The sequence below is a fragment of the Aquamicrobium sp. LC103 genome, assembly GCF_001014615.2.
In the GTDB taxonomy this organism is placed as follows: Bacteria; Pseudomonadota; Alphaproteobacteria; order Rhizobiales; family Rhizobiaceae; genus LBCQ02.
In genome coordinates this window covers 1-108,539 of record NZ_LBCQ02000010.1, presented here as the reverse complement: position 1 = coordinate 108,539, position 108,539 = coordinate 1, and the positions used below count along the sequence as shown (strand labels likewise).

The 108,539-nt window shown below is 64.4% G+C and carries 120 protein-coding genes, 2 tRNA genes and 1 riboswitch (1 of these 123 running past the window's edge); of the genes, 70 read left to right on the top strand and 52 right to left on the bottom strand.

Annotated elements, in window-relative coordinates; translation table 11 throughout:
• Positions 1-660 carry the 3' portion of a M20 aminoacylase family protein gene (locus XW59_RS19515; protein ID WP_047147521.1) on the top strand. 504 nt of this gene lie to the left of the window's left edge, so only the last 660 of its 1,164 coding nucleotides appear in the window; its start codon lies beyond the left edge, outside the window; it ends in the stop codon at positions 658-660.
• Between the two features lie 74 nt (positions 661-734).
• A tRNA-Arg gene (locus tag XW59_RS19510) sits at positions 735-811 on the top strand.
• 118 nt (positions 812-929) lie between these two features.
• On the opposite strand, the gene XW59_RS19505 is transcribed toward XW59_RS19510, so the two are convergent.
• On the bottom strand, positions 930-2,048 hold the full coding sequence (locus XW59_RS19505) for a transglutaminase domain-containing protein (protein ID WP_047147520.1): 1,119 nt from the start codon (positions 2,046-2,048) through the stop codon (positions 930-932).
• 252 nt (positions 2,049-2,300) lie between these two features.
• Positions 2,301-2,930 carry a hypothetical protein gene (locus tag XW59_RS19500; protein WP_348639325.1) on the bottom strand — a complete coding sequence of 210 codons (630 nt, stop codon included), beginning with the start codon at positions 2,928-2,930 and terminating at the stop codon, positions 2,301-2,303.
• Between the two features lie 101 nt (positions 2,931-3,031).
• On the opposite strand from XW59_RS19500, the gene XW59_RS19495 reads away from it, so the two are divergent.
• The gene (locus XW59_RS19495; RefSeq protein ID WP_047147344.1) at positions 3,032-3,286 is read left to right on the top strand and encodes a GlsB/YeaQ/YmgE family stress response membrane protein; all 255 of its coding nucleotides are present in this window, start codon (positions 3,032-3,034) and stop codon (positions 3,284-3,286) included.
• Positions 3,287-3,353: 67 nt separating this feature from the next.
• Here XW59_RS19495 and XW59_RS19490 read toward each other — a convergent pair whose 3' ends face one another.
• From XW59_RS19490 to XW59_RS19470, 5 genes are all read right to left on the bottom strand, one after another.
• Positions 3,354-3,665, bottom strand: a complete 312-nt coding sequence (locus tag XW59_RS19490; protein WP_047147343.1) for a hypothetical protein — start codon at positions 3,663-3,665, stop codon at positions 3,354-3,356.
• 416 nt (positions 3,666-4,081) lie between these two features.
• The gene (locus XW59_RS19485) at positions 4,082-4,378 is read right to left on the bottom strand and encodes a GNAT family N-acetyltransferase (protein ID WP_047147342.1); all 297 of its coding nucleotides are present in this window, start codon (positions 4,376-4,378) and stop codon (positions 4,082-4,084) included.
• Positions 4,379-4,388: 10 nt separating this feature from the next.
• Positions 4,389-5,009, bottom strand: coding sequence for an alpha/beta hydrolase (locus XW59_RS19480; protein ID WP_047147518.1), 621 nt, complete (start codon positions 5,007-5,009; stop codon positions 4,389-4,391).
• A 5-nt stretch (positions 5,010-5,014) separates the two neighbouring features.
• Entirely contained in the window at positions 5,015-5,950 is a 936-nt protein-coding gene (locus tag XW59_RS19475) for a VOC family protein (protein ID WP_047147341.1), read from the bottom strand.
• Positions 5,951-6,156: 206 nt separating this feature from the next.
• Positions 6,157-7,287: a PRC-barrel domain-containing protein gene (locus XW59_RS19470; RefSeq protein ID WP_047147340.1), complete on the bottom strand. Its 1,131-nt coding sequence runs from the start codon at positions 7,285-7,287 to the stop codon at positions 6,157-6,159.
• A 260-nt stretch (positions 7,288-7,547) separates the two neighbouring features.
• Between XW59_RS19470 and XW59_RS19465 the strand changes: the two genes are divergently transcribed.
• Positions 7,548-8,465: a diacylglycerol kinase family protein gene (locus tag XW59_RS19465; RefSeq protein ID WP_047147339.1), complete on the top strand. Its 918-nt coding sequence runs from the start codon at positions 7,548-7,550 to the stop codon at positions 8,463-8,465.
• On the opposite strand, the gene XW59_RS19460 is transcribed toward XW59_RS19465, so the two are convergent.
• From XW59_RS19460 to XW59_RS19450, 3 genes are read right to left on the bottom strand one after another with little or no spacing between them, the layout of a single operon-like run.
• Entirely contained in the window at positions 8,462-8,671 is a 210-nt protein-coding gene (locus XW59_RS19460) for a hypothetical protein (protein ID WP_047147338.1), read from the bottom strand. The genes XW59_RS19465 and XW59_RS19460 overlap by 4 nt on opposite strands.
• Positions 8,672-8,703: 32 nt before the next feature.
• Positions 8,704-9,156: a hypothetical protein gene (locus XW59_RS19455; protein WP_047147337.1), complete on the bottom strand. Its 453-nt coding sequence runs from the start codon at positions 9,154-9,156 to the stop codon at positions 8,704-8,706.
• Positions 9,157-9,165: 9 nt separating this feature from the next.
• The gene (locus tag XW59_RS19450; RefSeq protein WP_047147336.1) at positions 9,166-9,504 is read right to left on the bottom strand and encodes a DUF883 family protein; all 339 of its coding nucleotides are present in this window, start codon (positions 9,502-9,504) and stop codon (positions 9,166-9,168) included.
• A 168-nt stretch (positions 9,505-9,672) separates the two neighbouring features.
• Here XW59_RS19450 and XW59_RS19445 point away from each other — a divergent pair, with 168 nt between their 5' ends.
• Positions 9,673-10,767: an AI-2E family transporter gene (locus XW59_RS19445; protein WP_047147335.1), complete on the top strand. Its 1,095-nt coding sequence runs from the start codon at positions 9,673-9,675 to the stop codon at positions 10,765-10,767.
• 18 nt (positions 10,768-10,785) lie between these two features.
• Here the strand turns inward: XW59_RS19445 and XW59_RS19440 are convergent, their stop codons facing one another.
• A complete protein-coding gene (locus tag XW59_RS19440) occupies positions 10,786-11,541 on the bottom strand; it encodes a Crp/Fnr family transcriptional regulator (protein WP_047147334.1) in 756 nt (251 codons plus the stop codon).
• A 163-nt stretch (positions 11,542-11,704) separates the two neighbouring features.
• On the opposite strand from XW59_RS19440, the gene XW59_RS19435 reads away from it, so the two are divergent.
• A complete protein-coding gene (locus tag XW59_RS19435; protein WP_246666148.1) occupies positions 11,705-12,103 on the top strand; it encodes a response regulator in 399 nt (132 codons plus the stop codon).
• A 17-nt stretch (positions 12,104-12,120) separates the two neighbouring features.
• Here XW59_RS19435 and XW59_RS19430 read toward each other — a convergent pair whose 3' ends face one another.
• Both XW59_RS19430 and XW59_RS19425 read right to left on the bottom strand, forming a co-directional pair.
• Positions 12,121-12,663, bottom strand: coding sequence for a sigma-70 family RNA polymerase sigma factor (locus XW59_RS19430; protein WP_047147333.1), 543 nt, complete (start codon positions 12,661-12,663; stop codon positions 12,121-12,123).
• 2 nt (positions 12,664-12,665) lie between these two features.
• Positions 12,666-12,872 (bottom strand): NepR family anti-sigma factor, encoded by a 207-nt coding sequence (locus XW59_RS19425; protein WP_047147332.1) that lies wholly within the window; start codon positions 12,870-12,872, stop codon positions 12,666-12,668.
• Positions 12,873-13,086: 214 nt separating this feature from the next.
• Here XW59_RS19425 and XW59_RS19420 point away from each other — a divergent pair, with 214 nt between their 5' ends.
• The 4 genes from XW59_RS19420 to XW59_RS29395 all read left to right on the top strand — a co-directional run bounded on the left by XW59_RS19420 (position 13,087) and on the right by XW59_RS29395 (position 15,819).
• Entirely contained in the window at positions 13,087-13,881 is a 795-nt protein-coding gene (locus tag XW59_RS19420) for a response regulator (RefSeq protein WP_047147331.1), read from the top strand.
• Between the two features lie 118 nt (positions 13,882-13,999).
• A complete protein-coding gene (locus XW59_RS19415; RefSeq protein ID WP_047147330.1) occupies positions 14,000-14,167 on the top strand; it encodes a DUF1328 domain-containing protein in 168 nt (55 codons plus the stop codon).
• A 229-nt stretch (positions 14,168-14,396) separates the two neighbouring features.
• Positions 14,397-15,386 (top strand): PAS domain-containing sensor histidine kinase, encoded by a 990-nt coding sequence (locus XW59_RS19410; protein ID WP_136068380.1) that lies wholly within the window; start codon positions 14,397-14,399, stop codon positions 15,384-15,386.
• 259 nt (positions 15,387-15,645) lie between these two features.
• Entirely contained in the window at positions 15,646-15,819 is a 174-nt protein-coding gene (locus XW59_RS29395) for a hypothetical protein (protein ID WP_170990188.1), read from the top strand.
• A gap of 4 nt (positions 15,820-15,823) precedes the next feature.
• On the opposite strand, the gene XW59_RS19405 is transcribed toward XW59_RS29395, so the two are convergent.
• Positions 15,824-15,973 carry a hypothetical protein gene (locus tag XW59_RS19405; protein ID WP_047147328.1) on the bottom strand — a complete coding sequence of 50 codons (150 nt, stop codon included), beginning with the start codon at positions 15,971-15,973 and terminating at the stop codon, positions 15,824-15,826.
• A gap of 141 nt (positions 15,974-16,114) precedes the next feature.
• Here XW59_RS19405 and XW59_RS19400 point away from each other — a divergent pair, with 141 nt between their 5' ends.
• From XW59_RS19400 to XW59_RS19390, 3 genes are read left to right on the top strand one after another with little or no spacing between them, the layout of a single operon-like run.
• Positions 16,115-16,723: a shikimate kinase gene (locus XW59_RS19400; protein WP_047147327.1), complete on the top strand. Its 609-nt coding sequence runs from the start codon at positions 16,115-16,117 to the stop codon at positions 16,721-16,723.
• Positions 16,723-17,844: a 3-dehydroquinate synthase gene (gene aroB, locus XW59_RS19395; protein ID WP_047147326.1), complete on the top strand. Its 1,122-nt coding sequence runs from the start codon at positions 16,723-16,725 to the stop codon at positions 17,842-17,844. Before XW59_RS19400 ends, aroB begins: the two co-directional genes overlap by 1 nt.
• Positions 17,841-19,112: an HlyC/CorC family transporter gene (locus tag XW59_RS19390; RefSeq protein ID WP_047147325.1), complete on the top strand. Its 1,272-nt coding sequence runs from the start codon at positions 17,841-17,843 to the stop codon at positions 19,110-19,112. The genes aroB and XW59_RS19390 overlap by 4 nt, the downstream gene beginning before the upstream one ends.
• 65 nt (positions 19,113-19,177) lie before the next feature.
• Here XW59_RS19390 and XW59_RS19385 read toward each other — a convergent pair whose 3' ends face one another.
• Positions 19,178-20,473: an MFS transporter gene (locus tag XW59_RS19385; RefSeq protein WP_082137710.1), complete on the bottom strand. Its 1,296-nt coding sequence runs from the start codon at positions 20,471-20,473 to the stop codon at positions 19,178-19,180.
• A 102-nt stretch (positions 20,474-20,575) separates the two neighbouring features.
• On the opposite strand from XW59_RS19385, the gene XW59_RS19380 reads away from it, so the two are divergent.
• Complete coding sequence (locus XW59_RS19380; protein ID WP_047147324.1) at positions 20,576-21,034, top strand: helix-turn-helix domain-containing protein; 459 nt, start codon at positions 20,576-20,578, stop codon at positions 21,032-21,034.
• A 74-nt stretch (positions 21,035-21,108) separates the two neighbouring features.
• Here XW59_RS19380 and XW59_RS19375 read toward each other — a convergent pair whose 3' ends face one another.
• Positions 21,109-21,411 carry a BolA family transcriptional regulator gene (locus tag XW59_RS19375; protein ID WP_047147323.1) on the bottom strand — a complete coding sequence of 101 codons (303 nt, stop codon included), beginning with the start codon at positions 21,409-21,411 and terminating at the stop codon, positions 21,109-21,111.
• Positions 21,412-21,555: 144 nt separating this feature from the next.
• On the opposite strand from XW59_RS19375, the gene XW59_RS19370 reads away from it, so the two are divergent.
• The 4 genes from XW59_RS19370 (at position 21,556) to XW59_RS19355 (ending at position 26,167) form a co-directional block, all read left to right on the top strand.
• Entirely contained in the window at positions 21,556-22,176 is a 621-nt protein-coding gene (locus tag XW59_RS19370) for a J domain-containing protein (protein ID WP_047147322.1), read from the top strand.
• 78 nt (positions 22,177-22,254) lie between these two features.
• Positions 22,255-23,241: a cobaltochelatase subunit CobS gene (gene cobS, locus XW59_RS19365; RefSeq protein WP_047147515.1), complete on the top strand. Its 987-nt coding sequence runs from the start codon at positions 22,255-22,257 to the stop codon at positions 23,239-23,241.
• A gap of 5 nt (positions 23,242-23,246) precedes the next feature.
• Complete coding sequence (gene cobT / locus XW59_RS19360; protein WP_047147321.1) at positions 23,247-25,139, top strand: cobaltochelatase subunit CobT; 1,893 nt, start codon at positions 23,247-23,249, stop codon at positions 25,137-25,139.
• Positions 25,136-26,167 carry an esterase-like activity of phytase family protein gene (locus XW59_RS19355; RefSeq protein ID WP_047147320.1) on the top strand — a complete coding sequence of 344 codons (1,032 nt, stop codon included), beginning with the start codon at positions 25,136-25,138 and terminating at the stop codon, positions 26,165-26,167. Before cobT ends, XW59_RS19355 begins: the two co-directional genes overlap by 4 nt.
• 6 nt (positions 26,168-26,173) lie before the next feature.
• Here the strand turns inward: XW59_RS19355 and XW59_RS19350 are convergent, their stop codons facing one another.
• The 3 genes from XW59_RS19350 to XW59_RS19340 are packed head-to-tail and all read right to left on the bottom strand — an operon-like array spanning position 26,174 to position 27,718.
• Positions 26,174-26,536, bottom strand: a complete 363-nt coding sequence (locus XW59_RS19350; RefSeq protein WP_047147319.1) for a response regulator — start codon at positions 26,534-26,536, stop codon at positions 26,174-26,176.
• 1 nt (position 26,537) lies between these two features.
• Positions 26,538-27,080 carry a hypoxanthine phosphoribosyltransferase gene (gene hpt, locus XW59_RS19345; RefSeq protein WP_047147318.1) on the bottom strand — a complete coding sequence of 181 codons (543 nt, stop codon included), beginning with the start codon at positions 27,078-27,080 and terminating at the stop codon, positions 26,538-26,540.
• On the bottom strand, positions 27,080-27,718 hold the full coding sequence (locus tag XW59_RS19340; protein ID WP_047147317.1) for a hypothetical protein: 639 nt from the start codon (positions 27,716-27,718) through the stop codon (positions 27,080-27,082). The genes hpt and XW59_RS19340 overlap by 1 nt, the downstream gene beginning before the upstream one ends.
• Positions 27,719-27,910: 192 nt before the next feature.
• Between XW59_RS19340 and ftsE the strand changes: the two genes are divergently transcribed.
• From ftsE to XW59_RS19320, 4 genes are all read left to right on the top strand, one after another.
• Positions 27,911-28,570 carry a cell division ATP-binding protein FtsE gene (gene ftsE, locus XW59_RS19335; RefSeq protein ID WP_047147316.1) on the top strand — a complete coding sequence of 220 codons (660 nt, stop codon included), beginning with the start codon at positions 27,911-27,913 and terminating at the stop codon, positions 28,568-28,570.
• Complete coding sequence (locus XW59_RS19330) at positions 28,563-29,552, top strand: ABC transporter permease (RefSeq protein WP_047147315.1); 990 nt, start codon at positions 28,563-28,565, stop codon at positions 29,550-29,552. The genes ftsE and XW59_RS19330 overlap by 8 nt, the downstream gene beginning before the upstream one ends.
• A 198-nt stretch (positions 29,553-29,750) precedes the next feature.
• Positions 29,751-30,368: a YdcF family protein gene (locus XW59_RS19325; RefSeq protein ID WP_052958303.1), complete on the top strand. Its 618-nt coding sequence runs from the start codon at positions 29,751-29,753 to the stop codon at positions 30,366-30,368.
• 90 nt (positions 30,369-30,458) lie between these two features.
• Positions 30,459-31,256, top strand: a complete 798-nt coding sequence (locus XW59_RS19320) for a 1-acyl-sn-glycerol-3-phosphate acyltransferase (protein ID WP_047147513.1) — start codon at positions 30,459-30,461, stop codon at positions 31,254-31,256.
• Here the strand turns inward: XW59_RS19320 and XW59_RS19315 are convergent.
• Complete coding sequence (locus tag XW59_RS19315) at positions 31,240-31,764, bottom strand: gamma-glutamylcyclotransferase (protein WP_137327061.1); 525 nt, start codon at positions 31,762-31,764, stop codon at positions 31,240-31,242. The genes XW59_RS19320 and XW59_RS19315 overlap by 17 nt on opposite strands.
• 41 nt (positions 31,765-31,805) lie before the next feature.
• Here XW59_RS19315 and XW59_RS19310 point away from each other — a divergent pair, with 41 nt between their 5' ends.
• Complete coding sequence (locus tag XW59_RS19310; protein WP_052958302.1) at positions 31,806-32,822, top strand: DUF2125 domain-containing protein; 1,017 nt, start codon at positions 31,806-31,808, stop codon at positions 32,820-32,822.
• 40 nt (positions 32,823-32,862) lie between these two features.
• Here XW59_RS19310 and XW59_RS19305 read toward each other — a convergent pair whose 3' ends face one another.
• Positions 32,863-33,798: a prephenate/arogenate dehydrogenase family protein gene (locus XW59_RS19305; RefSeq protein ID WP_170990192.1), complete on the bottom strand. Its 936-nt coding sequence runs from the start codon at positions 33,796-33,798 to the stop codon at positions 32,863-32,865.
• A 5-nt stretch (positions 33,799-33,803) separates the two neighbouring features.
• Entirely contained in the window at positions 33,804-34,916 is a 1,113-nt protein-coding gene (gene hisC / locus XW59_RS19300) for a histidinol-phosphate transaminase (RefSeq protein ID WP_047147313.1), read from the bottom strand.
• Between the two features lie 124 nt (positions 34,917-35,040).
• Positions 35,041-35,118, top strand: a riboswitch (SAM riboswitch).
• Positions 35,119-35,185: 67 nt separating this feature from the next.
• Between hisC and XW59_RS19295 the strand changes: the two genes are divergently transcribed.
• The 4 genes from XW59_RS19295 to XW59_RS19280 all read left to right on the top strand — a co-directional run bounded on the left by XW59_RS19295 (position 35,186) and on the right by XW59_RS19280 (position 38,111).
• Positions 35,186-36,358: a homoserine O-acetyltransferase gene (locus XW59_RS19295; RefSeq protein WP_047147312.1), complete on the top strand. Its 1,173-nt coding sequence runs from the start codon at positions 35,186-35,188 to the stop codon at positions 36,356-36,358.
• On the top strand, positions 36,355-36,969 hold the full coding sequence (gene metW / locus XW59_RS19290; protein ID WP_047147311.1) for a methionine biosynthesis protein MetW: 615 nt from the start codon (positions 36,355-36,357) through the stop codon (positions 36,967-36,969). The genes XW59_RS19295 and metW overlap by 4 nt, the downstream gene beginning before the upstream one ends.
• Positions 36,970-37,144: 175 nt before the next feature.
• Complete coding sequence (locus tag XW59_RS19285; RefSeq protein WP_047147510.1) at positions 37,145-37,519, top strand: hypothetical protein; 375 nt, start codon at positions 37,145-37,147, stop codon at positions 37,517-37,519.
• Between the two features lie 82 nt (positions 37,520-37,601).
• A complete protein-coding gene (locus XW59_RS19280; protein WP_047147310.1) occupies positions 37,602-38,111 on the top strand; it encodes a GNAT family N-acetyltransferase in 510 nt (169 codons plus the stop codon).
• Here XW59_RS19280 and XW59_RS19275 read toward each other — a convergent pair whose 3' ends face one another.
• Positions 38,112-38,618 carry a peptide deformylase gene (locus XW59_RS19275; protein ID WP_047147309.1) on the bottom strand — a complete coding sequence of 169 codons (507 nt, stop codon included), beginning with the start codon at positions 38,616-38,618 and terminating at the stop codon, positions 38,112-38,114.
• Between the two features lie 10 nt (positions 38,619-38,628).
• Positions 38,629-39,387, bottom strand: a complete 759-nt coding sequence (locus XW59_RS19270; RefSeq protein ID WP_047147308.1) for a class I SAM-dependent methyltransferase — start codon at positions 39,385-39,387, stop codon at positions 38,629-38,631.
• A 98-nt stretch (positions 39,388-39,485) separates the two neighbouring features.
• On the opposite strand from XW59_RS19270, the gene gloB reads away from it, so the two are divergent.
• On the top strand, positions 39,486-40,253 hold the full coding sequence (gene gloB / locus XW59_RS19265) for a hydroxyacylglutathione hydrolase (protein ID WP_047147307.1): 768 nt from the start codon (positions 39,486-39,488) through the stop codon (positions 40,251-40,253).
• Between the two features lies 1 nt (position 40,254).
• Positions 40,255-40,689: a cupin domain-containing protein gene (locus XW59_RS19260; protein WP_047147306.1), complete on the top strand. Its 435-nt coding sequence runs from the start codon at positions 40,255-40,257 to the stop codon at positions 40,687-40,689.
• Here XW59_RS19260 and XW59_RS19255 read toward each other — a convergent pair.
• From XW59_RS19255 to XW59_RS19245, 3 genes are all read right to left on the bottom strand, one after another.
• Entirely contained in the window at positions 40,686-41,351 is a 666-nt protein-coding gene (locus XW59_RS19255) for a lysoplasmalogenase (protein WP_047147305.1), read from the bottom strand. The genes XW59_RS19260 and XW59_RS19255 overlap by 4 nt on opposite strands.
• On the bottom strand, positions 41,351-42,241 hold the full coding sequence (locus tag XW59_RS19250; protein ID WP_047147304.1) for an EamA family transporter: 891 nt from the start codon (positions 42,239-42,241) through the stop codon (positions 41,351-41,353). Before XW59_RS19250 ends, XW59_RS19255 begins: the two co-directional genes overlap by 1 nt.
• Before the next feature lie 97 nt (positions 42,242-42,338).
• Positions 42,339-43,106: a DUF3108 domain-containing protein gene (locus XW59_RS19245; RefSeq protein ID WP_047147509.1), complete on the bottom strand. Its 768-nt coding sequence runs from the start codon at positions 43,104-43,106 to the stop codon at positions 42,339-42,341.
• 262 nt (positions 43,107-43,368) lie between these two features.
• On the opposite strand from XW59_RS19245, the gene rpmB reads away from it, so the two are divergent.
• Both rpmB and XW59_RS19235 read left to right on the top strand, forming a co-directional pair.
• Positions 43,369-43,665 (top strand): 50S ribosomal protein L28, encoded by a 297-nt coding sequence (rpmB, locus tag XW59_RS19240; RefSeq protein WP_047147303.1) that lies wholly within the window; start codon positions 43,369-43,371, stop codon positions 43,663-43,665.
• Positions 43,666-43,740: 75 nt separating this feature from the next.
• Positions 43,741-44,361, top strand: a complete 621-nt coding sequence (locus XW59_RS19235; RefSeq protein WP_047147302.1) for a queuosine precursor transporter — start codon at positions 43,741-43,743, stop codon at positions 44,359-44,361.
• Here the strand turns inward: XW59_RS19235 and XW59_RS19230 are convergent, their stop codons facing one another.
• The 4 genes from XW59_RS19230 to argH all read right to left on the bottom strand — a co-directional run bounded on the left by XW59_RS19230 (position 44,362) and on the right by argH (position 50,098).
• Positions 44,362-46,962: a TIGR02302 family protein gene (locus XW59_RS19230; RefSeq protein WP_047147301.1), complete on the bottom strand. Its 2,601-nt coding sequence runs from the start codon at positions 46,960-46,962 to the stop codon at positions 44,362-44,364.
• Between the two features lie 123 nt (positions 46,963-47,085).
• A complete protein-coding gene (gene lysA / locus XW59_RS19225; protein WP_047147300.1) occupies positions 47,086-48,351 on the bottom strand; it encodes a diaminopimelate decarboxylase in 1,266 nt (421 codons plus the stop codon).
• 79 nt (positions 48,352-48,430) lie between these two features.
• Positions 48,431-48,637 carry a lipoprotein gene (locus tag XW59_RS19220; RefSeq protein ID WP_047147299.1) on the bottom strand — a complete coding sequence of 69 codons (207 nt, stop codon included), beginning with the start codon at positions 48,635-48,637 and terminating at the stop codon, positions 48,431-48,433.
• A 39-nt stretch (positions 48,638-48,676) separates the two neighbouring features.
• Positions 48,677-50,098, bottom strand: coding sequence for an argininosuccinate lyase (argH, locus tag XW59_RS19215; protein ID WP_047147298.1), 1,422 nt, complete (start codon positions 50,096-50,098; stop codon positions 48,677-48,679).
• A gap of 29 nt (positions 50,099-50,127) precedes the next feature.
• Here argH and XW59_RS19210 point away from each other — a divergent pair, with 29 nt between their 5' ends.
• The 5 genes from XW59_RS19210 (at position 50,128) to XW59_RS19190 (ending at position 54,786) form a co-directional block, all read left to right on the top strand.
• Positions 50,128-50,805 (top strand): TlpA disulfide reductase family protein, encoded by a 678-nt coding sequence (locus XW59_RS19210; protein ID WP_047147297.1) that lies wholly within the window; start codon positions 50,128-50,130, stop codon positions 50,803-50,805.
• Between the two features lie 177 nt (positions 50,806-50,982).
• Positions 50,983-51,780, top strand: a complete 798-nt coding sequence (locus tag XW59_RS19205) for an ABC transporter ATP-binding protein (protein WP_047147296.1) — start codon at positions 50,983-50,985, stop codon at positions 51,778-51,780.
• Positions 51,780-52,490 carry an ABC transporter ATP-binding protein gene (locus XW59_RS19200; protein ID WP_047147295.1) on the top strand — a complete coding sequence of 237 codons (711 nt, stop codon included), beginning with the start codon at positions 51,780-51,782 and terminating at the stop codon, positions 52,488-52,490. Before XW59_RS19205 ends, XW59_RS19200 begins: the two co-directional genes overlap by 1 nt.
• Before the next feature lie 2 nt (positions 52,491-52,492).
• Positions 52,493-53,521 carry a branched-chain amino acid ABC transporter permease gene (locus XW59_RS19195; protein WP_047147294.1) on the top strand — a complete coding sequence of 343 codons (1,029 nt, stop codon included), beginning with the start codon at positions 52,493-52,495 and terminating at the stop codon, positions 53,519-53,521.
• Positions 53,518-54,786: a branched-chain amino acid ABC transporter permease gene (locus XW59_RS19190; RefSeq protein WP_047147293.1), complete on the top strand. Its 1,269-nt coding sequence runs from the start codon at positions 53,518-53,520 to the stop codon at positions 54,784-54,786. Before XW59_RS19195 ends, XW59_RS19190 begins: the two co-directional genes overlap by 4 nt.
• 611 nt (positions 54,787-55,397) lie before the next feature.
• On the opposite strand, the gene XW59_RS19185 is transcribed toward XW59_RS19190, so the two are convergent.
• The 7 genes from XW59_RS19185 to XW59_RS19155 form a co-directional block, all read right to left on the bottom strand.
• Entirely contained in the window at positions 55,398-56,612 is a 1,215-nt protein-coding gene (locus XW59_RS19185; RefSeq protein ID WP_047147292.1) for an ABC transporter substrate-binding protein, read from the bottom strand.
• Between the two features lie 197 nt (positions 56,613-56,809).
• Positions 56,810-57,691 carry a 3-hydroxybutyryl-CoA dehydrogenase gene (locus XW59_RS19180; protein ID WP_047147508.1) on the bottom strand — a complete coding sequence of 294 codons (882 nt, stop codon included), beginning with the start codon at positions 57,689-57,691 and terminating at the stop codon, positions 56,810-56,812.
• Positions 57,692-57,811: 120 nt separating this feature from the next.
• Entirely contained in the window at positions 57,812-58,741 is a 930-nt protein-coding gene (locus XW59_RS19175; protein WP_047147291.1) for an electron transfer flavoprotein subunit alpha/FixB family protein, read from the bottom strand.
• Between the two features lie 29 nt (positions 58,742-58,770).
• Positions 58,771-59,520, bottom strand: coding sequence for an electron transfer flavoprotein subunit beta/FixA family protein (locus tag XW59_RS19170; RefSeq protein ID WP_047147290.1), 750 nt, complete (start codon positions 59,518-59,520; stop codon positions 58,771-58,773).
• A gap of 195 nt (positions 59,521-59,715) precedes the next feature.
• The gene (locus tag XW59_RS19165) at positions 59,716-60,480 is read right to left on the bottom strand and encodes a rhomboid family intramembrane serine protease (protein ID WP_047147289.1); all 765 of its coding nucleotides are present in this window, start codon (positions 60,478-60,480) and stop codon (positions 59,716-59,718) included.
• A gap of 39 nt (positions 60,481-60,519) precedes the next feature.
• Positions 60,520-61,101 (bottom strand): cob(I)yrinic acid a,c-diamide adenosyltransferase, encoded by a 582-nt coding sequence (locus XW59_RS19160; RefSeq protein ID WP_047147288.1) that lies wholly within the window; start codon positions 61,099-61,101, stop codon positions 60,520-60,522.
• A 23-nt stretch (positions 61,102-61,124) separates the two neighbouring features.
• Positions 61,125-61,316: a twin transmembrane helix small protein gene (locus tag XW59_RS19155; protein ID WP_047147287.1), complete on the bottom strand. Its 192-nt coding sequence runs from the start codon at positions 61,314-61,316 to the stop codon at positions 61,125-61,127.
• Positions 61,317-61,576: 260 nt separating this feature from the next.
• On the opposite strand from XW59_RS19155, the gene XW59_RS19150 reads away from it, so the two are divergent.
• Positions 61,577-62,431, top strand: a complete 855-nt coding sequence (locus XW59_RS19150; protein ID WP_047147286.1) for a YihY/virulence factor BrkB family protein — start codon at positions 61,577-61,579, stop codon at positions 62,429-62,431.
• On the opposite strand, the gene XW59_RS19145 is transcribed toward XW59_RS19150, so the two are convergent.
• Positions 62,398-63,288 (bottom strand): DMT family transporter, encoded by an 891-nt coding sequence (locus tag XW59_RS19145; RefSeq protein ID WP_047147285.1) that lies wholly within the window; start codon positions 63,286-63,288, stop codon positions 62,398-62,400. The genes XW59_RS19150 and XW59_RS19145 overlap by 34 nt on opposite strands.
• A 150-nt stretch (positions 63,289-63,438) precedes the next feature.
• Here XW59_RS19145 and XW59_RS19140 point away from each other — a divergent pair, with 150 nt between their 5' ends.
• Positions 63,439-63,735 (top strand): hypothetical protein, encoded by a 297-nt coding sequence (locus XW59_RS19140; RefSeq protein ID WP_047147284.1) that lies wholly within the window; start codon positions 63,439-63,441, stop codon positions 63,733-63,735.
• 40 nt (positions 63,736-63,775) lie between these two features.
• On the opposite strand, the gene gluQRS is transcribed toward XW59_RS19140, so the two are convergent.
• On the bottom strand, positions 63,776-64,651 hold the full coding sequence (gene gluQRS, locus XW59_RS19135; RefSeq protein WP_047147283.1) for a tRNA glutamyl-Q(34) synthetase GluQRS: 876 nt from the start codon (positions 64,649-64,651) through the stop codon (positions 63,776-63,778).
• A gap of 90 nt (positions 64,652-64,741) precedes the next feature.
• Between gluQRS and XW59_RS19130 the strand changes: the two genes are divergently transcribed.
• Positions 64,742-65,401 (top strand): DNA-3-methyladenine glycosylase, encoded by a 660-nt coding sequence (locus XW59_RS19130; protein WP_047147282.1) that lies wholly within the window; start codon positions 64,742-64,744, stop codon positions 65,399-65,401.
• 120 nt (positions 65,402-65,521) lie between these two features.
• Positions 65,522-66,079, top strand: a complete 558-nt coding sequence (locus XW59_RS19125; RefSeq protein ID WP_047147281.1) for an HNH endonuclease — start codon at positions 65,522-65,524, stop codon at positions 66,077-66,079.
• 12 nt (positions 66,080-66,091) lie between these two features.
• Here the strand turns inward: XW59_RS19125 and XW59_RS19120 are convergent, their stop codons facing one another.
• Together XW59_RS19120 and XW59_RS19115 are read right to left on the bottom strand one after the other, a co-directional pair.
• Positions 66,092-66,604, bottom strand: coding sequence for a disulfide bond formation protein B (locus XW59_RS19120; protein WP_047147280.1), 513 nt, complete (start codon positions 66,602-66,604; stop codon positions 66,092-66,094).
• Between the two features lie 9 nt (positions 66,605-66,613).
• A complete protein-coding gene (locus XW59_RS19115; protein WP_047147279.1) occupies positions 66,614-67,195 on the bottom strand; it encodes a YqaA family protein in 582 nt (193 codons plus the stop codon).
• A gap of 208 nt (positions 67,196-67,403) precedes the next feature.
• On the opposite strand from XW59_RS19115, the gene XW59_RS19110 reads away from it, so the two are divergent.
• The 7 genes from XW59_RS19110 to XW59_RS19080 all read left to right on the top strand — a co-directional run bounded on the left by XW59_RS19110 (position 67,404) and on the right by XW59_RS19080 (position 72,382).
• Positions 67,404-67,490: transfer RNA gene (locus tag XW59_RS19110), tRNA-Leu, on the top strand.
• A 306-nt stretch (positions 67,491-67,796) separates the two neighbouring features.
• Positions 67,797-68,921: an ATP-binding cassette domain-containing protein gene (locus XW59_RS19105; RefSeq protein ID WP_082137709.1), complete on the top strand. Its 1,125-nt coding sequence runs from the start codon at positions 67,797-67,799 to the stop codon at positions 68,919-68,921.
• Positions 68,911-69,576, top strand: coding sequence for a methionine ABC transporter permease (locus XW59_RS19100; RefSeq protein WP_047147278.1), 666 nt, complete (start codon positions 68,911-68,913; stop codon positions 69,574-69,576). Before XW59_RS19105 ends, XW59_RS19100 begins: the two co-directional genes overlap by 11 nt.
• 43 nt (positions 69,577-69,619) lie before the next feature.
• The gene (locus tag XW59_RS19095) at positions 69,620-70,399 is read left to right on the top strand and encodes a MetQ/NlpA family ABC transporter substrate-binding protein (RefSeq protein WP_047147277.1); all 780 of its coding nucleotides are present in this window, start codon (positions 69,620-69,622) and stop codon (positions 70,397-70,399) included.
• A 159-nt stretch (positions 70,400-70,558) separates the two neighbouring features.
• Positions 70,559-70,741, top strand: coding sequence for a hypothetical protein (locus XW59_RS19090; RefSeq protein ID WP_136068378.1), 183 nt, complete (start codon positions 70,559-70,561; stop codon positions 70,739-70,741).
• Positions 70,742-70,827: 86 nt separating this feature from the next.
• The gene (locus tag XW59_RS19085) at positions 70,828-71,160 is read left to right on the top strand and encodes a hypothetical protein (RefSeq protein WP_047147275.1); all 333 of its coding nucleotides are present in this window, start codon (positions 70,828-70,830) and stop codon (positions 71,158-71,160) included.
• A gap of 283 nt (positions 71,161-71,443) precedes the next feature.
• On the top strand, positions 71,444-72,382 hold the full coding sequence (locus tag XW59_RS19080) for an LLM class flavin-dependent oxidoreductase (RefSeq protein ID WP_170990187.1): 939 nt from the start codon (positions 71,444-71,446) through the stop codon (positions 72,380-72,382).
• Between the two features lie 21 nt (positions 72,383-72,403).
• Here XW59_RS19080 and XW59_RS19075 read toward each other — a convergent pair whose 3' ends face one another.
• The 3 genes from XW59_RS19075 to XW59_RS29390 all read right to left on the bottom strand — a co-directional run bounded on the left by XW59_RS19075 (position 72,404) and on the right by XW59_RS29390 (position 73,474).
• Positions 72,404-72,853, bottom strand: a complete 450-nt coding sequence (locus XW59_RS19075) for an Rrf2 family transcriptional regulator (RefSeq protein WP_047147505.1) — start codon at positions 72,851-72,853, stop codon at positions 72,404-72,406.
• A 150-nt stretch (positions 72,854-73,003) separates the two neighbouring features.
• Positions 73,004-73,243 (bottom strand): DUF2188 domain-containing protein, encoded by a 240-nt coding sequence (locus XW59_RS19070; protein WP_047147274.1) that lies wholly within the window; start codon positions 73,241-73,243, stop codon positions 73,004-73,006.
• A 54-nt stretch (positions 73,244-73,297) separates the two neighbouring features.
• Positions 73,298-73,474 (bottom strand): hypothetical protein, encoded by a 177-nt coding sequence (locus tag XW59_RS29390; RefSeq protein WP_170990186.1) that lies wholly within the window; start codon positions 73,472-73,474, stop codon positions 73,298-73,300.
• Between the two features lie 280 nt (positions 73,475-73,754).
• On the opposite strand from XW59_RS29390, the gene XW59_RS19065 reads away from it, so the two are divergent.
• Positions 73,755-75,389 (top strand): AMP-binding protein, encoded by a 1,635-nt coding sequence (locus XW59_RS19065; protein WP_047147273.1) that lies wholly within the window; start codon positions 73,755-73,757, stop codon positions 75,387-75,389.
• Here the strand turns inward: XW59_RS19065 and XW59_RS19060 are convergent.
• Together XW59_RS19060 and XW59_RS19055 are read right to left on the bottom strand one after the other, a co-directional pair.
• Complete coding sequence (locus XW59_RS19060; RefSeq protein ID WP_047147272.1) at positions 75,386-76,660, bottom strand: GNAT family N-acetyltransferase; 1,275 nt, start codon at positions 76,658-76,660, stop codon at positions 75,386-75,388. The genes XW59_RS19065 and XW59_RS19060 overlap by 4 nt on opposite strands.
• Positions 76,660-78,072, bottom strand: coding sequence for a lipopolysaccharide biosynthesis protein (locus tag XW59_RS19055; protein ID WP_047147504.1), 1,413 nt, complete (start codon positions 78,070-78,072; stop codon positions 76,660-76,662). Before XW59_RS19055 ends, XW59_RS19060 begins: the two co-directional genes overlap by 1 nt.
• Positions 78,073-78,189: 117 nt before the next feature.
• On the opposite strand from XW59_RS19055, the gene XW59_RS19050 reads away from it, so the two are divergent.
• Positions 78,190-79,419: an MFS transporter gene (locus XW59_RS19050; protein ID WP_047147271.1), complete on the top strand. Its 1,230-nt coding sequence runs from the start codon at positions 78,190-78,192 to the stop codon at positions 79,417-79,419.
• Between the two features lie 49 nt (positions 79,420-79,468).
• Here XW59_RS19050 and secA read toward each other — a convergent pair whose 3' ends face one another.
• Positions 79,469-82,198 carry a preprotein translocase subunit SecA gene (gene secA, locus XW59_RS19045; RefSeq protein ID WP_047147270.1) on the bottom strand — a complete coding sequence of 910 codons (2,730 nt, stop codon included), beginning with the start codon at positions 82,196-82,198 and terminating at the stop codon, positions 79,469-79,471.
• 231 nt (positions 82,199-82,429) lie between these two features.
• Between secA and XW59_RS19040 the strand changes: the two genes are divergently transcribed.
• A complete protein-coding gene (locus tag XW59_RS19040) occupies positions 82,430-83,323 on the top strand; it encodes a peptidylprolyl isomerase (RefSeq protein WP_047147269.1) in 894 nt (297 codons plus the stop codon).
• A 28-nt stretch (positions 83,324-83,351) separates the two neighbouring features.
• On the opposite strand, the gene XW59_RS19035 is transcribed toward XW59_RS19040, so the two are convergent.
• Entirely contained in the window at positions 83,352-83,957 is a 606-nt protein-coding gene (locus XW59_RS19035; protein WP_047147268.1) for a TetR/AcrR family transcriptional regulator, read from the bottom strand.
• Positions 83,958-84,054: 97 nt separating this feature from the next.
• Between XW59_RS19035 and XW59_RS19030 the strand changes: the two genes are divergently transcribed.
• The 6 genes from XW59_RS19030 (at position 84,055) to XW59_RS19005 (ending at position 87,507) form a co-directional block, all read left to right on the top strand.
• Positions 84,055-84,303: a hypothetical protein gene (locus tag XW59_RS19030; RefSeq protein WP_047147267.1), complete on the top strand. Its 249-nt coding sequence runs from the start codon at positions 84,055-84,057 to the stop codon at positions 84,301-84,303.
• A gap of 92 nt (positions 84,304-84,395) precedes the next feature.
• Positions 84,396-85,637 carry a bifunctional glutamate N-acetyltransferase/amino-acid acetyltransferase ArgJ gene (gene argJ, locus XW59_RS19025; RefSeq protein ID WP_047147266.1) on the top strand — a complete coding sequence of 414 codons (1,242 nt, stop codon included), beginning with the start codon at positions 84,396-84,398 and terminating at the stop codon, positions 85,635-85,637.
• A gap of 4 nt (positions 85,638-85,641) precedes the next feature.
• Positions 85,642-86,433 (top strand): GNAT family N-acetyltransferase, encoded by a 792-nt coding sequence (locus XW59_RS19020; RefSeq protein WP_246666147.1) that lies wholly within the window; start codon positions 85,642-85,644, stop codon positions 86,431-86,433.
• On the top strand, positions 86,430-86,846 hold the full coding sequence (gene mutT, locus XW59_RS19015; protein ID WP_047147265.1) for an 8-oxo-dGTP diphosphatase MutT: 417 nt from the start codon (positions 86,430-86,432) through the stop codon (positions 86,844-86,846). Before XW59_RS19020 ends, mutT begins: the two co-directional genes overlap by 4 nt.
• An 89-nt stretch (positions 86,847-86,935) precedes the next feature.
• Complete coding sequence (locus tag XW59_RS19010) at positions 86,936-87,247, top strand: hypothetical protein (RefSeq protein ID WP_047147264.1); 312 nt, start codon at positions 86,936-86,938, stop codon at positions 87,245-87,247.
• 89 nt (positions 87,248-87,336) lie between these two features.
• Complete coding sequence (locus tag XW59_RS19005) at positions 87,337-87,507, top strand: Flp family type IVb pilin (protein WP_136068376.1); 171 nt, start codon at positions 87,337-87,339, stop codon at positions 87,505-87,507.
• Between the two features lie 6 nt (positions 87,508-87,513).
• On the opposite strand, the gene XW59_RS19000 is transcribed toward XW59_RS19005, so the two are convergent.
• Complete coding sequence (locus XW59_RS19000; protein ID WP_047147262.1) at positions 87,514-88,377, bottom strand: methyltransferase domain-containing protein; 864 nt, start codon at positions 88,375-88,377, stop codon at positions 87,514-87,516.
• A gap of 77 nt (positions 88,378-88,454) precedes the next feature.
• Between XW59_RS19000 and XW59_RS18995 the strand changes: the two genes are divergently transcribed.
• From XW59_RS18995 to XW59_RS18980, 4 genes are read left to right on the top strand one after another with little or no spacing between them, the layout of a single operon-like run.
• Positions 88,455-89,240, top strand: a complete 786-nt coding sequence (locus XW59_RS18995) for a ComF family protein (protein ID WP_047147502.1) — start codon at positions 88,455-88,457, stop codon at positions 89,238-89,240.
• A 33-nt stretch (positions 89,241-89,273) separates the two neighbouring features.
• Positions 89,274-89,537 (top strand): glutaredoxin 3, encoded by a 264-nt coding sequence (grxC, locus tag XW59_RS18990; protein ID WP_047147501.1) that lies wholly within the window; start codon positions 89,274-89,276, stop codon positions 89,535-89,537.
• Positions 89,538-89,546: 9 nt separating this feature from the next.
• A complete protein-coding gene (locus tag XW59_RS18985; protein WP_047147261.1) occupies positions 89,547-90,398 on the top strand; it encodes a carbon-nitrogen hydrolase family protein in 852 nt (283 codons plus the stop codon).
• Positions 90,395-90,820, top strand: coding sequence for a DUF1178 family protein (locus XW59_RS18980; RefSeq protein ID WP_047147260.1), 426 nt, complete (start codon positions 90,395-90,397; stop codon positions 90,818-90,820). Before XW59_RS18985 ends, XW59_RS18980 begins: the two co-directional genes overlap by 4 nt.
• Positions 90,821-90,838: 18 nt before the next feature.
• Here XW59_RS18980 and ubiG read toward each other — a convergent pair whose 3' ends face one another.
• Positions 90,839-91,600, bottom strand: coding sequence for a bifunctional 2-polyprenyl-6-hydroxyphenol methylase/3-demethylubiquinol 3-O-methyltransferase UbiG (ubiG, locus tag XW59_RS18975; protein ID WP_047147259.1), 762 nt, complete (start codon positions 91,598-91,600; stop codon positions 90,839-90,841).
• Between the two features lie 178 nt (positions 91,601-91,778).
• On the opposite strand from ubiG, the gene XW59_RS18970 reads away from it, so the two are divergent.
• The 10 genes from XW59_RS18970 to XW59_RS18925 all read left to right on the top strand — a co-directional run bounded on the left by XW59_RS18970 (position 91,779) and on the right by XW59_RS18925 (position 106,203).
• Positions 91,779-92,705 (top strand): ABC transporter ATP-binding protein, encoded by a 927-nt coding sequence (locus XW59_RS18970; RefSeq protein ID WP_047147500.1) that lies wholly within the window; start codon positions 91,779-91,781, stop codon positions 92,703-92,705.
• Positions 92,702-93,463 (top strand): ABC transporter permease, encoded by a 762-nt coding sequence (locus XW59_RS18965; RefSeq protein WP_047147258.1) that lies wholly within the window; start codon positions 92,702-92,704, stop codon positions 93,461-93,463. Before XW59_RS18970 ends, XW59_RS18965 begins: the two co-directional genes overlap by 4 nt.
• Before the next feature lie 154 nt (positions 93,464-93,617).
• Positions 93,618-94,871, top strand: coding sequence for an aspartate kinase (locus tag XW59_RS18960; protein ID WP_047147257.1), 1,254 nt, complete (start codon positions 93,618-93,620; stop codon positions 94,869-94,871).
• A 78-nt stretch (positions 94,872-94,949) separates the two neighbouring features.
• The gene (ptsP, locus tag XW59_RS18955; protein ID WP_047147256.1) at positions 94,950-97,220 is read left to right on the top strand and encodes a phosphoenolpyruvate--protein phosphotransferase; all 2,271 of its coding nucleotides are present in this window, start codon (positions 94,950-94,952) and stop codon (positions 97,218-97,220) included.
• A gap of 12 nt (positions 97,221-97,232) precedes the next feature.
• Complete coding sequence (gene prfA / locus XW59_RS18950) at positions 97,233-98,312, top strand: peptide chain release factor 1 (RefSeq protein WP_047147255.1); 1,080 nt, start codon at positions 97,233-97,235, stop codon at positions 98,310-98,312.
• On the top strand, positions 98,305-99,213 hold the full coding sequence (gene prmC, locus XW59_RS18945) for a peptide chain release factor N(5)-glutamine methyltransferase (protein WP_047147254.1): 909 nt from the start codon (positions 98,305-98,307) through the stop codon (positions 99,211-99,213). The genes prfA and prmC overlap by 8 nt, the downstream gene beginning before the upstream one ends.
• Before the next feature lie 203 nt (positions 99,214-99,416).
• Positions 99,417-100,106: a DUF4167 domain-containing protein gene (locus XW59_RS18940; RefSeq protein ID WP_246666146.1), complete on the top strand. Its 690-nt coding sequence runs from the start codon at positions 99,417-99,419 to the stop codon at positions 100,104-100,106.
• Between the two features lie 232 nt (positions 100,107-100,338).
• Entirely contained in the window at positions 100,339-102,951 is a 2,613-nt protein-coding gene (gene clpB / locus XW59_RS18935; RefSeq protein ID WP_137327060.1) for an ATP-dependent chaperone ClpB, read from the top strand.
• A gap of 151 nt (positions 102,952-103,102) precedes the next feature.
• On the top strand, positions 103,103-104,593 hold the full coding sequence (locus XW59_RS18930) for a L,D-transpeptidase (protein WP_052958296.1): 1,491 nt from the start codon (positions 103,103-103,105) through the stop codon (positions 104,591-104,593).
• Positions 104,594-104,673: 80 nt separating this feature from the next.
• A complete protein-coding gene (locus tag XW59_RS18925) occupies positions 104,674-106,203 on the top strand; it encodes an MFS transporter (protein ID WP_047147252.1) in 1,530 nt (509 codons plus the stop codon).
• A 30-nt stretch (positions 106,204-106,233) separates the two neighbouring features.
• Here XW59_RS18925 and XW59_RS18920 read toward each other — a convergent pair whose 3' ends face one another.
• Positions 106,234-108,171 carry a M23 family metallopeptidase gene (locus tag XW59_RS18920; protein WP_047147497.1) on the bottom strand — a complete coding sequence of 646 codons (1,938 nt, stop codon included), beginning with the start codon at positions 108,169-108,171 and terminating at the stop codon, positions 106,234-106,236.
• Positions 108,172-108,539: the final 368 nt, after the last annotated feature.

Sequence of the window (108,539 nt, the reverse complement as noted above, 5' to 3'; positions counted from 1 at the left end):
CTGCCGGTCGGCCAGTTCGCGCTGCGGCCCGGCCCGATCATGGCGGCGACGGCGGAGTTCACCATCAAGATCAACGGCAAGGGCGGCCACGCGGCCATGCCGCACGGCACGATCGATCCGATCGTCGCGGCGAGCCAGATGGTGATGTCGCTGCAGACGATCGCCTCGCGCACGATCGACCCGATCGATTCCGTGGTGGTCTCCATCACCAAGTTCCATGCCGGCGACGCCTATAACGTCATCCCCTCGCAGGCGGAAATCGCCGGCACGATCCGCACCCTGCGCACGGAGGTGGGCGAGAAGGCGCGGCAGCGCATGCGCGAGATCTGCGAAGGCATCGCGGCCGCGCACGGAGCGAGCGTCGAGGTCGACATCGACGTCAACTACCCCGTCACCTTCAACAATCCCGACGAGGCCGTCTTTGCCGGCGACATCGCGAAGTCGGTGGCGGGCGAGCCGCAAGTCCACACCAGCATCCAGCCGGTCATGGGCGGCGAGGATTTCTCCTACATGCTCGAAGCGCGGCCCGGCGCCTTCATCTTCATCGGCAATGGCGACAGCGCCAACCTGCACAATCCGGCCTACGACTTCAACGACGAGGTGATTCCGCACGGGATCAGCTATTGGGTGAAACTGACCGAGACGGCGCTGGCGCGATAAGGCGATCTCAATCGCCGGAAAGCCCGCCAAAGATGTTGGCGAACGCCGAGGAAGCGTTTATGTAGCAGGCGAGTGGTCCCGTAGCTCAGCAGGATAGAGCATCAGATTCCTAATCTGAGGGTCACAGGTTCGAATCCTGTCGGGATCACCAGAAATTCCAGGGCATCGGGCCGCGAATGGCGATGGCGACTGCCAGCGTGACGCCGAGGGGGCGTTCCAAGCGACGATTCCATTTCATCTGGAAACACCCTAGCCGTACGCAAACCTCGTCAAACGGTGATTTCGCGCGCCGTGATGGCATAGCTGAATTTGTCGGCCGCCAATTCTTCGAACCGGCCGCTATCGTTCTCGGCCTGCGGATACATGAGGAACGGCAGCGGGCTTGCTTCCTGCTTGCTTTCCGGTAAGGCGATATCCCGCGCCGTGTTGAAGCCGATCCAATTGCCCTCCCAACTGCCGAACAGGGCCGCGTTGATCGGCGCGATCAGGGGATCGTCCAGGTCCTTGATCCACTCGGGCTTCTCCTGGCGCATCACTTTCAGGACATCCGCGGGATCCATCGCAACCCACCCGTAATCGGCAAGCCAGACTTCCGCGCGACAATGCTGTGCGCCGGAGAGCTTGGACGGATTGCCCCCCAATTCGCGGTATCCGAAGGCGGACGGCGCCACACGCACTCCGTAGATGTCCCGTGCGGGGACGCCCACCGAACGCGCCATGGCGACGAACAGCCCGTTCAAGTCGGCGCACTTCCCGCCCAGCCCACCGCTGGTGAGGAGAGCGATCGCGTCTCCACTGCCGCAGCCGGGCACCGTTGGTTCGCGATGACAGTTCGAGACGATCCATTCATACAACGCGCGTACCTTGTCGACGTCGGTGACGGCCCCTTGCGTGGCGCGTTCCGCGGTCTCCCTCACTATTCCTTCTACCGGCTGCAGTCGCGTCGGCTTGAGATTCGCCTCGAGAACGGCCGCGTCCTCCTGGGCCGACATGGGTCGTTCCCAATCGACGGCGCGGTTCTTGGTCCGCACGCGGCTGGTCAAGGTCAGCGTCGGCGCCTGCTCTCCTCCGTCAAATTCAGCAAACAGCATCGCTGCGTCGCCGTCGCCGGCGATCTCGCTCCTGACGCCGTTGCCCTCCCAGTCGTTGTCCACGGTACGCTGGAAACCGTTTTCGAGCGTGGGCACGGGCAGCCACAAGCGCGTGGTGCCGTCGCTCCGCGGCAATACCACCGTCGTGGTGATGTCAAAGGTACGCCATTCACCAACCTCAATGTCGAAGGCCGGCTCCGGAGGCATCAGCCGAGCACGGGCGAACGACGGAGTGCTTCCCAATGCGGTCGCGGCAAGACCGAATTTCAAGATCGAGCGTCGGCTAAGCAAATGCATCGCGGATCCTCCCATGGACAGCATGCTCTCAAGCCAGGGATCATGGTCTCGCGTGCTCGGGGTTGTGTCAATACATCGCTGCAACTGCGAGGCGGTTTCAGGGGGGCGCGGGCCTGCCGTGGTTGGATGCCTTATCCGTTCAGTCCAGCGCCTCGCCGTTTTGCTGCGGCTCGATGAGCGCGCCAAAAGCGGGCATGGATGCATGGAATTGTCGATAAGGCTCGTGCCGCGCCCCTTTATTCCCGAAGCCGCCTAACGCCTCTTCCCAACCTCCTCCAGCCGCCTCAGCGAACCGGCGATGTTCTCGCGCGCCTGCCGTTCACAGCGAAGGCGGAAAGGTTCGGTGAAGTAGATATGCTCGCGCCCGGCGAAACGCCTGAGGACCGCCGAGCGGCCGGCGATCCAGTCGTCCTCCCCGACCCAGGCATATTCCTTGCGGGTCGCCTCCTCATAGGCGCGGAAGGCTTCGGGCGAGGCGCCGAGGATGGCGAGGTCCATGTCGAGGAAAAAGGCGGCATCGGAGCGCGCCGAGGCATCGGAGAGATCGGGCACCTCATGCGTCGCCGTCGCCTCGATCATCAAGGCGATGCGCTCGAGCCGTGCCGCCTCGCAGGTGTCGCGGAGGCGCTGGCGGGCGAACTCGGCGCTGCGCGCCTCGTTGTCGTTGCGCCGGCTGTCATAGATCGCGTCGTGAAACCAGATGGCGGCTTCCACGGCTCCCGCGTCCGAAAGTTCGTCGCGCCGCTCCCGCGCGAGCGCGAGCAGCGCTTCGACATGGGCCGTGCCATGATAGTGCCGCTCGGGCGCGCGGTACATCCGCGTCAATTCCTGCTTCAGCCTGTCGTCGATCAGCGCCAAAACTTGCCCCCATGCGGGTTCCAAAAGTGTCTCCTAATAGTTTCATGGCTGTTGGCAATATCGCAAACCCGCTGGACATGAAGGGCGGCGGCCTTCATCATCGCCCTCTTTGAGGAGGGACCACCATGGGTGTCGAAAGTCTTCTTGTCTTCATTTTGATCGGTGCGATCGCTGGCTGGCTCGCCGGGCAGCTCGTCAAGGGCTACGGCTTCGGCCTTTTGGGCAACATCGTCGTCGGCATCGTCGGCGCGTTCATCGCCGGGCTCCTGCTTCCCGCCATCGGCATCAATATCGGCAGTGGCATCATCGCCGCGATCATCAACGCGACTATCGGCGCGGTGGTGCTGCTGGTTCTCATCAGGCTGATCAAGCAGGCCTGACCCCCACACCGCAATCAACCCTGACGGAAGCCAGCCGGCGGGGTTTTGCACGCTCTTCGATCGCGCCTCAGCGCCTCGAAAACAGCAGCACCGCGCCTGCAAGGCAGACGGCCATCAGACCCACGACAGCCGCCGTCTGGCCGGGATTGTCCTTGATCGACTGTTCGAGCCGATGCGCCCGCTTGCGGACGACGGGAAGCGCATGGGCAAAGCGGTCGGCGATGTCGGCATAGACATCGGCGGCATCGTGCCTGGTGTCGCGATAGGCCGAAGCGCCGCGCTTCGACAGCGATTTCGTCAGCGCCGCCACTTCCTTGCGAAGTGCCGCCACTTCATCTTCGAGATCGATCGAATCGCGGATTTGCGAGAACAACGCCATGGGAAACTCCTTTGCTCGTCATGCTGCAACGCAACGGCAGAGAAGGCGGTTTGGTTCCGATCTCCGTTTCCGCATCGCCGGCGGCAAGGTCGGGCGGGGAACGAAGAGGCTGCAAATATCGCCGCACCGGCGAGGATGCGCGATCGAGGGGCCTTATGAATAAGTGCGTCCTTCGAGGCTTCGCTTCGCTCCGCACCTCGGGATGAGGGACGCTGGTGTCCGCATTCAGGACATGGCGGGCTCGATGGGCGGAAAATCAACTGCGGTTCACCTGGTGGCCGTCGGCTGTTTGGGCTTGTTTCCTGCAATGCACCGGCATCGGAAAAGAAATTGGATTCGAGCCCGCGACGCCGGGGGCTAGCGACGACTTCCCTAATCCTGAGGTGCGGAGCGAAGCGGCGCCTCGAAGGACGCAGCTACTTCCTCAACACGTCCGACCATTCCGGATGGCGGCGGAACTGCGCCGCGGCGAAGGGGCAGAGCGGTATGATGGTCTTGCCCGCCGCGCGTGCGTCCTCCACGGCGCGGGTGACGAGCCGCAGCCCCACGCCCTGGCCGCGAAAGGCATCCGGTACCTCGGTATGGTCGATGATGAGCTGATGCTGCCCAGCCCTGGTGAAGGTCATCTCGGCCTCGGCGCCGTCGGCGCCGCGCACAATATAGCGGCCCTTGGTGCCGGTTTCCTCGATTTCGATGGGCAGTTCGTCGCTCATGGCGATCTCCTCAGGCTTGCGGCCGATAGGATGAAAGAAAGACGCGGGCGGCATCGATCTCGGTCTGGCGGATCTCGTGGCCGCCTTCGTGCCACAGAAGTTCGACCTCGGCGTCGAGCGCCTTCAGCCAGCTTTCGAGCCGGCTGGTCAGGTTGGGCGGGCAGATCGGGTCCTTGCGGCCCGCGGTCATCAGGAAGCGCTTTCCCGCAAGATCGCCCTTGACCTGCGGCTGGAAGGGAATGAGCGGATGCATCAGCACCGCCGCGTCGAAGAGACCGGGCGCGGCGAAGATCGTCGAGGCAAGGATGTTCGCGCCGTTGGAATAGCCGAGCCCGACGATGGCGGACGGCTTAGCCGCTGCGACGTGCGCCTCGACGAAGGAGGCCATCTTGGCACTGGCGCGCGCCAGATCGTCCATGTCGTAGACACCTTCGCCGGTGCGGCGGAAGAAGCGTGCCGCGCCAAATTCCGAGACGTCGCCACGTGGCGAGACAACCGTCGCCTCCGGCAGCAGGTCGCGCCCGAGCCCGACGAGCTGGCCCTCGTTCGATCCGGTGCCGTGGAAGACAAAGAAGAGCGGACCGCCGGGGACGCCCCCGGCGGTGATGTGGATGTAGCTGTCGGTGGACATCGGCCTCAATCCTCGATCGGCTGCAGGTGCTGCTCCAGATATTTGCGCAGGTGCTCGTGCTGCGTTGGCAGCTTGAGCGCCTCGCCGAGGTGAGCCGTGTCCTCGTCGCGGTCGAAGCCCGGCTCGTTGGTGGCCACCTCGAACAGCACGCCGCCCGGCGTGCGGAAATAGATCGCCCAGAAATAGTCGCGATCGATGACGGGGGTCACCTGATAGCCGGTGTCCATCAGAGCCTTGCGCACTTCGAGCTGCTTCGCGCGGTTCTCGACCGCGAAGGCGATGTGGTGCACCGAGCCGGCGCCCTGGCGGGCATGGCTGACGACGGGCAGCGTCTCGACATCGATGATATCGGCGCCGTTGCTGTCGCCCTTGACCGCGAGGCGGACGGTATTGCCGGCCTTGTCGATTTCCTCATAGCCCATGAACTTCAGCAGTTCGGCGGTGGCGCCGGCATCCTGCAGCCGCATCGAGGCCGAGTGGAAGCCACGGATGGCGTCATCCGCGGCGACGCCGCCCTGTGTCCAGGGTGCGCGGTCGTCGTCGCGAACCTCGACGAGGGCGAAGCCGTCGCCGTCGGGGCCATCGAAGGCCAGGCGCTTCTCGCCGAAAAGCTCGCCGCGCTCGATGCCGGTCACGCCCTGTTCGGCAAGGCGCTGCTCCCAGAAGCCGAGCGTGCCTTCCGGGACGGAGAAGACGGTCGTGCCGACCTCGCCGGTTCCCGGCCGTCCCCGCGCGATGTTGGGGAAGGGGAAATAGGTCATCACCGTTCCCGGCGTCCCCGCCTCGTCGGCGTAATAGAGATGGTAAACGTCCGGGGCGTCGAAATTCACGGTCTTCTTCACCCGGCGCAGACCGAGCTTGTGCGTGAAGAAGTCATTGTTCTCGCGCGCATCTCGCGCCATCGACGTGACGTGATGCAGTCCCTTGATCTGGTCGAGCATGGCAGCTTCCCTTTCTCCATACTGGCAAGTGCTTCCTGTTGGTCAGTATGTCGGTCTCACCGGCGTCGGGAAAAGGGTGCGCATCGACTATAGTCCGTGCTGGATCGGTGAACAATGAAGTTGCGTTTGTTCCCTCTCTTCCAGCGCGGACATGGCAAAAAGCCCGGACGATGTCCGGGCTTTCCTTGGATCTTTGGGCGCGGCTCCTACTGAGCGGGCTCGGCCGGTGCCGTCAGGAGCTGCTGGTCGCGCTGCTCGGCGAAGGTCGCCTCGTCATATTCGGGCTGCGCTTCGAGCTGTTCCTTGTCGAACTCCGTGTAGAGATACATCTTGTCGTCGGCATCCGACATGAAGGCCAGGTTTTCCATGCCGACGGCCACCGGCTTCGCGCCGATACCGAGGAAGCCGCCGACATCGACGATCACCGCCTCGACATTGCCGTCCTGCGACAGCACGACATCGTTGATCGAGCCGATATTCTCGTCATCGGCGCCATAGACGGTGGTGCCGACGAGCTGGTCGGAACTGATCGACGCTTCATCGACCTCGGTGAGGGTCGAGCGGTCGATCGCGGAGGTCTGAGTCTGGTCAGTGGCCTCCTCGTCGGTGGTCGCGGCCGCCGTATCATCCGTCGGGGTCGGCGAACTGTCGTCCGCCGGCGGCGCAACGGCCACGCCATTGTCGGCCGGAGCCTGGTTGTCGGCAGGTGCCGCGTTGTCGGTGGGCGCCGCAGCCATATTGTCGTCGGCAGGCGCGGCGTCGTCAGGTGCCGCGGCCATGTCGTTGTTGGTCGGGGCGCCGGTGTCGGCCGCCGTATCATCGGTCATCGCGCCCTGGTCGGCCGGTTCGGCCGGCGCGTTGGCCAGATCCTCCGCCGTCGCCGGCTTCGTCTCCGACACGTCCGCATCGGCCGGCATCGGCTGATAGGCGGTCTTGTCGAAGTCAGGCAGCGCCTTCAGCGCCTCGGGCGTGGCTTCCACGACAAGAAACTCGTCGCCATCGATTTCCGACCATTCGACCAGATTGTATTCCAGCGCGACATTCTTCGTGCCGACGCCGAGGAAGCCGCCCACGCCGATCACGACGGCCTGCATCTCACCCTCGGGAGAGAGAACGATATCGTTCACCTTGCCGATGTTCTGAGCTCCTTCGCCGGTACCGTTATAGACGGTTTCGCCGATGATGTTCGACGCAAGATGACCCTGCGCCCGCTTGACCTGCGGGGTCTCGGGAGCGCTTTCGGTCGGCGCCATGGGCGCGGGCGTGGTCGACTGCGCGTAGGCGCCGCTCGCGACGAGCGTCGCGATGGCGGTGGTCGCCAAGAGATTGCGGATCATGATATGCTCTCCTTGTGCATGTTCCTTTGCACGGTCGCGCCATCGCCGAACTTTCCAGGGAAGGTGGGGCGCGGCCTCACACTTTCACAACGTCGCGCGTGTGATGTTGTTCCCCCGAGAACCGCCATTTCGTCCTGCAAGCCCGATGGAAGCAGCGGCGGAACAAGCGAGGGCTCCCGCGCATTATCCAGAGCCTCGCAAGATAAACCGCCGTTCGCCCGGCGGATTTCTCCGTTAAACCGAACGACGAGCTTCAAACCATGCGATTTGCCGTCATCCTCAATCGCGGCGGCGGCACGCTCCGCAGCCTCGATCTCGGCGAGTTCGCCGGGAAAATGACCGATATGTTGCGGACGGCCGGCCACGAGGCCGAAGTCGAGATCATCGATGGCGAGGAACTCATGGACATGCTGGACCGGGCTGTCGCGCGGGCGGACCTCGATGTCGTCATGATCGGCGGCGGCGACGGCAGCGTCTCGGCCGCCGCGGGAAGGCTGATGGACACCGACAAGGCCCTGGCCGTCCTTCCCGCGGGCACGATGAACCTGTTCGCGCGGAGCCTGGCTATACCGTTGCAACTCGATGCTGCCGTCGAGGCGTTAAGCGGCGGCGTGATCCGGCCGGTCGACATCGCCAGCGCCAACGGTAAGGCCTTCGTCCACCAGTTCTCCATCGGTATGCACCCGAAACTGATCCGTTTGCGGGAGCAGATGGAGTTCCGGTCCCGCTGGGGAAAGATCCATGCCTCGGTGAAGGCCGCCATCGACACGCTGCGCGCGCCGCCGCGCATGCGGGTGCAACTGACGATCGACGGCGAGGAGCACGAGCGCAGCACAAACGGGATCGGCGTGACGAACAACCTCTTCGGAGAAGGACATCTGCCCTACGCCGACGATCCCGACGGCGGCCGGCTGGGGGTCTACGTTTCGGTCGCGCGCGGACGGCGCGAATTGGCGAAGTTCTTCCTGAACATGGCGGTCGGACGCTGGGAGGCCAACGATCAGGTCGACATATTCGAAGCGGAGGAAGTCATCATAAAAGTCCGTTCCGCGCACAAGCGGACGGGATGCGCGGTGGACGGAGAACTGTGCGGCCTGAGCGCCGAAACCACCTTGCGCATCCACAAGAAGGCGCTGAAAGTGCTTGTTCCGTCGGATCAAGGCGGCCCGAAGCCCTAGTTCGCCGGCGGTGTCGGAGCGGATTGATCGGCGGGCTGCTCGGCGGGCGCACCGCCCACAGGCTCCTCGGGAGCTATGGCTCCGCCATAGAGACCGACGCCCCACCAGATGATCATGGCGAGGATCAGCGCCACGACGAGCACCACCAATACCTGCCAGCCTTTGCGTCCCTGTTTCGCTCGATTCGGATCGATGGATTTGTTCATCGGATTCTCCTCTTCGGTCGACGGGTCTTGCTTCAGTCGGGCGCTTCCGTGTCCGGCGGCCGCCTGTCGCCGCGATTTTCCTGATAGATCGCGTAGGCCACCGCGCCCAGCAGCGGAGCGAGAAGCAGGCTGCGGCCTCTTCCCGCAAGGAGCGTGGGCAGCATGGCGACCGCCGCCGCGCTGACGAGAGCCCGCGTTTCGGTCGCCCGCGCCTTCGCCTCGCGCTTCCGGCGCATGCCGGCGGCAATGCGGTGAACGAGGACGACGAGCAGCGCCAGCACCAGGAAACCGACGCCGAAGCCGGCGGAAGCCTGAAGCGCTCCATATCTCTCGGCGGCCGCGACGAAGCCCGCGAGGATCAAAAAGGTAATCCCGAAGAGCGCCAGAAAAGCGGCAAGCAGATATGCGATCGCCGCGCGTCGCGCGCGGCCGACCGCCAAGTTCGCTTCGCCCGAAATGACGGACGCGATCAATGTGCCGAGCATTCTGCGGCCTTAGCGTCGGGTCAGAAGAGCGAAGAAGAATCCGATGCCGGCCGCAACCGCCAGAGCCGTGATCGGCTTCTCGCGCACTGCGTCGGTAACCTGTTTTTCGATATCGTTGGCGTTGGAACGGACCGCTTCCATGGCGGCTTCACCCTTGACCCGGAGTTGCTCGGCGCCCTCGCTTGCAGCCTTGCGTGCGGCGGCGACGGAATGCTCGCCGGTGGCCGCCAGCTGTTTGGCGAGCTGGGCCACGTCAGCACGCAGCCGCGCGATATCGGCCTCGAGATCTTCCTGCGTCACCTTGGATCCGTTTGCCGACTTGCCTGTTCTCGTGGGCGCTGTTGCCATCCCTCTCTCCTTCGGTTGGTGAATAATTCTCGGACGTTAACGTCGCACTGTGACGCAGGTTCCCTGCCTTGGCCAACCGAAATGTTCGTCGCTGGAGCGGTAGTGGACGGTCACGGGAACCCCGCGCGCGGGCGCGGCGTTGTCGGATCAATTCAGCCGGAACGCAGAATGACCACCTACTATTCCAAGAAACCATCCATCGTTCGGCTGCCGCCGCGGTCCGGCTTCGAGATATTGCTGTCCCGAAGCGCGCAGGTGGCGGTCATCGTCGTCGGCGTGATCACCAGCATATTCGCCCTTCACGCCGGTCGGTTCATTCTCGCGCCGGTGGCGCTGGCGGTCGTCGTCGGGCTGATGCTCGGGCCGATCGCCACGCTGCTCGAAAAGAGGTGGCGCCTTCCCTCCTGGATCTCCTCGGCCGTGGTTTTCCTGATCTTCATCTTCATCGTCTGCCTGCTGACCGCCGCCCTCATCGGACCGCTGACCTTCTGGGCCGGCGAGCTGCCGGGCATCTGGGAACAGTTGCGGGCGCAGCTTGCCGAGCTACGCGGGCCGATGAACACCCTTAGAGGCCTGCAGGAGCAACTGAAATCCTTTACCGGAGAGTCCGGCCTCGCGGTCTCGGTGGAGAACGGCTCGGTGCTGCAGAGCCTGGCGTTGATGGCGCCGGGCTTCTTCGCGCAACTGCTGCTCTTCATGGCAAGCCTCTATTTCTTCGTCGCGACGAGGAACGACATCCGCGTGGCGATCCTCAAACTGTGCATGACCCGCCGCCTGCGCTGGCGAGCGGCGCATATCTTCCGCGACGTGGAGATGATGGTTTCGCGCTATCTCCTGTCGATCAGCGTCATCAATGTCGGGCTCGGCGTCGCCGTCGGCCTCGCCATGTGGGCGGCCGGCGTTCCCTCGGCCGCGCTTTGGGGGCTTCTTGCGGGGCTGCTGAACCTCGTCGTCTATATCGGCCCGGCGATCATGGCGGCGATCCTGTTCGGCGTCGGCCTCGCCAGCTTCGATTCGCTCGCCGGCAGCCTCATGCCGATGCTGATCTATCTGTCACTGAATCTGATCGAAGCGCAGTTCGTGACGCCGATGGTGATCGGCCGGACGATGACGCTCAATCCCTTCGTCGTTCTTTTGGCGCTCGGCTTCTGGATATGGATCTGGGGTCCGATCGGCGGCTTCATCGCCATACCGGCGCTGCTGATCATCTATGCGATCTCGCGCAACATCCTGCCGGGCGCGGCCATACCCGAGCTTCCATAGCGAAAGGCAGGCCCCTCTTCAGATGAAGGGGCGGACCTTGTCGCTATCGGCTTCCCAGTGGGCAAGCTCCTGCAGCTTTTCGGGGTCGAGAACCTTGCAGCCTTTTTCCGACCACGAGATCAGCCCGAGATTGGCGAGCTTTCGTATCGTCTTGTTGGTATGTACCAGCGACAGGCCGAGCGTGTCGGCGACATGCTGCTGGGTTATCGGAATGACCGACGCCTTCTCCTTCATGAGGCCGACGTCGGTTGCGCGCTCGAAGACGAATGCGATGAGATAGGCCAGACGCTCGAGCGCGGTGCGCCTGCCGACGCTCAGCAGGTTCTCGTCCAGCATGCACTCCTCGCGCGAGGCGATCCAGGTGACGTCGTAGGCGAGCTCCGGATGATCATGGAAAAGGGTGAGCATCTTGCTGCGCTCGAACATGCACAACACCATCGGCGAAAGCGCCTCCACGGAGTGCTGCATCTCTCCCATCAGGCTCCCTTGCAGACCGATCAGGTCGCCGGGCATGACGTAGTTCACGATCTGGCGACGCCCGTCGGGGAGAAGCTTGTAGCGAAAGCCCCATCCGAAGAGAACGGTATAGAGATGGGGGTTCTTGGTGCCTTCGGCCAGCACGGTCGCGCCTCTGTCGATGGTGAGTTCGCCCCTCTTGAAGCGACTCATGAAGGCAAGTTCCTCTTCCGAAAGGTTGCGGAAGATTTTCCTGACCATCAGCGGACAGGTTTCGCAGAGATAGGTTCGCTCCGCATATGTCGCTTGTACCGTCATGACTTCCTCCCGGGGGCGGGCGCTGCCTGGAATCGGAGCGTTTTTCCGCACCGTGATCCAGCAGGCGATATGCCGCGGAGCGCCCGTTGGCACAGTGTGTCTTTTTTAAATGACAAGGTCTGCGGATTTCGTCATCTATCGGTCGTTTCAAGGAGAAATTTCATTGCCCAAGCTGATGCTCGACGGTTTGCGTATCCTCATTCTCGAAGACGAATTCCTCATCGCCATGGATGTGGAGCAGCTCTGCCGCGACCACGGCGCCGGCGAGGTGGTCATCCTCAAGAGCCTGGATGAGGCGGGCTCCGATCCGGACCGGTTCCGGGTATTCGACGTGGCGGTCATCGACGTCATGCTGTCGGGAGCGTCGACATTCGATTTTGCGAAGGGTCTGCGAGGCTTGGGAGTTCCCTTCGTTTTCGCCACCGGATATTCCGACTTCGAGCATTTGTCCCGCGAGTTCCCCACCGTGCGGGTGGTCGGCAAGCCCTACAGCGGATCGCTTCTGGTCGAGGCGCTTCTTCACGCCGTCAAGCAGGCCGCCGGCGACCCAATGGCCGGCTGACCGGCCGGCCATGGGAATCATGCCGCGTTGGAGCCCATGACTTGCGCGGCGATCGGATCGGGACCGAAGTCTCCTTCACCGGCAACCGACAGAACCTCCTGCAACCGGGCCCTGGCCCTGCTAACGCGGCTCTTGATGGTTCCGACCGCGCAGCCGCAAATCTCCGCCGCCTCTTCGTAGGAAAAGCCGGAAGCGCCGATCAGGATAATCGCCTCGCGCTGGTCCTCCGGCAGTGTTTCGAGCGCCGCGCGGAAATCGTCGAGATCCATCGAGCCGTGCTGGCTCGGGTGAACGGCAAGGCGCGCGGTGATGGCGCCGTCGCTGTCCTGTACCTCGCGGCCGCGCTTGCGCATCTGCGAATAGAATTCGTTGCGCAGGATGGTGAATATCCAGGCCTTGAGATTGGTTCCGGGCTGGAACGAGGACTGCTTGTCCCAAGCCTTGACGAGCGTTTCCTGCACGAGATCGTCGGCTTTGTCGGCATTCTGCGCCAGCGACATCGCGAATGCGCGAAGGCTGGGGATCGCAGCAAGAAGTTCATCCTTGAAGGTTGGGGCCATGTTCACTCCCCTTGGCGCGCAGGCTGTGCCTCTTCGCGCTCCTCCAGTTGCCTCAGGAGATCCGCAAACTTATCCGGAATGTCGTCGGAAATGAGTTCGTCGTAATATTGCTTCAGTTTCCGACCGATTTCCGAGTTGGCGCCCAGCGCGTCGGACCCGCCGGAGGCCTTCTTCTGGCTGCGCTTGGCAGCCGTTGCGGTGGTTTTCATGCTATGTCTCTTCGCCCCAAGATATCGGATATTCGTGGTTTTCTTCTCTTTATGCTACCCCCTCGCGGCAGCCTGTTGGAAGCTACCAAGCCGATCTCAAACGCCCCGGCGTGGGAAACGTTCCCGATGCGAGGAACTTTTTTGATCGGACTGCGTTGAAGAGTTCGCAACGATCGTGATCTAATTTCAGCATTGTCGAGGGAGACGCCATATCATGAGTTTGTCCGCACGGATTGCGCCTCATCTGCCTTTTCTCAGGCGGTTTTCGCGGGCCGTTTCCGGTTCGCAATCGAGCGGAGACGCGCTGGTCGCCGCCACGCTGGAGGCCATAATAGCGGATGTGAACGTATTCCCCGAGGCGACCACCGACCGCATCGCGCTCTACCGCGTTTTCACCAAGCTGTTCTCGTCCGTCGCCATACAGGTGCCCGAGGAGGAAGCGGCGTCGCCCTGGGAAAGCAAGGCGGTGGCGAACCTGTCGGCGCTCGCGCCTCTGCCCCGGCAGGCGTTCCTGCTCGTCGCGGTCGAGGGTTTCAACGAGATCGAAGCCGCTGAAATACTCGACGTCGACGAAGATCGCTTTGCCGAACTGCTCAGCGAGGCGAGCGACGACATCTCGCGCCAGGTGGCGACCGACATCCTCATCATCGAGGACGAACCGCTGATCGCCATGGACATCGAGCAGATGGTCGAGAGCCTCGGACACCGCGTCGTCGGCACCGCGCGCACCCACAAGGAGGCGACGGCGCTGTTCCAGTCGACCCAGCCGAAGATGGTGCTCGCCGACATCCAGCTCGCGGACGGCAGCTCCGGCATCGACGCCGTCAACGAAATCCTGGCGACGTCTCCCGTTCCCGTCATCTTCATCACCGCTTTCCCGGAGCGGCTTCTAACCGGCGAGCGCCCGGAGCCCGCCTTCCTCGTCACCAAACCGTTCAATCCCGATATGGTCAAAGCGCTGATAAGCCAGGCACTTTTCTTCGACAGGCAGGCCAAGGCGGCAGCGTGATCCGGCGATTCCCATCGACGGAGGCCGCCGCCCGGGCGGCCTTTTTCGTGCGGGAACGGCCGGGAACCAATCGTTGGAGCGGACGTTCTTCATGAGATCATTCTAAAGGAGACTTACCATGCTGTACTGGGCTCTTATTTTCCTGGTTGTGGCAATTATTGCGGGAGCCTTGGGCTTCGGCGGCATTGCGGGTACATCCGCGGGAATAGCTCAGATTCTGTTCTTCATCTTCTTGGCGTTCCTCGTGATCTCGCTGCTTGCGGGATTGCTCAGGCGCGCGCGATAGACCGGACGCGAGGTCTGGCGAAAAATGAAGAGCGGCAGGCGAGTTCGCCGGTGCTCACCGGTTGAAAGGCGAAGGTGACGATGTACCTTCGCCGAGCCCGTCTTTCCTGGGGAACTTATTACAAAACAACACGTTCTATGCTCAATTTTCCTTGGCGACAGACCGGAGAAAAGGAAAAATGGCGTAGTCATGGGGAGTCGGGAGAATAGACCGCAAGGGCGACAACGGCGTGAACATCCATTCTTCCAGCGGTACGGTGGAGGTAGGGCGCAGCCTTGTGCGCGCTCTGCGCAACACCGGAATAATCGTCATCTACCAGAATGTCGATCTCGACGTGACCTGGGCGCAGAACGTGCCTCTCGCCTGGTCCTCCGGTGATCTTCGGGGGCAGACCGACCGCGAGTTCATGCCGGAAAACGTCGCCGAACGAATCATCGAACTGAAGAAGGCGGTACTGTCCAGCGGCATGCCGCAGAAGTTCGAGTTCCGGGACGGCATGGAGGACGGCGGCCGCTGGTTCGACATGTGGATAGATGCCGACCATGACGAGGACGGAGCGACCTTCGGCATCGTATCGACGATCGTGGAGACCACCGAGCAGAAGCATCGCGAGCAGACGTTGCGCACGCTCCTGCGCGAAGTCAGCCACCGTTCCAAGAACCTGCTCGCCATCATCCTGAGCATAGCGACCCAGACCGGACGCTATTCGGGCAGCATCGAGGTGTTTCTCAAGCGGTTTCGCGGGCGCATCCAGTCGCTCGCATCCTCGCAGGACCTCGTCACCTCTTCGAACTGGCGCGGCGCGACACTCAGCGAACTGATCGAAGGACAGGTTTCCCGCTACTGCGAGGACCCCGGCTACAGCGTGCGTTTCGAAGGCGTCGACCCCTACCTCAATCCCAACGCTGCGCTCCATATCGGGCTGGCGCTGCACGAGCTCGTGGTGAATTCGATGAGCCATGGAGCCCTGTCGCGCCCGGACGGACACGTATCGCTGAAATCGACGCTGACGACGGCCGAAGGCGGCTCGCGGTCACTCGTCCTTGAATGGGACGAGCGCACGGAGTTCAAGCAGGCGCCGGAGGAGCGTCGGTTTGGAAGCGTTGCGCTCGAGCGTGTCGTTCCCGTCTCGCTCGACGGGCGGGCCGAGCTGAGCTTCAACGCCCATGCGCTCAAATATGTACTCGAAGTCCCTTCGGAGAGCTTCGAGATCCTTTGAATCCGGAAAATCCAGGCCAGAAAAAAAGCCGGTCTTGCGACCGGCTTTGAAGTTGGGAGACGATTTATCGGGGGACTATCGTCTTCCTAAAGGCAGACCACTCGCTTGGGGGGGCGATTTGGAGGGGTCTTCGAATGGTCCGCCACAGGCCGGTTAACGGATGAGCTTGAAACACGTTCCATTAAATGAGAGAAATTTTTTGTGTTGGCGGGAATGATCCCGATGAATCGTCTTCTGCCCGCATGCAGGGAGGAAAGCCATGATTGCCGAGATGAACCGGGTTCAGAACGCTGCCCGTCTTGCCATGGGGGACTTTCCGACCAACACCAAGCCAGGCAGGCGTCGTGCGCGCCAGTCCCGTGCCGGCGGAGTCGCGATTTCAGCGGGGATCGCGATTCTGATGGCAGTCGGCGCGGCCTATCTGCTCGCGTGAGCGGTCAGCGGGGCGGATTGAGCCTTTCGGCAGGGATGCGCACCGTCATCTCGCCCTTGTTGGGCTCGACATACCAGACCAGAGCGTACATGGAACCGTAGACGACGCCGGCGAGAACAGCCAGGATCGTCAAGAACCGGAAAAGTGTGGGCATTCCGAAACGCTTATCCCCAAGGAATTCCTACCGTCCGCCACCCTTATGGGGTGCACGGGTGTTCATTTCAAGGCGTGGGAGCGGTGTGTCTGCTTGACGCAATCCTGCTTTTGATGTCGATACCTCGCAAAAGAGGCAGAGATGGACCCAGCCCTGAACATATCGGCGGACGACACCGCGTCGATGCTGCGCGACCGGCTCGCGGGCCGCACGATCGTCTTCGTCGGGCTGATGGGCGCCGGCAAGACGGTGATCGGCCGCAAGGTCGCCCAGACCCTGGAACTGCCGTTTCTGGACAGCGATCACGAGATCGAGGACGTGTCGCGGATGACGGTCCCGGAACTGTTCGAGCGCTATGGCGAAGGGGAGTTTCGCGCCCTCGAGCAGCGCGTCATCGAGCGCCTGCTGAAGGACGGGCCGAAAGTGGTCTCCACCGGCGGCGGCGCTTTCATGAACGAATATACGCGCCGCTGCATAGCCGAGAACGGAATTTCCGTCTGGCTGAAGGCCGATCTCGACCTTCTCATGGATCGCGTGTCCAAGCGACAGAACCGTCCGCTGCTGAAAAATACCGATCCGCGGGCGGTGATGGAAAAGCTCATGAATGAGCGCTACCCGGTGTATGCATTGGCCGACCTGACGGTGGTGACGCGCGACGTCAAGCGTGAAACGATCGCCGAGGAAGTCATCGATGCGCTGTCCGGTCATCTGGGCGGCGGCCGGGGGATCGGCGAAGGAGTAGACGGCTGATGACGAATTCCGAAGTTCTCGCGGTGAGGGTCGATCTCGGCGCGAGAGGGTACGACATACTCATCGGGCCCGGATTGATCGAGCGGGCGGGCGAGGAGATCGCCAGGCGCATTCCCGGCGCGCGCGCCATGATCGTGACCGACGACCACCTGGCTTCCGTCTATCTGGACGATCTCGTCGGTGCCCTGGCGAAATCGGGCATCGAGGCGACATCGGTGCAGGTGGCGCCGGGCGAGCAGAGCAAGAGCTTCGCGGCGTTGCAGGATGTCGTCCATGGCGTGCTGAGCGCGCGGCTGGAAAGAGGCGACGTGGTGATCGCGCTGGGCGGCGGCGTGGTAGGGGATCTTGCCGGATTCGTCTCCGGCATCGTGCGGCGCGGCATGAAATTCGTGCAGATGCCGACCTCTCTGCTCGCGCAGGTCGATTCCTCCGTTGGCGGCAAGACGGGCATCAACACGCCGCACGGCAAGAATCTCGTCGGCGTGTTCCAGCAGCCGGCGCTCGTGCTTGCCGACACCGGCGTGCTCAACAGCCTGCCGGAGCGCGAGTTCCGCGCCGGCTATGCGGAGATCGTCAAATACGGGTTGATCGACCGGCCGGAATTCTTCGAGTGGCTGGAGGCGAACTGGCGCGAGGTGTTCGCCGGCGGCGCGGCGCGTGCGCACGCGATCGCCGAGTCCTGTCGGGCCAAGGCCGATTTCGTGGTTCGCGACGAGTTCGAGACGGGTGACCGCACCCTGCTCAATCTCGGTCATACATTCGGCCACGCGCTGGAGGCCGCGACCGGGTATGACAGCAAAAGGCTGGTGCACGGCGAGGGCGTCGCCATCGGCATGGCGATGGCGTTCCGCTTCTCCACGCGGCTCAATCTCTCGAGTGCCGACGATGCGCGGCGCGTCGAATCTCATCTCGCGGAAGTGGGCCTTCCGATCTCCCCGCTCGATATTCGCGGCCAGCTTCCCGACGCCGAGCGCCTGCTCGCCTACATGGCGCAGGACAAGAAGGTGTCGCGCGGCTCGCTCAACTTCGTGCTGACGCACGGGATCGGCAAGGCCTTCGTCGCGCGCGACGTGCCGTCCTCGGAGGTGCTTTCCTTCCTGAAGGAGAGCCTTTCCTCATGACGACGGGAAACTGGATCGCGATCGGCGGGATCCTGATCCTGGTCGTGCTCTCCTTTTTCTTCTCGGGAACCGAGACCGGGATGACCGCCGCCTCCAAGGCGCGCCTGCATTCGCTCGCAGCGAGCGGGGACGAGCGAGCGAGTCTCGTCCAGCGCCTTCTGCAGCGCAAGGACCGGCTTGTCGGCGCGCTGCTCATCGGCAACAATCTCGTCAACATCCTCGCCTCCGCGCTCGCGACGAGCGTTCTCCTGTCGATCTTCGGAAACGCGGGCGTGCTCTACGCCACTGTCGCCATGACGATCACGCTCGTCATCTTTTCGGAAATCCTGCCGAAATCATGGGCGCTGGCGAAGCCCGAGCAGTTCGCGCTTTTCGCCTCGCGCTTCGCGCGGCTGACGATGTTCGTCTTCGGAGGGCTTTCGGCGATCGTGAACTGGATCGTCCGCATGCTCCTGTCGCTCTTCGGGGTGAACCTCTCCCGCGACGCGTCGATCCTGTCGGCGCACGAGGAGTTGCGGGGCACGGTCGCCGTGCTCCACAAGGAAGGCGCGGTGGTGAAGCAGGATCGCGACCGCATGGGCGGTCTTCTCGACCTGCACGAGCTGGAACTCTCCGACATCATGGTGCATCGCACCAACATGCGTTCGATCAACGCCGACGATCGTCCGGAGACCGTGGTCCGCGAAATCCTGCAGAGCCCGCACACGCGCATGCCCTTGTGGCGCGGATCGTCCGACAACATCGTCGGCGTGATCCACGCCAAGGATCTCCTGCGCGCCCTCAACGAGGTGGAGAACGACTTCTCGCGCATCGACATAATGAAGATCGCCGCGAAACCCTGGTTCGTGCCCGACACGACCACGCTGCAGGACCAGCTCAATGCCTTCCTGCGCCGCAAGTCGCATTTCGCCATCGTGGTCGACGAGTATGGCGAGGTCGAAGGCCTTGTGACGCTTGAGGACATCATCGAGGAAATCGTCGGCGAGATCGCCGACGAGCACGATCTCGACGTGCAGGGCGTCAAGCAGGAGGCGGACGGCTCGGTCGTGGTCGACGGCTCGGTGCCGATCCGCGACCTCAACCGCGCCCTCGACTGGGTCCTGCCGGACGAAGAGGCGACCACCATCGCCGGCCTCGTCATCCACGAGACCCAGACCATTCCCGACGAGAAGCAGGCCTTCACCTTCCACGGCAAGCGCTTCATCGTCATGAAGCGCGACAAGAACCGGATCACCCGGATCAGGATCAGGCCGGCCGTCGACGGCTAGGGCAGTTCAGGTTTTCAACGAAACGCCTTGGCCGTTGAGGCTGCACAATCCAAAAGACCGGCGCATCAGATGGCTCGCGTGGCGGCCATGGGCGTGGAACGCAGTGTCGCCAGCCAGAACGCAAGAGCAAGCGTACCGATGGTCGCGCCCTGGAGGCACACCCCCGTCCATCCGGCATGCGCATAGGCGATGGTCGAAAGGGAAGACCCGGCCGCGCTTCCAATGGAATAGAACACCATGTAGGCGGCCGTCAGCCGGCTCTGGGCCTCCGGGCGCACGCGATAGATCATCGCCTGGTTGGTCACGTGGACCGCCTGAAGGCCGAAATCGATGATCAATACGCCGGCGATCAGCCAGAGGATCGAGTGAGGCAGAAGCGCGATCGGCAGCCACGACAGAAGCATGAGCGACAGCGCGATGCCGGTGGTTCGTTGCGCGTGGCCTTGGTCGGCCCAGCGGCCGGCACGCGAAGCGGCGAGCGCGCCGGCCGCGCCGGCCAACCCGAAGAGACCGATCTCGGTATGGGAGAGCGAGTAGGGCGGCGCGCCGAGCGGCAGCACGAGCGGCGTGAGCAGCGTGGTGATCTGGGCAAAGATGAACATCGCCATCACGGCGCGGATACGCAGCACTGGCTCCTGCAGGAAGAGGCTGAGAAGGGAGACGATCAGCTTTGGATAGGAATGCCGGTCCCGAGACGTCTCAGGGATATTGCGGGGCAATTTCCTATGGAGCAGGAATGCGATGACCAGCGTCAGCGTCGCCGAAAGGAGATACACCGTGCGCCAGCCGGCAATATCCGTCAGGGTCCCGGCTACTACCCTGGCAAGCAGGATGCCGAGCACGATGCCGCTCGTCACGATGCCCACGATATGGCCCCGCTCGGCTGGCGGCGCGATGTTGGCGGCATAGGCGACAAAAGCTTGAGTCGTTACCGCAAGGAACCCCATCGCCGCCATCGCCGCAAGCAGCATCGACCCGCTGACAGACAGGCCCACGCAGATCAGAGCGGCCACGGACAGCAGCGTCTGCCAGATCACGAGTCTGCGGCGGTCGGTCAGATCGCCGAGCGGCACGAGGAGAACGAGGCCAAGGCCGTAGCCCAGTTGGGTCAGGGCAACGATAAGGCCGGTCGAGGCATGCGGAAGATCGAAATCTTCAGCCATGACGTCCAGCAGCGGATGAGCAAAATAGGCATTGGCGACCGCCAATCCGCTGGCGACGGCGAAGAGCAGAACGAGGCCACGGGAAAGGGTGGGCTCGCTCCCGGTCAGGCTGGCGGCCGGTTGCTGTTCCAGCGCCGCCCGGGCGCGCGCGGTGTCCGTCGCGGCGGCGGCCGGCGCCGTGTTTTCATCGGGTTGCATCGTTCTGTCCTGCGGTATGGTTTTATAATGAAACCATTTGATCCATACAGATGATGGTTTTATGATGCAACCTGAACTTTCGATTTGTGATTGGTCCAGCTCATGGTGAAACGCAAGAGCCTCAAGGGGGACTATTGCCCCAGCGCCCGTTCGCTCGACGCGATCGGCGACTGGTGGTCGTTGTTGATCGTACGCGACGCTTTTGACGGGCTTACCCGCTTCGGCGAGTTTCAGAAGAGCCTCGGCATTGCCAAGAACATCCTCTCAGCCAGGCTGCGAACGCTGATCGAAAAGGGGATACTGGAAACGGCGCCCGCGCCGGGCGGCGCGCATCAGGAATACCATCTCACCGAAAAAGGCCGTGCACTTTTTCCTGTCATGGTGGCGTTGCGGCATTGGGGCGAGCGCTATCTCTTCGCTCCTGACGAAAAGCGCTCGGTCCTGGTCGACCGTCGAAGCGGCCAGCGCGTCTCCCGGCTGGAAATCCGCACCGAGGAAGGACACCTCGTCGATCCAGACGAAGCGGTGATCATCAAGGTGCCTGAAACGGCGGAAAGCTGACGCAGCGATGCGAGGATGGCGAGGGAACGCGCCTCACCTTCCTGGTATATTGCCAGAACCTGAATTCGATCGCCCTACCAGCGCGTCGCCTCACCCGGAGCGGCCGGCTCGATCGCCAGCGCGTGGACGCTGCCTTCGAGCTCGCCGGTGAGCAGATCGTTGATCGCCCGGTGACGCTCGACCCGGCTCATCCCGGCAAAGGCGGCGGTCACGATGCGGACACGAAAATGGGTTTCACCCGTGCCGTCGAATATTTCATGATGGCCGGAGGCAGTGTGATGATGACCGGCGTGGAGATGGCTTTCGTTGATGACGATCAGACGTTCGGGGGAAAATGCCTGTTGCAGCTTCTCTTCGATTGTCGTTTGCATGGACAAGGACGGCTCCTTTCACCATATGAAGCTGATGCTTCGCTGCTGATCCGATTCACGCGTTAGGGGCGATCGGCGGCCAAAAGTCAATTCTTGTATCGCGGCGCGAAGCGCCCATAATCCAAACATTCGCTTCGACCTGAGTTCGGGATGAAACCCTATTCGAAATATTTCGAGAAAATCAGAATCCGCCCCGACCCGGAGGCGGAGGTGAAGTCGCGCGCGCCGGCCTGCCAGTGGGACGGCTGCGGCGAGGCGGGTACGCACCGCGCGCCAGTGGGGCGCATGCGCGAGGGCGAGTATTTCCGCTTCTGCTTCGAGCACGTGCGCGAATACAACAAGGGCTTCAATTATTTCTCGGGCCTTGCCGATACCGAGATCGCCCGCTTCCAGAAGGAAGCGCTGACCGGCCACAGGCCGACCTGGAAGATCGGCGTGAACGGACAGGCCGCCGCCTCCGCGGACTTCGCCCAGAAACGGTCGGGCAGGGCAGGCTATTACAATCGCATCCGCGATCCATACGGCATGTTCGGCGACGCTGCCCGCGATCCCGCCCGCCCGCGCGAGCGCAAGCTGAAATCGCTTGAGGCCAGGGCGTTGGAAACGCTTGGTCTTGATGCAAAGGCGACTGGCGCTGAGATAAAGGCGCGCTATAAGGAGCTCGTGAAACGTCATCATCCCGACGCGAATGGTGGCGACAGGGGTTCGGAAGATCGTTTTCGCGATGTGCTGCATGCCTATCGCGTGCTCAAACAAGCAGGTTTGTGTTAGGTCTCCGGTCTGCTAAAGACAGCCCCCGACAAGAACTTGAACACCAGCGGCAGCATCGCTTCCGCACGTGGAGGCATGATGAACAAGGTCGATCGCGACATCGCCAACCTGCCCGACACGACAGTGTCGGTCAAAGACACTTTCGGATTCGAATCATCGATGGTCGTTCCGGCCTATTCGGCCGCCAACGAGCACGTGCCGGACGTCGATCCGGACTATCTCTTCGACCGCCAGACCACGCTGGCCATCCTCGCCGGCTTCGCGTTCAATCGTCGCGTCATGGTCTCCGGCTACCACGGCACCGGCAAGTCGACCCATATCGAGCAGGTCGCGGCCCGCCTCAACTGGCCTTGCGTGCGCATCAATCTCGACAGCCATGTCAGCCGTATCGATCTCGTCGGCAAGGACGCGATCGTGGTCAAGGAGGGCATGCAGGTCACCGAGTTCAAGGACGGCATCCTGCCCTGGGCCTACCAGCACAATGTGGCGCTGGTCTTCGACGAATACGATGCCGGCCGTCCGGACGTGATGTTCGTCATTCAGCGCGTGCTGGAATCGGCGGGGCGACTGACGCTGCTCGACCAGAGCCGCGTGATCCGCCCGCATCCGGCCTTCCGGCTGTTCGCGACCGCCAACACGGTCGGCCTGGGCGACACGACCGGCCTCTATCACGGCACGCAGCAGATCAACCAGGCGCAGATGGACCGCTGGTCGATCGTCACCACGCTGAACTACCTGCCGCATGACGACGAAGTCGCGATCGTGCTGGCCAAGGCCAAGCATTTCCGCACCGAGAAGGGCCGCGACACCGTCAACAAGATGGTGCGCGTCGCCGACATGACGCGCTCGGCCTTCATCAATGGCGACCTGTCGACCGTGATGAGCCCGCGCACCGTCATCATGTGGGCGGAGAACGCGGAAATCTTCGACAATGTCGGCTTCGCCTTCCGCCTGACCTTCCTCAACAAGTGCGACGAGCTCGAGCGTCCGGTGGTGGCCGAGTTCTACCAGCGCGCCTTCGGCGAGGAATTGCCCGAGTCCGCCGCCAACGTGGTTCTGGGATAACATCCTTGGCTGGTCCCGGCGACAATACGCGCAATCGGCCCAACAAGGGCGGCGACACCGACGTCTTCAAACGCGCGGTGACCGTCTGCATGCGCGCGATCGCCGGCGATCACGAGCTGGAGGTCGCCTTCGCCAAGGACAGGCCGGCGCTTGCCGGCGGGCGGGCGCGCCTTCCCGATCTTCCCAAGAAACCCAGCTCGACAGACGTCGCGGTCACGCGCGGCCTCGGCGATTCCATGGCGCTGAAGCGGGCCTGCCACGACAGCCGCGTCCATATGAGGCTTGCGCCCGAGGGCAAGCAGGCACGAGCGATCTTCGACGCGGTCGAGCAGGCGCGCGTCGAGGCGATCGGCAGCCGGGCCATGCTCGGCGTGGCCGAGAACATCGGCTCGATGCTCGAGGACAAATATGCGCGCGCCAATCTCGCGAGCGTCTCCGAGCAGGCCGACGCGCCGCTGGAGGAAGCGATCGCGCTGATGGTGCGCGAGAAACTGACCGGCCGCCCAGCACCGAAGAGCGCCGCCCGCGTCGTCGATCTCTGGCGCGAGTGGATCGAGGAAAAGGCCGGCGCCGACCTCGACGGCCTCGCCGACAAGCTGGAGGACCAACAGGCCTTCGCCCGTGTCGTGCGCGAAATGCTCGCCTCCATGGAGATGGCCGAGGAGCTCGGCGAGGACGAGCAGAGCGAGGAAAGCCAGGACGACGAGAACCAGCCGCAAGGCGACGAACAGACCGAGGAAGGCGGCGAGGAGGATTCCGGCGCCGACCAGTCGCAGGCGGAGGAGGCCGATTCCTCGAGCGAGGACGCTCAGGACGGCGAGATGGAGGCTGCCGACGCGGATGCCGACGAGACCTCCGACGAGGAGGATGTCGACGCCGAGACGCCGGGCGAAGCGCGTCGCCAGGACAATCCCTTCGCAAATCTTCCCAGGGAGATCGACTACAAGGTCTTCACCACCGCCTTCGACGAAACGGTGGGCGCGGAAGAGCTCTGCGACGAGGAGGAGCTCGAGCGTCTGCGGGCCTTCCTGGACAAGCAGTTGACGAATCTGCAGGGCGTCGTCGGGCGCCTCGCCAACCGTCTGCAGCGGCGCCTGATGGCACAGCAGAACCGGTCCTGGGATTTCGACCTGGAGGAAGGCGTGCTCGATACGGCGCGGCTGCTGCGCGTCGTCATCGATCCGATGCAGCCGCTTTCCTTCAAGCAGGAACGCGACACGAAATTCCGCGACACCGTGGTCTCGCTGGTGCTCGACAATTCGGGCTCGATGCGCGGTCGCCCGATCACGGTCGCGGCCACCTGCGCGGACATTCTCGCGCGTACGCTCGAGCGCTGCGGCGTGTCCGTTGAAATCCTCGGCTTCACCACCCGTGCCTGGAAGGGCGGGCAGGCGCGCGAGAAGTGGCTGAAGGACGGCAAGCCCGCCAGCCCCGGCCGGCTCAACGACCTGCGCCACATCATCTACAAGAGCGCCGACATGCCGTGGCGGCGGGCGCGCCGGAATCTCGGCCTGATGATGCGCGAGGGGCTGCTGAAGGAGAATATCGACGGCGAGGCGCTGCTTTGGGCGCACCAGCGGCTGATCGCGCGACCCGAGCAGCGCAAGATACTGATGATGATCTCCGATGGCGCGCCGGTCGACGATTCGACGCTGTCGGTCAATCCCGGCAACTATCTCGAGCGCCATCTGCGCGCGGTGATCGACCTCATCGAGACGCGTTCGCCGGTCGAACTGCTCGCCATCGGCATCGGCCATGACGTGACCCGCTACTATCGCCGCGCCGTCACGATTGTCGATGCCGAGGAACTGGCCGGCGCGATGACCGAGCAGCTCGCCGCGCTCTTTGGCGAGGAAACGCAGAGGGAGAGCCGCCGCTTCGCCCGGCGCGCGGGATGATCCTACGGCAAGCCGCGGCTGCCGCGGCCTTCCTCGCTGTCGCTGCGGGCCTTTCCGCCGTCTTCCCCCACCGCGCCCATGCACAGCTCGCCTCGACCGCGCCCGTCGAGTGGATGGAGGTGCGAGCCAAGCCGATCGGCCGTTTCCGGCTGGGTTCCAGCCAGACCAGGTTCGGCCCGTTGGAATTCGTCGGGGGATTGGAGCTCGCCTCCAGCGGAAAGGATTTCGGCGGCTTCTCCGCGATGCGCTTCCTGGAACCGGGCACCGCGTTCGTCGGCGTGGCGGACACCGGCTTCTGGTTCTTCGGCAGGCTGATGCGCGATGCCGAGGGGCGGCCGGCTGGGGTGGAAGAGTTCCGCATGTCGCCGATGGTCGACGAGGCCGGCCAGGTGATCGGCGACAAATGGTATGTCGACGCGGAGGGGCTTGCCGTCCATGACGGCATCGCCACCGTAAGCTTCGAGCGCGAGCATCGCGTTGTCGAATACCGCATCGATCCGGACGGCATGGCCGGCCCCATCCGCAATCTCGACTTCGTGATCCCGAAGGAGGAATTGCGCCGCAATGCGGGACTGGAGACCGTCATCAAGTCTCCGGAAGGCGGGCCGCAGCACGGCGCGCGCATCGTCATCGCCGAGCGCAGTCTCGATCCGCTCGGCAACATCTTCGGCGCGGTCATCGAGGGGCCGGAACGAGGCGTCTTCACGGTCGCGCGCAGCGACGGCTACGACGTCACCGACGGCGCCTTCCTGCCCAATGGCGACCTCCTGATCCTGGAGCGGCGGTTCACCATCGCGCAGAGCATTTCCATGCGCCTGCGGCGGATACCGGGCGGAACGGTGAGGGCGGGCGGCCTGCTCGACGGACCGGTGCTGATGGAGGCCAATATGGCTTATCGCATCGACAACATGGAAGCGCTGGACGTGTGGCTGCGCGAGGACGGAGCGACGATGGTGTCGATCATGTCCGACGACAACCAGTCCGTCTTCCAGCGCAGCCTCTATCTGGAATTCCGGATGGTCGAGTAAAGGCCCTCAAATGAGGGCCTTGGCGACTTTTTCGCGGATCTGCGCCAGCGAGAACGGCTTGGGGACGACGTCGATGACGATGTCTTCCAGATCGGCGGCGCGCTCGCGCTGTTCGGCGTAGCCGGTCATCAGCAGGATCTTCAGGCCCGGAAATTCGCCCGCCGCGCGCTTGGCCATCTCGATCCCGTCCATGGCCGGCATGCGTATGTCGGAAAGGACGAGGTCGAACCGGCCCTCATTCTCGCGGATGCTCGACAGTCCCTCGTCGCCATCCTCGGCCGTGGAGACCTCGAAACCGGCGCTTGCAATGGCGCGCGCGGTGAAGGTGCGGACGGCTTCGTCGTCTTCGACGATGAGAACTTTCGCCATGTCAGGCATCTCCCTTGACCACGCCCACGAAGGGCAGTTCGCGAAACGCGTGCGCGACGTCCATGCCGTAGCCGACCACGAAATAGTCGGGGCATTCGAAGCCGACGAAGTCGGCCTTCAGGTCGGTCTGGCGCCGCGTGTACTTGTCGAGGAGCACGGCGATCGACACGTTCCTCGCGCCGCGCGACAGCATCAGCTCGCGCGTGAATTTCAGCGTCTTGCCGGATTCCAGGATGTCGTCGATCAGAAGCACGTCGCGCCCGGCAACCTCGTTGTCGATGTCGCGCAGCACCTTGACCTCGCCGCTGGTCGTTCCCGCGCCGTAGCTGGAGATGAAGATGAACTCCACTTCCGGTGACAGCCCGGTGTCGTGCATGGCACGAATCAGGTCGGCGGCGAAGATGAACGATCCCTTGAGGATCGAGATCACCAGCAGGTCCTGGTAGTCGCGTTCCGCGATGTCCTTGGCGAGCTCCAGATTGCGCCTGGCGATCGCCGACGCGCTGAACAGCACCTCTATGTCCTTGCCTCTCACGACAGGCATCAATGATCTCCTTCCCGGAAGGTTACCGCGACCGACTTCACGCCATCCGCAGGCGGCTCCAGCCGGCTTGAAAAGGAAAAGCGCTCTCCCGGTTCCAATACCGCATCGTTGGTTCCCAGAAAGTAACGCCGGCTTTGCCCGTCATTTCCGATGACGGCAATGGCGAGTGGCGGCACCGGGATCGCGCCCGAGCCGACATTCCGCGCCTCGCCTTCTACAAGGAGAACCGGCTTTCCGCCAAGGTTTTCCACACGGCTTTTCAATTCGCCGATGTGCAGGGGCTGCGCCGTCTCTCCGGCGGGCATGGGCACATGCCTCAACAGCGCATGGCCGCCCGATATCCAGAACGTGGCGGCGACGAGTGCCGCGCCGAAGAGCCAGAAGGCGGGCCCGCCGCGGGTTTTGAACCATCCGGAAGCGGCGGCGCCTGCCCCACCGCGCAGCGTCTCCATGCCGTCGGGCTCGCCGTGTTTTCCGATGCGTCCGGAGAAAAGTCGCGCGTTGCGAAACCCCGTATCGCCGAGGATTTCGAAATCGGCGTCCGTGAACTCGGCTGCCGTCGCCCGCGACGGTCGCTCCTTGTGGGTTCCGGCCATGATTTCGCCGGAAACCGGGCGTGCCTTTTCATACTCGCTCATGCCGGCTGCCGTCCTTTCGCGGCGTTGCGTACGGGGTACCCTTCAAAAGGTTAATGCTTCGCGTCGTCGCAGGTTCGACATGTGCATTTTAACCGGACGTTAACCATGCGAAACCATGGTCGAACATTACGCGTGGGTCGGGCGCTTCGGCGTGCCGGACCGTGAAAGTCAATCGATAGCAAGGCCGCTCCTTTGATTCGCTTCGAAAATGTCGGGCTTAGATACGGGATGGGGCCGGAGATTCTCCGCGACATATCCTTCCATCTGCCGGAGCGCTCCTTCCAGTTCCTGACCGGCCCGTCGGGGGCGGGCAAGACGACGCTGCTGCGGCTCCTGTTCCTGTCGCTCAAGCCGACGCGCGGGCTGATCAGCGTGTTCGACAAGGACCGGTCGCGAATCGGCCCGACGGAGCTGCCGCTGATTCGCCGCCGGATCGGCATCGTCTTCCAGGATTTCCGCCTGCTCGACCACATGACGACATATGAGAACGTGGCGTTGCCGCTCCGGGTGAGGGGACGCGACGAGGCGAGCTACCGCGGCGACGTCATCGAACTTCTGAAATGGGTGGGGCTCGGCGAGCGCATGCATGTGCTGCCGCCCGTGCTTTCCGGCGGCGAGAAGCAGCGCGCGGCGATCGCGCGCGCGCTCATCGAGCAGCCGGAGATTCTGCTGGCCGACGAGCCGACGGGCAATGTCGATCCGCCGCTGGCGCGCCGCCTGCTGCGGCTTTTCATCGAGCTCAACCGGCTGGGCACCGCCGTGGTCATCGCCACGCACGATCTCGGGCTGATGGATCAGGTCGACGCACGCCGCATGATCCTGTCGGGCGGGAGGCTGGACATCTATGATTGACCTTCCCGCCGCCGAGGAAGCGCCCCGTCCGCTGCATCCGGGCATCTCGCAGGTTTCGAAGGCGCATCGCAAGCTGGCGCCTATCGTGCCGGCGCAGAACATCGCCGGCCATGCGCTCATCCTGGTGATCGCGATCATGACCTTCCTGTCCTGCCTCACCCTGGGGGCGGTGACGCTGGTCAGCGACACGGCGGCGACGTGGCAGACCCAGATCGCGCGCGAGGCGACGATCCAGATAAAGCCTGCCGACGATCTCGACATGGAAGCCGCGCTCGCCTCGGCACAGTCGATCGCGAGTCGTTTCGCCGGCGTACGTTCGGCGTCCATCGTCGACCGCGCGGCGACGGCGCGCCTGCTCGAACCCTGGCTCGGGGCCGGGCTCAACATAGACGAATTGCCGGTGCCCCGTCTCGTCATCGTCACGATAGATCCGACCAATCCGCCGGATTTCGCCGCCTTGCGTCAGGCGCTTTCGGCCGAAGTGCCGCGCGCCGCGCTCGACGATCACCGCACCTGGGTCGACCGGCTGGTGGCAATGGCGCGAACCACCGTCACGATCGGCTTTTCGGTGCTGATCCTGATGCTGTCGGCGACGGTGATGACCGTGGTGTTCGCCACGCGCGGCGCGATGGCCGGTAACGGGCACATCATCGAGGTTCTGCATTTCGTCGGCGCGGAAGCCCGCTTCATCGCCGGCGAGTTCCGGCAGCATTTCCTGCTCACCGGCATGAAGGGAGCGGCGGCCGGCGGGCTCGCCGCGATCATCGTCTTCGTCGGCTTTTCCTGGTGGTCGTCGCGCAATCTCGCGACGCCGGAAGCAGACCAGGCCGCCGCCCTGTTCGGAAACTTCGCCATCGGCAGCGCGGGTTATCTGGGCGTTGCGCTGGTGGTGGTCGTCATCGGAATGCTGACCGCCGCCACGTCGCATTTGACGGTGATGTCTTATCTCAGCGACATCGACATGCGGCAGCACGACGCGTGAGGATTCACGAATGACAACGCCATGTAACGCATTGTGTAACAGTTACGCGGAAATCACTGTCAAATACCGCATTTGACGGTTAACCCTTTTTGAGGATGGTCGGGAGCATTGAGCGTGGATAGCAGCCCTGCACATCGCCGACGGCGCCAAGGTTCGCGTGCGTTTGCGCGCCCGCTGCGCGCGCTTCTCTATTCCGTCATGGGCATGTTCCTGGCTGCCTTCGCTTTCGTCGGCGGCTTTGCCGCCTTCTCGTTCCACGTCGCCGGCCTTTCCACACCGACGGATCCGAAGCCTGCCGACGCGATCATCGTGCTGACCGGGGGCCACTCGCGGCTCGATGCCGCGGTCGATCTCCTCAAGTCCGGCAAGGGCAGGCGCCTCCTCATCAGCGGCGTCAATCCGATCGCGCGGGTCGCCGACCTGCAGCTCGCCACGGGAGGCGACGCGCGGCTGTTCTCCTGCTGCGTCGACATCGACCACGTTGCGCTCGACACGATCGGCAATGCCGAGGAGAGCGCCAAATGGGTCAGTTCCCATTCCTATGGAAGCGTCATCCTCGTCACCAACAACTATCACATGCCGCGCAGCCTGCTCGAAATGCAGCGGCTGCTGGCTGGTGCCGAGCTTCAGCCCTATCCGGTCGTCAACACGAGCCTCACCGGCACGGAATGGCTGTCGAGGCCGAAAGCGTTGCGCGTGCTCCTGACCGAATATACGAAGTATCTCGCGGCGGTGGCGCGGGGCCTGCTGCCCCGGCCGTCGCTGCCCGAAACGCCCTCCATCGAAGCATCCGCCAGTGCGATGGTGATGGACTAGGGCCGATTTCGGCTTCCGCAATCACGGCGTTTGCGTTTTCGCCCGCTTGGTGTAACCAACGGGCGCTCGACCCATCTGCAGGCCGTTTCCATGCTTCAACTGCGCTCGTTCGCGTTCAACGTCGCCTTCTACGCCAATCTCATCGTTCAGATGATCTTCTGGACGCCGTATTACTTTCTCGCGCCGCGCCATCGCGCCTGGATGGTGCCGAAGTTCTGGTCGCGCTCCAGCCTGTGGCTGCAGAAGGTGATCGCGGGAACCGAGGCGCGTATCGAGGGGATCGAAAACCTGCCCGAAGGGCCTTTCATCCTGGCGCCGAAGCATCAGTCCTTCTGGGACACGATCGCCTTCTTTCCCTATCTTCGCGATCCCGTCTACATCCTGAAGCGCGAGCTGACCTGGATTCCCTTCTTCGGCTGGTACATCAGCAAGATGAAGATGATCCCGATTCACCGCGGCAGCCGGTCCAAGGCCCTGAAGGACGCCCTGCGGATCGCCAGGGAGCGCATGGCCGAAGGACGCCAGCTGATCATCTATCCGGAAGGCACGCGCCGGGCGCCCGGAGCCGAGCCGGCATACAAATACGGCATCGTCGAAATCTATGCGCAGCTCGGCGTGCCGGTCGTGCCGGTGGCGCATGTCGCGGGGCTGTTCTGGCCGCGGCGCAGATTCCTCCGCTATCCGGGTGTCATCCACGCGCGCTTCCTGCCGCCGATCGAACCGGGGCTGGAGAAGGAAGCATTTCTGGAGCGCCTTATCGCCGAAACGGAGGCCGGTTGCGACGAATTGCTGCTGGAGGCCGCGGACGCGGCCAACCCGCCGCCGTTTCCGCCCACTGCCGCCGCGCGCCTCGAGGCGCTGCGGGGCGCAGCTAGACTGAAGGCGTGACGCGCCTCGCGACGCCTTCGAGCCAATGGTCGCGGATGCCGAGCGCCCTGAGATGCTCGACCGTGTTGACCACGTAATCCTCGTTGGCCCCGGACTGGCCGACGGCGCCGGATACCCGCAGGGCCGCATCCTCGACGTCCATCCTGCCGGCATACTGCTCGTGCGAGCGGTCGACGACATAACTCACCGCGTCGACGATTTCGCCGGTCTCGAGGCGAACGGGGAGACGGCGTTCCAGATAGACGTTGGTGACGAGCTCGCGCTCGCGCAGATAGGCCATGACCTCGTCGTTGAGATCGCCGGGAACGCGGAAGGCGAGGCCGATGCAGGAGCCGCCACGATCGAGCCCGAGCACCAGGCCCGGCCGTCCGGGCGTGCCGCGATGCACGAAGGAATGGACGCAGAGCGACCGCCGGTAGCCGTGCAATCTCGCCTTGTGCATCTCGGTGTGGGCAAAACCTGGCCGCCACATCAGCGAGCCGTAGCCAAACACCCAAAAATCGCCCATATCGCCAAGCCACATCGAAAGGAGCCGGCACGATCCGGCGCATGAGGGTTAGCGAGATCGACGGCATGACGTCAAGCGGCGAGAAGAAACCGAACTATTCCCGGCGCTTCATGTGGTTCGCCGGCTGCATCGTGGCGGCGGGGCTCGCCTATACGGCCGCATGGTTCTACGCGGCGGATCGGCTGGAGGCTCGGGTCAATGCCTCCGTTGCCGGCATCAACGGCAACGGGAAGCGCGCGAGCTGCGAGAATGCCGAGGTGCGCGGCTACCCTTTCCGCATCGGCGTCTTCTGCAAGAGCGTGATGTATGTCGACGCGCGCGCCGGCTTCGGCCTGAGGGCGCGGCAGTTCCGTTCCGCCGCGCAGGTCTACGATCCCAACCGCATCGTATGGGAGATGGACGGGCCGGCCACGCTGGAGGTGCCGGGACTCAATGCGCTCGATCTCGATTGGGGCTCGTTGCGGGCGAGCTCGCGGCTCGCCTCATCAAAGCCTCGGCTCATCTCGGTGGAGGCTCAAAATATCAATTTCCGACTGAGTGAGGCGGATTCCTCATCGCCCGCGCTCGGGACGATCGGGAACGGCCAGTTCCACATGCGACCGGTGGGCGAGGACGTCGATCTGGCGTTCCGCTTCACCGATCTCAAACTCGACGGCGACGTGGTCGGCGCGGGCGAGATGCCGGCCTTGAGCGGGCTCGTCGACGTCAATCTGCGCCAGGGCCTGGCGGCCTTGAAGGACGGCAACGGATTGCGTGGCAAGTCGGGCGAGATTCGCAACCTGACGGCGTCGTTCGGCGAGGAGACTGGGGCAACGATCAGCGGCCCGGTCTCGGTCGACGATTTCGGGCTGATCGACGCGCAGCTTCAGGTCACGATCAGGAAACCGGAACTGCTCGCCGCGATCCTGGCCGATGCGTTCCCCGACCTGCGCGACGAAATTCAGCTCAGCTTTTCCAGCATCGCCGCGATGGGCGAAAACCCGACGCTGCCCGTGCGCGTCGAGCGAGGAGAAATCCAGCTCGGTTTCCTGACGATAGGGTCGATCCCGCCGCTGTAGCGCTTCGTCACGCGCCGGAGCGTCGTGACCGTATTCCGGTTCAGGCCTTCTCGGGATGGACGATTGCCTGGCGGCCGAAGTCGGGCGCGTCGATTTCCTGGCCCGCTTCGATGATCGAGCGCCGGATCGCGCGGGTGCGGGTGAACAGATCGAAGAGCTTGTCGCCGTCGCCCCAGCGGATCGCGCGCTGCAGGGAGGCCAGATCCTCCGAAAAGCGCGCCAGCATCTCGAGGATCGCGTCCTTGTTGTGCAGGCACACGTCGCGCCACATCGTCGGGTCGGACGCGGCGAGGCGGGTGAAGTCGCGGAAACCCGATGCGGAATATTTGATGACCTCGGATTTCGTCACCGTTTCCAGATCGTCGGCGGTGCCGACGATGTTGTAGGCGATGATGTGCGGTAGGTGCGAGACGATGGCCAGCACCATGTCGTGATGTGCCGGGTCCATCGTGTCGATGTTGGAGCCGCAGCCACGCCAGAAGGCGGAAAGCCGCTCGATCGCTTCCGGATCCGTGCCTTCGAGGGGCGTGAGTATGCACCAGCGGTTCTCGAAGAGATCGGCGAAGCCGGCATCCGGTCCCGATTTCTCCGTGCCGGCCAGCGGGTGGCCGGGGATGAAATGCACGCCCGCCGGAACATGCGGCTCGATCTGCGCAATGACTGATCCCTTGGTCGAGCCGACATCCGTCAGGATCGCGCCTCGCTTCAGCGACGGGGCGATCGCCGCCGCCACGTCACCGGAAGAGCCGACGGGAACCGAGACGATGACCAGGTCGGCGCCTTTGACCGCCTTGGCGGGATCGCGCTCATAGCGGTCGCCGAGACCGAGCTCCTCGGCACGCTTCAGCGTGTCGGCGCTGCGCGTGGAGATCACGATCTCGCCGGCAAGACCCTCGCGGCGGATGACCCGCGCGAGGGAGGAGCCGATGAGGCCTATGCCTATAAGGGCTATTCTATCGAACATGGGGGAAGCCATCGGCATCAGCTTCTCAGAAATTCGGCCAACGAGGCGACCACGCCGCGATTGGCTTCTTCCGTGCCGACCGTCATGCGCAGGGCGTTCGGGAAGCCGTAGGCGGCGACGCGGCGCAATATATACCCGCGCGCGGTGAGATAGTCGTCGGCCTCCGCCGCTCCGTGGCTGCCATCGTCCGGGAAGTGGATGAGAATGAAATTGCCGACGCTCGGCGTCACGCGCAGCCCAAGCCCGGTGAGCTCCCCGGTAAGCCAGGTGAGCCATTTTTCGTTGTGCGCGACGGTGCGCTCGACATGGGCGCGGTCGGCCATGGCGGCGACGCCCGCCTCGATCGCGGCGGCGTTGACGTTGAACGGGCCGCGCACGCGCTCCAGCACCTCGATCACATGGGCGGGCGCGTAGATCCAACCGATGCGGAGACCGCCGAGCCCGTGGATCTTGGAGAAAGTGCGCGTCATCACGACGTTCTGCGACGCCGCGACGAGCTCCACGCCGGCCTCGTAGTCGTTGCGGCGGACATATTCCGCATAGGCCGCGTCGAGCACCAGAAGCACGTTCTTCGGCAACGCCGCGTGCAGGCGGCGCACCTCGTCGAACGGGATGTAGGTGCCGGTCGGATTGTTTGGATTGGCGAGGAAGACGATCCTTGTCCTCGGCGTGACCGCCGCGAGGATCGCGTCGACGTCGGCGCGTTCCTCTGTCTCCGTTGCGACCACGCAGGTCGCGCCCGCGGCCTGGATGTAGTTGCGGTAGACGAGGAAGCCGTGCTCGGTGAACAGACCCTCGTCGCCGGGGCTGAGGTAACACTGCGCGAGCAGGCCCAGGACCTCGTCCGAGCCGTTGCAGCAGACAATGTTCGCCGGGTTCAGGCCGTGCGCCTGAGCAATGGCGTTGCGCAGGCGCGAGGCGGAGCCGTCCGGATAGAACTCCATCTTCTCGGCGACGGCCTTCACCGCCTCGACGGCGTTGGGCGAGGCGCCCAGCGGGTTCTCGTTGGAGGAGAGCTTATGCACCTTGGCGACACCCGCCGGCGCCGCGCTCTTGCCCGGCACATAGGCGGCAATGTCCATGATGCCTGCGCGGGGTTCTGGGCGGATCTGCTCGGTCGGCTGTGTCATGTCTCGATACCTTTGAAGGCCATTTTCAGCGGCCGCTGGGGAAATACAGGCCGCACGCGAAGATGTCGAGTGTCGATTGGTTCCGGTGCCGTTGACGTCGGCCGGCGCGCGTCGTAAAAGCCGTTTCACAGTCCGTGGTGATTTGGCCGGTCGGCTTGCAGCCACGTAAAACAATTCGCTAAAGGGCCGTTTGCAGGAAAATGTAACCGGCTTGCGACAGCAATGCCGGTTTTTGTTTTTCCGAAGCCGGCACGAGATCGGAGTGCGTCATGGCGGCGAGAATTGCGCGCAAGGCATACGACGAGGCGAACGCGCCGACGAGCCTGGTCATGCGCTTCGGCCCGGATGAGCCGTTGCATCTCGACGCCGGTGTCGATCTTGCGCCGTTCCAGATCGCCTACCAGACCTACGGCACGCTCAACGAGGCGCGCTCGAACGCCATCCTGGTCTGCCATGCGCTGACCGGCGACCAGCACGTCGCCAACGCCAATCCGGTCACCGGCAAGCCGGGCTGGTGGGAGGTGCTGATCGGCCCCGGCAAGATCATCGACACGAACCGCTTCTTCGTCATCTGCTCCAACGTGATCGGCGGCTGCCTCGGATCGACCGGGCCGGCGTCTACCAATCCCTCCACCGGCAAGCCCTACGGGCTCGACCTGCCGGTCATCACCATCCGCGACATGGTGCGCGCGCAGGTGATGCTGGTCGACAAGCTCGGCATAGACCGGCTCTTCTCGGTCGTGGGCGGCTCCATGGGGGGCATGCAGGTGCTGGAATGGGCGTCGAGCTATCCCGAGCGGGTGTTCTCGGCCTTGCCGATCGCCACCGGCGCGCGCCATTCCTCGCAGAACATCGCCTTCCACGAAGTCGGCCGCCAGGCGGTGATGGCCGATCCCGACTGGTGCGGGGGCAAGTATATCGAGGCCGGAAGCCGGCCGGAAAAGGGGCTGGCGGTCGCCCGCATGGCCGCCCACATCACCTATCTTTCCGAAGCCGCGCTGCATCGGAAGTTCGGCCGCAACCTGCAGGACCGGGAAAGCCTGACCTTCGGTTTCGACGCCGATTTCCAGATCGAGAGCTATCTGCGCCATCAGGGGATGAGCTTCGTCGACCGCTTCGACGCGAACTCGTATCTCTACATGACCCGGGCGATGGATTATTTCGACCTCGCCGCCGACCATGGCGGAAGGCTGGCGGACGCGTTCAGGAACACGCAGACGCGCTTCTGCCTCGTCTCCTTCACCTCGGACTGGCTGTTTCCCACGGAAGAAAGCCGGTCGGTCGTGCATGCGCTCAACGCGGCCGGCGCGTCCGTGTCCTTCGTGGAGATCGAGACCGACCGCGGTCATGACGCATTCCTGCTCGACGAGCCGGAATTCTTCGCCGCTGTCAACGGTTTCCTGCGATCGGCAGCCAAGGCACGGGGGCTCGAAATCGGATGAGCGTCAACACCGCACCGCGCGTCGACCTCGCCGTCGTCGCGGACATGATAGAGCCGCGCTCGCGCGTGCTCGACGTCGGCTCCGGCGACGGCGAACTGCTGGAGCTTCTGCAGACCGACAAGCAGGTCGACGGGCGCGGGCTCGAACTTTCGCAGCGCGGCGTCAACGAATGCGTGGCGCGCGGACTTTCGGTGATCCAGGGCGACGCCGACCGTGACCTGGGCTTCTATCCCGACAAGGGCTTCGACTATGTGATCCTGTCACAGACGCTGCAGGCGACACGCAACCCGAAGACCGTGCTGGACGAACTCCTGCGCATCGGCGACCGCGCGATCGTCTCGTTCCCGAATTTCGGCCATTGGCGGGTGCGACTGTCGCTGCTCTTCAAGGGCCGCATGCCGGTGACCAAGGACCTGCCCTATTCCTGGTACGATACGCCCAACATCCATTTCTGCACCATCCGCGACTTCGTCAACCTGTGCGACGAGGTGGGCGCCAAGGTGGAAAGCGCGGCGGCGCTCGACGGCAACGGCCAGAAGATCGGCTTCTCCATGCCCTGGTGGTTCTGGAACATGTTCGGTCAGCAGGCGGTGTTCCTGCTGAAGCGGTAGTTTCAGTAAAGAACATACCGCATCCGTATCATTCGTTCTGCGCGCCTACCGCTTGTTGATGTGCGGGGTTTCCAGGAAATCCCCTGTTACGGCCGGGAAAAAACGGCGTAGAGCTATGCGACACGGCCGCGTCGGCGAAGATCTCGCGCCGGCGCGGGAATATCGGGAGGGATTCATGCGTGGTGTCGCATTCTGGTTCTTTTTCTCGGCCGCGCTCTACGTTGCGGTCGGCATGGCGTTCGGCATCTACATGGCCGCGTCGCATGATCATCAGCTTGCGCCGGTGCATGGCCACCTGAACCTGATCGGCTGGGTCTCGATGGCGATCTTCGGCATGTTCTACCAGCTCGTGCCGAGGGCGGCGGAAAGCCGGCTGGCGAAGGTCCATTTTGCGCTCGCCACGCTGGGGCTATGGCTGATCGTGCCGGGCATAGCGCTCGCCATGCAAGGGCGGACGGAGGCGCTCGCGCAAGCGGGCTCGCTGGTGACCATCGCGGCCATGCTGCTGTTCGTGTTCATAGTCGCCCGCAGCAGGCTTCCCGCCGGCTGAGCGCCGCGCCTGGCCCAATCGGTCGACGGTCGATCAAATCGTTCGTCTCGTATATGTAGCCGGTTGTGACTGGCCACGGACGATGACGATGAACGAATTTCCCGAGATATGCAGAATCGCGAGGGAGGACGAGCCCGCGATCCTCGCACTCAACAACGAGCATGCGCGGGAGCTGTCATGGCTCGATGCCGAAAGGCTGTCCTTCCTGCTCGGGCAGGCTTTCCACGCGCGGAGAATTGGCCGGCTCGAAGCCTTCCTGATGACCTTCGACCAGACGGCCGACTACGACAGCCCGAACTATCTGTGGTTTCGGGAACGCTATCCGCGCTTCGTCTATGTCGACCGCGTTGTTGTGGCGAAGTCGGCGCGCGGCAAGGGCCACGCCCGCCGTCTCTATGCCGATCTCTTCGCCGGGGCCGCGCGGTCCGGGCACGAGGTGGTGACCTGCGAGGTCAATTCGGAGCCGCCCAATCCGGCATCGGATGCGTTTCATGCCGCGCTCGGCTTCCGCGAGGTGGGAGAGGCGGCGATCCATGGCGGCACGAAATCCGTTCGCTATTTTGCCTGTCCGATAACGTCGGCTGGTGTCTGATCATTTTGTATCGAGGCGGCGCGACTTCTCGTAGCGCTTGACGACGCGCTCGCGTTTCAATCGTGACAGGCGCTGGAGCCAGAAGATGCCGTCGAGCTGGTCGATCTCGTGCTGCAGGCAGATCGCGAGCAGGCTGTCGGCCTCCTCGACATGTTCCTGGCCGTCCAGATCCTGGTAGCGGACGCGTACCCGCGCCGCCCGCTCGACTTCCTCGGTGGCACCGGGCATGGAGACGCTGCCCTCCGTGTGCCGGGTCTTCTCCTGCGAAGCCTCGGCGATCCGCGGATTGACGTAGGTCCGCACGCCGTCGTCGGCGGAAAGCTCGATCACCACCAGCCGTTTCAGGATGCCGATATGGGCGGCGGTGATGCCGATGCCCGGCGCGGCGCGCATCGTATCGAGCAGATCGGTGGCGAGATCGCGCAACTCCCGGTCGAACCGCGTGACCCCGGCACAGGGCGTGCGCAGCAAGGCGTCGGGATAGGAGACGATGGCGCGGACGGGCATGGTCGTGGCCTCAGGCTTGCTTTCGCGGAAGGTTCTTCATGGCTCGCGTGGCGCCCTGCGGCGTCAACACCGGCACGAAGACGCGGCGCGAGGCGCGGGCGGCGACCGGCAGACCCTGATAGAGCCGCTTCTGCGCCTCCACGATGACCACGCCGGCGAAGATCGGCCAGAAGCGACGTCCGGTCTTTTCCATCAGCGAGTAGAGCCGCATCGACCAGCGGCGTTCCGAGGGTGGGAAATGCAGCGCGTCGGCCCATGCTCCGGGCGTGAAATTGGTTTCCCGCAGCAGTTCGGTGAGCTGGCCGCGCGAAAAGGGCCGTCCGGTTCCGAAGGGCGTATGCTCGAAACGCGCCCACACGCCGCGCCGGTTGGGCACCACGATGACGACGCGCCCGCCGGGCGCCAGCACGCGCCAGATCTCCATCAGCGTCTCGCGCGGATTTTCCGAATGTTCCAGTGCGTGGACGAGCAGCATGCGGTCGATGGAGGAATCGAAGAGGGGCAGTTCCTCCTCGAAGACGAGCGCGGTGTTGGACTCAGCATTGCCGGGCCAGCAGACGGCACCCTGACGGGCCGGCATGAAGGCGAAGACGCGTTCTGCATCGGTGCCGAACCGTTCGAGCCAGGGAAGGGCGTAGCCGAGGCCGACAAGGCGTTCGTTCTGCATCGGCGCCCAGACCGACGACAGTGCCATGGTGATGGAGCGCTCCGCCAGCCGGCCGAGCGTCGAGGAATAGAATGATCGCAGGTCGACTATGTCGGAAATCATGGCGCGACCGTATCCGCGCCGCGCCGCAACTTCAAGAAAGGCCGTGGTGACATTGCATCCCGCGCGCCTTATCGTTCGAGGAAAACAAGGAGGCGCCAATGCCGGTCGAAATCGAACAATTCATCTGCCGTAGCGACAATTTCGGCGTGCTGGTCCATGATCCCGCGAGCGGAGAGACCGCGATCGTCGACGCACCGGAGGAAAAGCCGATCCTGGACGCGATAGAGCGGACGGGTTGGCGACCGACGATGATCCTCACCACGCATCACCATGGCGATCATGTCGAGGCGAATCTCGCGCTGAAGAAGCGATTCGGGCTGAGGATAGTCGGACCGAAGGTCGAGGCCGAGCGGATTCCGGGGATCGACGAAACGGTGGTCGAGGGCGATGTGGTGCGTCTCGGCAACGAGGAGATTCGCGTCATCGAGACGCCGGGCCATACGGCGGGTCACGTTTCGTACCACCTGCCGAAATCCGGCGTGGCGTTCACCGCCGATACGCTTTTCGCGCTGGGCTGCGGCAGATTGTTCGAGTGCGGCCCGGCGGTGATGCAATCCTCGCTCAAGAAGCTCGCCGCCCTGCCGCCCGAGACGATCGTCTATTGCGGCCATGAATACACGCTCTCCAATGCGCGATTCGCGCTTACCGTCGATCCGGACAACGAGAAGCTGCGGGAACGGTCGAAGAAAATCGAGGCATTGCGCAATGCCGACAAGCCGACCTTGCCGACCACGATCGGCGAGGAGCTTGCGACGAACCCATTCCTGCGCTGGGCCGACCCGTCGATCCGCAAGGCGATCGGCATGGACACTGCTTCCGACGAGGCGGTCTTCGCGGAGATCCGCGCGCGCAAGGACAATTTCTGAAATGGCGAAGCCCGGGGCCGCCGAGATCATCGCCGCGCTAGGCATGGAGCAGCATCCGGAGGGCGGCTGGTACGTCGAGACATTTCGCGATGGCGAGGGCGGAGCGCGGGGTCATTCGACGGCGATCTACTTTCTTCTTCAAAAGGGCGAGCGCTCTCACTGGCACCGCGTGAAGGACGCGGCCGAGGTCTGGCACTATCACGCCGGCGCGCCGCTGGTGCTCAGCATCTGGCGCGAGGAAGGCGCCGTCGAGGCGGTCCGGCTCGGGATCGATCTTGTGGCGGGCGAGCGGCCGCAGACGGTCGTGCCCGCGGGCGACTGGCAGGCAGCCGAGACGACGGGGGAGTGGACGCTTGTCGGCTGCACGGTGGCGCCCGGCTTCCGCTTCGAGAGTTTCGAGCTCGCCACGCCGGATTGGCGGCCGCCGAGCGGCTAGAGCAGGAAACCGAGCGCAATCGAAAGCTGCGCCAGGTAATAGCTGATCCAGACCGCCGACCCCGCCCAGGCGCGGTGCGGAGATGTTGGCGCCAGCAGGAATTTCTCGATGGCCAGGATCATGTCGGATACGAGGAACAGCACCGCGCCGGCGATCACGAGCCGCGACGGGAGCGTCAGCGCGGCGAGGCACATTGCGAGGATCGTCGCCACATAGGCCGCGATCGGCCAGCGCAGGGCAGGGGCTGCCGCCCGCCAGAGCAGACGCAGCATGACGATCGCCGAGACCGCCGCCAGGAGAGCAAGTCCGATGCGAGAAGGTTGCGCCGCGAATGCGGCGACGCCGTCGCCGGCGGCGACGAAAAGGGCGATATAGACGATATGGCCGAGTAGGAAGCTCGCCAGCCCGCCGAGAAATGCGCGCTCGCCGTCATGGGCGAGGAAGGCGTCGCCGGCTGCGCTGAGCAGCAATCCGATGACCAGGAAAGCCGGGCCGCCTTCGATCCAGACGAGCACCGCGAGAAGGGCTATCGACGCCGTCTTGACAAACGTCCGGCGGAAGGAGGGCGGTTGCGCGCGCGCGAAAAGATAGGCGAGTGCAGCCACCACCGAAAGGATCAGCGAGCCGTTGGAAAGGGATTCGATACCGCCCGGAAACAGCATCACGCGCCCGCCTTTCCGACGATGGGCCGACCGCGCCCGAAGAGCATGTCCTTCGCGGCGAGCGCCGCGCCGGTGGTGATGAGGAGGCAGGCGAGAAGCACGTGAACGCTGGCGGTCGCCACGCCGGCCGCAATCAGCGCGAATGTGGACAGCAGAGGCGCGGCGTAGCTCGCCGCCCCCAGCACCTGGATGTTGCCGTGCTTGACGCCGTGGTCCCAGGCGTAAAAGGCGGCGCCGACGGGCATCAACCCCAGTCCGATGAAGGCAAGCCATTGCGTCGCGCCGGCGGGCCAGACGGTTGCCTCCAGGAGGAGATGGCAGATGAGCGAAAGAACCGAAGTCGCCGTACAGAACCACGTCACGACGCTGGTGGGGACGGCGGCAAAGCGTCGCGAGATCAGCGAATAGGTGGACCAGACGATCGCGCAGGCGGCAGCCATTGCGTAGCCGAAGGCGTATTGGCCGTCGAAGGCAAGTCGCCCGCCCTGGGTGACGATCAGGACGGCGCCGGCGAAGCCGAGCGCGGCGCCGGCGACATGATGCCAGCGCAGTCTTTCACCCGGCAGCAGGGCCGAGCCGAGAACCATCAGGAGCGGCCAGAGAAAGGCGATGAGGCTCGCTTCGATCGCCGGCGCGTTGCGCAGCGCGGTGAAATAGAAGAAATGGTAGCCGAACAGACCGGCCGTGCCGATCAGCCAGACGATCGGTGGTATCGATGCGTGCCGCGGCGGCGGTGCGACCAGCCGCAGTGCAAGTCCCACCAGCGTGCCGATGGCGAAGGTGATCGCCGAGAGCAGGAAGGGCGGAACGTCGCCCGAACTCGCGGTCATGAGAGCAAGCAGCGCCCACATGGCCACGGCCGAAAATCCGATGAGCGTCGCGCGCGCCATGTGTCCGGCTCCCCCCACATAAAAAGTGCCCGTCGCCCGGGCGACGTTCAGGCGCGTAAGCGTTAGCGGGTCATGGGCACGCGGGCAAGATGCCGCGTCAGCGCGTCTCGATGCGGCTCGCGGTGATGCGCAACGTTCCGATCTGCGTGCCGACGGAGGCGTCGACGGGTGTATAGAAGCCGGTATCGCCGAGCCTCATGAAGGCGATGGTGATCCTGCTGCGGTTTTGCAGGAAGTCGATCTGCGATCGGCCCTTGCGGTAGCCGGCGACCGGGATGAACCGAGCGCTGCAGGTGACCGCCTCGCCGCGGAAGCCGCGGATCGGACCGGTTTTCTGATGCGTCAGCTTCAGGTCGGCCCGCATCTCGCCATCGAAAGCCTTGATCGTGCGGTTGCAGACCTCCTCGGGGCCGTTCGCCCGTATGAGCGTCGACGAGATAGGGTCGAGGGCTGCCCTCAGATGAGCGTCCGTGACGTGTATCCAATCCTTACCGCGTTTCTTCGGTCTCGGCACGTTGACCGCTTCGCGGATGCCGCCCCGGTCGAAGCTGATCGTCGTCTTCTGCTGTTTCTTGCCGGACGTGTAGTTGGAGACGAAGGAATGCGGCTGCGGACCGTTCCTGCCTATGGAACCGCGCACCGTGGTGGTGGCTTCGGTCCTGTCGAAGACGCGGGCGAGGCCGGCGCTGGAGAGCGCACCGCGAATCTCGAAGCTGTTCTTGCCGAAGGAGCTGTCGAAACGAGCCTTGGCGACCGGCAGACCGTAGAGCGTGACGGAATAGTCGGCGCTGTAGGCCTCGGCCCCGGCAGGCGAGGCGAGGGTGACGCCGATGGCGGCCAGAAGGAATGTAAACTGTCTTCGCATGCTCCGATGTCCGATCCGGGCAGTTCCGACGGTGTCCCTATGCCCGTCGCTTGCCTTGGGAATCCGGCGAATATATGAAGCGGGCGGCATTCCCGGCTCGCGCGAATGCATCTCCGTGTGCGGCCCGCGCTTGACCAAAGGGCGAAATGCCACTATGGGAACGGCAACTTTCCATGAGGCCGCCTGATACCGCCTGCGCGCCAACTCGATCTGGTGCGTTTCCGGCTGTGGCCCGGCAATGATGAAATGAAGGTAACGTGACATGCCCCGCGCTTGTGAACTGACCGGCAAGGCCGTGATGACCGGCAACAATGTGAGCCACGCCAACAACAAGACGCGTCGCCGCTTCCTGCCGAACCTCTGCGACGTCACTCTGATGTCGGAGGTCCTCGGCCAGAACGTGCGTCTGCGCATCTCCGCCAACGCCCTTCGCTCGGTGGAGCACCGCGGTGGCCTCGACGCGTTCCTGCTCAAGGCGGACGCTGCCGAGCTTTCGCAGCGCGCGCGCCTGCTCAAGAAGCAGATCGCCAAGAAGGTCGCGGAACAGGTCGCCGCCTGATAGGGCCAACGGGTCCGACAGGATTGCGATGGCGGGCGCTTGCCCGCCGCTGGTTCCATCACCCAGGATAAAAAAATGACCAAGCAGGTTTCCATCTGGCCGTTCGTCGCGGCGATGGCGGTCGTCGTCACCGCATCCAATTTCCTCGTCCAGTTTCCATTCGCCCATTTCGGCCTGCAGGATGTCCTGACCTGGGGCGCCTTCACCTATCCCGTCGCCTTTCTGGTGACCGACCTGACCAATCGGAGATACGGGCCGACGGCGGCGCGCAAGGTCGTCTTCGTGGGCTTCGTCATCGCGATCGCGCTATCGGTCTGGCTCGCCACGCCGCGCATCGCGATCGCCTCGGGCTCGGCATTCCTGGTCGCTCAACTCCTCGACGTCTCGATCTTCGACAAGCTGCGCCGCCAGGTCTGGTGGCGCGCGCCGCTGATCTCGAGCATCATCGGCTCGATCATCGACACGATCATCTTCTTCTCGCTGGCCTTCGCCGCGCGATTCGCCTTTCTCGACACCGGCTTCGGACTGGAGGACGGTTCACTCGGCTTTCCGGTCCCGTTCATGGGAACGGAGGCGCCGCTGTGGGTGTCGCTGGCGCTCGGCGATTTCAGCGTGAAAATATTGATCGGCTTCGCGATGCTGGCGCCCTATGGCGCGCTTTTGTCGGTGCTTCGCCCGGTCGCCTCGACGCGCTGATCAGCGCATCTCCAGCAGCCTCTCCAGATAATTGCGTTCCAGTTCCGGGCTCAGCGCGTTGCCGAGGCGTTCGCGGATGGCGTCGAGGATCCGACGTGCGCGCTGCACGTCGATCTCGTCCGGGACCTTCACCGAATCGCCGAAATCGGGCCCGGTGGTGGCGCGCGGCCTGCCGAGCGGGTCGCGGTCCGAACTCTGCTGACGGCCACCTTCCTGCGCGCCGCCCTGCTCGCCCTGCTGGGCCTGCATCTGCTGCATCATGTCCTGCGCGCCGCGGCGCAGCGCCTCGAGCGCCTGGCCTTGCTCGCCGACCGCTCGCTCGCCCTGGGCCTCGCCCAAGGCCTCGCCCGCGCGGCCCATGGCCCGGCCGGCATCGTCGAAGCCTTCGCCCGGCTGTATGCCCATGCCTTGCAGCCCGCGGGTGAGCTCGTCCAGTTCCTGCTGCAATTGACTCTGGCCTTCCTGGAGCTGGCGAAGCGCTTCGGCCAATTCTTCCGGCGACATCTGCTGGCCCTGACCCTGTTGGCCCTGGCCTTGCTGACCTTGCCCCTGCTGACCCTCACCCGGCTGCTGCTGTTCCCCGAACTGCTGGTCGCCGAACTGATCGCCGAATTGCTGCTGGCCGCGCTGCATCTGGTCGAGGCGGAAGGTCTCGTTCATCATTTCCTGCTGGCGGCGCATCAGTTCGCCCAGCCGGTCCATCTGCTGGCGCATCTCGCTCTGCTGGCCCTGACCCTGCTGCTGTTGCTGCTGGCGGCCGGCCTGCAGGTTGTTCATCATGTCCTGAAGTTGCGAGAGCAATTCCTGTGCCTGATCGCGGGCGCCGGAGCGGGCCAGGTTCTCGATCTGGTCCATCATGCGTTCGAGGTCGCTCTGGCGCAGTTCCTGCCCGTTCTGGGGCATCTGCATGGCGGAATCAGGGTTGCGCATCGCGCGCTCGGCGAATTCGCGCATGAAGTCGCGCATCGCCTCGCGCAGCTCCTGCATCAGTCGCTCGATCTCCTCGTCGCCGGCGCCATCCTGCAGCGCCTGCTGGAGAGCCTGTTGCGCTTGCTGCAGCCGCCGCTCGGCATCCGAGAGGGAACCATCCTCGATGGTGAGCGCAATCTCCCAGAGATAGTCGACCACCTCGCGCAGTGCCTCGTCGCTCTGCGCCATCTCCAGGCGCGAGCGCGCCGACATGATGCCGAGATAATGCGACATGTTCTCGAACGTGTCGTCGGGGCGCAGGGTGACCGCGTCCATGAGGTCGAGCACATGCGCCTTGCTGTTGGCGTCCAGCGCGAGAAGGCGGCGCTGTTCCACCACGGCCCTGGCGATCGGATTGACGAACGGGCGCTCCGGCAGCACGAAGGTCTTGGTCTCGCTCGCGGCCTCCTGCTCGGCGGCGTCGACCGCCTTCAGCGTGAGATCGACGACGCTGCCCGCCCAGGGATGCTCGGTCAGGTCGCGAACCGTGCGCGCGGCGATGTCGCGACCGTTCCGGCGCGGCAGCGTCAGCGGCAATTCGGGCGCCTCATAGAGCGCGCGTGCGCCGGGAGCCGGCTGCTCGGCCTGCGTGATTTCTCCGCGGGCGGAAGCCGGACCGTAATCGTCCTCGACCTCGTAGTTCAGCTCCAGCGCTCCGTTGACGGCACGCTTGGGTTCGTCGGCGAAGCGGATTTCCGGCGGATTGTCGGGAATGACGTTGAAAGCCCAATGCTGCACCTCGGCGCCTTCCGATTTCAGCGACAGCATGCCGTCCGCCTCGAGCTTGCCCGCGAACTGCCGCGCGGTTCTGCGCTCGCGTTCGCTTGCTGCGCTCGCAGCGGCAGGCTCGAACGCCTGCTCCTCGCCGGTATGGGCGTCGAGGTAGGAAAGCGTCTCGTCGCCCGCCCCGCCGGTGACGCGGACGGCCACGTCGCTGCCCGCGGGCACGCGGAAGACGGGGGCTTCACGGTTGGCGTCGGCGGTCAGGAAGAGCGGCGCCTTGCCGGTATAGGGCGGCGGCGTCACCCATGCGTCGATGCGCGGCGGCACGATGTCGGCACGCGCATGGGCGCGGAAGGCGTCGTTGAGCCGTCCGCCGAGCGGGCCGAAGGAAAAGGCGAAGGCGACCACGAGCAGCAGCGCCGCGGCGGCGCGCAGGCCCCATGGGTCGCGCTCGGGCACGCGGGTGCGAGGAAGATCGCTTGAAAGTCTGCCGAGCCCTTCGGCCATGCGCTTCTGATGCTCGCGCCAGAGCGCCTGCGCGAAGATATCCTGGGACGTCGAGGACAGCTTGTCCGTCTGGGTGAGAACCGGCGCATGGCGCAGATCATTGGCACGCTCGATGCGGCGGTCGATCTCGCCAGCAAGCGGCCTGCGGAAGAAGCGCAGCGGATAGAGCGACGCGGCGGCGGCGGCCGCAAGGAGGATGGCAGTGAGAAGGCGCAGCCAGTCCGGCATGACGCGGAAGACGCCGAGCCAGGAGAGGCTGAGGAAAAGGCTGATGACGACAAGGAAGGGAAGGACGAGCGGCCAGAGGCGTTCGACATAGATCGCGATCCGCGTCGCCGCGCGCGTGCGGGTCAGCCGTGCGAGAAGTCCGGTGTCGTGCTGCTTCCTTCCAGTATCCGCCATCCGGCCTTTCCAGGTCGCGTGTCCGCGCCGCGCGCCCAGCGACGCTTCATTCGTGAAAGAATAGCATCAAACGCGGCGAAGGCGAGGCGGGGCAAGAAATCGTGATCGCCCGCCTTGCGTCGGCTACAGCCAGTCCGGCAGCGAATCGAGGCCGATCAGCTCGTCATAGGTCGGGCGCGGGCGCACGACGTGGAAGCGGTCGCCATTGACCAGAACCTCCGGCACGAGCAGGCGCGTATTGTAGGTGCCGGACTGCACGGCCCCGTAGGCGCCTGCCGTGCCGACATAGATCAGGTCGCCCGATTTCATCGCCGGCAGATCGCGGTCATGGCCGAGATAATCGCCCGTCTCGCAGACCTGGCCGACGACGTCGACGAGCATGCGCGGGGAATCGGCGGGCGCCTCCACCACCGGCTTGATCTCATGGAAGGCGTCGTAGAGCGTCGGCCGGATCAAATCGTTCATCGCCGCGTCGACGATGAGGAAGTTCTTCGCGTCACCCTCCTTCACGAAGATCACCTCGGAAACGAGAATGCCGGAATTGCCCGCGATCAGCCGGCCCGGCTCGAAGATCGTCTTCAACCCGAGCGGCTTCAGATGCCTGCGCACGATCGCGGCATAGGCGTCGGGCAAGGGTGGTGGGTTGTTGTCGATGCGATAGGGAATGCCGAGGCCGCCGCCGACATCGATATGGCGAATGTCATGACCCTCGCCGCGCAGCCTCGCGGTCAGTTCCACCAGCAGGGCGATCGCATCGTCGAAGGGCTGCAGCTCGGTGATCTGGCTGCCGATATGCATGTCGATGCCGGTGACGCGCAGGCCGGGAAGCTCGGCGGCACGGGCATAGGCCGCCGGGGCGCGCTGCCAGGCGATGCCGAACTTGTTCTCCGCCTTGCCGGTCGAGATCTTTCTGTGGGTCTTCGCGTCGACGTCGGGATTGATGCGCAGCGAGACCGGAGCGGTCTTGCCCAAGGCGACGGCGCGCGCCGAAAGCAGCTCCAGCTCCGGTTCGGATTCGACGTTGAAGCAGTGGATGCCGGCCGAAAGCGCGAGGTCCATCTCGGCTGCGGTCTTGCCGACGCCGGAAAAGAGGATCTTGTCGGCGGGAATGCCGGCGGCGAGCGCGCGGCGCAGTTCGCCCTCGGAGACGACGTCGGCGCCGGCGCCGAGCTTCGCCAGCGTCTTCAACACCGCCTGGTTGGAGTTCGCCTTCATTGCGTAGCAGACGAGCGCGTCGAGTTCGGAGAAGGCGTCGGCGAAGACCTTGTAATGCCGCGTCAGCGTGGCGGTGGAATAGCAGTAGAACGGCGTGCCGACGGTTTCGGCGATCGCCGGCACCGGCACATCCTCGGCGTGCAGCACGCCGTCACGGTATTCGAAATGGTTCACGGGTCTTGTTCTTCATCGATGACGAGTGTGTGGCGCGGCGTTTCTTCGCGCGCCCCGGCTTTTCGCTGTGCGACAGGGCCTAAATCAGCCTGTCGAGGAAGAATTTCCGATCCTTCACGGGCGGCGCGGGTTCCGGCGGCAGCGGCTGGTCGTTGCGCTCGGCCTCCTTGCGGGCTTCCACGGCGGCGCTGTAGGGCGTCTCGAGATCGCCCTTGCGGCCGCAGGCAGCCGTCGCGCCGATTGCGGCGAGAAGCGCGATTGTCGTCAGAATTCTGCCGGCACTCATTGAAGTTCGTCCGTCCTCGGATTGCAGGTCGCTGATTGTTTAGCGGAGTTTCCGGTTCGTTGCACCCTGTTTGAGGCGCTTCTTCCAGTACCTGATCTGGCGGCGTACCTCCTGCGGGGCGGTGCCGCCGAAGGAGGTGCGGCTCTTGACCGAGGCGGAGACGGACAGAACGTTGAAGACGTCGTCGGTGATGCGGCTGTCGATCTCGCGCAATTCGTCGAGCGAGAGGCGGTCGAGCGCGACCTTCTTCTTCTCCGCCAGCGCGACGGCGCGCCCGGTGACGTGGTGCGCCTCGCGGAAGGGCAGGCCCGCTTCACGCACCAGCCAGTCGGCGAGGTCCGTCGCGGTCGAATAGCCGGAGCCGGCGGCGCGCTTCATCGCCGCGTCGTTGATCGACATGTCGCTGACCATGCCGGTCATCGCGGCGATCATCAGATCGAGCGTCTCGGCGGCGTCGAAGACCGCTTCCTTGTCTTCCTGCATGTCCTTGGAATAGGCGAGCGGCAGGCCCTTCATGACGGTCAGAAGCGCGATCAGGTCGCCATTGATGCGGCCGGTCTTGGCGCGCACCAGCTCGGCTGCATCGGGATTCTTCTTCTGCGGCATGATCGAGGAGCCGGTCGAAAAGGAATCCGACAGCCGAACGAAGCCGAATTGCGGGGTCGACCAGATGACGACCTCCTCGGCCAGCCGTGAAAGATGCGTCGCGCAGATCGCGGCGACGGAAAGGAACTCCAGCGCGAAGTCGCGGTCGGAGACGCTGTCGATGGAATTGCGCGTCGGCTCGCGGAAGCCCAGAGCTTTTGCCGTCATGTGGCGGTCGATCGGAAAGCCGGTGCCGGCGAGCGCGGCCGCGCCCAGCGGGGATTCGTCCAGCCGCTCGATCGCGTCGCGGACGCGCGTGAGGTCGCGCGCGAACATCTCCACATAGGCCATGCAGTGATGGCCGAAGGTGACCGGCTGCGCGGTCTGGAGATGCGTGAAGCCTGGCATCAGCGTCGCGGCGTGCTCCTCCGCGCGGGAGAGAAATGCCTCGATCAACGCGACCAGCGCGGCGTCGGTGCGCTGCAGCTCCTCCTTGACCCAGAGGCGGAAGTCGAGCGCGACCTGGTCGTTGCGCGAGCGGGCGGTGTGGAGCCTGCCGGCCGCCGGGCCGACCAGCTCGGCCAGCCGGGACTCGACGTTCATGTGGATGTCTTCGAGGCGGGTGGAGAACTCGAATTTGCCGGCTTCGATCTCTGACAAAATCGTGTTCAGTCCGTGAGCGATCTTCTTTTGATCCTCGCGCGAAATTATGCCGGTTTCCGCCAGCATTTCCGAATGGGCGATGGAGCCGCGGATGTCCTGGGCGTAGAGCTTCCTGTCGAAGCCGATCGAGGCGTTGATCGCCTCCATGATCGCCGCGGGCCCCGAGGCAAATCGTCCGCCCCACATCTGGTTGCTGGCCTTGGTGTCGCTCATCGTGGTAACCGGTCCCCGGAGAATTACAGATGGCAAATGGAAAATTCCACCTACCGACCTTCCGCCTGATCGCGATCGCAGCGGTCGCCGGCATGATTGCAGGCGCGATCGGCGTATACGTGATCGGCAGCCGGTCTGGCAACAACGAGACGGCCATTGCGGCTGCGGTGGACCCGGCCGCCGCGCAGCTTTGCGAGGCGAAAGCGGAGAAGGCAAAGGCGGTGGGCGACGCGGCGCGGGGCGAGGTGGCGGGGATGATGGCGGCCAATCCGCCGCAGTCCCTCAAGGATCTCGCCTTCAACGCGCCCGACGGCAAGCCGATGACGATCGCCGATCTTTCAGGCCGGACGGTGCTGGTGAACCTCTGGGCGACATGGTGCGCGCCGTGCCGCGAGGAGATGCCGGCGCTCGACGAGCTTCAGGCGGAGATGGGCGGCGACAAGTTCGAGGTGGTGGCGGTGAACGTCGACACCGGCGACGACGTGAAGCCCAGGCGCTTTCTCGACGAGATCGAGGTCGGCTCGCTCGGCTTCTATCGCGACAACACGCTGGGCGTCTTCAACGATTTGAAGCGCCGCGGGCTGGCGCTCGGCCTGCCGGTGACGCTGCTGATCGACGGCGACGGGTGCCTGCTCGCCAATATGAACGGCCCCGCCGAATGGGCGAGCGAGGACGCGAAAAAACTGATTTCGGCTGTGAGCCAGTAGCTTTTTCGCTGTTTCGGCAGGATTTCCGGTCAAAATTCCGTGCAAAAACGGCTTTTCAGGCTCGCCGCCTTGTAAAGGCGGCGCCTCGTCTTTAAGAGCCGGGCCAGGGAAGGACGCCTTGAGAAGCGGCAGCGAATGCCAGACCGGCGTCGGACGGGTGGAGAATCTCAGATATAGATGACGACGATTATCGACGTTCAAGAAGTCACGAAGCGTTTTGGTAACGTGCTTGCGGTCGATCGCTGTTCGCTCAAGGTTGAAAAGGGAACGATCACCGGGCTGATCGGACCGAACGGAGCGGGCAAGACGACCATGTTCAACATGGTGGCGGGCGCTTTCCCTCCTACTTCGGGGCGTATCCTGCTCGACGGCGAGGATGTCACCGGCCTGCCGGCGCACGAGCTCTTCTCGCGTGGTCTGTTGCGCACCTTCCAGATCGCCCAGGAGTTCTCCACCATGACGGCGCTGGAGAATTTGATGATGGTGCCCGCGCGCCAGTCTGGCGAGAACGTCTTCAACGCCTGCTTCCGACGCGGCAAGGTGATGGCCGAGGAGGCACGGACGCGCCGGCGCGCCGAAGAGGTGATCGATCTCCTGCGCCTTTCGCATGTGAAGAACGAATTGGCGGGCAATCTTTCCGGCGGGCAGAAGAAGCTGCTCGAACTCGGCCGGGTGATGATGACGGAGCCGCGCGTGGTGCTGCTCGACGAGATCGCTGCCGGCGTCAATCGCACGCTGCTCAACGACCTCGCCGCCGTCGTCCAGCGGCTCAACAAGGAGGAAGGGCTCACCTTCTTCGTCATCGAGCACGACATGGACCTGATCGCCCGGCTGTGCGACCCCGTCATCGTGATGGCGGCGGGCAGCGTCATGGTGCAGGGGCCGATGGAGGAGATCCGCAACAATCCGGAAGTGGTGGAAGCCTATTTCGGCGGCGGCCCCGCGCTCGGCGGAGCGCACGGGGAGGCGCACTGATGGCCCTTCTCGAAATGAACGACATCCACGGCGGCTATGGCGGCACGAACATTCTCAATGGCATCGACATCGCCATCGACGCCGATCAGATCGGCGTGATCGTCGGCCCGAACGGAGCCGGCAAGTCGACGACGCTGAAGGCGCTGTTCGGGCTGCTGCGCGTCTCCCAGGGCAGCGTCGCCTTCGGCGGCAAAACGGTGACCAACATGGCACCCGAAGGGCTGGTGCGCGAGGGGCTTTCCTTCGTGCCGCAGGAATTCAACGTGTTTCCGACCATGTCGGTGCAGGAGAACCTGGAGATGGGCGCCTATATCAGGCGCGACGATTTCCGCTACCTCATCGACCAGGTCTACGGTTTCTTTCCGCCGCTGAAGGAAAAGCGCAAACAGCCGGCGGGCGAGCTCTCCGGCGGCCAGCGACAGATGGTGGCGATCGGCCGCGCGCTGATGACGGAACCGAAGCTCCTGCTTCTCGACGAGCCGACGGCCGGCCTGTCGCCGCGTTATATGGGCGAGATCTTCGATCGCATCATCGAGATCAACAAATCGGGCGTCGGCATATTGATGGTCGAGCAGAACGCGCGCCAGGCGCTGGCGCTCGCCCATCGCGGCTTCGTGCTCGCCGGCGGACGCAACCGCTTCACCGGCACGGGCGCGGAACTGCTGGCCGATCCGGAAGTGGCCAGAAGCTTCCTGGGCGGGGGAGAATAATCATGGAACAGGGCGTGGGGCTTCTGGCGGCGCTGCCGGTCAACGAAGTCGTCTTCTTCATCAACAAGGTGGTCATCGCCGGCCTGATCATCGGCTCGGTCTACGCGCTCGGCGCGGTGGGCGTTACGTTGATCTACGGCATATTGCGTTTCGCGCATTTCGCGCATGGCGACATGATGACGGCGGGTGCGTTCTTCGCGCTGATCTTCGTCGCGCTCTTCCCGACGGCGGGCGATGCGCTCGGCCTGCCCTCGGCTTTCGTGCTGATGCCGCTCGCCATGGTCGTGACGGCGTTGTTCGCAATCGGCATCGACAAGGGGTTCTACGCGCCGTTGCGTGCCGCCAAGGTGCGGCCGGTCGTCATCGTCATGGCCTCCATCGGCGTGATGCTGATGATGCAGGGCCTGATCCGGCTCTTCGCCGGCACCGGCACCTATCAGTTCGATGCCGGCTCCAAGGCGATCTATCGGCTGCCAGTGATGGGGCGCGACATCATCCTGACGCAGCCGCAAGCGCTGCTCATCGTCTTCACCGCGCTTGCCGCGATCGCGCTGCATCTGTTCCTGACCCGCACGCGCATGGGCAAGGCGATGCGCGCCGTCTCCGACAATCCGGATCTCGCACGCGTCTCCGGCATATCGATCGACAGCGTGGTGCGCTCCACCTGGGTGATCGCCGGCGCGCTGGCGGCCGCTGGCGGCACGCTGCTCGCGCTCGACGTGACGCTGAAGCCCGACCTCTCCTTCAACATCATCCTGCCGATTTTCGCGGCCGCCATCGTCGGCGGCGTCGGCCAGCCCTACGGCGCGATGGCTGGCGGCATGCTGGTCGGCTTCACCGAGACGCTGGCGGTGTTCAACTGGAGCGTGCTCCTGCGGCCCCTGCGGCCGTATCTGCCGGACATCATCGAGATTCCCAACCGCATCGCCTTCGTTCCCACCGAATACAAGATCGTGGTGCCGTTCTTCATCCTGATCGCGGTGCTCATCTGGAAGCCGACCGGCATCTTCAAGGGGAGGGTGCTGAAATGAAAACGATGGCAAATCGGGAAATCCTCCTTTTCTCGGGCCTGGCGATCATCATCGCGCTGGTATTCGCCTGGATGGGCTCGGCCTACGGCATGCGCATGCTGGTCGAGGCGAGCTGCTACGCCATCATCGGCCTCGGGCTCACCATCCAATGGGGCTATGCCGGCCTCTTCAATGTCGGCGTGATGGGCTTCATCGCCTCTGCCGCCTTCGCCAGCCTGCTCGTCACCTTTCCGGTCAACCAGGCCTTCTGGGATACCGAGGCGCCGGGCATGCTCGCCCATGCGGCCCTGGTGTTCGCTATCGGCGTCGCGGTCATTTACGGTGTCAGCCAGTCTCATCGCCTCGGCCTGCCGAGGAAACTCCGTACGCTCCTGACGCTGATTGCCGCCGCGATCACCTATCTGTGGGTGCAGGGCCTGATGGACCCCGCGACGACGCTGATAGAGCGCAATGGCGGCTGGGTCGGTGGATTGGGCCTGCCGGTCTGGATGGGCTGGATCGCCGGCGGCATCGTCGCCGGCGTGCTCGGCTGGGCCATGGGCCGGATCACGCTCGGCCTGCGCGCCGACTACATGGCGATCGCCACGCTCGGCATTTCGGAGATCATCAAGGCCTTTCTGAAGAACGCCGACTGGCTGACGCGCGGAACGCTGACCGTGTCGCCTCTTCCCTGGCCGGTGCCGACGCCGCAGGAGATCGGCTTCATCGCCTCGCGCTCGGCCTATCTCAGCATAACGGCGATCCTGATCGTGGTGGTCTACATCCTGCTGCAGCGCGCCTGGGCGTCGCCCTGGGGCCGCATGATGCGCGCCATCCGCGACAACGAGTTCGCTTCGGCCGCGATGGGCAAGGACATCAACCGGCGCAGGCTGGAAATGTTCATGATCGGCAATTTCATCATCGGGGTGGGCGGCGCCGCGCTCGTCACCTTCACCTCGATCTTCGATCCGGCCTCCTTCGTCCCGCTCAACCACACCTTCCTCATCTGGGTGATGATCATCGTCGGCGGTGCCGGCAACAATCTCGGCACGATCTTCGGCGTGCTGCTCGTCTACGTGATCTGGACGATGTCGGAGCCGGCGGCGCTGTTCCTGTTCCAGCAGGCGGCGGTGTGGGGTGACAGGCTGTTCGACTGGCAGGCACCGGCGGACCTCGCAACGCGCGCGCTGCAGATGCGCGTCTTCGTCATCGGCCTGACGATCACGCTGGTGCTGCGCTTCGCGCCTGACGGCCTCCTGCCCGAAAAACCGGTGAAATACGAATAGAGACCAGAAAAAAGCGCTTCGGCAGGTTGTGGATAGCGGTGATAGCGGGGGTAACGTCACGTAAACGACCTTCCCCAACGTAAGGCGCATTGCCGCGACCAACCGCCGCAGCTAACCTCGGAGTCAATTCAGGACCTGAAGGTCCTCGCCGGGACAGCGAGATATCTGATGGAACTCCCCTGAAGCCCGTGCTGGGCGGGATTGTAGCGCGCGGTTCGCTGCGTGCGGCGATTTCAAACAGCAAAGTCCAGCGGGACCTGTCGAAGGCGGTCTGGAACGCTTGAAGATAGACCGATGCTGCTATGAAGGCCGGGAAAGCCCTTCGATGGCACGCCGCATACGACCTTCGGGAAGTATCGGCATGGTCCGGGAACGCGTAACCTTTCGGATGCGCACCACCGAGACCGGTTTCGTGAAGGCGTCAGGATGGCCTGCCTTCGGGCAGACCGGAAATGAACGTCCACACGCAAACAGGGAGGCGCTGGGAGAAATCCCGGCGCCGACTGTTTTTCGGGGGACGCGGCTGTGCGAGCGCGATGCCGGCGCGCAGAAAAAAGCCCGGAAGGCCGGCCTTCCGGGCTTTCGTTCGTTGTCGGGCCGAAGCGCTGCGATCAGTCGACCGGTCCGACGTCCTTGAAGCCCGGGCCTTCGATGACGGTCTCGATGATGACGCCGGGCACGTCGCCCTTCTCGTCGAACTCGTGGCTGCCCGAGGCGCCCTCGTAATTGATGTCCTTGCCCTCGGCGATCAGCTTGATCGCTTTCTCCCACTCGCCCGGCAGCACGACCTCGCCCGGCGCCGTGGCGACATCGCGCAGCGCCTGACTGAGGCCCTCGCGGCCGTCGGAGCCGTTCTTCTGGATCGCCAGCGCGAGCAGGAAGGCGGCGTCGTAGGACTGCGCGACGAAGGAGCCGGCCGGGTCGAGATTGGCGGCGCGCGCGGCTTCCGCGAAGATCGCCGTGCCTTCGGTCTCGGAGGCGCCGATCTTGGTGCCGATGAAACCGTCGAGCTTGCCCTCGCCAACCGCCGTCACCAGCGAATCGCCGATCATGCCGTCGCCGCCGGCGAAGGTGTCGAAATCGCCGCCCTCGAGCGCCTGACGCACGATGGTCTGGCCGGAGCCGTCGACATAGGCGAGCACCACGAGCATTTCCGCGCCGGAGGAGGAAAGCGAGCCGATTTCGGCGCGGTAGTCGGCCTTGCCGTCCTCATGCGCCTCGCTGGCCGCGACCGTTCCGCCGAGCGCCTCGAACTGACTGGCGACGGCGTCGGCGAAGCCCTTGCCGTAGTCGTTGTTGACATAGGTGATGGCGATGTTCTCGTGGTCGCGCGCGCGCAGCAGCTTCGCCAGCGTCTCGCCGCTGTAGGCGTCCGATGGCGTGGTGCGGAAGACGAGATCGTTGTCGTTCAAATCCGTGAGCGCCGGCGAGGTGGCGGCCGGCGACACCAGCACGACACCGCCGGGAATGGCGGCGGTATTGGCGGCGGCGATCGTTTCGCCGGAGCAGAGCGGGCCGACGAGCGCGGTGACCTTCTCGGAATTGACCATCCGGTCGGCCGCCGCCGAAGCGGCGGTCGTGTCGGCACAGGTCGAATCGCCCTGGACGAGGACGAGCTTGCGCCCGTCGAGAATGCCGCCCTGGTCGTTGATCTGCTGGACCGCGAGCTTCGCGCCCTCATGGATCGGCGGAACGAGGCTTTCGATCGGTCCGGTGAAGCCGCCGAGGAAGCCGAGCTTCACGTCCTGCGCCTGCGCGGCGGAGGCGGCGAGCAGGGCGGCGCAAGCGGCCGATGCCGTGAGAAGTTTGCGGATAGCGGATGACATACGAGATCCTCCCTCGATTGTTGCTGAGATCGTGTCGTTGGCCCGGAACGGAACACCCGGGCAATGAAGCCCCGATACTCCTATCGCCCATCGCCTTTGTAAAGTGCGCGGCCGCTGGGTGTTTGAAAATAAAGAGAAAATCGTTGTTTTCCGTCACGCTGAAAGGCGACGGAGACGTGCCGGGCGCGTCGCGAACCCTAGCGGGTGGGCACCGGATGCTCGCCGCGATAGTCGTAGAAGCCGCGTCCCACCTTGCGGCCGAGCCAGCCGGCCTCGACATATTTCACCAGCAGCGGGCAGGGGCGGTATTTCGAGTCCGAGAGCCCGTCGTGAAGCACCTGCATGATGGAAAGGCAGGTGTCGAGGCCGATGAAATCCGCAAGCTGCAGCGGTCCCATCGGGTGGTTCGCGCCGAGCTTCATCGCCGTGTCGATCGCCTCGACGGTGCCGACGCCCTCGTAGAGCGTGTAGATCGCCTCGTTGATCATCGGCAGCAGGATGCGGTTGACGATGAAGGCCGGAAAGTCCTCGGCGACCGTGACGGTCTTGTCGAGGCTGGTGACGAAGGCCTTGGCCGTCTCGAAGGTCGTGTCCTCCGTGGCGATGCCGCGCACCAGCTCGACCAGCTTCATCAGCGGAACCGGGTTCATGAAATGGATGCCGATGAAGCGCTCGGCCCGGTCGGTCTGCGCGGCGAGCCGCGTGATCGAGATCGACGAGGTGTTGGTGGCCAGCAGCGCCTCGGGATTCAGGATCGGGCAGAGCTGGGCGAAGATCTTGCGCTTGACGGTCTCGTCCTCGGTGGCCGCCTCGATCACCAGGTCGACGGTGGCGAGATCCTGCAGTTCCTTCGCCGGCGCGATCAGCGACATGGCGCTCTTGCGGGCGGCTTCCTCAAGCTTCCCGGAGGAGACCTGACGTGCCATGTTGCCGTTGATGGTCGCGATGCCGGCCTCGATGCGCTCCGGCGAAATATCGTAGAGCCTGACCTTGTATCCGGCCTGGGCCGCGACATGGGCGATGCCGCCGCCCATCTGACCCGCACCGATGATCCCGATCGTCTTTACTTTGCCCGTCATGAAGAAGAATCCCGTCAAGGCGCGATGCCGCGCTTCTCATTTTGTGCGGTGCAAACTAAATGGCCGGGGCGGCATCGTCCACCCCGGCCATCACATTTTAATACGGAACCCGAAAGGGCGTCAAAGCGCCTTTTCGAGTTCGGGGAGGATGGTGAAGAGGTCGCCGACGAGGCCGTAGTCGGCGACCTGGAAGATCGGCGCCTCCTCGTCCTTGTTGATGGCGACGATGACCTTGGAATCCTTCATGCCGGCCAGGTGCTGGATGGCACCGGAGATGCCGACGGCGATGTAGAGCTCGGGGGCGACCACCTTGCCGGTCTGGCCGACCTGCCAGTCGTTCGGCGCATAGCCGGCGTCGACGGCGGCGCGCGAGGCACCCACCGCGGCACCCAGCTTGTCGGCGACCGGCAGGATCACCTCCTGGAACTTCTCGGAGGAGCCGAGCGCACGGCCACCCGAGATGATGATCTTCGCCGAGGTCAGCTCCGGACGATCGCTTTCCGACAGCTTGTTCTCGACGAAGGTCGAGAGCCCCGGATCGGCCGCCGCATTGACGGCCTCGACCGCGGCCTGGCCACCCTCGCCGGCCACCTGGAAGGAGGCGGTGCGAACCGTGATCACCTTCCTTGCGTCGGAGGACTGCACCGTCTGGATCGCATTGCCGGCATAGATCGGCCGCTTGAAGGTGTCGGCCGAGACAACCTCGATGATCTCGGAGACCTGCATCACGTCGAGCAGGGCGGCGACGCGCGGCGCGACGTTCTTGCCCATGGTCGTCGCAGGCGCGACGATCGCGTCGTAATTGCCTGCGAGCGAGACGATCAGCGCCGCCGTCGGCTCGGCGAGGCGCTCGGCGAGTTCGTCGGCTTCCGCCAGCAGCACCTTGCGCGCGCCCTTGAGCTTGGCGGCGGCATCGGCGGCACCCCTGGCGCCCTTGCCGGCAACCAGGATGTCGACGTCCGAGCCGATCTTCAGGGCAGCCGACAGCGCCTTGGAGGTCTGGTCCGAGACGCCTGCATTGTCGTGTTCGGCGACGAGGAGAATTGCCATCTTGTCGTTCCTTTCTTGTCTGCCGAACCTTAGAGCACGCCGGCTTCGTTCTTGAGCTTGTCGACGAGCTCGGCGACGTCCTTGACCTTGACGCCCGCCTTGCGGCCGCCCGGTTCCTCGGTCTTCAGGACCTTGAGGCGCGGGGCGACGTCGGCGCCGTAATCGGCGGCGGTCCTTTCGTCGAGCGGCTTCTTCTTCGCCTTCATGATGTTGGGCAGCGAGGCGTAGCGCGGCTGGTTCAGGCGCAGGTCCGTCGTCACCACGGCCGGCAGCTTCAATTCAACCGTCTGCAGCCCGCCGTCGACCTCGCGCGTCACCCTGGCCGTGCCGCCGTCGAGTTCGACCTTGGAGGCGAAGGTGCCCTGTGCCCAGCCGAGCAGAGCGGCCAGCATCTGGCCGGTCTGGTTGGCGTCGTCGTCGATCGCCTGCTTGCCGAGGATGACGAGCTCGGGCTTCTCCGCCTCGACCACGCCCTTGAGGATCTTGGCGACCGCCAGCGGCTCGACCACATCGTCGACCTTGACCAGGATGCCGCGGTCCGCGCCCATCGCCAGCGCCGTGCGGATCGTCTCCTGAGCCTGGGCAGGCCCGATCGAAACCGCGATGATCTCATCCACCTTGCCAGCTTCCTTCAGCCGGATCGCTTCCTCAATGGCGATTTCGTCGAACGGGTTCATCGACATCTTCACATTCGCAAGCTCGACGCCCGATCCATCCGATTTCACGCGGATCTTGACGTTGTAATCAACAACCCGCTTAACCGGGACAACTACTTTCATGCGATTGAGACCTTTCTGACAATGTTCGGACGCTGCCTAACAGCACCTAATCCGGCGCGCCTGTCGGTTACCGACATCCCCGGGACGAAACTCGCACACTGCAGCCTACGCAGGCGCGCGGGACCGTAGTCACAGCCATGTCGAGCGTCAATATGCTCTTGCGAATCAAACCGTTTGAATTCGCGGGCGCCGCAACTATCGAGGTCCCCAGGGCGATGGCTGCGGGTTCGGCTCGGCGGATTCCGGGGTCGCGACCTCGACCGATTTCGGCGTCACGACCTCGCGATCGAGCAGCGGCACGTCGCGCCGCCGCAGGATCAGCACCAGCACGGCGCCGGCTACGATGCCGCCGACATGGGCGGCCCAGGAAATCTGGTCCTCGCCACCAATCGCCATCATCGCGAACTGGAAGACGATCCACAAAGCCAGCGCGATCCAGGCAGGGATGCGCAGAGGCAGGCGGCCGAACGCCAGGATCCATATCTTCACGCGCGGATGGAGCAGCAGATAGGCCGCCACAATGCCGGCGATGGCGCCGGAGGCGCCGATGAGCGGCGCTTCGGAATCGGGCGCCACCATGCCGTGGACGACGGCGCCGGCGACCGCGCAGGCGAGATAGAACACGATATATCGGACGTGGCCCAGCGCGTCCTCGACATTGTCGCCGAAGACCCACAGGAACAGCATGTTGCCGGCAAGATGGAAGATGTCGCCGTGCAGGAACGCATAAGTGACGTAGGTCAGATAGTCCGGCACGAATGTCAGTTCGGGCGGGCGCTCGGCGATGTCGTAGATGGTCGAGGGAATGTAGCCGAGGCCGATGACGGCGGCCTGAACGAAATTCTCGGAGCCGAAGGCGGTGAAGAGATAGACGAGGCAGTTCACCACGATCAGGCCGATCGTCACATATTGCAGCCTGATGTGCCTGAGGCCATTCGCGTCATGGAGCGGTATGAACATTCCCCGATCCGCTCCTTCTGGTTGAGCGCCGATGCGTCCCTATCGGTTCTTGCCCGGGACCCATAGCACATCGGCCTTGCCGTTGTCATTGACGGCGCGCGCGGCGACGAAGAGCAGGTCCGAGACGCGGTTCATGTATTTTACCGCCTCCGGGTTCACCTTCTCTTCCGGGCGCCGCGAAAGCTCGACGATCAACCTTTCCGCCCGGCGCGCGATGGTGCGGGCGAGATGAAGCGCGGCGGCCGCGGGCGCGCCACCGGGCAGGATGAAGGAACGCAAGGGCTGCAGCTTGCGGGTAAGCGAATCGATGTCCGCCTCCACGCGCGCCACCTGCGAGGCGACGATCCGCAGCGGCTCGTAGCCGAGATCCTCGCCAGTGTCGGGCGTGGCGAGATCGGCGCCGAGATCGAAGAGATCGTTCTGGATGCGCGCGAGCATCGCGTCGATCTCCGGGTCGGAGGAGGCGGTATGGACGCGTGCCATGCCGATGCAGGCATTGGCCTCGTCCACGGTTCCATAGGAGGCGACCCGCAGATCGTATTTCGCCCGCCTCTCGCCGCTGCCGAGCGCGGTCGTGCCGTCGTCGCCGGTGCGGGTGTAAATCTTGTTCAAAATGACCATGTCGCGTCCTCCCTCGTCGTTCCTCAGCCGCGCGAGAAGTAGAGCGCCAGCAGGATGAAGACGAGCGCGATGAACTGCAGGACCACGCGGGCCTGCATCAGCTTGTTCGACGTATTGCCCGAGCCGCCGCGCATCATGTTCATGAGACCGCGGCCAAGCACGAACAGCACCGCGAGCATGAACAGTATGGCTATGATATTGAAAGTGGTGGACATGGGGGAATCCTTGCAGGTGGACGAATTTCCCGGCGGTCGGCCCGGGATATCAAGTTTGCGGTCTGGCACGTTTCAGCGTGGCGATGTCGGCACAGGCCTTTCAAACGGAAGTGGGTCTCCAACGGACGTTCCGAGCGGATCGTAGAACTTCCGCGCGGGCAGCGAAAGTTCGCGATCGCCGCAGGTTCATATATGACGGCGCTTGCCATTTGGGGCGCTTCTTTCCCATATTCCCCCGACGCAGACAATCGGCGGGAAGGATGCTCCGAAACATTGTCGTATTGAAGCGTGTCCTCGGCGACGCGCTGGGACACTTCAACAACGATGATGGATGGGCCATGGCCAGCCATCTCGCGCTGTCGGCCCTGCTCGCGCTTTTCCCGTTCCTGATCTTCGCGACGTCGCTGGCGAGCTTTCTCGGCGCGGACGCCTTTGCCGACACAGCCGTGCATCTCGTTTTCGACACCTGGCCGGAAGAGATCGCCGCGCCGATCGCGCAGGAGGTGGCGAACGTGCTGACGGTGCAGCGCGGCGATTTCCTGACGTTCGGCATCGTCGTCGCCGCCTTCTTCGCCTCCAACGGCATCGAGGCGCTGCGCGTGTCGCTCAACCGGGCCTATCGCGTGGTGGAGACGCGCTCCCTCATTTTCCTGCGCGCCCAGAGCCTCGCCTTCGTCATCATAGCGACGATGGGTTTCGTCATCGTCAGTACGCTGCTGGTCCTCGTGCCGTTGGCCGCGAGCATCGCTCAGAGGCACTTCCCGCTGCTCGAGCCCTATGTCGGCTCGTCCACCTACTGGCGCTACTTCATCGCCTCGATGGTCATCATCTTCGCGCTCTTCGCCGTGCATCTGTGGCTGCCGGCCGGGAGGAGGCGCTTCGTCGACATCATACCGGGCCTCATCTTCACGCTCGTGGCCTGGCTGGTGGGCTCGTCGATCTTCGCCACCTATCTGAGCTACTTCTCCTCCTATGCCTCGACCTATGCGGGGCTCGCCTCGATCATGGTGGCGCTGGTCTTCCTCTACATCCTGTCCGTGATCTTCATCATGGGTGGCGAGCTGAACGCCGCAATCAGGCGCTATCTCGACGCGCGGGCGCGAGTGCCGGCCTGAGTGGCGAGCGCTACGCCGACGGCGGTCACCGCCATTCCGAAAATCTGCACGAGGGTCAGCTTCTCGTCGAAGAGCACCCAGGCGATGACGGCGGTGACGGCGGGAACGAGATAGAAGAGCGAGGTGACCTTCGATATCTCGCCCTCGCGGATCAGGTACATCAGCAGGAAGATGGCGCCGATCGAAAGCACGAGCACCAGCCAGGCCATGGCGAAGACGAGCTCTCCGGTGAGCTCGAATTCGCGCGCCTCGAAGGCGAAGGAGAAGACGGCCATCAGACAGGTCGCGCCGAGATACTGGTAGAGCGTTCCGGTCACGAGATCGGCGTTGGAGACGAATTTCTTCTGCCAGAGCGTGCCGGCGCTGATCGAAAGCACGGCGACGAGGCTTGCCGCGAGCGTTGCAGAGGTGACGCCGCCGGCGACCTCGCCCAGCTTCGGCAGAAGGACGATCACCACGCCGGCGAAGCCGACCGCCAGGCCGATCCAGTGGCGCGGCAGGATCCGCTCGCCCAGCACCATGCCGGCAAAGACGGCCGTGATGAGCGGCTGAAGGCCCATGATGAGCGCTGAAAGGCCGGCGGGCATGCCGTGGTGGATCGCCCAGAACACGCCGCCGAGATAGGCACCGTGGATCAGCGTTCCGGCGAATATGGCGTGCAGCGCCTCGTTTCTTTTGAGAGCGCGGGATTTGAAGATTGCGACCACCAGAACGAGGATCAGGAAGGCAAGCAGGAACCTGACGGCCAGGAAGCTGAACGGCTCTGCCCAGGGCATGGCGTAGCGCGCGCCGATGAAACCCGTCGCCCAAAGCAGGACGAAGAGGGCCGGGACCAATCTGGTTGTTCTGGACTGCATGGGGAGATTCCTGGAGAGATGTGCCGGTTGCCTCTAATCCCGATCAATCCATCAAGCAAAGCGAAAGAATTGAAGCTTACCCTTCGTCGCGTTGATGCGGGTGGTATCGCGGGAAAGCATCCTGATCCGGTTCACGGGAAAGGAAGCGACATGCTGTCAAACCTGGACGCCGGCTGGCTGATCATGGCGATCGCCGTCGTCGGCATTTTTTCGTTCATCTTCTCGATGGCGCTCGACGCGATCATGGGGCGGGACGGATTCGGCCCGACCGGCAATGCCGTCATTCTCACCGCGGGGTTCTTCCTGTCGTTGTTCTTGGCCGAATGGTGGGGGCTCCGGCTCGCACCCCTGACCTTCGCCACCGCGATCGGGCTCGGCGGCGCATTCGTCTGCCTGACGCTGCTCACGGTGCTGAAGGCTGCGCTGGACAGATTCAGCGAAGGCTAGGGCGTTTCCAGATGAAATGGAATCGTCGCTTGAAACACCCCTAAAGTCCCACCATCCGCCTGATGTCCACAGGCGTCAGGCCGGCGTCGCACAAAGCGGCGAGCGCCGTGTCGTTCCTGGTCTTCGAAAGCTTGCGGCCGTCGTCGCCGAGAATCAGATCGTGGTGGAAACAGATCGGCGCGGCAAGGCCAAGCAGCGCTTGCAGCAGGCGATGGACGGACGTCGCGTGGAAGAGGTCGCGGCCGCGCACCACATGGGTGACGCCCTGCAGCGCGTCGTCGATCACGACGGAGAGGTGATAGCTGGTGGGCGTATCCTTGCGGGCGAGAACGACGTCGCCCCAGGCGGCCGGGGTGGCGACGACCTCGCCGGTTTCGCCGCCGGGGCCGCTGCCTCCCTCGGTCCATGACAGCCTGCCGCCGGCGATGGAGAGCGCGGCGTCGACGTCGAGCCGCCAGGCAAAGGGATCGCCGTCGGCCATGCGCCGCTTCCGCGCGCGCGCCGAAAGCCTGCGTTCGTCGGTCGGGTATAGCGGCGTTCCGTCGGGATCGCGCGGCCATGCCCGCCCCTCCGCCTCGGCATCGGCGATCTTGGCGCGTACCTCGCCGCGGCTCATGAAGGCGGGATAGACGATGTCCTCGTCGATCAGCCTTTCGAGTGCCGCGTGGTAGTCATCGAAATGATCGGACTGGCGGCGCACCGGCTCTTCCCAGGAAAGACCGAGCCAGGCGAGATCGCGGTAGATGCCCTCCTCGTATTCGGGCGTGCAGCGTGCGATATCGATGTCCTCGATGCGCAGCAGCAGGCGGCCTTGCGCGGCCTCCGCCAGATCGGCATTCAGCAATGCCGAATAGGCGTGCCCCAGATGCAGCTCGCCGTTGGGGCTCGGCGCGAAGCGGAAGACAGGCCGTGTCATGAGCGATGCGGGGAACGGGTTGTTGCGGTCATGAGCTGATTGCTACGGTGCCGCTCGTTCCGGCACAAGGGCGGGGAGACGGAAGGCAAGATGAGGCGGATCGAGACGCTCGACCACATTGCGGAGGGACTGGAGCAACTCGCCGTCATCGACCCCCGGCTCGTGCCGGTGGTGGCTGCCGCCGGCGAGGTGCCGCTGCGGCTTTCCGATGCCGGCTTCCGCAGTCTCGCCTCGATCATCGTGTCGCAGCAGGTTTCGCGGGCCAGCGCCGATGCGATCTTCGGCAGGCTGGCCGCGCTCGTCGATCCGCTCGACGCGGAGGGCGTGCTGGCGGCGGGCGAGGAGACCCTTCGCGTCGCCGGCTTGTCGCGGCCGAAGCAGCGGACGCTCATCGCCATCGCCGAGGCGGTCAGGGACGGGCTCGACCTCGACCATCTGTGCGCGATCGACGCCGACGAGGCGATGGTACGCCTCACGGCCATACACGGGGTCGGGCCGTGGACGGCGGAGGTCTATCTGCTCTTTTCGGCCGGGCATCCCGACATCTTCCCGGCGCACGATGTCGCGCTGCAAAGCGCGGTCGGCCATGCGTTCGGGATGAGCCCCCGGCCCGGCGCCAAGGCGCTCTACCGGCTGGCCGAATCATGGGCGCCGTGGAGAGGCGTGGCGGCGCGGCTTTTTTGGGCGTATTATCGCGAAATGCGGGGCTGGGACGCCGCTCCGCCGGCCGAGGCCGCGAAAAAAACATAAAAAACAGCGGGATTCCGGCCTTCGCGGTGTGAGATACCAGCTTCACATTCCTGCAATGTCGGGATTACAGTATCCGCGCCGATCGAAGCGCTAGCTGTCCCTGACCAAGGAGGTGAGTAGGTGACGATCGCAGTCTCGCCGGATGGGCTTCCCGCTCTGGTGTTGAATGCGGACTATCGTCCGCTGAGCTACTACCCCTTGTCGCTGTGGTCCTGGCAGGACGCGATCAAGGCGGTTTTCCTCGACCGCGTCAACATCGTCGCCGAATACGAGCACGCGGTGTCCTCGCCCTCCTTCTCGATGAAGGTGCCGAGCGTCGTCAGTCTCAAGACCTATGTGAAGCCGTCGCGCTATCCGGCCTTCACGCGCTTCAACGTGTTCCTGCGCGACCGTTTCCAGTGCCAGTATTGCGGCGCCGATCACGACCTGACCTTCGATCACGTGGTTCCACGCCGTTGCGGCGGGGCGACGACCTGGGAGAACGTGGTCGCGGCCTGCTCGCCCTGCAATCTGAGGAAGGGGGGGATGCTGCCGTATCAGGCGAAGATGTGGCCGCATCAGAAACCCTACCAGCCGACCGTGCATGATTTGCACAATAACGGCCGGCTGTTCCCGCCCAACTACCTGCACGAAAGCTGGATGGACTATCTCTATTGGGACGTCGAGCTGGAGCCTTGAGGCTGCTTCGTCCTACGCTTTCCTGAATGCTCCGACATAGGCGACCGCGGCCAGGAAGAGGCTGGCGATGACGTTCCAGCCGGCGAAGGAGAGACCGAGGAAGCGGCCCGCGGCCTGGTCGCAGGAAGGCGGCACCACCGCGTTGAGCGAATCGAGCAGGCTGCCGGCATCTCCCCCGGCAGAGGGGGCGACCGCGCCGCAATCGGTCGGACCCGGCCACCAACCCCATTCGACGCCGGCATGGAAGCCGCCCAGATAGAGCCCCCACGTCATCAGCAGGGCGCCGACCAGGAGAAGGCTTCGGGTCACGATCGCCGGCATCCGGAAGACCGCCGACAGGAGGGCAAGCGCCATGACCGGCACGCCGATGTAGTAGGGAAGGCGCTGCTCCAGACAGAGCTTGCAGGGAATGTAGCCGCCTATGTGCTGGAAGCCGAGCGCCGTGCCGACGGTCGCGGCCATGCCGAGCGTGAGGATCGCGGCGCTGATCTTCTGGGTTTTGCCTGCGGCGGATGTGAGCGACATTCCAAAGCCTCAAATCATGTAACGGACGGCAACGAAACCGCCGATCAGCAGCACCATGAAAAGGGTGAAAAGAAGGCCCAAATTCTTCTCGATGAAAGCGCGGATCGGCTCGCCGTAGCGGTGCAGCAGCCAGGCGACGAGGAAGAATCGAAAGCCGCGCCCGATGATGCTGAAGACCACCAGGGTGACGATGTTCAGCCCGGTCATGCCGGAGAATATCGTCAGCACCTTGAAGGGGAAGGGCGTGATCGCCCCGAACAGCACGCCCCACGCACCCCACTGGTTGTAGAGGTCGGAAATGCGGTCGAAGGCGTCCTCGGCATTGTAGAGGGAGAGGATCGGGCGCCCGATCGCATCGAAGAGGACCGCGCCGAAGAAATAGCCGAGCAGCGCGCCGAGCACCGAAGCCGCCGTGCAGACGAAGGCATAGCGCACCCATCGCTGCCTTTCGGCCAGCACCATGGGAATGAGAAGGACGTCCGGAGGGATCGGAAAGAACGAGCTTTCCGCGAAGGACACGCCGCCGAGCGCGCGCTCGGCGTGGGGGGTTCGGGCGAGCGACATCGTCCAGTCGTAAAGTCGGCGAAGCATGGAGGATCCTTCTTGTGCCGGCCTTGTCTAGTGAATGTTGCCGTGGCGCGCAACGCCGCCTCTTTCTATCGGCCGAACCATTGGCAATTCGTTTGCGGTTGCGGCCGCAGATGATCCTTGACGCCGAGGTGCGAGACTTTGTATTGCCAACACGGCTCCCTGTCCGTCGGGGGGCAAAGGTTCGCGGCCCGGCAAAACGGCACGCGACGCGGGTGTGGCGGAATTGGTAGACGCGACGGACTCAAAATCCGTTTCTGGTGACAGAGTGTCGGTTCGAGTCCGACCACCCGCACCAATCCTCAACCCGCACGGCAGAACTTGGGACTATCCCGCATGGACGGCTCTTTGGAGCCGTGCTTGGCTTCGACGTAGAATTTCATCTCTGAAATACGGCCCCATTGGAAAAGAAATTCTCGCTGACGCGAGCGGACGGCCGATCGTTCCTCCTCGGTAGTCTACAAGTTTTGTAGACATTAGCTCTCGATCCGCCACGGAACCGGGAAGGTATCCCAGGATGTCGTCATATCTTTTCCGTAGCCACGGGATCCACGAAACGCATGGGAATGCAGATGCAGTTCTTTCATCGCCATGGGAGGCGCGCATGAACATGGCTCCTGGCGCGTTCGTCGCCGAAAGGCCGCGCGCGCCGACCCGCAAGGCAGAGGCCCGCGGCGACCTACCGCGCGCGGATCTGGTCAGAATCGAAGCGGTCTCCAAGGTTTTTCCCGCCGGTCGCGGCGGCAGCGAAGTGCGCGCGCTTGACGGGATCGATCTTTCCGCGCGGCGCGGCTCGGCGACGGCGATCATCGGCCGTTCGGGCGCGGGCAAGTCGACGCTGATCCGGCTGATCAACGGGCTGGAGAAGCCGACGGCCGGGCATGTCCATGTCGACGGCGTCGACGTCGCGCAACTCGGCGAACGGGAACTGCGCGACATCCGCCGCTCGATCGGCATGATTTTCCAGCATTTCAACCTGCTGTCGTCGCGAACGGTGTTCGGCAATGTCGCCCTGCCGCTGGAGATCGCCGGCATATCGCGCCACGAGATCAACGCCCGTGTCGGGCCGCTGCTCGATCTGGTCGGGCTTGCCGACAAGCGCGACCGTTACCCTTCGGAGCTTTCCGGCGGGCAGAAGCAGCGCGTGGGCATCGCCAGGGCGCTCGCCACGAGGCCGAAGCTGCTTTTGTCCGACGAGGCGACATCCGCGCTCGACCCGGAAACCACGCAGTCGGTGCTTTCGCTCCTGCGCAAGATCAACCGTGAACTCGACCTCACGATCCTGCTGATCACACACGAGATGGAGGTGGTGAAGCAGATCGCCGACCAGGTGGCGGTGATCGACAGCGGTCGGATCGTCGAGCGGGGCGGAGTGTTCGAGATATTCAGCGCGCCCGTCCACGAGACGACCAAGGCGCTTCTCTCCGGCCTTCCCGGCTTCCGCCTCCCGGCGGTGCTCGCCACCCATCTGAAGCATGACCCTTCCGCCGGATCACGCGCGATTGTGCGCGTCACCTTCGCGGGGCAGGGAGGGCAGGGCCGCATCTTCTCGAAGATTGCGGAAGTGGCCGGTTCCGATCACGAGGTCATTGCCGGCGCGCTCGACGAGATCGGCGGCAAGCCGTTCGGCTCGTTCCTGGTTTCCGTCGCCTCGCCGAAGGCGGGGCAGACCGTCGACAAGCTCGCAGCAGGCGGGCTCGATGCCGAGGTGCTCGGCCATGTCTCCTGACATCATCTTGCTCATCGCGAAAGCCGCCGGACAGACGCTGCACATGGTAGCGGTCGCGGCGATCATCGGTTCCGTCATCGGCATCCCGCTCGGCGTTTTCCTGGCGACCAGCGGCCGCGGCGAGCTGTTCGCGGCGCCCGGCGCCAATCGCGTCCTTGGAGCCGTCGTCAATGCCACGCGCTCGACGCCCTTCATCATCCTCGTCGTGGCGATCATTCCGTTCACCCGGCTCGTCGCCGGCACCTCGATCGGCACCAATGCGGCCATCGTTCCGCTGACGATCGCGACGATTCCGTTCGTCGCACGCCTCGTCGAATCGGCGATCCGTGAGATCGATCCGGGCCTGATCGAGACGGCGCGCGCGATGGGCGCCTCGCCGTTGCAGATCGTCTGGAAAGTGCTTCTGGCGGAGGCCCGTCCGGGCATCACGCTGGCGCTGACGCTGACCGTGGTCAGCCTGATCGGTTATTCGGCGATGGTCGGCGCGGTCGGCGGCGGCGGTCTCGGCGATCTCGGCATCCGCTACGGCTACCAGCGCTTCATGCCGGACGTGATGGCCGCCGTGGTGGTGGTGCTGATCGTGCTGGTGCAGGCGGTGCAATCGGCCGGCGACCGGCTGGCGCGGCGTTTCGACAAGCGCATCCGGCCGCGCTGAATTTTTCGTTTTCTTTTCAAGACATCCAAACGGAGACACCCGCATGCTTACGAAAATCGCACTCGCAGCCTCCCTGGCGCTGACGCTGGTCGCCGGCACGGCGTCGGCTGAAACGGTGAAAATCGGCGTCACGCCCGGCCCGCACGCGCAGATCCTGGAAAAGGTGAAGGAACTCGCGGCCACCGACGGGCTCGATATCGAAATCCTCGAATTCTCCGACTACGTCGTGCCCAACCAGGCGCTCAACGACGGCGAGCTCCAGGCGAATTCGTTCCAGCACAAGCCCTATCTCGACAACCAGGTGGCTGATCGCGGCTTCGACCTCGTCGATGTCGGTCTCACCGTCAATTTCCCGATGGGCATCTATTCGAAGAAGGTGAAGAGCTTCGACGAATTGCCAGAAGGCGCCACGATCGCCATTCCCAACGATCCGACCAATGGCGGCCGCGCGCTGCTGATCCTGGCGGACAAGGGCTACATCAAGCTCGACGAGGCGAAGGGGCTTAAGGTCGGGCCGGCCGACGTGACGGAAAACCCGAAGAAGTTCAGCTTCATCGAGCTGGACGCGGCCCAGCTTCCGCGCTCGCTGGACGATACCGACGCATCGGCGGTCAACACCAACTATGCGATCGAAGCCGGCCTCGAACCGTCGGACGCGATCCTCAGGGAAGGGGAGAAGGCTCCCTACGTCAACCTCATCGCCGTGCGCTCCGCCGACAAGGACGCGCCATGGGTGACGAAGCTTCTGAAGGCTTATCACAATGACGAAGTGAAGCGCTTCGTCGACGAGACCTTCAAGGGCTCGGTCGTCACCGCCTGGTAATATCTTCCCGAAGGGAAGGACGGCCTCGCCCTTCCCTTTTTTCAACAGCGTTACTCTACCATTTTGGTAGACATTGTTGACAGGTTCGAATTTCGGGCCATAATCAGACTTCGAAATGCCGATCCGCCGACCCCCATTCGTTTGACGAGGAAGGTGACGATGATGATGCAGACATTTCTCAGCTGGGTTCGCCCAGCCCCATTCGTCTCCCACTCTTTCGAGGAGGAGACCTTCGAAAACGAGCGGAACGAGGCGAAGCCCGCCGCAACCCAGGAGCGGGAATTTCGCGAGGAAAGAGACGAAAGCTTCTACTGGGGCTGGTGCATGCACAGCCACTGGTAGGGCCCGCCCGCCGCACCCCACGACGACTTCCGAAAGATTATCGGGTTCCGAAGAACCGTGTTTGACCTGATTCGAGGAGAACGGCCATGACACGCATCCTTCCCGCTCTTTACGAGGGACATGCACCGATCCATCTCCATGAAGCGTTTTCCAGCGCCCTCGACGCCTATGAGGAATGGGGGCTGGGGGTGGATGAACCGACAGTACGTTTCGAGGACAGGGACGTGCCGATCAGCTCCGTGTTCGGACGCATGCGCACCTGTTTCGATATCTTGCCCTCGCGCCTCATGGACGCCGTTGCCGAGTTGACCGGCGAGCGCGGTTCCCATCTCGAGCGCCAGGACCAGCCGACCTTCGCCGACGCGGCGCTCGTGCTGCGGGCGATGTGCGTCGAGCGGCTGCGAGACGAAGCAGCCTGAAAAATCTTCACCCAATCACGATCGACCGAGTTCGGAGGATCAGATGAGTTATGTCCAATTTGCGCAACGATTTCGCCGGGACGGCGGGCGGACAGGAACTGCCTCGCTGGCCCGCTCCGCCAGGATGTCCCTGGCCTATGTCGTGTTCGCGCTTTCCCTCAGCTTTGCCGCTGCGGTGGTCCTCGGGCTCATCCCGTGACGACCGCCACTGCTTTCGACGCCGAACATTCTGAACGAGGAGGATATTCAAATGTCCGTCGAGTTCGCATTTGTCGCAGGGTCCATGTCTTCGAATAGCGAAGGAGCGTCGTTCTTCTTCGATCCGGCAAAATCCACCGCCACACTTGCCCAGGTGGAGAGCGCGGGGTTCCACAGCATCGTCATCGACGAGTTCGCGGGACTTCTCACCAATTTCGATCTCGCCGCGAGCATGTCGTCGGTCTCCTCTCTGCGGATCGTCATGACGCATTGGGCGGGCGTGGTCGCGCCGACCGTCGCGGCCAAGCAGCTTGCATGGCTCGATGCGACGAGCGGCGGCCGGCTCGCGCTGCGCATGCTGGTCGATGGCGGCATCGAAGGCGGCGAGACGGCCGCCGGGCACGTCGCCGCATGGCAGCAGACGGACGAGTATCTCGTGCTCCTGAAAAGACTGTGGTCGAACGAGGAGCCCTTCGACCACGAGGGACCGTTCTACAGCATCCGCGGCGGCTTCGTGCCTCACAAGAGCCTGCGGGGTTTCGAAATTCCGATCCGTATGGGCGGCCTTTCGGGAACGGCGCTGAAGGTCGCCGCCCGGCATGCCGACATATTCGAGCTCGCTCCCGGGTCGCCCGCGGAGGTGCATGGTCTGATTGCGAGGGTGCGGGCCGCGGCGGTCGAATACGGCCGGGCGGAGAAGATCAGATTCGCATTGCCGGTGCGCTTCACGCAAAGGCAGCGCCATGGCGCGGCGGGCACGGCGATCGCCACCGAGGCGGTGCAACTGCCCGGCCTTTCGCCGCAGGCCGCCGTCTCCATGCTCGCCTATGCGGAGGCGGGCGTCGAGGAATTCATGATCGTCGACAGATGGGGGCCCGAGCAGATCGAGAGGTTCGGACGCGAGGTGGCGCCGCTGGTGAAGAACTCGCTAAGACGTAAGGAAGATCACGCCCTCCCGCCGGTGTCGCTGCTGTCGGGCTGGCGACTGGGATATGTGCCGGGCGCGCCGTCCAATTCCCGCTGAAAGCCGTTGCCGTGGCGGTTCTCAGCTTGCCTGGGCGTGATATTTCTCGCGCTCGCCACGGGTCGAGTCCCGCATCTCGGCGAGGCTGCGGTTGTCCAGGACCTCGGCGATCGCGTGGCGCACTTCGAGCATCATGCGGTGGACCTGGCAGGTGGCCTCGTCGCAATCCTTGCATGGTTCGTAGCGCGTCTGGCTGACGCAGGCGATCGGCGCCAGCGGACCGTCGAGCACGCGCACGACCTGGCCGATCGTGATGTCCTCCGACGGTCGGGCGAGGCGATAGCCGCCCTCCTTGCCTTTCCGGCTCTGGACGAAGCCCGCATTGCGCAGCTCCACGAGGATGGCGTCGAGAAACTTCTTGGGAATGTTGTTGCTGGTGGCGATGTCGTTGACGAAGGCGAGCTGCCCCGGAGGCAGGTGCGCCAGATGCACCAGCGCCTTGAGGCCGTACTTGCCTTTTCTCGTGAGCATTCCGCGAATGCCGTCCTGACGTGCGGCCGACGATGCCGCTGGTTGGCGCGCCTTGCGGAGCAAGTCCCCGGCCTCGCCGAGCGCGTATGGATACTGAATTCCAGTAGGACGATATAAAATCAGGAAAATGTTGATTTTTGGTTCGTTGGCTCAGTCGTCGACTTCGGTTTCCGGGCGATCGCTGCCGGAAGAGGATTCGATGTGCCACTTTCCGGATTCGTCTTCATATTCGATCGGGCCCGATTCGCCCGGCGCCTTTTGCTCGGCGGCGGCGATCCTCGCTGCTCTCAAGGCGTCGTCGTGGCTGGCGAAGGTCTCCGAGAACACTCCGTCGACCTTGTAGGCCCAGCCGCCGTCATGCTCGACTATTTCATAGACTACCCGCGCCATTTTCGGCCTCCTTCAGATCAATGCATTATAGTCAGAAGGCGCGGCCGGACTCCATCATTCAATCCGGTGCGAAGATCCGATAGGTTCGCCGCGGGAATCGCGCGGCTCTTCCTCGATCCTGACCACGTCCTCGAGCCTGACCTGCTCGAAGCCGAGCGTGCGGCTCAGGCCTTCCACCACGTCCTCGGCGTGATCGTCGATGGAGAAGCCTTCCTCAATCTGCATAGTCACAGATACGGTAATCCGGATTCTGCTTTGCATGCCATCCCCCCAGATGAACATCGAGCGACGCTAATCTGCACGAAGAATGCGCACAGTAAAGAGGCAAGTGGCCCTGTTGCCCAACAATGATGCGTGCGCCGGCGGGGTCGCACGATCGCGACGATGCCGATCCGGTCGCGCGCTCTGGAAAAATCGCCGAGCATTGACGATAACGCGCCCGCGCCTGTATCTGAAAGGGTTCCCGCGGCGGTCTGTCGCTGGACGAAGCGGAGGGAGCGCGCGGTTTTCGATGCTGGAGCGGCGGGACACATACGAGGCGCTCTACCGCGATTTTCGCTGGCATATCCCGACGCAATTCAACATCGGCACCGCTGTTTCCGATCACTGGGCAGCGCGGGAGCCGGACAGGATCGCGCTGATCGACCATCGGGAGCAGGGGGAGCCGGCGCTTCTCAGCTATGGTGAGCTCTCCGCCCGCTCGAACGCTTTGGCCAACGCCTTGCGCGCATTGGGCGTCGGTCGCGGCGACCGGGTGGCGCTGCTTCTGCCGCAATGTTTCGAAACCGCGATCGCCCATGTGGCGATCTACAAGCTCGGCGCGATCGCGGTGCCGCTGGCATTGCTCTTCGGCGTCGAGGCGCTGGAATACCGCCTGCAGACGGCGGGCGTGAAGGCGGTCGTCACAAACGGGGCCGGCAACGCCAAGCTGAAGCCGATCAGGTCACGGCTCACGGCGCTCGAGACCGTCGTGTCGATCGACGGTGCGGACCGTGACGCGGTGGATTTCTGGAAGCTCGTCGCGGACGGTCCCGGGCATTTCGAAGTCGAGGCGACCGGTCCCGACGATCCGGCGATGATGATCTTCACCTCCGGCACGACGGGGCCGCCCAAGGGCGCGCTTCATGGTCACCGCGTCCTCCTCGGCCATCTGCCGGGCGTGCAGATGCCGCATGAATTCCTGCCGCAGCCGGGCGATCGCCTGTGGACGCCGGCCGACTGGGCCTGGGCGGGCGGGCTCCTGAACGTGCTGCTGCCGGGGCTCTATTTCGGCGTGCCGGTGGTCTCCGGGCGTTTCGAACGGTTCGACCCGGATGCAGCACTCGCGCTGATGGAGAAGATGGAGGTTCGCAATGCCTTCATTCCGCCGACGGCGCTGCGGATGCTGAAATCCGCCGGCGGCGTCGCGGGCCGCCACAAGCTCGAGCTGCGCACCATAGGCTCCGGCGGCGAGGCGCTCGGCAGGGAGACCTACGACTGGGCGCAGGCCGAGCTCGGCCTGACCATCAACGAGTTCTACGGCCAGACCGAATGCAATCTGGTGCTTTCCTCCTGCGCGGCGCTCGGCGTCAGCCGGAGCGGGGCGATCGGACGGCCGGTGCCCGGCCACCGGGTGGCGATCGTCGACGGGGAAGGGCTTGAGCTGCCCTCCGGAGAGGCCGGACAGATCGCGGTGAAGCGGCCGGACCCGGTCATGTTCCTTGAATATTGGCAAAACCCCGAGGCGACCGCGAAGAAATTCGTCGGTGACTGGATGACCACGGGTGACCAGGGTATCGCGGACGAGGACGGCTACATCCATTTCTTCGGGCGTGACGACGACGTCATCACCTCGGCGGGCTACCGCATCGGTCCGGGCGAGATCGAGGATTGCCTGACCGGCCATCCGTCGGTGGCGCTGGCAGCCGCCGTCGGCAAGCCGCACCCGGTGCGGACGGAGATCGTCAAGGCCTACATCGTGCTGAAGGACGGCGTCGAGCCGAACGAGGCGCTGGCGAGCGAGATCAGCCTGTGGGTGCGCGAGCGGCTTTCGGCGCATGAATATCCGCGCGAGGTCGAGTTCGTCGATTCGATGCCGCTGACGACCACGGGCAAGGTGATCAGGCGGATTTTCCGCGACAGGGCGCGGCGGGAGACCGGGCTCTAGCCGGTGCCGCGAAGTCGTTTGCGCAACTGGCGCGCCATGTTGCGTGTTTCCTCGTAGAGGTGAATCTGCACCGCCGCCTGCTGCGTCGCGCGGTCGGCGTCGGGCGTCAGCCCGACCACGAAGGTGCAGAACGTGCGGCGCTCGCTCCAAAGCCGGCTCATCACCGGGTGATCCGGGATCGCACAGGAATCGGTGGCGTCGATGTTCGGGTCTTCCAGATGCGTCTTCGTCGTCTCGACCATCAGTAGGGTTCCCGGCGAGAAGGCGGCGTAGTCCTCGTCATAGGCCGTCTTCCACGTATAGGCGACGCCCGCCTCCACGAAGACCACCAGCACGGCGATGGTCCTGCCGTCGAGGATGAGCGAATGGACGCGGCAGAGGTCCTGTTCCGCCATCCGGTGCGCGGCCTCGCGCACGAAGGCGGCGTGATAGCGGTCGATGGCCATCGCTGTCCGCTTTCGGCCTTTCCAGCCGGACGTCTCGAGCGCGAGAAAATCCTCGATGCCGAGCCTGATCTCCTCCGGCTGGCGGGCGATGCGGTATTCGAGCGCGCCGAGATCGGCCAATCTGCGCTTCTGCCGGCGAAATTCGCGGAAATGATGCGGACGCAGCGCGGCCTTCAGATAGTCGTCGCCGGCAAGCTCGCTTTCCAGGAACGGCCGTGCGGCCTCGCCGGTCACGGTCAGCGGCAGGTTGCGGCTGGCGGCCAGCGAGCGCAGCATGCCTGCGAAGGAGCCGTCCACGCGCACGTCCGGCATGACGAAGACCTTCGGCAGTTTCAGGTGAGGACGGGCGAGCATGCCGAAGAAGTCCTCGATCACGTCGGCCGGGTCGTCGCGATCGACGAGCGGCGTTCCGAGCGGGCCGAACGGGTTCGACCATGCGCGCATCACCGTCACGCCGAGCGGAACGGCGGGTTTCTCGATCGAGAACGGCAGGAGCAGGCGCAGCCGGCTGCGGAAATCGTCCTCATCGCGGATCACGGCCAGATGCACTTCGCGGTCCTCCAGTCGCGGCATTGCGGGCGCCAGGAAGCGTGGATTGAAGAAGATGTTGGGTTCGATCGAGCGCGCGCAGAGGAAATCCAGTTCCTCGACAAGGTCGAAACCCGCCGAGGCGGGATAGATCGCGAGCCTGCGCGGCGGTCGCGCCGTTTCGATGGCCTCGACGAAGGACGGCGGGATCGAACTGGCGGAATAATCCGCAAACCGGCCGATCATCGCGCCGGCCGGGCTTCCGCTCAACTCTTCAAGGATCGGAACGGCCGCCATCAGCTGACCCTCGCTGCCTGGGAGATCGGGATGAAGACCAGCATGACGATGCCGAGGCGGCGCCAGACGACGAACGAAAGCATGGCCGCCTCGCATGCTATCGCGAAGGCGGTCGAAATCGCGGCGCCCCAAAGGCCCAGCGGCGGGATCAGCAGAAGGTTGAGCACGACGTTGATCGCCAGCGTGACGCCGTAGATCGCCGCGCAGATGTTCTGGTTGCCGCTCATGGTGAGCAGGCTTTCGGCCGGCCCCACCGAAGCGCGCGCGACGACGCCCGCCACCAGCACGAAGAGGACCGGATAGGCCGCGTCGAAGCCGGGCCCGAACAGCATCAGTATCGGCTTACCGAGAAGGAGCACGATCGCGCCCATGGCAAGTGACGGCCAGAAGGTCCATGCCGCCGTCTCCCTGGCGAAGGCCCCGAGCTTGCCGCGGTCGGAGCCGTGCGCGTAATGCGCATAGCGCTGGGCGACGCCCGCCTTGACGGCGAAATAGACGAAATGGACGAGCGCCAGCGTCTTGACCGTGGCGAAGTAGATCGCGACGTCGGTCGGCGGCAGGAAATAGCCCACCATCAGCACGTCGGCGTTGGTGAGCATGAAGAAGAAGCCTTCGACCAGGAAGATCGGCAGGGAGACCACGATCCACTCCCGGCCGTGCAGGCGCAACGGTGTGTCGGCAACCTCGCGCGCGGTGCGCGGCATGATTGTCAGCGCCTGGAAAACGGTGGTCGCCAGGGTGGCGAGGATCGCCGCGACGATCGCCGTTTCTGCGCTCGGCGCGTAGCCCGCCGCCAGAGCGGCGACCATGAAGGCCAGGATGAGGATCGGCCGCATCAGGTAGATGGGCGAAAGCGCGGTGATCGCCCAGGAATTGGCGCGCGCGGTGCCCTCGAGCACGTCGGAAACGGCCATCATCGGCAGGCAGACGATGCCGAGGTAGAACGGGACGACGTAGTAGCTCTCGATCGCTTCGGAAAACGCCCATACGCCCGCGATGCCGAGGAGGGCGAAGAGGGTGGATGTGACGAGCACGAAGCCCTTGCTCGCGGCCATGATGCCGCGTAACTCGGCAAGCTGGCCCTTGGCCCGGTACTCGGGAATGTAGCGCACGATCGAGGTGTGGAAGCCGAGGCAGGACAGATTGCCGACGATGAGCATCGTCGTCCAGACGAGGACGAAGATGCCGTACTCGAAGCCTCCCATCCAGCGCGCCAGGAGAACCTGGCTGACGAAGGCGATGACGGCACTGACGATGCGGATCGCGAAGGCGACGAGCGAGGTGCGGGTCGCTTCTCCCCGGTCGCCGCCCTGCAGCAGAATCGCATCCAAACGGTCGAAAAGCGGACGCGTGCGCGCGGCAATCTGCTCGGGCAAGAGCCGGTCGGCCGTCGCGGCGGCGGAAAAGCGCACGAAATACACTCCGTTTCCCGTTTCTGGGCCAAGAAGCCATAGCGGTTACAGCTTAAGAAACGGTGTGGCGGTCCGGCGAAGGGCGGCCCGAGCACCACGGCGGGGCGGATGACAGGGATGCCAGTGCGAACCAAGAGCCAGCTTTCCGTCGGCGTGGTGCTCGGCGTCACTCAAACCATCGGCTACGGCTCGCTCTACTACGCCTACGGCGTGCTCACCCGGCAGATGGCGGACGATACCGGCTATTCGCTGACCGCGATCTACGGATTTTTCTCTTTGGCGCTGCTTGCCAGCGGCGTGGCCGCACCCTTCGCCGGCCGGGCGATGGACAGGTTCAACGCGGCCCGCGTGATGGCGCTGGGGTCGCTCGTCTCCGGGGCGCTGCTTGCGATCTGGGCGCTGGCGCCGGGGAAGTTCGCCTTCGCCATCTTTGTCGTGCTTTCGCAGATGGTTTCGGTGCTGGTTCTCTACGAGGCGGCGTTCGTGGTCGCCGCGCGGCTGGCGCCGGGCAATGCGCGGCGCGTCATCACCGGCATCACGCTGATCGCAGGCTTCGCCTCCACGATCTTCTGGCCTTTGACGACATGGCTGTCGGACTTCCTGACGTGGCGGGAAATCTATCTCTGCTATGCGGGGTTGAACATCCTCGTCTGCGCGCCGCTCCATCTTTGGCTTCAGGCGGGCGGGAGGAGGATCGCGGTTGCGCGGGGAAATGGTTCGGTTGCCGGCGAGCGCAAGGCCGCGGCACTTTCGGACGAACGTCTGGAGCGCAAGGTCTTCCTCCTGCTCCTCGCCGCGTTCTCGGCCAACGCCTATGTGATTTCGGCGGTGCACCTGCATCTCATAGGCCTTCTCGGCGCGCTCGGCCTCGGCGCCTCGGCGGCGCTCGTGGGCGCGCTCATCGGACCGTCGCAGGTGCTGGGCCGCATCGTCGAGTTCACCGCCGGGGAGCGCCTGAGCATTACCAGCGTCGCGATCGCTTCGACAGCCGCCTTGCCTGTCGGGCTGGCGATGCTGATGGCGGGCGCCGGCTATCTGCCCGCGGCGCTCGGCTTCGCCGTCGTGTTCGGGCTGGGACAGGGGCTTTCATATATCGTGCGCGGCGTGCTGCCGCTCCACGTCTTCGGAGCGGAAGGTTACGGAGCGCTGATGGGGAAATTCAACGCGGCGCGGCTCTTCGTGTCGGCGGGCGCGCCGATGATCACGGCCGTCTTCTTCGAGCGGGCGGGAGCTTTTGCGGCGCTGGCGACGATCATGCTCGTGGCGCTCGCCGGCGTCGCCAGCCTCGCCGTGGTGCCACCTCTTCTAAGGGAGGGAAAGAGCGCCGGCGGCGCATCGTCATCCTGACGCGGGGAGAAGAAAGGCGGGCGCTCGCAGCTACCCGCCCGTCCTTACCTCAGGCGAAGGTACCGTGGCAGTGCTTGTACTTCTTGCCGGAGCCGCAAGGGCAGGCTTCGTTGCGGCCGACCTTGCCCCATGTGGCGGGATCGTTGGGATCGCGCTGCTCGGCGGGCACGACGCGGCTGTCGGCATGGGCGACGGCAAGCGCCGTGTCGCCGCCGAAATCGTCCTCGCCGGTCGAGGCGTCGATATGCTGGCCGTGCGTCACCGGGGCCTGCGGCGGCGGCGCTTCGGCCGCCTCGCGCACCAGTTCGACGCGCATGAGCTGCGCCGTGACCGCCTGGCGCAGATTGGTCAGCATTGCCTGGAAGAGCTCGAAGGCCTCCGTCTTGTACTCGTTCAGCGGGTCGCGCTGCGCGTAGCCGCGGAAGCCGACGACCGAGCGCAGATGATCGAGATTGACCAGATGCTCGCGCCAGAGATGGTCCAGCGTCTGCAGAACCACCGATTTTTCGACATAGGCCATGATGTCCGGCCCGAAACGCTCGGCCCGGTCCTTGGCGGCGGCATCGGCCGCCTGCATCAGACGCTCGCGGATATGCTCCTCGTCGATGCCTTCCTCGTTCGCCCATTCCTCGACGGGCAGGTCGAGGTTCAACTGGGTGCTGACGCCTTCCTGCAGCCCTGCCATATCCCACTGCTCGGCATAGGCCTTTTCGGGAATGTGCTTGGCGACGAGGTCCTCGATGACGTCCTCGCGCATCTCGGTGACCGTGTCGGTGAGGCTTTCGCCATCCATCAGCTCCAGACGCTGCTCGAAGACGACCTTGCGCTGGTCGTTCATCACGTCATCATACTTCAGGAGGTTCTTACGGATGTCGAAGTTGCGGGCCTCGACCTTGGTCTGCGCCTTTTCGAGCGCCTTGTTGATCCAGGGATGGATGATGGCCTCGTCTTCCTTGAGGCCGAGCTTCTGCAGCATCGAATCCATCCGGTCGGAACCGAAGATGCGCATGAGGTCGTCCTGCAGCGACAGGAAGAATTTCGAACGGCCGGGATCGCCCTGGCGCCCGGAGCGGCCACGAAGCTGATTGTCGATGCGGCGGCTTTCGTGGCGTTCGGTCGCCAGCACGTAGAGGCCGCCGGCGGCAAGCGCCTGCTCCTTGAGCCTCCCGACGTCTTCGCGGATCGCCTGTTCCTTCGCCTCCCGCTCGGGGCCGGCGGGAATCTCCGCCAGTTCGTGCGCGATGCGCATGTCGGCATTGCCGCCGAGCTGGATGTCGGTGCCGCGGCCGGCCATGTTGGTGGCGATGGTGATGGCGCCGGGCTTGCCGGCCTGGGCGACGATCTGCGCCTCGCGCTCGTGGTGGCGGGCATTGAGGATCTCGAAGCCGGCGATGCCGTCCTTGCGCAGCCGCTCGGCCAGAAGCTCTGACTTCTCGATCGAGGTCGTGCCGACCAGGATCGGCTGACCCTTGGCGTGGGCTTCCTTGATCTCGCGAGCGATCGCCTTGTATTTTTCCTCGACGGTCCGGTAGACCTCGTCGTCCTCGTCGATGCGCGCGACCGGCAGGTTGGTCGGGATTTCCGACACTTCCAGGCCGTAGATGTTGCCGAATTCCTCCGCCTCGGTCAGCGCCGTGCCGGTCATGCCGGCGAGCTTGTCGTACATGCGGAAATAGTTCTGGAAGGTGATGGAGGCCAGCGTCTGGTTCTCCGGGTGGATCGTCACCTTCTCCTTTGCCTCGAGCGCCTGGTGGAGGCCTTCCGAGAAGCGGCGGCCGGGCATCATGCGCCCGGTGAACTCGTCGATGATGACGACCTCGCCGTCGCGGACGATGTAGTCCTTGTCGCGCTGGAACAGGCGGTGCGCCTTCAGCGCGTTGTTGATGTGATGGACGATCGCGACGTTTTCGATGTCGTAGAGCGAGTCGCCCTTCAGCATGCCGGCCGCGCGAAGCAGGTTCTCGACCTTCTCCGTGCCTTCCTCGGTGAAGGTGGCGGTGCGCTGCTTCTCGTCGATCTCGTAGTCCGCCGGCTCGAGCTGCGGAATGAAGGCATCGATCGACTGGTAGAGCTCGGAACGGTCGTCGAGCGGGCCGGAAATGATCAGCGGGGTGCGCGCCTCGTCGATCAGGATCGAGTCGACCTCGTCGACGATCGCGAAATTGTGGCCGCGCTGGACCATCTGGGCGCGGTCATACTTCATGTTGTCGCGCAGATAGTCGAAGCCGAGTTCGTTGTTGGTGGCGTAGGTGATGTCGCAATTATAGGCGGCCTTGCGCTCCTCGTCCGAAAGGCCGTGAACGATGATGCCGGTCGTCAGGCCGAGGAAGCCGTAGACGCGGCTCATCCATTCGGCGTCGCGCTTGGCCAGGTAGTCGTTGACCGTGACGACATGGACGCCCTTGCCGGTCAGCGCGTTGAGATAGACGGGAAGCGTGGCGACCAGGGTCTTGCCCTCGCCGGTGCGCATCTCCGAGATCGCGCCATTGTGCAGCACCATGCCGCCGATGAGCTGGACGTCGAACGGGCGCAGGCCGAGCGCGCGCTTGGCTGCCTCGCGCACGGTGGCGAAGGCGGGAATCAGGAGGTCGTCCAGCGAGGCACCTTCGGCGAGCTGCTTGCGGAATTCATCGGTTCGCGCCTGCAGCGCCTCGTTCGAAAGGACTTCGAGTTCCTTTTCCAGGGCGTTTATCGCCTCCGCGCGGGGACGGAAGCCTTTTATTCGCCTGTCGTTGGAGGAACCGAAAATCTTGCGGGCTAGCGAGCCTAGGCTGACCATCGAGGGTCCTTTCAGAATGGATCACCGGCAATGCCGCCGGCCCACACGGGATTCAAGCGGTCCGGTAGCAAGAAGAGCGCCCGGAAATGTATTCTGGACGCCAAGTCGAAGGACAGATAAGAGGGGGCACCAACGATGTCAACGTTGCAGGCTTCGGACCGCGTGCGCGGAATTTCGCCACATTTAAGCTGGTTTGAAGGAGCCCAGACCCCTCACCGGAGACAATTATCGATGCCCCATTCGTCCCGCCGCCTGCCGATCGTCCGTATTGGCGCGGCCGTTGCAATGATCGCCCTTGGAAGTGTCCACGCCTTCGCGCAGGAAGACAAGGTTCTCGCCAACGTAAACGGCAAGCCGGTGACCGAAGCCGAGCTCCAACTGGCCATGGCCGATCTCGGCCAGCAGTTCGCGCAGTTGCCGGAAGAACAGCGCCGCGCCGCCGCGCTTTCGGCGCTGATCGAGATCAGGCTTCTTTCGGAGGAGGCCGAGAAGAAGGGCCTCGCCGACGAGACCGAGTTCAAGCAGCGCATGGAACTCCTGCGCCAGCGCGCCCTGCACAGCGCCTTTATCGAAAAGGACATCGCCTCGCAGGTGACGGACGAGGCCGTGCGCGCCCGCTACGATCAGGAGATCGCGGCGGTCGAGCCCGAGAACGAAATCCACGCGCGCCATATCCTGGTGAAAACCAAGGAGGAAGCCGACGCCGTGATCAAGCAGCTCGACGAGGGCGGCGACTTCGAAGCGATCGCCAAAGAGAAGTCGACCGACGGCGCGGCCGCCCAGGGCGGCGATCTGGGCTATTTCGGCTCGGGCCAGATGGTTCCGGATTTCGAGAAGGCGGCCTTCGCGCTCGAGGTCGGCGCCCATTCCAAGGAGCCGGTCCAGACCCAGTTCGGCTGGCACGTCATCAAGGTCGAGGACAAGCGTCCCAAGACGCCGCCGTCCTTCGAGCAGGTGAGCCCGCAATTGCGTTCGCTGCTCCTGCGCGAGAAATATTTCGAGACGGTCAAGACCATGCGCGACGGCGCGGAGGTGGAGATCACCGATCCCGCTCTGAAGACCGCCGTCGAGCAGATCGACAATGCCGAGGGTGCGGCGGAAGGCGAAGAGCCGCAGGCCGAATAGTCATCGCATATTGCCGGCCGGCTTGGTCTCACTCGGGAACGGGCCGGCGGGCGGCGCCATTGACGATGATCCCGATCGCGGCGCGAAGTGCATCGTCGCCCTCATCCAGCCGCCCGGTCAGAAGGTGCGACCAGGCGTAGGAGGCGACGAGGTCGGCCACCACCTCGGGATCGACCTCCGCCCCGACCTCGCCCCTTTCCCTCGCCCGCGAGATCATGCGCGCGGTGTGAATGCGTCGCTCCCTGGCATAGTCGGCGAGCGCGGCGGCGGCGGTATCGTCGGTCTGGGCTTCCGCTATGAAGGAGCGGAAGACGTTGCCGGCCGGCGTCTCGCGCCAGTTGCGGAAAAGGCTTCTGAGGAAGCGCAGCAGATCCTCCTCGAGCGAGCCGGTGTCGGGGCTTTCGACATCGCGTTTCTGCCGGTGGTAGACGTCCAGCAGCAAGGCGGCCTTGCTCGGCCACCATCGGTAGATCGTCGGCTTGCCTGCCCGTGCCCGGCGCGCGACCGCCTCTATCGAAAAGCCGCGATAGCCTTCCTCCAGGAGCAGGCCTTCGGCGGCCTCGCGGATGGCCTCCGCGCTCTTGGGATTTCTCTTGGCGCCGATCGAGCGGCGGGTTTCCTCTTCGGTCGTCATGCGGATCCTCCTTCCACAACATAGCAACCCCGTTGACAAAACGAAACGGCCCGTTTTATATATCGAAACGTTCCGTTTCGATACAGGAGGACATTCGATGTCCGTTTCGTCGTCCGTGCCAGCGCGGTCCGCCACTTTCTCTCGCCCGCGATTTGCCTTTCTGGTCGCGCTCGGCGTCTATCCGCTCATCACCGGCCTGCTCTACCTGATCTTTCCGCTGACCGACGGATGGATGCTCTGGCAGAGGACGCTGGTCATCGTTCCCGTCATGGTGTCGATCATGGTCTGGGGGCTGATCCCCGGCGTCCAGAAGTACTTTCGAGCCTTCATCAACCCCGAAGGATAGGCGATGGCAGGGCGGCGGCGCTGCAAAACGCCTTGCGCCGCCGAAACATATGGGGCAAACGATGCCATTCTCATCTTGCCCTTCGAGTTGACATGTCCGACGCCGTTTCGCCGCTCGCTCCCAAGTCCTTTCCGAAGATGCCGCCGATCGCCGGCGTGCGCATCGCGACCGCGGAAGCAGGAATAAAGTACAAGGGGCGAACGGATCTCCTGGTCATGGTGTTCGACGAGGGCACCACCGCGGCCGGTGTCTTCACCCGTTCCAAATGTCCTTCCGCGCCGGTCGATTTCTGCCGCAAGAATCTTGCCGGTGGCAAGGCGCGCGTGCTCGTCGTCAATTCCGGCAACGCCAATGCCTTCACCGGCAAGCGCGGCCGCGAGACGACGGCGATGACGGGGGAAGCCGCCGCGAAGGCGGTCGGATGCCAGGCTGGCGAAGTGTTCCTCGCCTCCACCGGCGTGATCGGCGAGCCGCTCGACGCCGGCCGCTTCTCGCATCTGCTGGCCGGCATGACGACTGAGGCAGTGCCGGGCCGCTGGCCGGAAGCGGGCAAGGCCATCATGACGACCGACACCTATCCGAAATACCTCACCGCCAAGGTACGGCTCGGCGACGCCGAGGTCACGATCAACGGTATCGCCAAGGGCGCCGGCATGATCGCGCCGGACATGGCCACCATGCTGTCCTTCGTGGCGACCGACGCGCCGATCGAGGCGGCGGCGCTGCAGGATCTGCTTTCCAGGGGCGTCGGCAAGACCTTCAATTCGGTGACGGTGGACAGCGACACCTCGACCAGCGACACGCTGATGCTGTTCGCCACGGGTGCCGCGGAGAAAGCCGGCGCCCCGCGCATCACCGATCCGAAGGATCCGCGCCTGGCTGGCTTCCGCCGTGCGCTCAACCGCATGCTGAAGTCGCTCGCGCTCCAGGTGGTGCGCGACGGCGAGGGTGCGCGCAAGCAGGTCGAGGTGACGGTCACCGGCGCGAAATCCTCGCGTTCGGCCAAACGCGTGGCGCTGTCGATCGCGAATTCGCCGCTGGTGAAGACGGCCGTCGCGGGCGAGGACGCCAATTGGGGGCGTGTGGTGATGGCCGTGGGCAAAGCCGGCGAGCCCGCCGACCGCGACCTCCTGTCGATCTGGTTCGGCGACATACGGGTCGCGCGCGAGGGCGAACGCGATCCCGGCTATTCGGAAGCCGACACGTCGGCCTATATGAAGCGGGACGATATCCGCATCACGGTCGATCTCGGCCTCGGGCGAGGCAAGGCGACGGTCTGGACTTGCGATCTGACCAAAGAGTATGTCGCGATAAACGGCGATTACCGGAGCTGAGCGCGTGACGACAATCGAAGGCGACGGCCCGGCGCGCGACCTTGCAAGCGTCCGGCGTTTCGAAGCCGCCGGCTTTCGTGCCTGGCCGGCCGCCTCCGTGCATTATGACGGGGCCTGGTCCGTCCGCCTGACCGCCAGCCATCCCGCCAAGCGCCTCAATTCGGTAAATCCGCTCGATCCCAGCGACAGCGCAAACCTCAAGGAGCGCATCGCCCGCGCCGGGCGGCGGTTCGCGGCCTATGGCAGGCCGCTGACCTTTCGCATCTCGCCGCTCGCCGGCACCGCGATAGCCGACTATCTCGACGAGCACGGATGGAGCAGATTTTCCGAATCGCTCGTCATGCGGACGGCGCTCGACGAAGCGACCCTCGGCGGCGCGATGCACCAGATTCCGCTTCAGGACATGGGACGTTTCATCAGCGCGGCAATCAGCATCCGCAGCCTGGATCCGAGCCTGCGGCCGGGCCTGTCGGAGGTGATCAGCTCGATCCAGCCCGAGGCCGGCCTGTTCGTGCTGGAGCAGGACGGCCGCCCCGTCTCCACCACCATTTGCGTTCATGACGGCGACCTGGCGGGTCTGTTCGAAGTGGCGACCGACCAGTCGGAGCGCGGGAAGGGGTACGGCAGGCGCACGCTGCTTTCGGCGATGAAATGGGCGCATGGGCGCGGCGCCGCCACCGCATGGCTGCAGGTGGAGGCCGACAACGAGGTCGCGATCGGGCTCTACAAGTCGATGGGTTTCGAGGAACTCTACCGCTACCATTATCGTCAGCCTCCCGAAGGAGCGACGCCGTGAACGAGGCGCCGGGACGCAAGCTTCTCCTCGTCGCGGCCTGCGCGCTCGTCGATGCCGACGGGCGCGTGCTTCTCTCGCAGCGCCCGGAGGGCAAGTCCATGGCCGGGCTGTGGGAGTTTCCCGGCGGCAAGGTCGAGGAGGGCGAGACGCCCGAAGAGACGGTCGTGCGCGAGCTGCACGAGGAACTCGGCATCGAGACCAAGGTGGCGTGCCTGGCGCCGCTGACCTTCGCCAGTCATTCCTACGAGACGTTCCATCTGCTGATGCCGCTCTATGTCTGCCGCCGTTTCTGGGGCATACCGCAGCCTCTCGAAGGCCAGACGCTCAAATGGGTGCGGCCGGCCAAGATGCGCGACTATCCGATGCCGCCGGCGGACGAGCCGCTGATACCGTTCCTGATCGACCTGCTCTGAACGCGATCATTAATCGAACATTTATCCAATCGTGAAAGCTTTAGGCGAATGCTCCGGCAAGCGGAGCCGATTCGGGCGAGGGCTTTTCAATGTCGTTTCGGAGCGACTGGGACAGGCAGACCGGCGGTTGGCGTCTTGGCGGCGCCGGCATGAGCGTGCTGCGGGTGACCCTGTTGTTCGGCTCCGCCGCGGTCGCGCTGGCCCTGATCCTCACGCCGCTCGCGGAAAGCCAGGCACGCCGCGTGGCGCAGACGGGAACGCCGGTGGGCGTGGACATGATGTCGACAGGCTCGATCGGGCAGCGTGGGAGTTCCTACACCGTGCGCCGCAGCGTCCTGCAGCCGACGCCGAATTCCATCTGCATCATCCGCGATGATGGCACCCGCAGCGGCGATTGTTGAGGCAATTGCCGGCACGGGCGTTAACCTTTTCGGCAGCAGTTCGATGCTAGCTTCGGCGAGCTTGCGGATCGATTATGGGTGAAACCCGAATGCTGAGGAAATTTCTCCACGACGAGAATGGCACGACGGCAATCGAGTACGCGCTCATCGCCATGGTCCTATCGCTGGCGATTATCGGCGGTGTCGGACAGTCCGCAGATGCGATGGCGTATCTGTTCGGCGACAATTCCAGCCGGCTGAACCAGGCGCTGAACCGATAGCCGCCTCTATTTCTCGCTGCCGAGGATCTTTGCAAGCGAAACCGTCGCGCTGCCCGGCTTTAGTGGCTTTTGCTGCGAGGCATGCGGCGCCCAGCCCGACAGCCATATGGTGGCGAACGTTGCGCGTATCCGGCCATCCGGGTCGGAAAAGCGCTCGGCGTAGATTTCCGCCGCACGCATGAAGAGGCGCCTGGTAGCCGGTTTGCGGCTGCGCGCGGTGAGGCTGTTCGTGGCGCCCATGGCGCGCAGGTCGCGCATCAGGGCGAACATGTTGTCGTAGCGGACGACGACCTCCTCCAGATCGGCGACAGGCAGGGCGAAACCCGCCCTTTGCAGGAGCGCGCCGACATCGCGGACATCGGCGAAGGGCGCGACGCGGGGGCTTGCCCCGCCGACAAGCTCGGTTTCCGCCTCGAGCAGGCTCTCACGAAGCTCGGCCAGCGTGCCGGCGCCCATCATGCAGCCGAGGAAGAGCCCGTCGGGCCGCAGCGCCCGCCTTATCTGGACGAGCATGCCCGGAACGTCGTTCATCTCCTGGAGTGCATAGAGCGAAACGGCGAGGTCGAGGCTTTCCGGATCGAGCGGCACTGTCTCCGGTTCGGCGCGGATGCCGCTTTCGCGCAGGAAAGCCATGTCGCTCTCCACGCGCTCCACCGTCTCGACCTTCCCGGAGGAGCGGATCGCGGCTGGTGCCGCGTCGGTAAGCGAAAAGAGCACTGCCGCGCGCGGAAACTTCCGCTCGACGCTGTCCAGCCGATCGGCGAAATCCTCGGCCGCCCGATTCAACAGGAAGTCGGCGTCCGGCTCTGCCTGGTTCAGCGCACGGCGCTTGCGCGCGATCGCCAGTTGCGTATCGAAGATCGGTTCCATCCGCCGTCCTGTCCTGCTTCCCTCAGATGGCGCGAAGGCCTTTCCATCTGATATGGTGGCTTCGGGTGGGATTTCTCGTGGCCGATCGTGTCCAGGAGTTCAAGAGGTTGGGTGTCGCAGCGCTGGAATTTTCGGCGCGGCTCCTGTTTCCGCCGGTATGCGCGGGCTGTCGGCGCCAGGTTAGCGAGCCGGGAACGGTTTGCGGCGCGTGCTGGCCGAAGCTGCGATTTCTTGAAAAGCCGTGGTGCGAGGTCATGGGGACGCCGTTCTCCCATGAGATGGGAGATGGCTTCCTTTCCGCGCAGGCGATCGCCGATCCGCCGCCCTTTGCCCGTGCCCGCGCCGCCGTCGCCTATGAAGGGGTGGCACGCCAGATGGTGCAGAACCTGAAATTCAGCGATCGCACCGAACTTGCGCCCTGGATGGCGAGGTGGATGCTGCGTTCCGGCCGCGAGCTCATCGCCGATGCACAGGTGGTGGTGCCGGTGCCGTTGCATCGCCGGCGTTTCCTGATGCGCCGGTTCAACCAGTCGGCGGAGCTTGCGCGTGTGATCGCCAGGCTCTCCGAACTGCCGTTCGAGCCCGACGTCATCGCCCGGGTGAAGGTGACGAGGCAGCAGGTGGGATTGGCGGCAAGGGAGCGGGTCGACAACGTGCGCGGCGCCTTCCGCGTGCCGGAGGCGGGCGAGATGAGAATACGCGGTCGCCGCGTCCTTCTCGTCGACGACGTCTACACCACCGGCGCGACCGTTTCCGCCGTCACCAAGGCGCTGAAGCGTGGCGGGGCCTCGGCCGTCGACGTCCTCACATTCGCACGGGTTCTGCCTGGGGACTTCCGGCCCGACGAAGCAGAGACTATATGAGGCGGGTAATCATTTGCTTGGATGCCGATATCGATGGCCGATGTAACGATCTATACGCGCATTATGTGCGGCTATTGCGCCGCCGCCAAACGCCTGCTCGACGGGAAGGGCGTAACCTACACCGAACACGACGCGAGCTTCTCGCCCGAACTCAGGCAGGAGATGATCGCGAGGGCTCACGGGCGCTCGACCTTCCCGCAGATATTCGTCGGCGACGTGCATGTGGGCGGCTCGGACGATCTCCATGCGCTGGACGCCGCCGGCAAGCTCGACGCACTGCTGGCCAACGGAAACTGAGAACAGACGATGAGCACTTTCAAGGCAGCCGCCCTGCAGATGCGCTCGGGCATGGACCCGGCCCGCAATGCCGACGATTTCGAGGCGCTCGTGCGCGAGGCCGTGTCGGGCGGAGCGATATACGTCCAGTCGCCGGAGATGACCGGCGCGCTGATGCGCGACAAGGCCTCGCTCAAAGCGATCCTCAAATCCGACGCGGATGATCCGATCGCGGAGCGCGCCTCGAGCCTCGCGCGCGAGCTCGGCATCCATGTCCATGTCGGCTCCACCGCGATCGCGCGTGCCGACGGCAAGGTCGCCAATCGCGGCTTCATCTTCGATCCGAAGGGCGAGCGCGTAGCGGTCTACGATAAGATCCACATGTTCGACGTCGATCTCGACAATGGCGAGAGCTGGCGTGAATCGGCCACCTACGAACCGGGAAAGGTCAGCACGGTCGTGGATCTGCCCTTTGCGCCACTCGGCATGGCGGTTTGCTACGACCTGCGCTTCCCGCAGCTCTTCCGCGCCCAGGCGCTTGCCGGCGCGCGCGTGCTGACGGTTCCGGCCGCCTTCACCCGACAGACCGGCGAGGCGCATTGGCACGTGCTCCTGCGCGCCCGTGCCATCGAGAACGGCGCCTATGTGATCGCCGCCGCGCAGGGCGGCAAGCACGAGGACGGGCGCGAGACCTTCGGCCACTCCATGATCGTCGACCCGTGGGGTCGCATCGTCGCCGAGGCCGATCATGACGAGCCCGGCGTGGTGATGGCCGAGATCGATGTCGAGGCATCCGCCGCTGCCCGGCAGAAGATACCGAACCTCAAGAACGCGCGCGACTTCGAGGTCGAAATCGGCGCCGAGCGCAGGAAGGCGTCATGATCCGCTTCTCGCTTTGCTGCGACAACGACCACGATTTCGACGGCTGGTTCCGCGACGGCGACGATTTCGACAAGCAGAAGAAGCGCGGACTGGTGTCATGTCCGGTCTGCCATTCGGCAAAGGTCGAAAAGGCGCTGATGGCGCCGGCGGTGTCGACGACGCGCAAGCAGGAAAAGATCGCGCTCGCGATGGGCGAGGCCCAGCGCAACGCCATGGCGCAGCTTCGCGAGCTTTCGGAGAAGCTCAGGCAGAACGCCGACTATGTCGGCGACAAATTCGCCGACGAAGCACGCAAGATCCATTTCGGCGAGGCCGATGCGCGCGGCATCTATGGCGAGGCGACGCCCGAGGAAGCCAAAGCGCTTGCCGAAGACGGGGTGGAGTTCATGCCGCTCCCCGTGTTTCCGGACGATCACAATTAGCTTGAGCGGCCCGGCCGGTCAGGCTTCGGCGCGGCTGCCGGTCTTCTCCGCCAGAACCATGTAGTTGACGTCGATATCCTTCGACTTGCCCCAACGGTCGGTGATGGGATTGTAGGTGACGCCGGTGCGGTCGACGACCGACATGCCGGATTTCAGAAGCGCGGCCTCGAGCTCTTCCGGGCGTACGAGCTTGCCGTATTGATGGGTGCCGCGCGGCAGCCAGCGCAGTACATATTCCGCGCCGACGATCGCCAGGCCGAGCGCCTTGAGAGTGCGGTTGATGGTCGCCACGAACATGATGCCATCCGGCTTGACCATTTCCGCGCACTTGCCGATGAACAGGTCGATGTCGGAGACGTGCTCGACCACTTCCATGTTCAGGACGACGTCGAACTTCTCGCCGGCGTCGGCCAGCGCCTCGGCGGTCGTCGCGCGATAGTCGATGTTGACGCCGCTTTCGGCCGCATGGAGCTTGGCGACCTCGATATTGGTTTCAGACGCATCCGCGCCGACCACGGTAGCCCCCAGCCTCGCCATCGGCTCGCACAAAAGACCGCCACCGCAGCCGATGTCGAGGAAGCGCAACCCCTCGAACGGCCTGGCCGCGCGCGGATCCCGGCCGAACCGGGCCGCCACCGAATCACGGATATAGGCAAGCCGCACCGGGTTGAACTTGTGAAGCGGACGGAATTTTCCGTTCGGATTCCACCATTCCTGCGCCATTGCGGAGAAGCGCTCGACTTCCTGATCGTCGATGGTGGTTCGGCGGGGTTCTGGCATGAGGGTCTCCTTCGAGGCAATGAAGTCGGGCGGACTGCCTCGAATGTCAAGCCGGGACAATGAGCGTTGCTCCTGACGCGACATGTCAGGAACAGCCTCGGCAGCGGGGCGGGCGGATTGCATGGCGCGGAAAGCGGCCTATATGCGATCGCATCACCTTCCCGCCACGAAAGCCCTCATGCAGCCCGCTGTCTCCATTTCCCACCTGTCGAAGACCTATGCTTCCGGCTTCACGGCCCTCAAGGACGTCAATCTCGATGTCCGCAAGGGTGAAATTTTCGCGCTTCTCGGGCCGAACGGCGCGGGCAAGACCACGCTGATCGGCATCGTCTGCGGCACGGTCAACCCGTCGAGCGGCGAGGTCCGGGTCGACGGGCACGACATTCTGCGCGATTACCGCAAGACACGCTCGATTATCGGCCTGGTGCCGCAGGAAGTCTCGATCGATGCCTTCGAGACGGTCTGGGCGACCGTCTCCTTCAGCCGGGGACTGTTCGGCCGATCCGCCGATCCGGCGCATATCGAGAAGATTCTGCGCTCGCTTTCCCTCTGGGACAAGAAGGACGAGAAGGTGATGAGCCTCTCGGGCGGCATGAAGCGTCGCGTCATGATCGCCAAGGCACTGTCGCATGAGCCGGAAATCCTGTTTCTCGACGAGCCGACGGCCGGTGTCGATGTCGAGTTGCGCCGGGACATGTGGGAACTGGTGCGCTCGCTGCGCGAGACCGGCGTCACCGTCATCCTGACGACTCACTATATCGAGGAGGCAGAGGAGATGGCCGATCGCATCGGCATCATCTCCAGGGGCGAGATCATACTGGTAGAGGACAAGACGACATTGATGCGCAACCTCGGCAAGAAGCGGCTCACGATCGAGCTGCTCGAGCCAGTTGCGGCCATACCGGAGACCTTGGCGCCCTTCGGCCTGCAACTGGAAGAGGGCGGGCGCAAGCTCGTCTATTCCTACGAGACGCATGGCGAACGCACGGGAATAACCGTCCTGCTGGCGGAACTGAGCCGCGCGGGGCTGCGCTTCCGCGACCTGGAGACGAAGCAAAGCTCGCTCGAGGACATCTTCGTCGATCTGGTGAGGGAGCGGGCATGAATTTCCACGCGATCAAGGCCATCTACGTCTTCGAGATGGCGCGCAGCTTCCGCACGATCCTCCAGAGCATCGTCTCGCCGGTCATCTCGACCGCGCTTTATTTCGTCGTCTTCGGCGCGGCGATCGGATCGCGCATCGAGGCCATCGACGGCGTCAGCTACGGTGCCTTCATCGTGCCCGGCTTGATCATGATGTCGCTGCTGACGCTTTCGATCTCGAACGCGTCCTTCGGCATCTACTTTCCCAAATTCACCGGGACGATCTACGAAATCCTGTCGGCGCCTGTCTCCTACGCCGAGATCGTGACCGCCTATGTGGGCGCGGCGGCGACGAAATCCGTCATGATCGGGGTGGTGATCCTCGCCACCGCCGCGTTTTTCGTGGACCTGCAGATCCAGCATCCGCTGATGATGGTGCTCTTCCTGATCCTGACCTCGGTCTCGTTCAGTCTTTTCGGCTTCATCATCGGCATATGGGCAGACGGTTTCGAGAAGCTGCAGATCATTCCGCTGCTGATCGTCATGCCGCTCGCTTTCCTTGGCGGCACCTTCTATTCGATCGACATGCTGCCGCCGGTCTGGCAGACGATCTCGCTCGCCAACCCGGTCGTCTACCTCGTTTCCGGCTTTCGCTGGAGCTTCATAGGCACGTCCGACGTGAGCGTGACCATGAGCCTGGTTATGACTCTCGTCTTTCTGGCGATCTGCCTCGCCATCACGGCCTGGATATTCAAAACCGGCTACAAGCTGAAGAAGTAGGAAACGACCGATAGCCGCGCCCGCGCAACCTTGCGCGGCGCGGGCGTTTTCGCTATGGAACCGGCGACTTCGCGCCTCGGATCGCCGGGGCGCTTTCGTTTGACATCGCCGGGCGGGAATTGCCCGGCTTCAATGCAAGGACATTCGGCCGATCATGGCGCGCATCGTGATGAAATTCGGCGGGACCTCCGTCGCTGACATCAGCCGCATCCGCAACGTGGCGCGCCATGTCAAACGCGAGGTCGACGCCGGCCACGAGGTCGCCGTCGTGGTCTCCGCCATGGCGGGCAAGACCAACGAGCTGGTCGGTTGGACGCGCGAATTGTCGCCGATGCACGATGCGCGCGAATACGACACCGTGGTGGCGGCCGGCGAGCAGATCACGTCGGGCCTGCTCGCCATCGCCCTCCAGGCCATCGGCGTCGACGCGCGCTCCTGGCAGGGCTGGCAGATACCGATCCAGACGGATAATGCGCACGGCGCCGCCCGCATCCAGGAAATCGACGGCTCGGACCTGATCGAGCGCTTCAAGCGCGGCCAGGTCGCTGTCATATCAGGCTTCCAGGGCATCGGCCCCGACAACCGCATCGCCACGCTTGGCCGCGGCGGCTCCGACACCAGCGCCGTCGCGATCGCCGCCGGGGTGAAGGCCGACCGCTGCGACATCTACACCGATGTCGACGGCGTCTACACCACCGATCCGCGCATCGAGCCCAAGGCGCGGCGCCTTTCGCGCATTTCCTTCGAGGAAATGCTTGAAATGGCTTCGCTTGGCGCCAAAGTGCTCCAGGTCAGATCGGTCGAGCTTGCAATGGTGCACAGGGTGCGCACTTTCGTGCGATCCTCCTTCGAAGATCCTGACGCTCCGGGCATGGGCGATTTCGACAACCCGCCCGGGACGCTTATTTGCGACGAGGACGAAATCGTGGAACAGCAGGTCGTAACGGGCATCGCCTACGCGAAGGACGAAGCGCAGATTTCCCTGCGCCGCGTCGCCGACCGTCCGGGCGTGGCGGCGGGCATTTTCGGGCCCCTTGCGGAGGCCAACATCAATGTCGACATGATCGTCCAGAACATTTCCGAGGACGGCGCCTTCACCGACATGACGTTCACGGTGCCGTCGGGCGACGTCGACAAGGCGCTCGCCGTGCTCAACCAGGTCAAGCAGACGGTCGGCTTCGATGCGGTCCAGCACGACGACGGCATGTCGAAGGTTTCCGTCATCGGAATAGGAATGCGCAGCCATGCCGGTGTCGCGGCAACGGCTTTCAGGGCCCTGTCCGAAAAGGGCATAAACATCCGCGCGATCACGACTTCGGAGATCAAGATTTCCATTTTGATCGATGGCCCTTATACCGAACTTGCGGTTCGGACTTTGCATTCCGTCTACGGTCTGGATAAGCAATAGACAGTAGAATCGCGATCACCGTCGCGGACGGCGGCCCGAATCGGGGCCATGCCGTTCCGTTGGCGTTGGAGACAGCCGATGCGTGATACGGCGGCAGGCCCGCGTACATTGCTGAGACGACTGCGGGAGCTCATGGCGGAAGCGCTCGAGCCGCAGGAACGGCTTGACCGGATCGTACGCGAGATCGCGCAGAACATGGTCGCCGAGGTCTGCTCGCTCTACGTGCTGCGCGCCGACTCGGTGCTGGAACTCTACGCCACCGAGGGTCTCAACCCCGGCGCGGTTCACTTGGCGCAGCTACGGCTGGGGCAGGGCCTGGTCGGCACGATCGCCGCGAGCGCGCGGCCGCTCAACCTCAGCGACGCGCAGAAACATCCCGCCTTCGCTTACCTGCCGGAGACGGGCGAGGAAATCTACCATTCCTTCCTCGGCGTGCCGGTGCTGCGGGCAGGACGCACGCTCGGCGTGCTCGTCGTCCAGAACAAGACGATGCGGCAATATCGCGAGGACGAGCTCGAAGCGCTCGAGACCACCGCCATGGTGATCGCCGAGATGGTGGCGACCGGCGATCTCGTCCGGTTGACCCGCCCGGGTCTCGAACTCGATCTCAGCCGACCCGTCAGCCTCACAGGCATGTCGCTCAACGAAGGCGTCGGGCTCGGCCACGTGGTTCTGCACGAACCGCGTATCGTGGTCACCAATCTCTTCAACGAGGACAGCGAGGAAGAGCTCGCGCGCATGGAGGAGGCGCTCGGCTCGCTGCGCCTTTCCATCGACGACATGCTGTCGCGCCGCGAGGTCGCGTTCGAGGGCGAGCATCGCGAGGTGCTGGAAGCCTACCGCATGTTCGCCAACGACCGGGGCTGGGTGCGCCGGCTGGAGGAGGCGATCCGCAACGGCCTCACCGCGGAAGCCGCGGTCGAGAAGGTGCAGAGCGACATGCGCGCGCGCATGCTGCACATGACCGATCCCTATCTGCGCGAGCGGATGAGCGATTTCGACGATCTGGCGAACCGGCTCCTGCGCCAGCTCATGGGGCGCGGGCCGGAGGCGATCGCCGCTTCGCTGCCGCGCGACGCGATCATCGTCGCAAGGTCGATGGGCGCCGCCGAGCTTCTCGACTACCCGCGCGACCGGCTGCGCGGGCTGGTGCTGGAGGAGGGCGCGGTGACCAGCCACGTCGTCATCGTCGGCCGCGCCATGGGGATTCCCGTCACCGGGCAGATGAAGGGCGCAGTCTCCATGTCGGAGAACGGCGACGCCATCATCATCGACGGCGACGAGGGCATCGTGCATCTGCGCCCGCAGGCCGACGTCGAGGCGGCCTATGCGGAAAAGGTGCGTTTCCGGGCACGCCGGCAGAAGCTCTATCGCGAATTGCGCGGATTGCCTTCGGCGACGAAGGACGGCGTCGCGATCGACCTGATGATGAATGCGGGGCTCGCCGTCGACCTTCCGCAGCTCGCCGAATCCGGGGCTGCCGGCATCGGGCTTTTCCGCACCGAGCTGCAGTTCATGGTGGTTTCGGCGTTCCCCCGCGCCGAGGCGCAGGAGCGGCTTTACCGCGACGTGCTCGACGCGGCGAAGGGCAAGCCGGTCACCTTCCGCACCATCGACATCGGCGGCGACAAGGTGCTGCCCTATTTCAAGGGTGTGGCGCAGGAGGAAAATCCCGCACTTGGCTGGCGGGCGATCCGCCTGACGCTGGATCGCCCGGGTCTCCTGCGCACGCAGATGCGTGCGCTTCTGAAAGCAGCCGGCGGACGCGAGCTTCGCGTCATGCTGCCGATGGTGAGCGAGATCGCCGAGATCAGACAGGCGCGCGAGATCATCGACAGGGAGGTGCGGCACCTGTCGCGCTTCGCCCACCACTTGCCCACCAGCCTCAAGCTCGGAGCGATGATCGAAGTCCCCTCGCTGCTGTGGCAGTTGGAGGAACTGATGCAGGCGGTCGACTTCGTCTCGGTCGGATCGAACGATCTGTTCCAGTTCGTCATGGCGACCGATCGCGGCAATACGCAGCTCGCCGACCGGTTCGATCCGATCTCGGTGCCCTTCATGCGCCTTCTGAGGCAGATCGCCGACATGGGGCGCGAAACCAACACGTCGGTGACGCTTTGCGGCGAGCTGGCCGGGCGGCCGCTCTCGGCGATGGCCCTGCTCGGCGTCGGCTACCGCTCCATCTCCATGTCGCCGGCCGCCATCGGCCCGGTGAAGGCGATGCTGCGCGAACTCGATGTCGGCAAGCTGACGGCGTTTCTAGACGAGACGCTCAACGCGCCGACATGCGAGAAGAATCTGCGGGCGATGCTGCAGCAATACGCAGAAGAGAACGAAATCCCGCTTTGACGAGCCCCATCAATGGTTGAACTGCCGCGCGAACGCATGGATCAGGTGCTGAAGCGTTTCGAGATGCTCGAAGCGCAGATGGCGGCCGGCCCTGCGCCGGATGTCTACGTCAAGCTGGCTTCCGAATATTCCGATCTCCAGGAGATCAACGGGAAGATCCGTGAGCTGCGCGCCGCCGAGGACGAGCAGGCCGATCTGGAGGCAATGCTTTCCGACAAGTCGATGGACGCGGAGATGCGCGCTCTCGCCGAGGCCGACCTGCCGGGAGTGGAGGACCGCATAGAGGCGCTGCAGAAGGAGATCCAGATACTTCTCCTGCCGAAGGACGCGGCGGACGAAAAGAACGCGATCCTCGAAATCCGCGCCGGTACCGGCGGCGACGAGGCAGCACTTTTCGCCGGCAACCTCTTTCGCATGTATGAGCGCTTCGCCGCCTCTCGCGGCTGGCGCTTCGAGGTGGTCTCGGCCAGCGAAGGCGAGGTGGGCGGCTTCAAGGAGGTGATCGCGACCGTATCGGGCAAGGGCGTCTTCTCGCAGCTCAAGTTCGAATCCGGCGTCCACCGCGTGCAGCGCGTGCCGGAGACGGAAGCCGGCGGGCGCATCCATACGTCTGCGGCGACGGTGGCGGTGCTGCCGGAAGCGGAAGACGTCGACATCGAGATACGGCCCGAGGACATCCGCATCGACACGATGCGTGCTTCCGGAGCTGGCGGCCAGCACGTCAACACGACCGATTCCGCGGTGCGCGTGACGCATATCCCGACAGGCATCGTGGTGGTTCAGGCGGAGAAGTCGCAGCATCAGAACCGCGCGCGCGCCATGCAGATCCTGCGCGCCCGGCTCTTCGACATGGAGCGCGGCAAGGCGGCCGACGAACGCTCGGAGGCGCGCCGCCTCCAGGTGGGGTCCGGCGACCGCTCGGAGCGTATCCGCACTTATAACTTCCCCCAGGGCCGCATCACCGACCACCGCATCAACCTGACGCTCTATAAGCTCGATCGGGTGATGGAAGGCGAGCTCGACGAGATCGTCGACGCACTGATCGCCGATCACCAGTCGAAACTGCTGGCCGAGATGGGCGCCGATGCCTGACGACCGGGCGCCGCGTACTCTTGGTGCCCTGCTGGCATATGTCCGCAAGGCTCTCGAGAACGCGGGCAAGGCGGAGGCCGCGCTCGATGCCAGGATCCTGGTGGAACATTTCACCGGAGCCAGCAGGACGGATGCGGTGCTCGATCCGGGCCGGGCGGTCGGAGAGGAAGCGGCGCTCGCAGTGACCGAGGCGCTGCGACGGCGGCTTGCCGGGGAACCGGTTTACCGCATTCTCGGCTTTCGCGAGTTCCATGGGCTCAAGCTCTCGCTCTCCTCGGAGACGCTGGAGCCCAGGCCCGACACCGAGGCTCTCGTCGATCTGGTGCTTCCTTTCGTCAGGGATGCCGCCGCGCGCGATGGCGCATGCCGCATCCTCGATCTCGGGACGGGAACCGGCGCCATCGCACTTGCACTGTTGAAGGAAGTGGAGGCGGCCGAGGCGATCGGTGCAGATATTTCATCGCAGGCGCTTGCAACGGCGCGTGCCAATGCCGATATATCCGGAAATGGCGGACGTTTCCGGACCGTATGTTCGGACTGGTTTTCAGATATCGAGGGTCGCTTTCACCTTGTCGTCTCAAATCCGCCCTATATCCGTTCGGACGACATGCTGCATTTGCAGCCCGAGGTGAGGAACTTCGACCCCCTGCGCGCGTTGGATGGTGGAGCGGATGGCTTGCATGCCTACAGACAAATCGCCGCGCGCGCGAACGAGTTTCTGATGGACGGCGGACTGGTGGCAGTCGAAATCGGACATGACCAGCGCGAGGAGGTTACCGTGGTTTTCAGGGCGGCGGGCTTCATGCTGGCGGATTCGACGCGAGACCTGGCCGGAAACGACAGAGCCCTTGCATTTCGGCCGTTGGAGGCCGTGCAAAAAACGCTTGGCAACCGAGGATAATGCCGCTAGGTTCCCGCTACCGGATGAGACGAAGCAGGCAGTGCTGTTATCGATTCGGTTCCCAAGGAACAAGCTGCCTTCTGCGTGAACTACGCCGTGGCTTCGTGCGGGGCTCGCCCGGATAGTGACATGAACCGAAACAGGATCACATGTGGCGATAGCGCGTTTGGTGCGACTGGTCGCCGATAGGAGACGCGAGATGGATGGCGCTGGCCATCCCTCCCGGCAATGATAATTTCTCAAAAGAAGAGAAGCTTATGAGGCCACAGCAGAACAGGCGCATGCGCGGACGCGGCAACAACAATAATAACAACAATAACAACCGCAAAGGCCCCAACCCACTTACCCGCAGCTACGAAAGCAACGGTCCGGATGTGAAGATCCGCGGCACCGCGCAGCAGATTGCAGAAAAATACGGCACGCTGGCCCGTGACGCGCAGAGCTCCGGCGATCGCGTGATGGCGGAGAACTATCTCCAGCACGCCGAACACTACAACCGCATCATCATGGCTGCCCAGGCGCAGCAGCAGGTCCAGCAGGTACGCGACGCGCGCGACGAGGACGATTTCGACGACGAGCGCGACGACATGGAAGCCCAGGCGGGCACCGGCGAGCAGCCTGCGCAGCGGCAGAACAACGGCACCGGTCCGCAGCCCGTGATCGAGGGCACGCCGGCCGAAGTCGCCCTGGAGCAGGGCTCGATCGGCGGCAATGAGCAGAAGCCTGCCGAGGCGGCGCCTGTCAACGGCGCTGACGAGAACGCCGCGGAAGAGCCGGCTCCGAAGCGTGCGCGCCGCCCTCGTCGTCCACGCGTCAAGGCGGGCGAGGAAGCTTCCGCCGAGGCCGGCGGACAGGGATCGGCGGACGAGCCGGTTTCCGAAGCCGCGCAATAGGCGATCAGCCGGTTGGCGATATCTGAGAATGGCGGGATTTCGGTCCCGCCATTTTTCGTTTTGCGGGTAGTCCGCACTCTCTTGAGGTGGAAGCGGGAATTACCCATATCTGCCTTGCAGGATCTGCCATACAGCATTGCCGAGACTTGTTTTTCGTCATTGTCCAAGGGGGTCCGTCACCGCAATCTGACCCGGTGCCGCAAAGCGGGCCGGCGATGGAATGGAGACGCAGATGAACATTGAGAAATATTCCGAGCGCGTTCGGGGCTTCATCCAGTCGGCACAGACGATGGCCCTTTCGCGCAATCACCAGCAATTCACGCCCGAGCATCTCCTGAAGGTGCTGGTCGATGACGGCGAAGGGCTCGCCGCCTCCCTGATCGAGCGCGCCGGCGGCCGGCCGGGCGACGTGAAGCTCGCGGTCGAGGCAGCTCTCGATGCAATGCCGCGCGTCGAAGGCGGAAACGGCCAGCTCTATCTCGCGCAGCCGCTGGCCAAAGTGTTTTCCACCGCCGAGGAACTGGCGAAGAAGGCCGGTGACAGCTTCGTGACCGTGGAGCGTCTTCTCCAGGCGCTGGCGATCGAGAAATCCGCGAAGACTTCGGAAATCCTGGCCAATGCCGGCGTGACCCCGACCGCGCTCAACCAGGTCGTCAACGACCTGCGCAAGGGGCGAACGGCCGATACGGCGAGCGCCGAGCAGGGCTATGACGCCTTGAAGAAATACGCGCGCGACCTGACGGCAGACGCTCGCTCGGGTCATCTCGATCCGGTCATCGGCCGCGACGACGAAATCCGCCGCGCCATCCAGGTCCTTTCCCGGCGCACCAAGAACAATCCTGTGCTGATCGGCGAGCCCGGCGTCGGCAAGACGGCGATCGCCGAGGGCCTGGCGCTGCGCATCGTCAATGGCGACGTGCCGGAATCGCTCAAGGACAAGCAGTTGATGGCGCTCGACATGGGCGCTCTGATCGCCGGCGCGAAATATCGCGGCGAGTTCGAGGAACGGCTGAAGGCCGTGCTGTCGGAAGTCACCTCCGCCGACGGCAACATCATCCTCTTCATCGACGAAATGCACACGCTGGTCGGCGCGGGCAAGGCGGACGGCGCGATGGATGCGTCGAACCTGCTCAAGCCGGCGCTGGCGCGGGGCGAACTGCATTGCGTCGGCGCCACCACGCTCGACGAGTACCGCAAATATATCGAGAAGGACGCGGCCCTTGCCCGCCGCTTCCAGCCGGTCTTCGTCGACGAACCGACGGTCGAGGACACCATCTCGATCCTGCGCGGGCTGAAGGAGAAGTACGAGCAGCACCACAAGGTGCGCATCTCCGACTCTGCGCTGGTGGCGGCCGCGGCGCTGTCCAACCGCTACATCACCGACCGTTTCCTGCCCGATAAGGCGATCGACCTCGTCGACGAGGCCGCATCGCGGCTCAGGATGCAGGTCGATTCCAAGCCCGAGGCGCTCGATGAAATCGACCGCCGCATCATGCAGCTCAAGATCGAGCGCGAGGCATTGCGCGTCGAGAAGGACGAGGCTTCGAAGGATCGGCTGAACAAGCTCGAATCGGAACTCGCCTCGCTCGAGGAGGAGTCCTCCGAGCTGACGGCGAAGTGGCAGGCCGAAAAGCAGAAGCTCGGTCTTGCCGCCGACCTCAAGAAGCAGATCGACGATGCCCGCAACGAATTGGCGATCGCGCAGCGCAAGGGCGAATTCCAGCGCGCCGGCGAGCTTGCCTATGGCAGGATCCCCGAGCTTGAGCGCCGGCTCACGGAAGCCGAGGCCAAGGATCAGGACGGCGCCGGCGGAATGGTTCAGGAAACCGTGACGCCGGACAATATCGCGCACATCGTCTCCCGCTGGACCGGCATTCCGGTCGACAAGATGCTGGAGGGCGAGCGCGAGAAGCTGCTGCGCATGGAGGATGAGATCGGCAAGCGCGTCGTCGGTCAGGGCGAGGCGGTCCAGGCCGTCTCGCAGGCGGTGCGGCGCGCCCGCGCCGGGCTGCAGGATCCGAACAGGCCGATCGGCTCGTTCATGTTCCTCGGCCCGACGGGCGTCGGCAAGACCGAGCTGACCAAGGCGCTTGCCTCCTTCCTGTTCGACGACGAGAGCGCGATGGTGCGCATCGACATGTCGGAGTTCATGGAGAAGCATTCCGTCTCCCGGCTGATCGGCGCGCCTCCCGGCTATGTCGGCTATGAAGAGGGCGGAGCTCTCACCGAGGCGGTGCGGCGCAGGCCGTATCAGGTCGTGCTTTTCGACGAGATCGAGAAGGCGCATCCCGACGTCTTCAACGTCCTCCTGCAGGTGCTCGATGACGGCCGCCTGACCGACGGGCAGGGCCGCACGGTCGACTTCCGCAACACGCTGATCATCATGACCTCGAACCTCGGCGCCGAATATCTCGTCGCGCTGGGCGAGGGCGAGGATGTCGACAAGGTTCGCGACGAGGTGATGGGTGTCGTGAAGGCGTCGTTCCGTCCGGAATTCCTCAACCGGATAGACGAGGTGATCCTGTTCCACCGCCTGCGCCGTCAGGACATGGACCGGATCGTCGAGATCCAGCTCGACCGGCTGGAGAAGCTGCTTTCCGACCGCAAGATCCAGCTCAAGCTCGACGCGACGGCGATCCACTGGCTGGCCGAGAAGGGCTACGACCCGGCCTATGGCGCGCGGCCGCTGAAGCGGGTGATGCAGAAGGAACTGCAGGACCCGCTGGCCGAGCGGATATTGCTGGGCGACGTGCTCGACGGCTCGATCGTGAAGATCACGGCGGGTTCGGATCGCCTGAACTTCAAGACCTCGAAGTCGCGGGTCGAAACGAGCGAGGCAGCCTGACCACAGCCACGCAAAATCGCAACGAAATCAGGATGGCCGCCGCAAGGCGGCCATTTTCATGTCAGGTTCATGTTCGATGCTACATAGCGAATCTGCCGCCCTCCGCATGTCCGTGCGGCCCGCAACGAAATAGACGACGAGTTGTGCCGGAATGATCGCAAGACTGCTCCCGTTCATTGCCTTCGCATTCCTCGCGCCGGCCATGGAAGCCGAGGCGCGCGCCTTTTCCGGCGTGGCGGAAACAGACCGGGTCGAGGATGAGACGACGGGCCTCGTCCAGCTCGCGCAGGCGCGCGAGGTCGAGATATTCTACGACCGGTATGGCCGCGAGGTGCTCGTCGACATCTATACGGGCGAAGTGGTTGCGATCCGTGAGCCGCAGGAAAGCGAGTTCCGGTCGGTCGAGCCCCCGCGCTCGAGGGGCTGGGGCAACCCCGACGCTCCGCCGCGGGATGGCTATTATGTGGATCGCCCCGACGATTCGGCACGCTCGCGCCGCGAGCAGCGCATGCGTGAGCTCGGACGGGGCGAACCGCCGCAACAGCCTTTCCCGGAATATCGCGATTATGGCGCCGGGCCCGAGCCATATCCGGAGCAGCCCTATCCGGAGCAGGACGATCTGGCGCGAGAAGAACCCGGGTTTCAACCGCCGCCCATTTCCCGCGACGTCGAGCGGGCGCCGCTGGGCAATGACAGCGCGGCGATCACCGGCCCCGGCTCGTCACCCGGGGCGATCATCGAGGAACCTGGCACCGGCCTGCCGGACGTGACGGCCCAGCCGCAGCCCGAGGTCAAGGGCGCGAGCGAGGACGTTGCGAAGATACAGATCCTGCTCGACCGGGCAGGGGCTTCGCCCGGCGTCATCGACGGCCGCATCGGCGACAATGTGAACAAGGCCATCACGGCCTATCGGGAGATCACCGGCGAAGCGCTGCGCACCTACGACAACGAGTTCATCGACGCGCAGCTTCAGGCGACGGGCGGCGACGCGTTCACCACCTATGAAATCACCGCCGTCGACGCCGCGGGGCCGTTCGTGGCCTCCATTCCGGACGATTACGGCGAGAAGGCCAGAATGGAGCGGATGGGCTTCGTATCGGTGACCGAGATGCTCGCCGAGCGTTTCCATATGGACGAGAACTATCTCAAGGCGCTCAATCCGGGCGTCAATTTCAACCGGCCGGGCACGATCGTCAGGGTCGCCAATATCGGCAAGCAGAAGACCGGCGAGGTCACCAGGATCATCGCGGACAAGGGCAAGAAGCAGGTGCGGGCCTATGGCCCGGACGGCAGGCTGGTCGCCATCTATCCCTCGACCATCGGCTCGCAGGCGACGCCGTCGCCGACCGGCACGCACACGGTGGAGCGCATCGCGGTCAATCCGGAATATACCTACAATCCGAAGATCAACTTCAAGCAGGGCAACAACGACCGGGTGCTGACCATCCCGCCAGGTCCCAACGGCCCGGTCGGCACGGTGTGGATAGCGCTTTCGAAGCCGACCTACGGCATTCACGGCACGCCGGAACCCTCGAAGATCGGAAAGACCAATTCCAATGGCTGCGTGCGCTTGACGAATTGGGACGCGCAGGAACTGGCCAAGATGGTCAAGGTCGGCGCGACCGTGGAATTCGTGGAGTAGCAGGCCGGACGACGCCGGTCCGCCAATCGGCGTCGCGTTGGTGAATTGCGAAATCGCCTCACGGGGATAAGTTGCGAAGGATGGACAGATCCTTCGCGACGGCAACCGAACTCCCCGAAGCCACCAGGCGGACATTCTGTCCGCCTGCGTCGCGCAAATACGTACTTCTCACCGCGATTCTTGCTTCCAGCATGGGCTTCATCGACGGTTCCGTGGTCTCGCTCGCTATGCCGGCGATCCGCTCCGACCTCGGCGCGACGCTCGTCGAGGCGCAATGGATCAACAATTCCTACATGCTCTTCCTCGGCGCGCTGGTTCTGATCGGCGGAGCGGCGGGCGACGTCTTCGGCATACGCAATATATTCGCGGCCGGCATCGCGGTCTTCGTCGTGATGTCGCTTGCCTGCGCGGTGGCGCCGGACAGCCAGAGCCTGATCGTCATGCGCGCGCTGCAGGGTGTCGGCGCCGCCTTCATGGTGCCGAGCAGCCTCGCCATCATCGCCAAGTCATACCCGGCCGAAACGCGGGGCAAGGCGATCGGCATCTGGGCCGCGTCCTCGTCGCTGACCACCGCCTTCGGTCCCTTCATCGGCGGCATGGTGCTCTCCTTCGGCGATGCCTGGATGTGGCGATTGATATTCGCGATCAACGGGCCCATCGGCCTCGTCGCGCTCGGCCTGATCTATCTGCGCATCCCGAGCGACCGGCCGACGGGTATCCGCAGGCTCGACATTCCCGGCGCGCTGCTCGCGACGCTGGGTCTCGGATCACTTGCCTGGGGGTTGACCGCATTCGGCCAGCCGGCCGAACAGCGCGTCCTGACACCCGTGGTCTGGCTCGCCGTCGGTGTTGCGACAGCGGTCGCCTTCGTCTGGTGGGAACGGCGCGCCCGCGCGCCGATGGTCAAGCTCGATTTGTTCCGCTCGTGGGCGTTTTCGGGTGCGAATCTCTACACTCTGGCGCTCTTTCTTGCCTTCAGCGCGGTGCTCTTCTTCCTGCCGATGACGCTGGTCTCGGCCTGGAGCGCGTCGGAGTGGCAGGTCAGCTTGATGCTCCTGCCGCTATCGCTGGCGATCGGCCTGCTTTCCGGTCTTGCGGGACGGTTCGCCGACAGGCACGGACCGCGCATGATCCTGACCGCCGGAGCCGCGCTCGTCGGGCTTTCCTTCACGCTGCTCGCGCTCACCATTCCGCTGATGGATATGTGGCGCGTGACCTTTCCGGTGCTCGCCGTAATGGGGCTGGGGATGGGCCTGCTGGTTTCGCCGCTGTCGACGGCCGTGATGCTGGCGGCGCCCGATTCGGACGCCGGGCTCGCGTCGGGCATCAACAATGCGGTCGCGCGCGTCGCGGGCCTGCTGGCGGTCGCCGCGCTGGGCGCGGTGGCCGGAATCGTCTTCGATCGCGTGTTCGCGGATGCCGCCCCGGGCATCGAGTTCGGCGTCACGTTACGCAACGGGCTGACGCCGTCCGTCGGCATGCTGCGCATTCAGGCGACCAATATCGCGTTCCAGGTGATCGCGGCGGTTTCGGCGGCGATGTGCTTTCTCGCGGCGGCGATAGCCTGGTTCACGCAACCTTCGTGGGAAAAGCCGGAAAAGGCCGAATAGATCGCTCGGACCCGCCGCCGATTTGGCGGATCAGCGGCTCGCCATCTTCAGACCGGACTGTTCGTCCTCGAGCAGGGTGTCGATGCGCTCCTTCTCGCGCAGGAACACCTCGAGCTCCTCGCCCTGCAGCGCCTTGCCGGACGGCAGGCGCACGCGCATCGGGTCGACCTTGGTGCCGTTGACGATCAGCTCATAGTGAAGATGGTCGCCGGTGGCGAGGCCGGTGGAACCGACATAGCCGATGACCTGGCCCTGGCGCACCTTGGCCCCCGGCACGATACCCTCGGCGAGGGCGCTCTGATGGTTATACGAGGACTGATAGCCATTGGCGTGGCGGATGATGGTCTGGCGACCGTAGCCGCCGGTCCATCCGGCCTTCTCGACCGTACCGTTGCCGGACGCGATGATGGGCGTGCCGCGGGGGGCCGACCAGTCGACACCCGTATGCATCCTCGTATAACCGAGGATCGGGTGCTTGCGCGCGCCGAAGCCGGAACGGAACTGCCCGTTCGGGACAGGATTGCGCAGGAGGAACTGGCGCGAGCTGCGGCCTTCCTCGTCGAAATAGTCGACGGACCCGTCTTCCATCTGGAAACGGTAGAAGGTGCGAGCCGCCCCGCCGAAGGTAGCCTTGACGTAGAGCAGCTCCGACTGGTCGGTCGCCTTGTCCTCCACGTCCGGCTGGGAGAAGAACACTTCGAGGGCGTCCTGCGGGTGAAGCCGCGACTGGAAATCCACGTCGGAGGCGAGCAGCCTGACGAGCTGCTGGGTCATGGTCCGCGACATACCGTAGGAATAGGCGGCGCGGTAGATGCCGTCATAGACCAGCGGAGCTTCGCCACGGGTCCTGACGACCGGCTGCGTCGCATCGAAAGCGGTGAGGATCGCCGGGTTCTGCTCGGGCTCGTCGGCCGGCACATACTGATCGCGGTCGTTGAGCGCGATCGTCAATATGTGGCGCGTGCGGTCGTATACGCTGGTGCGGACGATGCGGCCGATCTCGCCGCGCGTCTCGATGCCGAGTCGCAGCACCGTGCCCGCCTTGAGCGATTTAGCGTTCAGGAGCTTGGCGACCGCGGCCGCCATGCCGCCGGCGTCCTCGCCCTCGTAGCCGGATTCGCTCAGCGCCTCGACGATGTCGCGATCGGTGCCGAAGGGAATGATGTCCTCGGCATATTCGACCGAGGGCTCGTCTCCGGGTTCGCGCGGGGCGATGGACACGTTTTCCGGCGTGATCCTGACGCCGTAGGAAGCGCCCAGCGTCTGCGTGGCGAGCGTCTCGCCGAAACGCTGCGGATCGACATAGTGAAGCGCCGCGACCTGAATGGCGCCGTCGGTGAGGATAGCGCCGGTGGTGCGCACGACATTCTCCACCTCGTCCGCGGAAAGGTCGTTCATCTCGTCGAACGAAGCGGTCTGCAGGGGGAAGTCCAGCGTCTTGAGGCTAACCTCGCTCTCCACCTTGGCGCCGTAGATGACACCGGTATTGGCGGTCTGCACCGCGCCGTCCTCCGCGAAGACCTCGAGCGGATCGAAGGGAGGGTAGTTGCGGTTGGTGGTGTGGCCGGCGGCGAGCGCCATCTTGACCTGGACGAAGGGCATGGTGCGCACGACGTCGCGGTCGCCGACCTTCGTCATGGTCGAAACTTCCATGCGGCGCTTGTCGCGAAACTTCGTCAGCGTGCGCGGCGCCGTCAGGCGACCGGCCTTCGCAGTCTCTCCGGATTCGCCGCCTGCGCTCATACTGGAGAGGTTGAGGATTTCCGGCGGCGTGGCCAGCAATTCGCGGCCGTCGAGAGCCGCGACGAGCGCGACCCCCATGAGCACGCTGGAGGTGACGCCTGTAAGGAAGGTGCCCGAAAGCCATCTCGCGGAGACTTCGCGACGGTCCGGCGGCCCGCTGCGGCCGTCGGCGACGAGCGGCGGTTCGTTGCCGAGCGCGGCTATTGTCTCGTCGGTGTCATTCATCGAGGATGGCAGTTTCGTCCCCTGGGCGATTTGCCCCTGATTGTTTCGCGGCATGACAATTGCCCGTCATACCGCCCCAAGTCAATGAAAGTGCTGGCTTCTCCGGCCGACAACTACAATTTCGTCCCGGGCTCCCTATATAAGGGGAGCGGCCTGCCTGAACCTTGTGCGCGTTTTTCCGCGAAAGCTCCCCCGGGAACGGACGTGGATTTTGCGAGCAGCCGGATCGTGTCGTCTGGCGTATGGGCGGAATGGGGCTCCATTGTGACCTTCCCCTACGTCGGCTCAAATTCGGTGCAAGTGTCTGTTTTGCCCACGGAATAAGCCGGAGACGGCGCGTCACAAAAAATACAAGAAAGTTGGATTTT

What these genes read in the sequence shown, in the direction of transcription:
- XW59_RS19450 (WP_047147336.1), bottom strand. Translation starts at nt 9,504, where the DNA reads ATGGCAACAGCGCCCACGAGAACAGGCAAGTCGGCAAACGGATCCAAG.
- XW59_RS18980 (WP_047147260.1), top strand. Translation starts at nt 90,395, where the DNA reads ATGATCCGCTTCTCGCTTTGCTGCGACAACGACCACGATTTCGACGGC.
- XW59_RS19160 (WP_047147288.1), bottom strand. Translation starts at nt 61,101, where the DNA reads ATGGTCATTTTGAACAAGATTTACACCCGCACCGGCGACGACGGCACG.
- XW59_RS19120 (WP_047147280.1), bottom strand. Translation starts at nt 66,604, where the DNA reads ATGTCGCTCACATCCGCCGCAGGCAAAACCCAGAAGATCAGCGCCGCG.
- XW59_RS19190 (WP_047147293.1), top strand. Translation starts at nt 53,518, where the DNA reads ATGAAAACGATGGCAAATCGGGAAATCCTCCTTTTCTCGGGCCTGGCG.
- XW59_RS19050 (WP_047147271.1), top strand. Translation starts at nt 78,190, where the DNA reads ATGCCAGTGCGAACCAAGAGCCAGCTTTCCGTCGGCGTGGTGCTCGGC.
- XW59_RS19350 (WP_047147319.1), bottom strand. Translation starts at nt 26,536, where the DNA reads ATGGCGAAAGTTCTCATCGTCGAAGACGACGAAGCCGTCCGCACCTTC.
- XW59_RS19370 (WP_047147322.1), top strand. Translation starts at nt 21,556, where the DNA reads ATGAAACCCTATTCGAAATATTTCGAGAAAATCAGAATCCGCCCCGAC.
- XW59_RS19080 (WP_170990187.1), top strand. Translation starts at nt 71,444, where the DNA reads ATGTCTTCGAATAGCGAAGGAGCGTCGTTCTTCTTCGATCCGGCAAAA.
- rpmB (WP_047147303.1), top strand. Translation starts at nt 43,369, where the DNA reads ATGCCCCGCGCTTGTGAACTGACCGGCAAGGCCGTGATGACCGGCAAC.
- ptsP (WP_047147256.1), top strand. Translation starts at nt 94,950, where the DNA reads ATGCGTGATACGGCGGCAGGCCCGCGTACATTGCTGAGACGACTGCGG.
- XW59_RS19260 (WP_047147306.1), top strand. Translation starts at nt 40,255, where the DNA reads ATGGCGAAGCCCGGGGCCGCCGAGATCATCGCCGCGCTAGGCATGGAG.
- XW59_RS19100 (WP_047147278.1), top strand. Translation starts at nt 68,911, where the DNA reads ATGTCTCCTGACATCATCTTGCTCATCGCGAAAGCCGCCGGACAGACG.
- XW59_RS18920 (WP_047147497.1), bottom strand. Translation starts at nt 108,171, where the DNA reads ATGAATGACACCGACGAGACAATAGCCGCGCTCGGCAACGAACCGCCG.
- XW59_RS19285 (WP_047147510.1), top strand. Translation starts at nt 37,145, where the DNA reads ATGCGTGGTGTCGCATTCTGGTTCTTTTTCTCGGCCGCGCTCTACGTT.
- XW59_RS19090 (WP_136068378.1), top strand. Translation starts at nt 70,559, where the DNA reads ATGATGATGCAGACATTTCTCAGCTGGGTTCGCCCAGCCCCATTCGTC.
- XW59_RS19455 (WP_047147337.1), bottom strand. Translation starts at nt 9,156, where the DNA reads ATGCTCGGCACATTGATCGCGTCCGTCATTTCGGGCGAAGCGAACTTG.
- XW59_RS19210 (WP_047147297.1), top strand. Translation starts at nt 50,128, where the DNA reads ATGGCAAATGGAAAATTCCACCTACCGACCTTCCGCCTGATCGCGATC.
- XW59_RS19470 (WP_047147340.1), bottom strand. Translation starts at nt 7,287, where the DNA reads ATGATCCGCAATCTCTTGGCGACCACCGCCATCGCGACGCTCGTCGCG.
- XW59_RS19415 (WP_047147330.1), top strand. Translation starts at nt 14,000, where the DNA reads ATGCTGTACTGGGCTCTTATTTTCCTGGTTGTGGCAATTATTGCGGGA.
- XW59_RS19490 (WP_047147343.1), bottom strand. Translation starts at nt 3,665, where the DNA reads ATGGCGTTGTTCTCGCAAATCCGCGATTCGATCGATCTCGAAGATGAA.
- XW59_RS19280 (WP_047147310.1), top strand. Translation starts at nt 37,602, where the DNA reads ATGACGATGAACGAATTTCCCGAGATATGCAGAATCGCGAGGGAGGAC.
- XW59_RS19440 (WP_047147334.1), bottom strand. Translation starts at nt 11,541, where the DNA reads ATGACGGTACAAGCGACATATGCGGAGCGAACCTATCTCTGCGAAACC.
- XW59_RS19505 (WP_047147520.1), bottom strand. Translation starts at nt 2,048, where the DNA reads ATGCATTTGCTTAGCCGACGCTCGATCTTGAAATTCGGTCTTGCCGCG.
- secA (WP_047147270.1), bottom strand. Translation starts at nt 82,198, where the DNA reads ATGGTCAGCCTAGGCTCGCTAGCCCGCAAGATTTTCGGTTCCTCCAAC.
- gluQRS (WP_047147283.1), bottom strand. Translation starts at nt 64,651, where the DNA reads ATGACACGGCCTGTCTTCCGCTTCGCGCCGAGCCCCAACGGCGAGCTG.
- XW59_RS19390 (WP_047147325.1), top strand. Translation starts at nt 17,841, where the DNA reads ATGACGACGGGAAACTGGATCGCGATCGGCGGGATCCTGATCCTGGTC.
- prmC (WP_047147254.1), top strand. Translation starts at nt 98,305, where the DNA reads ATGCCTGACGACCGGGCGCCGCGTACTCTTGGTGCCCTGCTGGCATAT.
- XW59_RS19250 (WP_047147304.1), bottom strand. Translation starts at nt 42,241, where the DNA reads ATGGCGCGCGCGACGCTCATCGGATTTTCGGCCGTGGCCATGTGGGCG.
- XW59_RS19495 (WP_047147344.1), top strand. Translation starts at nt 3,032, where the DNA reads ATGGGTGTCGAAAGTCTTCTTGTCTTCATTTTGATCGGTGCGATCGCT.
- XW59_RS19330 (WP_047147315.1), top strand. Translation starts at nt 28,563, where the DNA reads ATGATTGACCTTCCCGCCGCCGAGGAAGCGCCCCGTCCGCTGCATCCG.
- XW59_RS19010 (WP_047147264.1), top strand. Translation starts at nt 86,936, where the DNA reads ATGTCGTTTCGGAGCGACTGGGACAGGCAGACCGGCGGTTGGCGTCTT.
- XW59_RS19340 (WP_047147317.1), bottom strand. Translation starts at nt 27,718, where the DNA reads ATGAGCGAGTATGAAAAGGCACGCCCGGTTTCCGGCGAAATCATGGCC.
- XW59_RS19255 (WP_047147305.1), bottom strand. Translation starts at nt 41,351, where the DNA reads ATGCTGTTTCCGGGCGGTATCGAATCCCTTTCCAACGGCTCGCTGATC.
- hisC (WP_047147313.1), bottom strand. Translation starts at nt 34,916, where the DNA reads ATGACACAGCCGACCGAGCAGATCCGCCCAGAACCCCGCGCAGGCATC.
- XW59_RS19485 (WP_047147342.1), bottom strand. Translation starts at nt 4,378, where the DNA reads ATGAGCGACGAACTGCCCATCGAAATCGAGGAAACCGGCACCAAGGGC.
- XW59_RS19130 (WP_047147282.1), top strand. Translation starts at nt 64,742, where the DNA reads ATGAGGCGGATCGAGACGCTCGACCACATTGCGGAGGGACTGGAGCAA.
- XW59_RS19445 (WP_047147335.1), top strand. Translation starts at nt 9,673, where the DNA reads ATGACCACCTACTATTCCAAGAAACCATCCATCGTTCGGCTGCCGCCG.
- XW59_RS19355 (WP_047147320.1), top strand. Translation starts at nt 25,136, where the DNA reads ATGATCCTACGGCAAGCCGCGGCTGCCGCGGCCTTCCTCGCTGTCGCT.
- XW59_RS19380 (WP_047147324.1), top strand. Translation starts at nt 20,576, where the DNA reads ATGGTGAAACGCAAGAGCCTCAAGGGGGACTATTGCCCCAGCGCCCGT.
- XW59_RS19295 (WP_047147312.1), top strand. Translation starts at nt 35,186, where the DNA reads ATGGCGGCGAGAATTGCGCGCAAGGCATACGACGAGGCGAACGCGCCG.
- aroB (WP_047147326.1), top strand. Translation starts at nt 16,723, where the DNA reads ATGACGAATTCCGAAGTTCTCGCGGTGAGGGTCGATCTCGGCGCGAGA.
- XW59_RS19115 (WP_047147279.1), bottom strand. Translation starts at nt 67,195, where the DNA reads ATGCTTCGCCGACTTTACGACTGGACGATGTCGCTCGCCCGAACCCCC.
- XW59_RS19405 (WP_047147328.1), bottom strand. Translation starts at nt 15,973, where the DNA reads ATGCCCACACTTTTCCGGTTCTTGACGATCCTGGCTGTTCTCGCCGGC.
- XW59_RS19145 (WP_047147285.1), bottom strand. Translation starts at nt 63,288, where the DNA reads ATGCAGTCCAGAACAACCAGATTGGTCCCGGCCCTCTTCGTCCTGCTT.
- XW59_RS19275 (WP_047147309.1), bottom strand. Translation starts at nt 38,618, where the DNA reads ATGCCCGTCCGCGCCATCGTCTCCTATCCCGACGCCTTGCTGCGCACG.
- XW59_RS19475 (WP_047147341.1), bottom strand. Translation starts at nt 5,950, where the DNA reads ATGCTCGACCAGATCAAGGGACTGCATCACGTCACGTCGATGGCGCGA.
- XW59_RS19070 (WP_047147274.1), bottom strand. Translation starts at nt 73,243, where the DNA reads ATGGCGCGGGTAGTCTATGAAATAGTCGAGCATGACGGCGGCTGGGCC.
- XW59_RS18925 (WP_047147252.1), top strand. Translation starts at nt 104,674, where the DNA reads ATGGACAGATCCTTCGCGACGGCAACCGAACTCCCCGAAGCCACCAGG.
- XW59_RS19465 (WP_047147339.1), top strand. Translation starts at nt 7,548, where the DNA reads ATGCGATTTGCCGTCATCCTCAATCGCGGCGGCGGCACGCTCCGCAGC.
- XW59_RS18940 (WP_246666146.1), top strand. Translation starts at nt 99,417, where the DNA reads ATGGCGCTGGCCATCCCTCCCGGCAATGATAATTTCTCAAAAGAAGAG.
- XW59_RS19205 (WP_047147296.1), top strand. Translation starts at nt 50,983, where the DNA reads ATGACGACGATTATCGACGTTCAAGAAGTCACGAAGCGTTTTGGTAAC.
- XW59_RS19310 (WP_052958302.1), top strand. Translation starts at nt 31,806, where the DNA reads ATGAGGGTTAGCGAGATCGACGGCATGACGTCAAGCGGCGAGAAGAAA.
- XW59_RS19105 (WP_082137709.1), top strand. Translation starts at nt 67,797, where the DNA reads ATGAACATGGCTCCTGGCGCGTTCGTCGCCGAAAGGCCGCGCGCGCCG.
- XW59_RS19430 (WP_047147333.1), bottom strand. Translation starts at nt 12,663, where the DNA reads ATGGCCCCAACCTTCAAGGATGAACTTCTTGCTGCGATCCCCAGCCTT.
- XW59_RS19315 (WP_137327061.1), bottom strand. Translation starts at nt 31,764, where the DNA reads ATGGGCGATTTTTGGGTGTTTGGCTACGGCTCGCTGATGTGGCGGCCA.
- XW59_RS19230 (WP_047147301.1), bottom strand. Translation starts at nt 46,962, where the DNA reads ATGGCGGATACTGGAAGGAAGCAGCACGACACCGGACTTCTCGCACGG.
- XW59_RS19425 (WP_047147332.1), bottom strand. Translation starts at nt 12,872, where the DNA reads ATGAAAACCACCGCAACGGCTGCCAAGCGCAGCCAGAAGAAGGCCTCC.
- XW59_RS19005 (WP_136068376.1), top strand. Translation starts at nt 87,337, where the DNA reads ATGCTGAGGAAATTTCTCCACGACGAGAATGGCACGACGGCAATCGAG.
- XW59_RS18965 (WP_047147258.1), top strand. Translation starts at nt 92,702, where the DNA reads ATGAATTTCCACGCGATCAAGGCCATCTACGTCTTCGAGATGGCGCGC.
- prfA (WP_047147255.1), top strand. Translation starts at nt 97,233, where the DNA reads ATGGTTGAACTGCCGCGCGAACGCATGGATCAGGTGCTGAAGCGTTTC.
- XW59_RS18930 (WP_052958296.1), top strand. Translation starts at nt 103,103, where the DNA reads ATGATCGCAAGACTGCTCCCGTTCATTGCCTTCGCATTCCTCGCGCCG.
- gloB (WP_047147307.1), top strand. Translation starts at nt 39,486, where the DNA reads ATGCCGGTCGAAATCGAACAATTCATCTGCCGTAGCGACAATTTCGGC.
- XW59_RS19220 (WP_047147299.1), bottom strand. Translation starts at nt 48,637, where the DNA reads ATGAGTGCCGGCAGAATTCTGACGACAATCGCGCTTCTCGCCGCAATC.
- XW59_RS19040 (WP_047147269.1), top strand. Translation starts at nt 82,430, where the DNA reads ATGCCCCATTCGTCCCGCCGCCTGCCGATCGTCCGTATTGGCGCGGCC.
- XW59_RS19075 (WP_047147505.1), bottom strand. Translation starts at nt 72,853, where the DNA reads ATGCTCACGAGAAAAGGCAAGTACGGCCTCAAGGCGCTGGTGCATCTG.
- XW59_RS19165 (WP_047147289.1), bottom strand. Translation starts at nt 60,480, where the DNA reads ATGTTCATACCGCTCCATGACGCGAATGGCCTCAGGCACATCAGGCTG.
- metW (WP_047147311.1), top strand. Translation starts at nt 36,355, where the DNA reads ATGAGCGTCAACACCGCACCGCGCGTCGACCTCGCCGTCGTCGCGGAC.
- XW59_RS18985 (WP_047147261.1), top strand. Translation starts at nt 89,547, where the DNA reads ATGAGCACTTTCAAGGCAGCCGCCCTGCAGATGCGCTCGGGCATGGAC.
- XW59_RS19235 (WP_047147302.1), top strand. Translation starts at nt 43,741, where the DNA reads ATGACCAAGCAGGTTTCCATCTGGCCGTTCGTCGCGGCGATGGCGGTC.
- XW59_RS19155 (WP_047147287.1), bottom strand. Translation starts at nt 61,316, where the DNA reads ATGTCCACCACTTTCAATATCATAGCCATACTGTTCATGCTCGCGGTG.
- XW59_RS19320 (WP_047147513.1), top strand. Translation starts at nt 30,459, where the DNA reads ATGCTTCAACTGCGCTCGTTCGCGTTCAACGTCGCCTTCTACGCCAAT.
- XW59_RS19270 (WP_047147308.1), bottom strand. Translation starts at nt 39,387, where the DNA reads ATGATTTCCGACATAGTCGACCTGCGATCATTCTATTCCTCGACGCTC.
- XW59_RS18960 (WP_047147257.1), top strand. Translation starts at nt 93,618, where the DNA reads ATGGCGCGCATCGTGATGAAATTCGGCGGGACCTCCGTCGCTGACATC.
- XW59_RS19170 (WP_047147290.1), bottom strand. Translation starts at nt 59,520, where the DNA reads ATGAAAGTAGTTGTCCCGGTTAAGCGGGTTGTTGATTACAACGTCAAG.
- XW59_RS19150 (WP_047147286.1), top strand. Translation starts at nt 61,577, where the DNA reads ATGCTCCGAAACATTGTCGTATTGAAGCGTGTCCTCGGCGACGCGCTG.
- XW59_RS19085 (WP_047147275.1), top strand. Translation starts at nt 70,828, where the DNA reads ATGACACGCATCCTTCCCGCTCTTTACGAGGGACATGCACCGATCCAT.
- XW59_RS19030 (WP_047147267.1), top strand. Translation starts at nt 84,055, where the DNA reads ATGTCCGTTTCGTCGTCCGTGCCAGCGCGGTCCGCCACTTTCTCTCGC.
- XW59_RS19000 (WP_047147262.1), bottom strand. Translation starts at nt 88,377, where the DNA reads ATGGAACCGATCTTCGATACGCAACTGGCGATCGCGCGCAAGCGCCGT.
- XW59_RS18970 (WP_047147500.1), top strand. Translation starts at nt 91,779, where the DNA reads ATGCAGCCCGCTGTCTCCATTTCCCACCTGTCGAAGACCTATGCTTCC.
- XW59_RS19385 (WP_082137710.1), bottom strand. Translation starts at nt 20,473, where the DNA reads ATGCAACCCGATGAAAACACGGCGCCGGCCGCCGCCGCGACGGACACC.
- XW59_RS19420 (WP_047147331.1), top strand. Translation starts at nt 13,087, where the DNA reads ATGAGTTTGTCCGCACGGATTGCGCCTCATCTGCCTTTTCTCAGGCGG.
- XW59_RS19035 (WP_047147268.1), bottom strand. Translation starts at nt 83,957, where the DNA reads ATGACGACCGAAGAGGAAACCCGCCGCTCGATCGGCGCCAAGAGAAAT.
- XW59_RS19400 (WP_047147327.1), top strand. Translation starts at nt 16,115, where the DNA reads ATGGACCCAGCCCTGAACATATCGGCGGACGACACCGCGTCGATGCTG.
- XW59_RS19175 (WP_047147291.1), bottom strand. Translation starts at nt 58,741, where the DNA reads ATGGCAATTCTCCTCGTCGCCGAACACGACAATGCAGGCGTCTCGGAC.
- XW59_RS19195 (WP_047147294.1), top strand. Translation starts at nt 52,493, where the DNA reads ATGGAACAGGGCGTGGGGCTTCTGGCGGCGCTGCCGGTCAACGAAGTC.
- XW59_RS19200 (WP_047147295.1), top strand. Translation starts at nt 51,780, where the DNA reads ATGGCCCTTCTCGAAATGAACGACATCCACGGCGGCTATGGCGGCACG.
- cobS (WP_047147515.1), top strand. Translation starts at nt 22,255, where the DNA reads ATGAACAAGGTCGATCGCGACATCGCCAACCTGCCCGACACGACAGTG.
- clpB (WP_137327060.1), top strand. Translation starts at nt 100,339, where the DNA reads ATGAACATTGAGAAATATTCCGAGCGCGTTCGGGGCTTCATCCAGTCG.
- XW59_RS19140 (WP_047147284.1), top strand. Translation starts at nt 63,439, where the DNA reads ATGCTGTCAAACCTGGACGCCGGCTGGCTGATCATGGCGATCGCCGTC.
- XW59_RS19095 (WP_047147277.1), top strand. Translation starts at nt 69,620, where the DNA reads ATGCTTACGAAAATCGCACTCGCAGCCTCCCTGGCGCTGACGCTGGTC.
- XW59_RS19060 (WP_047147272.1), bottom strand. Translation starts at nt 76,660, where the DNA reads ATGGCGGCCGTTCCGATCCTTGAAGAGTTGAGCGGAAGCCCGGCCGGC.
- XW59_RS19185 (WP_047147292.1), bottom strand. Translation starts at nt 56,612, where the DNA reads ATGTCATCCGCTATCCGCAAACTTCTCACGGCATCGGCCGCTTGCGCC.
- argJ (WP_047147266.1), top strand. Translation starts at nt 84,396, where the DNA reads ATGTCCGACGCCGTTTCGCCGCTCGCTCCCAAGTCCTTTCCGAAGATG.
- argH (WP_047147298.1), bottom strand. Translation starts at nt 50,098, where the DNA reads ATGAGCGACACCAAGGCCAGCAACCAGATGTGGGGCGGACGATTTGCC.
- XW59_RS19325 (WP_052958303.1), top strand. Translation starts at nt 29,751, where the DNA reads ATGGGCATGTTCCTGGCTGCCTTCGCTTTCGTCGGCGGCTTTGCCGCC.
- XW59_RS19480 (WP_047147518.1), bottom strand. Translation starts at nt 5,009, where the DNA reads ATGTCCACCGACAGCTACATCCACATCACCGCCGGGGGCGTCCCCGGC.
- XW59_RS19065 (WP_047147273.1), top strand. Translation starts at nt 73,755, where the DNA reads ATGCTGGAGCGGCGGGACACATACGAGGCGCTCTACCGCGATTTTCGC.
- XW59_RS29395 (WP_170990188.1), top strand. Translation starts at nt 15,646, where the DNA reads ATGATTGCCGAGATGAACCGGGTTCAGAACGCTGCCCGTCTTGCCATG.
- XW59_RS19180 (WP_047147508.1), bottom strand. Translation starts at nt 57,691, where the DNA reads ATGACGGGCAAAGTAAAGACGATCGGGATCATCGGTGCGGGTCAGATG.
- grxC (WP_047147501.1), top strand. Translation starts at nt 89,274, where the DNA reads ATGGCCGATGTAACGATCTATACGCGCATTATGTGCGGCTATTGCGCC.
- hpt (WP_047147318.1), bottom strand. Translation starts at nt 27,080, where the DNA reads ATGCCTGTCGTGAGAGGCAAGGACATAGAGGTGCTGTTCAGCGCGTCG.
- XW59_RS19305 (WP_170990192.1), bottom strand. Translation starts at nt 33,798, where the DNA reads ATGGCTTCCCCCATGTTCGATAGAATAGCCCTTATAGGCATAGGCCTC.
- XW59_RS19245 (WP_047147509.1), bottom strand. Translation starts at nt 43,106, where the DNA reads ATGCGAAGACAGTTTACATTCCTTCTGGCCGCCATCGGCGTCACCCTC.
- ubiG (WP_047147259.1), bottom strand. Translation starts at nt 91,600, where the DNA reads ATGCCAGAACCCCGCCGAACCACCATCGACGATCAGGAAGTCGAGCGC.
- XW59_RS19460 (WP_047147338.1), bottom strand. Translation starts at nt 8,671, where the DNA reads ATGAACAAATCCATCGATCCGAATCGAGCGAAACAGGGACGCAAAGGC.